Raw genomic sequence first — 115343 nt, forward strand, 5'->3', positions numbered from 1 at the left:
TTCGGTCACGCCGTGCATGGTCTCTTCTCTCAGGTGAAATACCCAAGCGTTGCCGGCACCGCTACCCCGAGAGACTTCGTCGAGTTCCCATCACAGGCGAACGAAGACTGGTCGATCGATCCTGAAGTCCTAGCCAACTACGCTAAGCACTATCAGACCGGCGAGCCTATCCCTGCCGAGCTGCTGAAGAAAGTTTTGGCGGCGAGTAAGTTTGGACAAGGCTTCGATACTACAGAGTATCTGGCGGCGGCTATCCTGGACATGGAGTGGCACTCAATTGGTGTCGATGCCAAGATCGACGACGTGGCTAAGTTTGAGCAGCAGGCACTGGCGAAACACGGCATCGACTTTGCGCCTATCCCACCTCGCTACAAGTCAACCTACTTTAGCCATGCATTCGCCGGCGGCTATTCGGCGGGCTACTACGCCTACCTGTGGACCGAGGTCTTTGCGGCAGACGCCTTCGACTTCATGAGCCACAACGGCGGCCTGTCACTGGAGAACGGTAACAAGTTCCGCGACAACGTGCTCTCTAAGGGTAACAGTGAAGATCTGATGCAAGACTACATCAAGTTCACCGGCAGAAAGCCAACCGTGGATGCCCTGTTAAAACACAGAGGCCTAACGGAATAAGTCTGGATTTCAGGCATTAAAAAGCGGCTCAATGAGCCGCTTTTTTTATCGCTATCTGCTTCAGCGTAATCTTATCCCTAACTCTAATGCTAACTTTAAAGCGCTAACTTTAAAAGCTAGTAGATAGAGGCTTCGCCCGGCGGACGGGTACGCAGGAGTTTGAGGAACCACATATATTGCTCGGGATAGGCGTTAATCACCTGCTCCACCGCGCGGTTTAATGCTAAGGCCTCATTCTCCTTACCCTGCATCTCTTCGGGTGAGATGGGCGGCAGTACCGTCAGCAGATACTGACGCTTTTGCTGATCATAGCCAATCTTCACCGGCATCACCTGAGCATTACCGGCCGAGGCAAGGCGCCCCACCACGGGCAGAGTGGCCTTAACCGTGCCTAGAAATGGCGCGAAGACACTCTTCTCAGGGCCTAGGTCTTCGTCTGGCAGATAGAAGAAGCTGTTATCGTTTTTCAGCTCAGACAGGAGCGCACGTATACCTGCCTCACGCATATAAACATTGCCGCCCTTGGAGCTGCGCATGCGGTTATTGAACCAGTCAAACAGCTTGTTACGATGGGCCTTGGCCATGGTCACCATGGGCAGCTCCAGGTTCAACCTGAGCCCGGCGTACTCTATGCCCCATACATGGGGCATGATGAAGATCACCGGCTGACCTGCATCACGGGCGCGCTGCACATGCTCGAAGCCTTCAAGCTGAACCCGGCGACGCAGATTAGCATCTGAGCGCAGCAGCAGCTCTGACTGCGCCAACAGGATCAACACGAAATTCTCGATATTCTCATCGAGTAGCTTATCGATCTCGGCCTTTGATTTCTCCGGGAAACAGGTCTCCAGGTTTGCCCTGGCCACCCTGAGGGGCTTCTTGGCGATCTTCTTCACCAGACGCGCTAGCAGGCGCGCTATCGGATCCCTCAGCCAGGCGGGCATAAGGCCGAAAAACACCAACAGCCATATGGCAAACCAGGTGGGCCAATGCTTAGGATGTAATAACTCGGCGCGAAAGCGACGATCGAAATACTTAGGTTTTCTAGACAAGAGTACAACCTCTTACTCATCCAGCGCCTGTGACCACACAGGCATAAACAACAGATAACCAGTTCAGAAGAAACAGAAAAAGCCACTCAAGGAGTGGCCTTCTTTATGTATTAAGTCGGATTATTTACCGGCGTTAGCCTCTTCAACACGACTCTTAAGTTTCTGTCCTGGACGGAAAGTCACCACGCGGCGAGCAGAAATCGGGATATCCTCGCCTGTTTTAGGGTTGCGACCCGGTCTTTGATTTTTGTCCCTTAGGTCAAAGTTGCCAAAGCCAGATAACTTGACCTGCTCACCGTTCTCGAGGGCTTGACGAATTTCTTCGAAAAATGCCTCAACCATCTCTTTCGCAACTCGCTTGTTAATGCCAAGCGTTTCAAAAAGATGTTCTGCCATTTCGGCTTTGGTAAGTGCCATACTTTTAATCCCTCAACAGTGCGTTGAACTCGGTCTTGAGTTCAGAAACTACCTTTTCTACCATTTCAGCAATTTCTTTCTCTTCAAGTGTACGAGCGTTGTCTTGTAGTGTAAGTGCAATCGCCAGACTCTTTTTACCTGGTTCAACACCTTTACCTTGGTATACATCGAACAAGTTTAAGCCAACCAACTGATTTTCGCCAACTTTTCTTATCAAATTTACAACATTTCCTGCCGAGACATCTTCATCAACCAGGATGGCAATGTCACGTCGGTTTGCTGGAAACTTAGACACAGTCTGGGCTTGCGGCAAACTTGCGTGCAATAAGGCGTCTAATTCGAGCTCGAATACGATGGTTTTACCATTTAAGCCGAAAGGCTTTTCCAGGCTCGGATGGACGGCACCAATGACACCAATCACACGATCATTTCTTAAGATTTCAGCACATTGCCCCGGATGAAGCGCCGGATGAGATGCTTTTTTAAAAGTAAATTCATCCTCTGAAACTGTCAAGCCGATAATGGCTTCCAGATCGCCCTTAAGGTCGAAAAAGTCTACAGTTTTTGATTCCATCGACCAATGTTCGTCGTTTTGGTTACCGGCAATGACGGCACCTAGCATAGCCTGCTGACGCACACCCGATTCGGCCTCGGCATCTGGCACGAAACGCAACCCGGTTTCAAACAGGCGAACGCGGTTTTGCTGGCGGCTCTGGTTGTAGCCCACGGCAGTCAACAGACCGGTGAACATAGACAAGCGCATGGCCGACATCTCTACCGAGATAGGGTTTGGCAGCACCATGGCATCGCTGCCCGGATGCACCAGCTGCTGCAGCTTAGGATCGACGAAACTGTAGGTCACGGCTTCCTGGAAGCCACGGGCTACCATCATGGCGCGTACGCGCTTAAGGTCGATATCTGACTCTTTGTGTAGAGGCATGCTCAGGGCTGCTACAGGGGCAACATTCGGAATGTTGTTGTAGCCATAGATACGGGCAACCTCTTCGATAAGATCTTCTTCGATCGCCATATCGAAACGGTAAGTCGCAGTAACAACCTGCCAGTTGTCATCCACACGTGACACGCCAAAGCCAAGACGCTCAAGGATCTCGGTGACATCGGCATCTGCAATATGATGGCCGAGCACGCGATCTAGCTTGCTGCGACGCAACAGTATGTTGGCAGGCTGAGGCAGATGCTCGTCGGCCTTAGACTCAACCACAGGGCCGGCTTCGCCGCCACAGATCTCTAGCACCAAACGCGTCGCACGGTCGATCACCTTATGTTGTAGCTCAGGGTCGACGCCACGCTCGAAGCGATGTGACGAGTCTGTGTGCAGGCCAAGACGACGTGATTTACCCATGATCGCCAGCGGCGCGAAGAAGGCGCACTCCAGCAGGATATCTTGTGTCTCACCGGTCACACCCGAGTACTCGCCACCGAACACACCGGCCAAGGCCAGAGGTTGGCTGTTATCGGCGATAACCAGAGTATCGTTTGGTACGGTAATTTCGTTGCCATCGAGCAGAGTCAGCTTCTCCTCACCATCACCCAGACGGATCTGGATCTTGCCGTCGATTTTCGCCAAGTCGAAGGCGTGCATCGGCTGACCGAACTCGATCAACACATAGTTGGTGATGTCGACGATAGGATCGATAGAGCGAATGCCGCTGCGACGCAGTTTTTCCTGCATCCAGAGTGGCGACTGCGCCTTAACGTTAACGTTTTTCACCACACGACCCAGGTAGCGTGGACAGGCGTTAGGGGCCTGATTGTCGATCTCGATAGCATCTTCGATGCTAGGGGTGACCGCTTCCCATGTCGGGGCAACAACCGCTTGACGGTTAAGCACACCCACTTCGCGGGCCAGACCCACCATACCGAGACAGTCGGCGCGGTTAGCGGTCAGATCGACATCGATCACCGCATCATTAAGGTCCAGATACTCACGTACGTCTTGACCGATAGGCGCATCGAGCGGCAGCTCGATAATGCCATCGCTCTCGATGTCGATACCCAGTTCGCCGTAGGAGCAGAGCATGCCAAATGATGGCTGACCGCGTAGCTTGGCCTTCTTGATCTTAAAGTCGCCCGGCAATACCGCGCCAACCATGGCCACGGCCACTTTCAGGCCCAGACGGCAGTTTGGCGCGCCGCAGACGATATCGATCAACTCATCCTGACCGACATTAATCTTAGTTACACGTAGCTTGTCGGCGTCTGGGTGCTGGCCACACTCGACCACCTCACCCACAATCACGCCTGAAAAATCACCGGCTACCGGGTCGACACCGTCGACTTCCAGGCCCGCCATGGTGATCTGATGTGACAAATCGTCACGGCTAATACTTGGATTGACCCACTCACGAAGCCAAGACTCACTGAATTTCATTATTTACTCGCTCCGTTATTTGAATTGCTTAAGAAAACGTAGGTCGTTTTCGAAGAATGAACGCAGGTCATTAACCCCATAACGCAACATAGAGAGACGCTCTACCCCCATACCGAAGGCGAAACCTTGGTACTTCTCAGGGTCGATGCCAACGCTGCGCAGGACATTAGGGTGAACCATGCCGCAACCCAAGACTTCTAACCACTTGCCGTTTTTACCCATCACATCCACTTCGGCTGAAGGCTCTGTAAATGGGAAGTAAGAGGGACGGAAGCGTACTTGTAGATCTTCTTCGAAGAAGTTACGTAGGAAATCATGCAAGATCCCTTTCAACTCCGCGAAGTTAACATTTTCATCGACAAACAGACCTTCAACCTGATGGAACATAGGCGTGTGGGTCTGGTCATAGTCGTTACGGTAAACGCGGCCCGGAGAGATGATACGCAGCGGCGGCTTTTCCGTTTCCATGGTGCGGATCTGCACGCCCGAGGTTTGGGTACGCAGCATCAGCTTAGGATTAAAGTAGAAGGTATCGTGATCGGCACGTGCCGGATGATGCTCAGAAATGTTGAGCGCATCGAAGTTATGGAAATCGTCCTCGATCTCTGGCCCCTGCTTTACGCTGAATCCCAGCTCACCAAAGAAGGTTTCGATACGTTCGATGGTACGGGTCACAGGATGCAGGCCACCATTGTCGATGCGACGGCCTGGTAGGGTCACGTCGATGCTTTCGGCGCTCAGCTTAGCTTCGAGCTCCTGAGCCTTTAAGCCTTCGATACGCTCAGACAGCTTTTGCTGTACCGCTTGCTTCGCCTGGTTGACCGCCTGACCAAAGGCCGGCTTCTCCTCAGGACTCAGCTTACCCATCATCTTCATCATGTCGGTGATCTTACCCTTCTTACCCAGGTAATCGACACGAAGGTCATCGAGGGCTTTCAGATCATCTGTCCCTTCGATTGCCTGTAAGGCCTGTTCTACGATTTCTGTTAACTCTGACATCATCTCTTCCAGTACGCCCGCCCTCACGCTGAGAGCCAAGACTTTCTATATGCTGACTATTTAATCTTTACGAAATTAGAAAAAGAGACAAATTTTACGTGACCATAAGACGTTTGACTAGGGCTTATTTGGTATTTTTCTAACGAAATCCGTGAGAAAAGGCCAAGCTGGCTAAGCATCAAACTCAGATAGGCTAAAAAGCCATCCCAAAATGTAATTTTGATTCGCCGCGATCACAGCAAGCATGTACACTTGAGCCGTACCTTATTTAACAATAACGATAAAATCCCAGTACAAATAAACAACAAACAAACGCCCTGAGGCAAAATTCTCGTTAAGTAATCACTTTGCGATCCGATAACGAGATCATCCCCAGGCGGCAGAGAAAAGCTATGAGAGAAGTAAAGTTTCGATGGATAGATCAGTATCTTATCCATATGACCCTGAAAACCAAATTTACCATTCTGGCCATCATCCCCATCATCACCCTCATGGGGCTTTCCTATATCCTCTATGGGCAGTTCAATAGCCAGATTAAGCAGAGTCACCAGCAGAGTGCATTGGCTGACGCCCAGAAGATGGTGGAGCTTATCGACCTGAGCCTTAAGTACGTGCCTGATGACAAGGCGGCGAGCTTTAAGCAGGAACTGGTCAGTGCCGGCTTTGCCGATACACAATCGTCCCTCAACGCCAAGGCGAGCCGCCTGGTACAGGCCGGTGGTGGCACCTTAATGCAAGGTGATAGTCTGACTGCCCATAGCCGCGCCTCAAGCGCTAACCTGGTTGCCAAGACAGAGGTGACAGATCTCGACCAGGTACTGAGCTCTGCCCAGAGCGTGGTCATTATCAGCCTGGTGGCGCTTATCTTTGTCATCTTGATCAGCAGTTACTATATCTCCACCTTCGTCGGCGGCGCCCTCTACACCAACGTGATGGCACTTAAACGCGCGGCCGATGGCGATCTCACCGGACGACTGAACTTCTTCGAGGTAAAAGATGAGTTCAGCATCTTGGCGGTGAGCATAGACACACTCGTCGAGCGTCAGCATCAGCTGGTGAGCCGCATGACTCAGGCCAGCAGCCAGATCCGCACCGTAGTGCAGGCCTTCAGACAGACGGCCCAAGAGGGACAAACTCTGGCCGCCGAGCAGCGTCAGCATCTGGATTCACTGGCCACGGCAATGGAGGAGATGACCGCCGCGGTGAAAGAGGTGGCCCGCAACGCCGAGCAATCTTCTAACGAGACCCAAGAGGCCAACCAACAGGTTGAGGCGGGCTCGAAAGATATCGCCATCACGGTCGAGGCGATTGGAGATCTTGCCAACGAAATTGGCGACGCCTCGACGGCGGTGAATACCCTGAACGACAACGCCGCCAAGATCGACGAGGTGGTCACCACCATCAACGCCATCTCAGAGCAGACCAACCTATTGGCGCTTAACGCCGCCATCGAAGCAGCCCGCGCCGGTGAACAGGGTCGCGGCTTTGCCGTGGTCGCCGATGAGGTCAGAACCCTAGCGGGACGCACCCAGGCCGCCACGGTCGAGATCAAGTCGATGATCGAGGCCTTGCAGACAGGCTCTCAGGCGCTCACCCAGGTGATGAAACGCACGGTCGAGAAGGCCCAGGACGGCAAGCAGCATGTGCTGGAGACAGGTGAGGATCTCAAGGCCATCGCCCATCACAGCGAGCGGGTATACGAGATGAGCGTGCTGATCGCCACCTCGGCCGAGGAGCAATCGGCGGTCGCCAACGAGATCGCCACCAACCTGATGGAGATCCGCAATCAGTCTCATGACGTGGAACAGTCCGCCAACCAGTCTGTCTCAGGCTGCGACGAACTGCACGCCACCGCCGAGCAGTTGGATCAGCTATTGGTTGGACTGAAAGTCTAGTCACTAATGTTCTAGTCACTAAAAGCTATTCACTTTAACGGCTTAGGGAGGCAACTCGTCACCCTAAGCCGACTTCATAAGAGTTTAATCCTGTCGCATTTTGATTTAATCTTGAGCTATCACTAATGCATGAATGGATCACAAGCCCCTATGGTCGCCAATGAGAAAGACGAGGCCGGCTCATTAAACACCCAGTGGAAAAACAGCCTTACCTTTAAATTCACCATAGTCCAATTTGTGGTCGCGGTCCTGATCATCGCCTCAAGCATCTGGTTGATCTTCTCAACCGAGAAGAAACATCACATGGACACCCAGCTCTCGCTGAGCCAGAACTATGGCCTGGCGGTCATAGAACAGCTGCAACAGGTCACCTCCAAAATCGAGACACTAGCGAACACCATAGGCATAGTGGGCGAAACCTATCGTGGTCAGGATGAAGTGGTCAAAGAACTGATCCCTTCCCTGCTGGATATTGGCGAGCGCCATCAGCTGATCGCTGGCGGCGGGATCTGGCCCGAGCCCGGCATGTTTGGTAAACAGAAGACGCGTAACAGCTTCTTCTGGGCGCGGGACAAGCATGATGAGTTTCAATACTTGGACAACTACAACAGCGCGGAAGGCCCAGGTTATCATCAGGCCTTCTGGTACCTGCCGGCGAAATATTTCCAAGACGGCCATACCCACTGGTCTAAGTCCTATGTCGACCCCTACACCAAGGAGGTGATGATCACCGCCTCTGTCCCCATGCGCGCCAACCACAGCTTTATCGGCGTGGCCACGGTCGACATCGCCCTGCGCGGCCTGGATAAACGCTTTAATTTTTCCGATCAGAATCCCCTGTCGAAGGGATATATACTGGCGCTGGACAGCTACAACAATCTGCTGGCAGATCCTTTCGACGAGTCTGATGAGCAGCAGACCGCCATGCTCGGTCAGCCGCTCTCTAGACTTATTCAGCACTACCCGCAGCTCGCCCCCATCGCCAAACGCATAGAGACGATGGACCAGACCTTTAGTCAGCAGATAATGACCAGCCCGGCCTATCGCCCGGAACAGCTCGAGAAAGTGCTGGTACAGACGCCTAGGGAGGAGCGAGAGCGCTTAACCACACTCATCAATGCCTCAATCAGGGGAAGCCATGGCAAGACGCCCATAGTGACCCTGGAGCTAAGTAGCGATCCCCTATTTAACGAGCCCGTGCTGGTGTCGATCCTCACCATGGCCCAGACCCAGTGGAAGATCATCCTGGTAACGCCGCTGTCGAGCCTCGCATCCCAGGCCAACGCCATCGCGCTGAAGATAGGCGCGTTTCTGTTACTGGCGCAGCTTATCGCCCTGCTCATTCTGTTTATCTTTCAGCACAAGCTCTTTATCCGGCCAATCTTCCAGATCGTCTCGGCGCTGCAAAGCGGTAACCTGGGCAGGTTGGAGCTCGATGCCAACAAGCGCCACGACGAGGTGGGCCAACTGGCCAAGGCCTTTATCGCCCGCAGCAATCAGCTGGAGATCGCCTATGCCAGTCTCGATGCCAGCAACCTAGCGCTGGAGCAGCAACTGGCGATGCAACAACTGGCGCAGCAGGAGCTGGAAAATAAGAAGGAGTTGATCAACTCCCTGCTCAACGCCTCACAAAACCTCATCTGCATCAAGGACACCCATGGCTGTTACTCCTTGGTCAACGATAAGTTTTGCGAGGTAATGGGCATAGAGCGAGCCCGGGTCATCGGCATGCGCGACATCGACCTCTATCCGGCGCATATCGCCGAGATCATCAATCATCATGACCACATCATCTTAGATAGCGATCAGGCCCAGAGCTTCGAGCAGCCCATGCCGACCGTGCATGGTGAGCGCATCTACCTGATCACTAAGTACCCAATCAAAGACAAGGATGGCAACATCATCGCCCTGGGTGCCATGGCGGTAGATATCAGCAGCCTCAAGGCCAAACAGGCAGAGCTGGAGCAAACCATCAAGCTACAAGGGGCAAGAAACACAGAGCTAAAACAGGCCTTAGATGCCAAGCCACAAGCCGTGGTAAAAGAAGGGATAGATCCCAAGGGGCTGGCGCAGCTTAAACAGATAGAGCTGGCCCAGCAGGCTATCTTGCCTCAAGTAGTTCATCAGTTACTCCGCCAGGAGCTGCAAGCGCTAGAGCAGATCTTTATCATGCTGCGTCAGTTAGATGCAGCCGATATCGAAGAGCCTCATCTTGCCAAATTTACCGAGGCCCTGACTTCCCAGATAGACATCATACGTCATGGTCAAACCTTGATCAGTGCAGACATCACAGATGTTCGCGCCACTGTTGCCGACCTCTTCTTACAAGACCTGGTGGCGATGTTAAGGCCTCAGCTCGACGCCAAGGGCGTAGCGGTGGAGATAGACTGTCCCCATCACCTGACACTGCCCATCTCACCTTGGCATTTTCTGGTGCTCTGCCACAGATTGCTCGGCAACAGCCTGCAACATGCCTTTCCCGACGCTCAGGCGCTCAATCGACCGAAACAGCTGAGCATAGGTATTCACTATCAAGAGGGTGTGCTCACGCTGACCCTGAGAGACAACGGCCTAGGAATTGGCCAAGCTCGGCTGGAGAAACTCACTCAAGCACTTGACAGCAATGGCAAGGGACAAGGCTCCCTCATCCATATCAATCAGTGGCTCAAGGCCCACTTCAACGGCAGACTCACCATCACCAGCCAGAGCGCCCAGTTTACCGAGCTGGTATGCGAGTTACATCTCGATAAGGCATAAAAAAATCCCCGGAGGTAGCCACTTCCGGGGACAATTTTTGTCTGCCGTGTCTGACAGGTTACTTCGCGACGTCGACCAGGTAGTGGCCCTGCAACCAGTTACGGCCTATCAAGAGCTTGTTGGTCATCTTTGTACGGTCTCTCAGGTTCACCTTGACCTTATACTCCCTGCCCGGCTCACCCACATTAAGTTCCACCATGTAGCGCACCTCACTGCCCTGGGCATTGCGAATAAGCGAGGTTTCGACGATACGGGCATGGACACGTTTTGTTTCACCTTTCTCGTTTTCCGTGGTGAAAGCGAGCATCTTACCGACATTCTGCTCCATATCTTCGACGCCATTTTCCACCTTGAGATCCACCGCGTGCAGCGAATTTTCTACCGCGCCGGTATCGATACGGGTATCAAACAGCAGGCCAGTTTCCAGAATGCTGATGGGGGCCCTAGCACCTATCACCCGCTTTTCAGACACATCCACCACATACTTGCCTTTTAGCCAGTTACGGCCGATCAGCAGCTTATAATCCATGTGGCCCCTGTCTCTAAGGTTTACCTTGACCTTGCGGGTTTCACCGGCAAAACCGACGTGCATCTCCACCATGTAACGTGTCTCAGTACCCTGAGAATTGCTGACGGTGGAGGTTTTAACTATCTTGGCGCTAAGGCGCTTACGCTCACCTGCGGCGTTTTCTGTGGTAAACCAGATGGTCTTACCCACGTTGTCAGCCATCTTCTTGGCGCTGCCCCCTTGGATCTCAAGGTCGAAGGCATGCAAAGACGTATTACCTGCGCCGGTATCGATGCGGGCCTGATAGACGAGCCCGGCTTCATCGACCGTCATCATGGCCGTCTGGCCAATGACGGCTTTATCGTCGCCATAGGCAGGCGCCAGCAGAAATAGCGCCACTAACGTTAATGCTTTGGTCAACGCTTTAAGGCTCGACATTCTCAAGGTCAACATGCTCAAGGTCAACATTCTAATCATAAAAAATATCCTAAACCCAATGAAACGAAGCCGACTGAGTGTCGGCCTATCTACAATCTTAATCCGGCGAACTCTCACCCAGCCAGCGCAGCGCCTCATCCGCCGCTTGCCGGGCAAATACCTTCACCGGACAGGGCGCCATATAGGCCATCACTTTGGCAGTGTTGGCCACCCACTCACTATCTGTGATGATGGCGACTCTGGAAAAGTCCGTCAAATGAAAGAATCCTAATTTGGCATCATCCCACAAGGTTTCAACAGAAACCCCTTCAAATTCTTCACTAAATTCATACCAGAGCTTAATGGTTGAGTGATCTAGCAACTTGGTTTCTATCGCCGGAACCAAGGTCTGATCATAGTCGGCTCGAGAGAGCACGCCTCTGGCTTTGACCGCCACAGTATCATGATGAAATCCCGACAGTAGTTCTATCATCAACCACTCCTTTTGAACTAATAAACAAAATGATAGACGAAGAGACAAAATAGCGTACAGGTACAGACACAGTGCACCAGGTGCTCGCTGATGTTGGGTCCTAATCGTATGTACCTGTAATGGCGCACAAACTGCACTCCCAACCAGACCAAGATGAAGGGCACAAAGGGCAAGGAGATGACAAACGGAATGAACCCCCAGCCAAACGCCAAGGCGTTAGCACTAAAGATCTGAAATATGACCCAAAACAACACGAGTACCGCATAGATAACAAAATGTTGTTTACTGATAGAGGTTGCAGACATGCACACAAACTTCCCAATTTCGCACTTATGCTAACAGTAGGAATAAAGGCTGACATTCTCAAGAAGTGAGTTGTAAACACCTGTTTCGGATTGCAAAACCTAAGCTTGCATCTTGGCAATTTCTTGATCGAACAGATTTTTGATCAGTCCCGAAAACTCGGTAATAAACAGGGTCTGCTCTTGGGTGGCATTGTGGTTAGCCACCTTGGCTAAGATCTCTTCTAAGTCATAGACGATGGCGTCGACTTCGCGGATCACCATGTTGCGTTCGGCAAAGGTTAAGGAAGGATTTTGGCCACACACCATGATGATCTGCGCCGCCAACTGCTCTTCAAACAACTCCATGACGGTGTCACCCGCTACCCCACCGGCTTCGGAGGCCTCAAACAGGCCTAGATGCTCGGTAAGATATTGTATTAGATGTATGTATCCGTCTTTATCAGTAACCATTTTTTACCCTAAACACACGACTTATATATGAGCATGGTATAGCCCATGCTCAATATCCAGTTTCTACCGCCATTATGATATAAATCGAGTATCCAATCTTGTTGTTAGTGCACGTTTTTCTATCGCATTAAGGTTAACACGAAAGAAACCGGTACCGCCTTGCTGATGGCTGGCAGACCGGCTATTTCTCTGAGCTTCTCAACCCCAGGTGTCAGGCCGAAGTCACCGGCATTGACCACCAGCGGCGCCTCACTGGCCACCATCAACTTATTACCGGCCACCTTGGCCACACTCACCATCACAGGAAGAGTCTGGGTCTTACCATGCAGACTCACCTTAGCATCGACACTCATCGACATTATGGTGCCGACGCTGGCTTTGTCGATCGCCTGTCCGTCGAGACTGGCAGTTAATTCGACGCTCGGATACTGAGCGGTTTCGAACAATATCTCTTTCATGCGCTGATCGCGGATCTCCACATTGGTGACCACACTGTTAAGCGGAATAAACAGGCTAAAGGCCCCGGCGTCGCTAAGCTGGCCCGAGACCTGAGTAAAATGATGCACCTCAGCAATATCACCCTTCTTGATTGAGATAAAGTTAACCCGTGAGCCCTGGTTACTCACCTGCCAATCGGCCGAATAGGCGTTTAAGCTTAAGATCCCAAGTCCTGCTGCCATGATCAGTGTTTTCATTTTACGCTCCATTTATAACCCTAAGTCCGTCGAAACCTCTGCGGTGAAACCCAGCTAGTTGAATGATTAGCAAGGTAATCTTATCTATATTAGCCTAATACAACAGATTATGAACCACTAATATTTGTCCCAATAAAAAAGCCCTAACTCAGTTAGGGCCCTTCTTAGATAATTGACAGTCTGTCAGTTAGGCTTTCTTCTTCGCTTTTGGCTTAGTCTTGGCTTCGCTGACCCACTTACCGCCGACAAACTTGGCCGTCCAACCGGTCGCCTTACCATCGATTTCGGTTGCCACATACTGCTCCTTGGTCTTACGGCTAAAGCGCACTACTGCCTTATTACCGTCATCATCCGTCACAGGGGCATCGGCCAGATATTGATACTTAGGCCATAAGAGCTCACGGTACTTCACCAACTCTTCCACTAAAGGCGCGCGGGTTTCGCGGGATTTAGGGAAGGTGCTCGCAGCCAGGAAGATGCCTGCGGCGCCGTCTCTGAGCACGAAATAGCCATCAGACTTGGTGCATTTCAGCTCTGGCAGGTGGATCGGGTCTTCCTTTGGCGGCGCCACTTCACCATTTTTCAACAGTTTACGCGTATTCTTACACTCGCTGTTGGTACAACCAAAATACTTACCGAAGCGGCCATTCTTCAGCTCCATATCGTTGCCGCAGCGGTCGCATTCGATAATCGGCCCTTCGTACCCCTTGATCTTAAACTGCCCCTGCTCGACCTCGTAGCCACCGCAGATGGGGTTATTACCACACACATGCAGCTTGCGTTTCTCATCGATAAGATAGCTATCCATCGCCGTGCCGCAAACATCACATCTGTGCTTGGCGCGCAGTGCATCGGTTTCGGCATCTTCGCTGTTCTCGCTGACGGCCTCTTCACCCGGCGTCAGGTTCATGGTCGTCTTACAGCGCTCTTTCGGCGGCAAGGCATAACCTGAACAACCCAGGAACACGCCGGTAGTACCGGTGCGAATGCCCATTGGGCGTCCACAGGTCGGGCAAGCGATATCGGTCAGCACCATCTCATTAGGGCGCATGCCGCCCTCTTCCGGCGGTAGCTCGGCCTTTTCAAGCTGAGCGGTCAGCCCTTTGTAGAAGTTATCCAGCACCTTCTTCCATTCGAGCTGGCCCTGGGCCACGTTATCCAGGGTCTGTTCCATGCCGGCGGTGAAGTCGTAACTCATCAGCTCTTCGAAGCTGCCGATGAGGCTCTCGCTAACAATCTCACCCATCTTCTCGGCGTAGAAACGACGATTCTCGACCTTCACATAGCCACGGTCTTGAATGGTCGAGATAATGGTCGCATAGGTCGATGGGCGACCAATGCCACGCTTCTCAAGCTCTTTCACCAGTGATGCTTCGCTATAACGCGCCGGTGGTTTAGTGAAATGCTGCTTAGGTAACAACTCTTCTAATGCGAGCACATCACCTTCGGCAACCATCGGCAGGGTGTTGTCTTCCTCGTTTTTCTTCTTAAGCGCGGTCTGAACCCGAGTCCAACCATCAAACTTAAGGGTACGGCCACTGGCCTTGAGTTCGTAATCCCCTGCGGTGACAGTCAGACGCGTCGCATCATATTTGGCTGGGGTCATCTGACAGGCAACGAATTGGCGCCAGATCAACTCATAGAGACGCTGGGCATCTCTTTCCATATCGCTAAGGCTGCTGGCACTGACGTTCACATCGGACGGACGGATCGCTTCGTGAGCCTCCTGGGCCCCCTCTTTGCTGCCATAACGGATCGGTGCATCGGGCAAGTACTTATCGCCATACTCATTGCCGATCATGTCACGCACACTGTCGAGGGCTTCCTGACTCAAATTGGTCGAGTCGGTACGCATATAGGTGATATGACCCGCTTCATAGAGACGCTGAGCCATCATCATGGTCTTCTTCACCCCAAAGCCAAGACGGGTACTGGCCGCCTGCTGAAGGGTCGAGGTGATAAAGGGCGCCGATGGCTTACTAGAAGTCGCTTTGACTTCACGGCTAGTAACTTGGTACTTACTGTCTTTTAGTGCGTTAACCGCCACCATGGCCTGAGCTTCGTTTACAGGGTTAAAGTTATCCCCCTTAAACTTAGCCACCTGCATCTTGAGCCCTTCGTTAGCGAGGGTCGTCAGCTCGGCATGAATGTCCCAGAACTCTTCTGGTACGAACGCCTTGATCTCGCCTTCACGCTCGACCACCAAACGCGTCGCTACCGATTGCACACGCCCTGCGGAGAGGCCACGGGCCACTTTCTTCCACAACAGGGGGGATACCATGAAACCCACCACGCGGTCGAGGAAACGTCTCGCCTGCTGGGCATTAACCATATTGGTGTTGAGCTGCGACGGATGGCTGAACGCCTCTTGAATCGCGCTCTTGGTGATCTCGTTAAAGACCACGCGCTGGTAGCGCTCAGGATCCCCACCAATCACTTCTTGAAGATGCCATGCAATTGCCTCCCCCTCTCTATCCAAATCGGTTGCGAGGAAGATATGATCTGCATTTTCAGCAAGTGACTGTAATTCTTTGACGACTTTTTCTTTGCCAGGCAAGGTCTGATACTTGGCCTTCCAGCCTCGCTCTGGATCGACGCCCATCCGCGCAACCAGGGCTTTCTTCGCTTTCTCTGCCTTATATTTAGCCTTCTCTTCGGGGGACATCTTGCGCACTTCGGCGGGCGATTTAGTCGACGAACTGGCGTCACTGGAGGATGAGGTAGGGAGATCACGGATGTGACCCACACTCGATTTTACGATGTAATCTTTGCCGAGATATTTGTTAATAGTCTTGGCTTTGGCCGGTGATTCGACAATAACTAGCGATTTACCCATAGAATGATCTGCGCCAAAAAGTCTCAAAATTCTGTAAATTGGCTCCATATATAGAGGGTTGTATCAATAGTTTCAAGCTAATCCCTGTTTTATTTGTTACGGCGAGCCAATTTTTAACCGTTTTTGAAAAAATGTGAAAAATAATATTGCGTAATTAAAAACTAATATTTCATTATTCCCCAACTAGCAAGTAATACTTATGCATTTCTGAGCCAATATCACAGATAAGGCCCCATCCTCCTAGCTTGTTATGCCCCAAAGCTCAAGTATACTGGAGCACAAATTCAACGAATTACGGCGCCACCTCTGCCCAGTGTTGACGCCCTATTAAAGCAATAATAACTTGAAGGATATGCAATGAAGCATTACGAAGCGAATTTTGATGGACTCGTCGGACCGACTCATAATTATGCGGGCCTGTCATACGGTAATGTGGCTTCTTTAAATAACGCCGCCGCAATATCCAGCCCTAAGGCGGCTGCGAAACAAGGCCTCAAGAAAGCCAAGGCCCTCGCCGATTTAGGCTTGGCCCAAGGGATGCTTGCCCCTCAGGAGCGCCCAGATCTTCACACACTGCGTCGAATTGGTTTTTCTGGTACCGATGCTGAAGTACTAGATAAAGCCGCTAAACAAGCCCCTGCGCTCCTCAGAGCCTGCTGCAGTGCTTCTAGCATGTGGACGGCCAATGCCGCAACCGTCTCACCAAGTGCAGATACCCATGACGGCAAAATCCATTTCACCCCGGCAAACCTGGTAGACAAACTCCATCGCAGCATAGAGCCTGTGACCACAGGTAACATACTGGCCGCCACTTTTAATAATTCGCGCTACTTCCATCACCATCAGCATCTGCCCGAACACGTAAGTTTTGGCGACGAAGGTGCTGCTAACCACACTCGTCTTTGCAGCGAATACGGTCATGCCGGTATCGAACTCTTCGTCTACGGCCAGGAAGCGACTAACCCTAACGCGCCAAAACCAAAGAAGTACCCTGCAAGACAGACACTAGAAGCCTCACAGGCTATCGCCCGTCTGCATCAGCTTGATGATGAGAGCAGTGTCTTTATCCAGCAAAACCCTGATGTCATTGACCAAGGCGTTTTCCACAACGATGTGATCGCCGTGGGTAACCAGAATGTGCTCTTCTACCACGAGCAGGCCTTTGTGGATACGCAAAAGAAACTGGCCGAGCTCCAAGGTAAGTTCAACGGTCATGAACTGCATTTTATTGAAGTTCCTACCGCTAAAGTCGGCATTCAGGATGCAGTGAAGAGCTACCTGTTCAACACCCAGATAGTCACCCTACCAAATGGTGAGATGGCGATCATTGCGCCGACAAACTGTCAGGAAAATGAGGCGGTATATGCCTACCTTAACGAACTTGTGACCTTGGGCACACCTGTCAAACAGGTGCACTATTTCGATGTGAAACAGAGCATGCAAAATGGCGGCGGCCCCGCCTGTCTACGACTGCGTGTCGCCATGAACGAAACAGAACTTGCTGCCGTCAACCCAAACACCCTGATGAACGATAAGCTGTTTAACAGACTTAACCTCTGGGTGGATAGACACTATCGTGATGAGCTTGCCATCGACGATCTCGCCGATCCTCAGCTCATCGTCGAATCGCGCACCGCGCTGGACGAACTGACACAGCTAATGAAGCTCGGCAGCGTGTATCAGTTCCAGAAATAGATTTTAACTACAAAGTTAAAGCTGAAAAAGCCATCTGAAAAGATGGCTTTTTGTTTTCAACTAACAATTCTCATAACTGAGTCGCGAAGTAGTTAATCCAATAAAAAAGACGCCATCAGGCGTCTTTTTTATTGGAGGACAATTATTCTAAAGAATACTTACACCGATAGAAACTACTTGTGTAGTTAGACCACCTGGCGTTTCTACTTCAACGATAAACACACCCGTGTTTGGTTCATCTTCACCCTTAAGCGTGACGGTAAACTCACGGCCACCATTATAGTTGGAGCTAGGCCAAACATATTCAGCACTGCTTACTACAGAACCGGCACTCGTCTTAAAGCGAACCTTAGAACCTGCAGGCATCTGCTGGTTATGCAGATCCGAGATAGTAAAGGAAACATTTGCTGCCCCCTTTCCTACTATACTGATACTGCCACCGTAATGATCGCCATCTTTATCGCTAATCAGGATGTCGTCAGGTGCAGTCCCATAAGCCGTACTACCCGACATGACAATTACCAAACTACGGCGCACATAGAGAGATTTCGAATCATTTACACCATCTGCGCAGCCTGCATGGACAGGGTCTGAACACAATACACCGTTGTATTTACCATCTTTAGCCTCGAAGACACCATTGGCATTAAAATCGATTAACTCTTCGAGAGTACCGCCAATTTGCCCACCTGATTGCTGCGGATTGAATAAACCATCTTCGTTGTAATCGTTATAGGCATCGGTCAGATCGAATGACTGACCTGTTACATCTTTACCATTGGTAAACTCTGCCATCTCCGAGGCATCGAAACGACCATTACCGTTGAGATCTGGGAAAGACTCTTCACCGATAGCCGTAGCCGTAACTGTGGCGCGACCACCATACTTCTGACCATAAACGTTACCGTATACCCCAAGCGTCGAATAATAGATCAAAGCCGCACTTGGATTACGAATCATCTCTCCTGCGCCAGAGATAATAGTCTCACCTTCAGGACGTGGTAACTGACTGGTCCAGGTCACCGAACAGGCACCATTGACCGTCTGACAGGCATCTTCGATTGAACCACCTTCGGTAGTAAATGAAACCGTCGTCCCATCGGGAACAGGGTTGTTGAAGGCATCGGCCATACGCGCCGTAACCACTACTTTAGTACCATCTTCGTCCCAACCTTCAGCATTGAGCACAGATGCCGACAGTGAGAAACTGTCTTGATCAGGAATGCCGGTAGAGACAATCAACTGGCTCGACTGGCTCGAAATGGCCGGTACCGCACCATTATCAACGGTCGCGGTAACGCGTAGCGAAGTGGCTACCGTACCCGTAGTAACGACCGTCTGAACGATACCCTCGTTATTAGTAGTTGCCTGCAGAGGCGAGATATCTACGCCGCCTACTTTTGTGTTAAGTGAAAACAAAACGTTTTGATTTGGAACAGGGTTACTGTTCTTATCCAGCACTTTAAATTTAACGACAGAAGACTCTATGCCGCCCGTACCCAAAATTGCGATATTCTGCGGCGTTGCCGATTCAAATACGATACTGCCAACATCTGCTTGCAGGACAGTTAGTGTGCCCGTTGAAGATAGACTAATTCCACCTGCGTTGGCCGTGACGTTAATCTGATCTTCACCCACACAACCTTGCGCACGGTAGGTTGAAGTAGCAACACCATTGCTCGAAGAGACTGGCGAGCTAATCTCGGCCTGAGCAGGATTCTTAGTCGCGCAGGTTGAAGAGAAGTTAACATCTACAGGTTGAGTGAAAGGATTACCTTTATCATCTTGAATAAGCACGGAAATCGTTGCAGTACCACCAGCTGAGAGAGTTGCGGTACTGATCTCAGCTTTTCCTTGGACAAAAGGATCGCCGCTTCCCATCACTACATTGGTTGCACCAACCACAACGATAGTCTTTCCCACCTCATTGGTAGATAGACTCGCGGTTACTTCACCCGCCCCTAAAGAGCTACCAGCATAGATGTCCACCGTAGCCTTACCTTCAGAATCGGTCACCGCGGTCTTGATAGGTAGGTCGCCAATCGTCGTCGCAAAGGTCACGATTGTCGGCTTAGTGATGCCGGTTACCGTAGCGGTGATCTTACCGGGCTCAAGAATACTGATCGATTGAATTGGATTACCGGTACTGTCGGTAAGTGATACAGAAACTTGTGCTCCACCGCCGGCTTCGCCGCCATCACCCACCATGGTGACATTGAGCGATGCACTCTCGCCAGAGCTGGTCGTCGCAATAATAGTCGCGCCAGTATTGATAGCAGCCGTATCCAAGCGCACCTTAGCAATACCATCAGCATCGGTCGCCACTTCCCCCGTACCTGGAGAGAAGGTACCGTAGGTATCATTGTTCAAGCTAAACGATACTAGGGTACTGACTGCGGCTCCGGTTGAATCTTTCACCTTAGCGGTGATCATCGCAGGTTCCGCTACTGAGATCTGCGTATTATCGATAGATAAAGCAATAGAGATAGTTGGCGGCGTCGGTGTACCACCGGATCCACCGTCTGTGACATTTCCCCCGCCGCTACAGGCGACAATAAAAAGCAAAAATAAATATGAGGTAAAAACTTTAAACGCTGACTTCATTGTCAGACTCCCTGTTACTCAGATTATCATTAAAAGCATCTGCTTATTACTTATAGGCTAACATTACACAATTTTCCCATAACTTTTCCATCACTAATCGCAATTAAGAGCGTAAAAGTGACAAAAACTTTAACTATTTAGCCGTTTCATCACCTAGGGTTTCTTGCTAGGCTTTAGGTGCAAATTGAAAAGCATAAAAATAATACAGGAAGCACTATGGCTGGCACGCAAAACAAAAAATTAGGCCTCACCGGAAAAATACTCATAGGTATGGCCGGAGGCATTTTAACCGGGCTACTGCTACGCAGTTTTTTCCCCGGTAGTGAGTTTATCGAAGAGTATATTACTAACGGCTTATTGAACGTGGTCGGCAGTATTTTTATCTCGAGTTTACAGATGTTGGTCGTCCCTCTGGTTTTCATCTCCCTGGTCTGTGGTACCTGCTCGCTGAGTGACCCATCATCCCTTGGCAGGCTCGGCGGAAAAACCATCGCTTTTTATCTGTTTACCACGGCGATTGCCCTTTCTATGGCCATCTTGGTCGCGCTGCTCGTTCATCCAGGTAACGCCTCGCTAGCGGCAGAGAACATGCAGTACAGCGTTAAAGAGGCCCCTAGCCTTTCGGACGTATTGATCAACCTGGTTCCCCGCAACCCGATACAGGCAATGACAGAGGGCAATATGCTGCAGATCATCATCTTTGCAGTGATCTTTGGCTTTGCTATTTCCCATATTGGCGAGCGCGGTAAACGTGTATCGGCACTATTTAATGACTTAAATGAAGTGATCATGCGCGTGGTCACCCTCATCATGCAACTAGCCCCCTACGGTATATTTGCCCTCATGGGTAAACTCGCCTTAACCTTAGGTCTCGAGACATTTGAAAGCGTCGTTAAATATTTCATGGTAGTACTGGCGGTGTTATTAGTCCACGCCTTCGTGAGCTACCCTGTGCTATTAAAACTCTTCTCCGGACTCAGTCCCTTTACCTTTATTCGTAAGATGCGTGATGTGCAGCTGTTCGCCTTTAGTACGGCCAGCTCAAATGCCACGCTGCCGGTGACGCTAGAAACCTCTGAACACCGTCTAGGGGTGGATAACAAGGTTGCCTCTTTCACTCTGCCGCTTGGCGCCACCATTAACATGGACGGCACGGCAATTATGCAGGGTGTCGCCACGGTGTTTATTGCCCAGGTATTTGGTATCGACCTCACCATCACCGACTATGCCATGGTGGTGGTCACTGCAACCCTTGCCTCTATCGGCACTGCAGGCGTACCAGGCGTCGGTCTTATTATGCTGGCAATGGTACTGAATCAGGTGGGTCTGCCTGTCGAGGGTATCGCCCTCATCATGGGGGTCGATAGACTGCTGGATATGGTGCGCACCGCAGTCAACGTGACCGGCGACTCGGTGGCAACTGTGATCATCGCCAAATCGGAAAATGCCTTTAACCAGGCTACTTTCGATGATCCTCAGGCAGGTAAGACAGCGGGAAGCTTCGTCGATCAGGTAAACGCCGAGCTCAAAGAGTAAATATGCTAGATTTCATTAATCTGTAAAAACGAAAAGGCGTCCATCGGACGCCTTTTCTATTGATATACGGTAGAACAGGAATTCGCCTAATCGAGCCTTTCTAAATCAGCACAAGCCTTTTTAAAATAGCACAAGCCAGTTTCAAACTCCCAAAGCCTATCTTTCCCAATAGCCTATCTTTCCCAATAAGCTTCTTCCAGGCTGTCTTCCCGTTCAGGCAGGCCGCGAGACAGGCGTGGACTGTGCTGCGCCAACACCTCGTAGGCTACACGGTTGGCATACTTACAGATCTGCGAGAATGAGGAGTAACACAGGCCATCGCGCTTGTGCTTACTTGAGCCGGGCACATTGGCCTTATGATAGGTGTTAGAGGCAAGGTCGTGCAGCAGCGCCGCCAGCGCACCATCTCCCGCGCCATTGGTGTTACGTATGATCTCAGGACCGCCCATATAAGGCGAGATATGCGCAAATACCTTGATCGGCGTCTGACAGTCACGCTTTAGTTTAGGTCTGGAGAACTCATAGCGATTAAACTCTGGAATTGCGCCAGGTAGCAGCGTATGGCTGGTTTCGCGCTTCTCAGAGTCCTCGGTATAACCTGCGGTATAGAGCCCCAGCGGGCCTGCCGTGGTGAGCACCATATCACACCACTCAAGCGCCGCATTGCTGGCACTCAAGGGATCTTTGAACCCGGTCAGGGCTTCGCCCTCATCTTCGTTCATCGCCAGTATGGTGACATTCTCCTTAATGAATTCGATCCACCACTGTGGATCCTCCTCAATAAGGAATCGTGTCCCCAGGGTAAGTACCACAGGCACATCTGCTGCCTTAGCATACGCGATGGCTTTTAACGCCGCATCTGTGATCTTATCGCCACCGCTCGCGCGCATCAGGTAGGCGGTAAGCACTAGTGCCGACGAGGTCTGCACTATCTCCTGGTCGATATATTCAGGCGTAAGTTTATCCATCGAGCCCTTGCTGATGGCAAAGGTGCGCTCGCCGCACTCTGAGATAAGGGTGAAACAACGACCGATAGGCCCATCGACCGGCTGCAGAAAATTAAGATCCACCTTAGAAGAGGTGTTGCACAGGTAACGATAGGCGTAGCTGCCCACCTCGATGTGGTTGCTCATTACCCCAAACAACACAGAGCGATCGTCGGCAAGAATAGAGTAGTTGTGTACCGTGTTACCTATGGTGCCACCGGCAAATTCATCGCTGATCAGCTCAGAAGCTTTCAGTTCGGTGTAGAGCTGGTGCGCCTTCTCGTCATCGATCAGCGTCGAGTTTCCTTTCGGCAGGGCGTAACGGCTAAGCAGCTCGTCCCCCACTTTGGCCTCGATGTCGACCAGTGTCTGATCAATCCCGCTGATATGGGTGGAAATATGCTGCGGCTGCAGGGTTAACTGCGCCAATAATGGATCGCGATTCTTAACTGGAAAGTAATGTTTCGACTTACGTTGACCGGGAAACTTCATACAGAACTCACTCTAATGCATCCATGCAGAATCAAATAAGAATAAACAGCATACTAGACCCCCTTAGTCTGCTGTCTACCAGGCCGCGTTATGGTTAATGCCACGCGGACGCCATCGCCTCAAAAAAACGGCGGCAGATCGTACCATATAAAATAGCATCGGGCAGTGATTTATGCCGTTTACCCGAGATTCTTTGCTTAAGATTTAAGCCAGCCCGCCGCCTGCTCATCGACCAAGTCCGCGAGCAGCTGCATATGCGCTTCATCCTCGTTCAGACAAGGGATGAAATGGTAGGCCTCCCCGCCCGCCTCGATAAAGCTCTCCTTGCCGCCAATGGAGATCTCTTCAAGCGTCTCCAAACAATCCACGGCAAAGGCCGGACAGAGAATATCCACGCGTTTGACCCCTTGACCCGGCAGGCTCTCAAGCAGCGCATCCGTTGCCGGTGTCAGCCACTCCTCCTTACCAAATTTCGATTGAAAACACAGACGCCACTGTGACTCTGTAAGCCCTAAGGCCTCGGCCAGCAGCTCGGCTGTGCGATGACATTGACGCTGATAAGGGTCACCCTCGGTGACATAACGCAGTGGCACACCATGAAAAGACATCAAGAGGCAATCGCCCTGGCCCTTATCTTGCCAATGACGCCTTACAGACTCGGCCAGCGCCGCGATATAGGCCGGGTGCTCGAAATATTCTTTACTGAAGCGGGTCTCGGGATAGTTGCGTCTGCCCTTATAGTCACTGGCGATGGCATCGAATACCGGTGCCACGGTCGAGCAGGAATACTGGGGATAAAGCGGCAGCACTACCAGGCGCTCAACGCCTTGTGCTATCAGCTTGTCTATTCCCGACGACAGTGAGGGGTTACCGTAACTCATCCCCAACTCCACCGGAATATCACTGCCATGACGCGCTTCTAGAATCGCACTCAGCGCCTCACGCTGACGCTCGCTGATCACCATCAGAGGCGAGCCCTCGGGCCACCAGATAGACTCATAGAGCTTGGCTACGGCCTTGGGACGCGTATTTAAGATGATGCCATTGAGTATGGGTTTCCAGATCCAAGGATTTAGGTCGACCACACGGGGATCGCTGAGAAACTGTTTTAAGAACTGCTTTACATCTTTAGGCGTGGGCGTATCGGGCGTGCCGAGATTAACCAGCAAGACACCAAGCTTAGCGGGAGATAAGTTGTCGACTTTATTCAAGAATTACTCTACTCATATTCTCTGGCAAGGATAGCGCTAGGCTAGCACCCACCCTGGCATAAAAAAAGCCCACCTAGGTGGGCTTTTTCAAATATGAGAAGCAGCTCATATAGCGCTTTACTTTATAGCAGCGGAATTAGCCAATCGCCTTAACGATAGCTTCGCTCACAGCGCCAACACTCTGGGTGCCGTCGAACTTGTTATAGGTCAGCTTGCCTTGCTCGGCAACGTTACCATAGTACTCAACCAGCGGCTTAGTTTGCTCATGGTAGATACCTAGGCGCTTACGCACTGTACTCTCTTCGTCATCGGGGCGGATAGCCAGATCTTCGCCAGTCACATCGTCTTTACCTTCCACCTTAGGCGGGTTGTAAACAATGTGGTATACACGGCCAGAGCCTGGGTGTACACGACGACCGCTCATGCGCTTAACGATCTCTTCGTCTGGCACGTCGATTTCGATCACGTGATCGATATCGATACCGCTAGCCGCCATGGCATCGGCCTGAGGAATGGTGCGTGGGAAACCGTCAAGCAGGAAGCCCTTGGCGCAATCGTCTTGGGCGATACGCTCTTTAACCAGTCCAATAATCAGCTCATCAGAAACCAACTGTCCTGCATCCATCACTTTTTTGGCTTCTAGACCCAGAGGCGTTCCCGCTTTAACGGCTGCACGGAGCATGTCGCCCGTAGAAATTTGTGGCACACCGTATTTTTCCATGATGAATTGGGCTTGAGTACCTTTACCGGCACCTGGGGCACCTAATAGCATAATGCGCATCTGAGAGTCCTCTTATTTCGCATAAATTTGATTATTAGTTTTATCTGGGCGGCGATCTTCGCACAAATGGGCGCCTATTTGAAGGGCCGCATGGCCAGTTTTAATTCGACTTTAGGCTGATACCACAGATACCACCTTATAAAGCGACCGGGTCAGCATATATCACTGGTATGATAACCTGATGCAGAGACTCATTAGGGCCTGTTGTTCTTTCAAGTTTAATTTTTGTTCAATCTAAACGCGTTTTGCACGAGGCGAGAGTCATGAAGCATAGTTACTCTATGTGAATGGCGAACAACCAAGAAATCGTCTGGAACGATTTCTAACAGCATTGCTGACCGCCCACGGTGAAAGGCAGGAAGCCTTTCATAAAGTGCAGTGCGTGTTTAGTTGACCCCATTGGGCAGTGTTTGTAGGCCATTTTTACAGCGTTATCGCCCGTTTGTGTAACTCTGGTTTATAAAAACACTACACGCACAGGCTCCGCCTTGTATAAATCACCTACAAACTGCTGTAAAAACAAACAGCAAAGATCAACAGACCCTAGTAGAGCAAAGTGTATAATTTGCGGCGATATTGATTGGCCACGGCATGTCCCTGACCCAAGGCGGTGAGGATCTCCATGAAAAGCTGCTTGATCTCGCCTTGCTGGGCCTGCAGATCTGTCTTTAATATCAGATAGAGACGCTCGAGGGCTTCTTCATCGCGCTTGGCGCCATGAAGCGCCTTGGCAAGGGAAAGTAGCTTGGCATAATCGCTGGGGTCTTGTTCGACATCATCCAGCAGACTTCTGATCTCCGGCGTATCGGCGGCGTCCAGCGCCAGGGAGAGCTTGGCCTTGAGGCTCTGATAGTAGGCGTCTTGATCGGCAAGGCCGATACCATCGAGTAGCACCTTAGCCTGATTGATGTCTGACACGACCAGCAGCGCATCGGCATACACCAAGGATACCTCGGCCGTCTGGCACTCCTGATAGGCTTGCTTAAGCAGCGGCAGCGCCCCTTCGGCATCGCCCTGTGCCAGTTGCACCTTGGCCTGATTAAGCGCGACTTGCCAGGCCTTAGGCAGATGCTGGTCGAGTAAGGCCTCAATTTGCGCCGCCTCTTGCAGGCCGGCAAAGCCATCGACAGGCTTACCCTCTTTCAGTACCAAAGTGGTTGGCAGACTCTGGATCTGAAAATAGTTGGCTATCTCCATCTCCTGATCGCAGTTGACCTTAGCCAGCAGGAAACGCCCCTGGGCGGCAATCTGGGTCAGCATCTGCATCAGCTGCAGGCTCTCTGGGCTCTGCTGGCTCCAAAACGTCATGACCACCACCTGCTGCATGGAGGCATCGACCACTTGCTGAATGTTTTCTTTGGTTAAATCCAATACTGAATCCATAATATCTCTTTTATCGAGAGCGTCTCTTTTTTGAGAGAGCTTGTCTCTGTTAATGAGTTAGCGATAAGTAGATAGCATAAGAGGCAGTCAAACTGCCTCTTACTAACTCTAGCTTAGATTTACTTAACGCTGGCTAACAACATCTTGTTCATCAGTTTGATGAAGGCTGATGGGTCGGCCAGGCTGCCTTTCTCAGACAGCTGCGCCTGTTGTAGCAAGAGCTCGGCCCACTGACCAAACACCTCTTCATCCTGCTCAGTATCCAAACGTTTCACCAGCGGATGCTCAGGGTTAAGCTCAAACACAGGCTTGCTCTCGGGCACAGCCTGGCCAGCGGCCTGCATCAATTTAATCATCTGCGACGACATCTCACCGGCGCCAGCGACCACACAGGCAGGGGTGTCGGTTAGACGACTGGTCACCTTCACCTCGGCCACCTTGTCGCCCAGCACCTCTTTAACGCGCTTCACTAAACCTTCAGATTCAGTCTCCAGCTTCTCCTGGGCCTCTTTCTCGGCGGCATCTTCCAGCTCGCCCAGTTCGAGGTCACCACGAGTCACCGAGTGCAGCTGCTTGCCGTCAAACTCGGTGAGATGGTTGATCAACCACTCGTCGATACGCTCTGACATCAACAGCACCTCGATCCCCTTCTTACGCAGCAGCTCAAGGTGTGGGCTGTTGGCCGCCGCTTCATGACTGTCGGCAACGATGTAGTAGATCTTGCTCTGACCTTCCTTCATGCGCTCAACATAGTCGCTTAATGATACGGTATGAGCCGCTTCATTGGTGTGAGTCGAGGCAAAGCGTAGCAGCCCGGCGATCTTCTCCTTGTTGGCGAAATCTTCCGCCGGACCTTCTTTCAGTACCTGGCCAAACTCGGCCCAGAAGCTTTGATACTTCTCGGGATCGTTCTTAGCCAGCTTCTCTAGCATGCCAAGCACGCGCTTGGTCACCGCAGTGCGCAGCGCCGTGGTGATCTTGTTGTCCTGCAAAATCTCACGCGAAACGTTCAGCGGCAGATCGTTTGAGTCGATAAGACCCTGCACGAAACGCAGGTAGCTCGGCATAAACTGCTCGGCATCATCCATCACGAATACGCGCTGAACGAAGAGTTTCAGGCCGTGTTTACGGTCGCGATTCCACAGATCCCATGGGGCTTTCGACGGGATGTAAAGCAGACTGGTGTACTCCTGCTTACCCTCGACGCGGTTGTGGCTCCACAGCAGAGGATCGGTAAAATCATGAGAGATATGCTTGTAGAACTCTTGATACTCTTCGTCGGTGACATCACTCTTGTTACGGGTCCACAGGGCGGTCGCCTTGTTCATCGCCTTCCAGTGACCTTCGGTCGCAGGAATGGCTTCACCGCCCTCCTCGGTCGCTTCCTGGGCTGGCGTGCCTTCTTGCCACATCTCTACCGGTACCGAGATATGATCTGAGTATTTGGTGATGATAGAGCGCAGACGATAATCGCTCGCAAACTCTTTCTCTTCTTCGCGAAGATGCAAGATGATCTCTGTACCACGGCTCTCTTTAACGATGTTTTCGACGGTAAATTCACCTTCACCGGCTGATTCCCACTGCACCGCCTCATCTGCCGCGTGACCGGCGGCGCGGGTGCGTACGGTCACCTTATCGGCAACGATGAAGGCCGAATAGAAGCCCACACCAAACTGACCAATCAGCTGTGAGTCTTTAGACTCATCGCCCGATAGATTCTTGAAAAATTCTGCGGTGCCCGACTTGGCGATGGTACCCAGATGCTCTATCACGCCATCGCGGGTCATACCGATACCATTATCTTCAATGGTCACTGTACCTTTCTCGCTATCGGCACTGACGCGTACGCGCAGCTCACCATCGCCTTCGTAAAGCTCATCTTTAGTCAGGGCTTCGTAACGAAGTTTATCGGCCGCATCGGCGGCGTTAGAGACCAATTCACGCAAGAAAATCTCTTTATTGGAGTATAAAGAGTGGATCATCAAATTGAGTAGTTGTTTGACTTCTGTTTGAAAGCCATGGGTTTCTTGATGTGACATGGATGTTTCCTTCTCTATTTCACAAAAACGCTTATGGCTTTAGAGATGGGGCTGGATTTTCGCTTTTCAAGCCAAAAACAGACAAAGGGTTTTAATTGGTCAAAAAAAATCCAGCTCAAGATGAACTGGATTTTATTGTAGGACTTAAAAGAGCCTTATAACGGAATGCGTCCATTAAAGGAGAGCGCCAGCGTGGTGCTGTCGACATACTCGAGCTCGCCGCCCACGGGCACACCATGAGCGATTCGGCTCACATTGACCTCATGCTGCTTGGCCATATCGGCGATAAAGTGCGCCGTCGCGTCCCCTTCTACCGTCGGGTTGGTCGCCAGGATGAGCTCGCTCACCTCGCCACTGGCAAGATGGGTCTCCAGCAGGCTCAGCCCGAGCTCGTCCGGTCCCACACCATCGAGGGGTGACAGGTGGCCTAAGAGCACAAAATAACGGCCCGAGAAGTGACCGCCGGCTTCAATCGCCAGCACGTCTGCAGGCGTCTCGACCACACAGATCAGATCTGAGCTGCCACGGCGACTACTGGCGCAGATGGGGCACAGGCTCTCCTCGGTGAAGGTGCGACAACTGCTGCAGTGCCCCACATCACTCATGGCACGCGACAATGCCTGAGCCAGCTTGTGACCCGCCTTGCGATCGCGCTCGAGCAGCTGAAACGCCATGCGCTGAGCCGACTTGGGGCCAACCCCGGGCAAGCAGCGCAGCGACTGGATCAACTCATCGACCAGGGGACTAAATTTCATCGTTAGAAAGGCATCTTCATGCCAGGTGGCAACTGCATGCCGCCTGTGACTTCAGCCATCTTCTCTTTCTGGCTCTCTTCGACACGACGCGCCGCATCGTTACAAGCCGCCGCGATCAGATCTTCGAGCATCTCTTTGTCATCTTCTAGCAGGCTTGGGTCGATCTCGACCTTACGTACGCTGTGAGAGCCTGTCATAGTGACCTTAACAAGACCCGCACCGGCTTCACCGGTCACTTCCATACGCGCGATCTCTTCTTGCGCCTTGGCCATCTTGTCTTGCATCATCTGGGCCTGTTTCATCAGGTTGCCCATACCGCCTTTTCCAAACATATCGAGTTCTCTTCAATATTAAAAAAACTGGCTAATCTTACTGAATTAGCACCAATAAGCAATCAAAGCTGATCACCAATCTTAAAACTTATGACCTGCGAGCCCTTTCGCATTGCTCGCTCCATTCATTCTATCGAGCCTACTGCACTCGCTCACTGCGTTTGCTCACGACACTTGCTCACGACATTAGTTAGTCGCACTAACGCATGACTCAAGCATGACTCATGTAAGCGATAACTCGCGAAAGTTAAGACTCCTCTGTCGCCACAAAGTTCGACTTATCGATAAGTGCTATCGTCTGGCCCCGCTTACCCAGCAGCTCTGGCAGATAACTTAAGCTGTCTGGCTCCATCTCTGCCTGCATCATCTGTGTCAGCCATCGAATGTTTTCATCTTGTAATAACCCCTGATGCGCCTGCTCGAGCAGCTCGCGATGAAAACGCTGACGTATCTCTAGCGGCGTCTCGCGCTCCGGCTCGACGCCGACACTAAACGCCACCTGGCAACTGCCGCCCAAGGCCTTAGACAAGGCATCTTCGAGCTGCGTGATGGCGCCTGGCGCCGCCAAGTGCTTCTGATTGGGTTTGAGCACCAAAGGCAGCGGCTCACTAAAGGCCTGACATACGGCGTTGACCGCCAGCTGTCTTACCCGGCCGCCGATCTCCAGCGCCGACATCAAGCGGTACCACTTAAGATCCGTATCGTGCCCTGTGATCTCATCAGTCACAAAGGCCACCCGGGTCGTCTGACTGACGGGCTGAGTGACGGCTGACGATGCAGAAGATTCCTGCGCTGCTGGGCGCTGGACGGGATCATTGCCTATAGCACCGCTTTCATTTGGGCTTTGGCCCTCCGAGCTTTGGTCCTCCAAGCTGAGTTCATCCAAGCCTTGTTCAGTCTGAGCAGCTGCAGCGGCGCGGACGTGTGATTCAGTCTCTGTATCGACTTGCTCGACAAGATTAGATGCTTCATCGCTTGGCGCGGTCATCGCCTGCAGACTTGGATCAGGCGACACCCAAGGCGGCCTGTCTTCATCATTTAGGTACGCAGTAGGTTGCTGCGCCAAATTATTGTTCTGCGTCTCAGGCACTTCAGTCTCTTGCTCTATCCTCGCCGTCATGTTCGAGACAGCTTCGACGCTCAAGGCTTTTTCACCGACCCTCTGGGATTCGTCATTCCCGCTCAAGGCTGCTTGCTCTGGCCGTTTGGGCGGCACATAAGGCGCTGCACCAAACTGATTATCTTCGCCCGCCTGCTGTTCACTACTTGGCTGAGCCTGGTTAGCCCCAGGCTTTTTAGCGCCGACTAGGGGCTTTTTTGATGCGCTCTCCTTAGCCGCGTCCTCCTTAGCCGCATCTTCCTCAAGATCGCTAAGCAGGCTCTGACGCGCATTCAATACGGCGTCGAGCAGATCATCTTCTAACAGGTTGGGCGTAGTTTCTTCACTCGCCGATGCTGTACCGGTGGCCAAGCCGCCATGGGGGGCATCTTCATTTACCGGAGCACTGCTAGCCTGGACACTATTGTCAACCTGCGTTGTCGCCGCAGAGGAAGAGATATCGCCAGACGCCGGATTATCCTGTCCCTGCTGATAGGCAAGGTAAGCTTCATAGTCGCTTGGGTCACCAGACTCATCTTCGCCTGAGCTGAAATAGAGATCATCGTAAAAACTGCCACTCTCGTCTGCTGACGAACTGGCTTGCTCGGCTATTGAAGCCGTTTGCTCTACGCTTTCTGCAGGCGTTTGAATCTCGCTAGGCAGAGCCGCTTCATCGCCTTGTGCTGTCGCATCACTCGTCGACGCACCCACTTTAGAATCGGCAGATGCATCGCTTACGGGACTTTTATTTGCCGAGCTTGTTTCTTGCGCGCTCGGCTCAGGGCTAGACACAGGCTCAGTGCTAGGCACAGGACTATACTTAGTACTAAGCTCAGGGCTGTGCCCTTGGCTTTGGGCCTGGCTCAAGATCAGCTGCTGCTCGGCAAACAGATCGAGCGCGCCCTCATCCTCTTCAAGCGCATCCTGCTCACCTGAATCCGCTTCGACTAAGTCCGCTTCAATTGGGCTGTCAGTATCGCTTAACTTTTTCGTCTGCTCAGCAGTGGGCGCTTGCGCATCGTCTTGAGAAAACACTGCCGCACTTGCTTCACTGCTGGCCTCGACCTTAGCCTTTTCTTCAACCTTAGCCTTTTCTTCAACCTCGGCTTCCACTTCGACCTGACTATTTGGTACAGACGCAGCAGGTTCCACCGACTTAACTGTTTCATCTGCCTTAGCAGAGATTGGCGCAACATCTTCACCCTTGCCCTGTTCAGGTAAGGGTGTGTCAGGTAAGAGGATCTCGCTGCCGGCCTCGCCCATCCAGCGCTGCACGGGTGCCTCGGGCACAAAGGCGATGGCGCGCAACAGCGCCATCTCCAGGCCAGACTTAGGATCCGGCGCGTGGGGCAGGTCCTGTCGACCATTTAGCAATAGTTGATAATATAGCTGTACCTGCTCGGGCCTTAACTGCTTGGCGAATGCCTTGATCTGCTCGGCATATTGCGACAACTGAGCGGCGCTGGGCGCAAACTGGGTCAAGGTGATCTGGTGCAGCAGTTCCAGCAGGCTGCGCAAAACCTCATGGGGATCGGCGCCGAAGGATAAAACATCCCCGGTCACCTTCATGAGCTGATCCACGTCGCCATCACACAGGGCTTTGAGCAACACAATCACATGGTGCTCATCTATGGTGCCTAGCATGGTCTGCACCTGAGTGAGCCTTACCTGACCAGCCCCGAAGGCGATGGCCTGATCTGTCAGACTCAAGGCGTCACGCATACTGCCGTTGGCTGCCTTGGCGAGTAGTTTTACCGCGCCATCGTCATAGCCAACCTGCTCCTGCGCTAGGATGTGGCCAAGCTGCACGCAGATCTCATCGAGTGTCAGACTCTTAAGGTTAAATTGCAGACAGCGGGAGAGTACGGTGACCGGCAGGCGCTGAGGATCTGTGGTCGCCAGCAAGAACTTAACATGCTCTGGGGGCTCTTCCAGTGTCTTCAACAGCGCATTGAAGCTGCTGCGCGAGAGCATGTGCACCTCATCGATAAGATACACCTTGAAACGGCCGCGTGTGGGGCGATACTGAACGTTGTCCAACAACTCGCGGGTGTCGTCAACCTTAGTGCGCGACGCCGCATCCACCTCGATAAGATCGACAAAACGGCCCTGGGCGATCTCGACGCAGCTGGCACATTGGCCACAGGGCGTAGCCGTTACCCCATGCTCACAGTTCAGTCCCTTGGCAAATAGCCTGGCCAGACTCGTCTTACCTACCCCTCGGGTACCGGTAAACAGATAGGCATGATGTAGACGGTTTTGCGATAAGGCATTGGTAAGGGCATGCAGCACATGTGACTGACCGACGACTTGCTCAAATGTTGCAGGGCGCCATTTTCTGGCTAACACCTGATATGACATGGAACTCCCCAAGGTTGGTAACTATTACGAAGCACACTTCATTAATCAGCAAACAATAACATGCCAAGGTCCATCTCGCTAGCAAGCTAAGCGCTTAGCGCGCCTTAATTTATCTTTGTTAAGCCAGCTTGCTTCATGTTTAACCTATCACCCGCTTTGCCCGCCCAAATGAGGCCTAATGCTAAGCCATCTTGAGCGCCCCTTTAGCCAGTCTTTAGCGAGCTGACGGCGCAATGCTCGCCTTCTCCCCACGCCCATGGGGCAATCAACAGGACCACATATCTCATCGGCCTGAAATCACTGGGCCAGATAGCAAAATGCCGCGGCATAGCCACGGCACTTATATGATCGACATGAGCGATCAATTAGACGGTATTACTCGCCTTCAAACTCACACAGGGTCATCAGAGAGAGGCCCATCTCGGCTAGACGATGCTCGCCGCCAAGCTCTGGCAGAGAGATCACAAACGCCGCATGCTCAACCTCACCACCGAGCTGACGGATAAGCTTTACTGTCGCTTCGATAGTACCGCCTGTAGCCAGCAGATCGTCGACCACCAATACCTTATCGCCTGGCTTAATGGCATCGGTATGGATCTCCAGCATGTCATGGCCATATTCCAACTCATAACTCTCAGAGATAGTTTCGCGCGGCAGTTTACCTGGCTTACGCACAGGCACGAAACCGACGCCCAACTCTAACGCCAGCGGCGCGCCGAAAAGAAAGCCACGCGCCTCAGTGCCCACCACTTTGGTCACGCCAAGATCTTTATAGCGCTCAACAAACAGGGCAATCGTCGCCTGATAGGCCGCTGGGTCTTCCATTAAACTGGTTACATCGCGAAACATGATCCCTGGTTTCGGATAATCTGGAATTGTCTTAATGCTCTGCTTGATCAAGGCTAACTTGTCTGTATTCATTACTACCATCTTTTTCGTTTGAGCCCTTAAAAAGGACAAACTGGCCATAGGGCCAGTTTTGACTAGAATTTTCGGCTAAAGCTTAAGCTCCTTTGATATTGGTTGCAACAGCGAATGTCACAAAGCTTAACCAAACTCACCGCCTAGGTTCACAACCTAAGTTCACAATCAGTCGTCTAATTCGGGAATTTGCCTGAGATAAAGCAACAAGCCTGTCAGCATGGCCAGCAGCATCAACTTCACCCACAGCAGCGGCACCAAAATGATACTCACGCTAAAACTTAAACAGGTAGCGATATAGGCCTTGCGCTTCAAGCCGCGGCGAATGGCGCGCTCGCTATGCCAGTTCTGCAGCGCATCGGCAAACCAAGGGTGGGTCATCAGCCAGTCATGCAGGCGCGAACTCGAGCGGGCGAAACAAAAAGCCGCCAGCAAGATAAAAGGCACGGTCGGCAACAGCGGAAGGGCGATGCCAAGCAGGCCTAGAAACAGACTGCTAAGGCCTAGGAGTAGATAGAAGCCCCGCTTGATAACCATGAATTCCTCGCATAAAAAAACCACTCAAGAATGAGTGGTTAGTATACCCGACTTAGCCCGCTAAGCTAGTTGCTTAACCGCTTAAGGCTAATGCTTAAGAGATCAGGTTTAGGTGTTTCAACCATGATAGGGTAGCTGGCAGCGTAGGCAACATCATTACCAGCAAGAAACCAAGAAAATAAACAAAATTAAACGGGTCTTTAAACGGCTGACTCATACTTTCCTCACTCATGATTGACAACTTTTATTGATCTAGATCAATTTTCGCCGCCATTATAGTGACAAGCCAGCACGATAGAAAGGCCTAATTGGACAAAATTTATCTCGCGGCGACCACTATGCCCCGCTGAGCCATATCCAGCAGCAACTGCCGACAACCCTCTACTATCTGAGACCTCGGCATCTGCTGATAAAGTGATGCGAGCCAGTCACATAGCGCAGCAAACTCCACACCATCTTGCTGCTCGATATAGGCCAGCACCTGCGCCGTAAGCGGATTAAGCTGCAAGAAACAGACTTCATCGTCAGCATCCCGGTAGATACAGAAAAAGTTAGGCTGCTCGCTAGGCGCCTCGGGGCGATAGTCGGGGCTGATACGCTGCACCTCAAAATGGTATTGGGCCACCCTGGCGGCCAAGCTTAACCCCAGGGGCTGGGTTTCCAGGCTTTGCTCGTCAATACGTTGCGACTGTCTGTCATCGGGCGCCGTGGCCACCACCAGCTCCAACCATTCATAGTGAGCCAACTCTAGCATGAAGGCGGGATCTTGCTCGCTCAGCTGATACTCGTTTTGTAAGAACAGCAAAAACTCTTGGGCGATTTCGATAAAAATCGGCGTCTGACAATCATGGGTCACAAAAAACTGCTGCACCAGCGCCTGCCAGTCATCTTCTTCATACAAGGAGCAGAGCACGGGAAATCCGCTCGCGACAAACCCCTTCACATTATTAAAAAACAGTTCGCGATAGATCCCCATACGCCTTTCATCCGTCCCCTGAGGCAGGGGCGATGAAGGGTCTTTGATGTAATCGATAAACGACTGCTGAACTTGGGTAAAACTCATCTAGGCACTCCGATGGCTGGGCTGTAATGCCTTGGTCTGATAGTCATGTATCTTGTTGATCTCTTCGAGCAACTCTGAAGTAGCCGGAATGTTAAAGTCACGCTCAAGCAAGGTTGGAAACACACCATGGGTCTGATAACAGATCGCTAACAACCGCCACACGGGGTCGATCACCTCGCTGCCATGGGTATCAACCTTAAGATCTTCTGCCTCATCATAATGACCGGCAATATGCAGATAGGCGATACGCTCACTGGGCATGGCCCTTAAGAAGGCTTCGGCGTCATACTGATGATTGATCGAGTTAACATAGATGTTGTTCACATCCAGCAGCAGGCGACAATCTGCCTCTTCAAGCACGGCGCTGACAAACTCGCACTCACTCATCTCGCTCGCGGGCGCGGCGTAAAAGGATACGTTTTCCAGAATAAAGGGACGCTCTAAGATATCCTGCACCTGCTCAATACGCCTTGCCACGTGGCGCACCGCCTCATCAGTAAAGGGGATTGGCATCAAGTCATACAGATGGCCCTTGCCCGAGCAGTAACTTAAGTGCTCCGAATAGATATCTATGCCGTGATGATCGAGAAAGTGCTTCACCTGTTTAACGAAACGGGTATCTAGGGGCTCTGGGCCACCGATAGAGAGCGACAGTCCGTGGCAGAAAAACTTGTGCTTCTCGGTTAACTGCCTAAATTGACGGCCAAACTTACCACCAAGTGTCATCCAGTTCTCGGGCGCCACCTCGAAAAAATCGATGGCACCAGGGACAGACTGGCAAAACTCATCTAGCATCTCGCGGCGCAGGCCGAGACCCACCTTAGCTTGTGTCATCATCACTCCACCTCTAGTGAACAAATTGACGCATTTACCTTATGTAAAAAGAATTAGGCCAGTGAAAACTGGCCTAATCGACATGGGCAATTGCCTTAAGGCCTATTACTTATGGCCGCCACACTTGCCTTCTTTGCCCTTCTTCATATCTTCGCCACACTTGCCCTCTTTGGCCTTCATGTTCTCGCCACACTTACCTTCTTTGGCTTTCATGTTTTCGCCACACTTACCTTCTTTGGCTTTCATGTTTTCGCCGCACTTACCCTCTTTATGGGCCTTCATCTGGGCGCCGCATTTACCTTCGCCACACTTACCTTCTTTGGCGCCTTTCTTCATGCCTTCGCCACATTTACCCTCTTTGGCTTTCATGTTCTCGCCGCACTTACCTTCTTTGGCGCCTTTCTTCATGTTCTCGCCACACTTGCCTTCGCCACACTTACCTTCGCCATCGGCGATCTGGTAACCAGCTTGCATTTCACTGTAACCAAACGGATTAGCTTGAGCCTGCGCCGCAAACGCGCTACCAACAAACACAGTGCCTAACGCTACAGCAACAGCAGTATTCTTTACTAATTTCATAATCTCTTCCTTTGTTGATCTCTTATATGCAATGGTTTGCCAACATCAGTGCGTTGCTGGCTCGGATAATATGACCCGGCCCCCTAGATTTTTATTTCAAAAAACTTATCAGGCATCACATTTATGACCCAAATTATGTGTTAGCGCAAGCATCTAAACAGCAGTAATCGATTGATCTCACGTCTTTATTGACTAAAAATCGATAAGCCAGTCATAGATAACAAAAGATACTCGCATCTGACTCATAAGTTTGGCTGGGCACAGCCGTTATCCCCACACCTTCCCGCACGCACACAGGCTTTGTATCTGCTAGGCGCTTGACGTAGAATAAGCGCCCTTTTACCCGGCCTGGCAATGCAGTACTCAAGCAGTACGTACACCATGGCCGACAGGTTCACCTTTTTAGGCTCTGCGCCTTGAATTAATGAGAAAACGAGAATCATGCGTGTCATCTTAGCCCCGATGGAAGGCGTTGCCGACGCCCCGATGCGAGCCCTGCTAACCAGCGTTGGTGGCTATGACATGGTGATCAGCGAGTTTATTCGCGTCGTCGATCAGCTGCTGCCAGAAAAAGTCTTCTACCGACTCTGCGCCGAGCTTAAGTACCAATGCAAAACCGCCTCGGGTACCCCGGTGCGCCTGCAATTGCTGGGGCAGGAGCCCAACTGGATGGCCGAGAATGCCATTCGCGCCGTCGAGCTCGGTTCTCGCGGCGTCGATCTTAACTATGGCTGCCCTGCCCCTATGGTTAATCGCAGCAAGGGCGGCGCGGCGCTGTTAAAAGAGCCCGAAACCATCTACCGGGTGACCCAGGCCGTGAGGCAGGCGGTGCCCAAGGATAAGCCAGTGTCGGCCAAGATCCGCCTGGGGTGGGATGACAAGAGCCGCTGCACTGAAATTGCCCAGGCTATCGAGGCGGCCGGCGCCACCGAACTCACGGTGCACGCTCGCACCAAAGAGGAAGCCTACCGACCGCCGGCGCACTGGGAATATATCGCGCAGATAAAATCTGTCACTCGCCTGCCCATCATAGCCAACGGCGAGATCTGGGGCAGAGAAGATTACCTGAAATGCCTCGAGGCCAGCGGCTGTGATGACGTCATGCTCGGCCGCGGCGCCCTGACCATCCCCAACCTAGCCCACGTCGTTAAAGGCGAGCAGACGCCTATGCCCTGGCCCGAGGTGCTGGCGCTGCTGCTGCAATATTCAGAGTTTGAGATCGTCAGCGAGAAAGAGAAGTACTATCCGGCGCGCATCAAACAGTGGCTGAGGTTTATCGCCCGCCACTATGAGGAGGGCGAAGCCCTGTTCCGCCAGTTACGCGTACTGAAAGATACCCAGAGCATCTTGTCCCTGCTACGCAGTTGCTAGCAAGATACTTGTGCCTGACGGTCGCATCTGTAGGCTCTATGATGCTTCAGGGCTTCAGGCACTGCTAACCTTCAAGCCTTCCCTATCTCAAGGCGCGACAAATAGCCAGCCTAGCCGCGCCTTAACTGGTCTGATCTTCACATCCCTCAACGCGATTCACCATAAAAGTCACCGACTTTTGATCTTAGTCATAGCCAATACGCCCAAGCGGTTTAGACTGATTATCTAAGAATATCAACTAGGCAATGATTTGTGAGCAGATCCCATATCAGACATGAACTGTCGGTGCTTGAAGCGAATCTCAGGAAAGAGTTAGGTACCCTGCTGGCATTACATCAAATAACGCTCGATACCCAGCAACTCTCGCTGACCTCCCTCATCGACGAGATGACCGCGGCCAAACTGGCCGACGAGCCCCTATTTATCAAGCTGACCCAACTCGATGCGGCGCTGTGCCAGCTGGATCTGGGTCTCTACGGCTTGTGCTCAGACTGCGAGGCCGATATCGAAGCCGAGCGGCTCAACGCCAATCCGCTCGAGCAGCGCTGCACCCAGTGCGCCGCCGATTACGCCCACGAACACAGGCACGAGCTCAGGCTCACCCACTAAGCACACATCCCTAAGCGGGCTGCTTGCTAATCGAGCGGTTCGCTCAGTCGAGCCAATCGAGTTAGTCACGCTAGCCGCGCCAGTCGACAACTAATTTAAAAGACAGTCCACTTAATAACGCCCATAAAAAAGCCTCCTGAATCAGGAGGCTTTTATCGTTAAGTCACAGGGAGGGTGAATAACGATTTAGAACTTCTGGTTAATACGCAGATAGAAGGTACGACCCAATACATCGTATAGGTTGGTGTTCACATCGCGATAACCCGCATAGTCATACCAAGTCGGTGCTTTCTCGTCGAACAGGTTGTTCACACCCACTGTGATAGTACCGTTCCAATCATGGGTGTAACCCACCTGGAAGTTATGCTTGAAGTAGCTTGGTGTGTCGATGATGTAGTCGTAACCAAGGTCGCGCCACATTGCACCTGACTGACTACCGATATACACGGTTGTCCAAGCCGCGCTGAAATCGTTGTAGTACCAAGCCGCGGCGAAGTTACCACGCCAATCAGGATAGTCTTGGGTACCTGAGTAATCGATCTTCTCAGATTCGGCATCGGCCTGCTCTTTAAAGTCGAGGATGTGAGTAACATCTAGCTTAAGGTTGAAGTCACCGAAGCCTGTCTCGAAGTTGTATGAAGAAGCAAAGTCAAAACCAGACGTTTCCAGCGATGCCTTGTTCACATAACCACTTTCAAGGTACTCAATCTTACCATCTGGGCCACGAGTCACGAAGTCAGAGCCACCGTTGATCTTCTCATCACGGATCACGTCTGATGCGCTAACAGCTTCAATCTTGTTGTCATAAGTGATTGAGTAATATGACAGTTCAACACTCCACGCATCGGTCACGTTCCAGACGCCACCCAATGTCAGTGAGTTACCCTCTTCCGCTTCTAGATTCGGGTTACCACCAAACCAAGTCTTGTGCTGGTTACCTGTAGCACAGTAATTGGCGTCAGAATCGTTGTTGGCTTCACACCAAACCGAATCATAGGCCTTCTCGAAGCTCAGAGATTGCGACGAGAACATCTCACCCATGTTTGGTGCGCGGAATGAATCACCGTAGCTAGCACGCAGCAGCAACGAATCGACAGGGCGCCAGCTCAAACCAAACTTAGGTACGACGGCATCGAATGTAGAAGAGTTAGTCACCTGACCTTCTGCACCCGTCAAGGTACCTTCCTGCTCATAACGCTCATAACGTAGCGCCGCTGACAGTTCGAAGTTGGCAGGTAGTGCCATCTGGATTTCGGTATAGGCAGACTGACGTGTACGCTCAGCATCAACATCGTCACCGCCCGAACCACCAGAGATAATGCCAGAAGCCGACTCTGGATCAGAGGTTTGCTTGAAGTTGATCATCTCATACTCTAAACCACCTACGATGGCCACTGAGAAATCACCTTGTTCATACAGCATGGTGCTGGCAAGACCGTCGATCTGCGTGCTGTCGAACTTACCTTGGTATACACCAGTGTGGTTTGCGGCAGAATACAGTGCAGTCATCTGCTGCTCCCACTCTGCATAGCTCATACCTGAGGTATTGAAAACATCATAGTTGCCAGTATCGATCTCGCTCTGAATGATGTTGTCGTTGATCAGGTTGTAGTTAAAGGCGTTAGTGGTCGATGCAGAGTGCTGCGCGTTCAGCTCCCAATCGATACCATTACCCACGTCGGCATAACCCACGAAGCCACCTAGGATATCGAAACTGTTTGTTTCGGTTAGGGTGTCGCGCTCACCAATCTGAACAGAGCGCATGTACAGCGTCATGTCCTTACCCGTTGGGTTATATTGGTTATCCGCACTCATCACAGGATAGTTAGTCGATACTGGTGTACCGGCATAACGTGTGTTGGTTTCGCTCAAAGATGCGGTACCACGACCACGGAAGCGAATGTTATCTGTGATGTCATAGTTAAAGTTGGTCATGAAAGAGTTGCGGGTCATGTCACCAAATAGCTTGGTTACCGCGCCATAGCTGTATAGACAGCGACCATTGTTCTGACCATCTGTGGTATCGGCAACGTTATCGGTATCGGCACACATCTCAGAGTTTGAGTAGAATGCATAGATATCATCACCATCGGCATCTTTCTCACCGGTGTTATAGTAGCCATTCGGCACAGAGCTGAAAGAGCTGTAGTCACCATAGCTAGGATCATCCATGTTCCAGATGTCACGGTCCATCACAGCCTTAGTGTCATAGTACTCATAGGTAAAAGTCACATTACCTTTCTCAGAGTTGAAGCCAGCCGCAATAGAGAAACGATTGGCATCACCGCCTTCTACGCTAGGCTGCTCTGTGCTGAAGTCGACTTGGAATCCATCAAACTCTTTCTTGGTAATGATGTTAATTACACCTGCTACGGCGTCTGAGCCATAAACCGCAGAGGCACCATCACGTAGGATCTCGATACGTTCAACGATTGCTAGTGGGATCTGAGATGTATCTGCCTCGGCACCCGAGCTAGAGCTGGTACCAGGCATACGACGGCCATCAAGCAACACCAAGGTAGCCTGAGAACCTAAACCACGCATGTTGACTGTTGAAGTCGCACTCGCACCCGAACCATAACCCGAAGTACCACGCCAAGAACCAAAGGCGTTGATAGAAGAGTTATTCAAGACGTCGGCAACGGTTTTTTCACCGGTCAACGCGATATCTGCCGCACTTAATACAGTCACAGGAGACGAAGTCTCCATATCAACTTGCTTAATACGCGAACCAGTTACTTCGATGCGTTCAACTTTATCGCTTTGCTCTTCAGCAATTGCGATACCAGAAAATGCAATGCTAGATGTCGCGGCGGCAAATAAGCCTACGCGAACCGCTTTTGCTGTTAAGGTCAAAGAGTTCATATGTTTCCCTCATAATACGAAACCAGACAATCTGAGTTTCGATCATTAATTTATTTTTTATTTTTAAAATAAGAAGAATGTCCTTCGGTGAAGATATTGTGAAAAAAGATAAAATAAGTCAACGCAGTTAACATGAAAATAACCACAATGATAAACATTGATACAACTCGATAATAAAAAACGATACCACTCACCCGGCAAGAGTGACCCATTCACCTGATTTATAAAGGGTTTTTGTGGCAATCAAGATTATCGAAAAATGTAAAAATACAAAAACAATCAGATGATACAAATTAATACGTCTGTGCTAAATATGTTTAATAGTTTAACGAAAGATCAATTAAATATAAAAAACAACCACAAAAGTAACAATGTAAAATAATGTATCTTGACGGTAAGAAAGGGTAAATAACAATTTTAACAACAAAAACGTTAAAACTTATCTATTACGCACCTTAACCTTTACCTTAAAAATAAATTAAAAATTCACAGAATTAGAAAGAATTGACATTCAGGATATTTGACTAAACAAAATGCGAAAATACAGAAGTGATAAAGACCAAATGATGTCTCACTCGGTCTTAAATAGGTTAAAGGGCAATTTTAGCGAAATAAATGGCGCAGTCGCCTTCGTGGGAGGAGTAATAACTGACCATCAAGATATTGTCACAGAGCACGACACCGGCATAACTGGTGTCGCCGCCCGAAGGCAGGGTGAGCAACTCCGCTATTTGCGCGCTTTGTCTGTCGATCGCCACCAGAGCGGTACGCACACGACCATCATAGAGGCGCACCACGCCATAAAGCTGACCTTGATAGAGAAAGGTTACGGGTCCCCCTATGCGGCAATTCGCCGTTTGCCAATGCCACTGGGTATATGGAGGCGCTGACTCGCCCAGCAATGCACGCTCATCGGTCTGCCACAGTGGATCCCGGCGTAGCAGACAGATGGCTTTGTCTGCCTCGTCGAACACTAAACCAGACTCATTGACATAACCGGCCTGACTAAGCTTCTCCACTAAGGGATGAAAATCGGTATTAGCGTCGCTCTTATACAGCGCCGCATAGCCATCATGTTCATGACAATAATAGGCAATCCCATAGAAGTGGCCCTTATGGGGCGTGATGCGCCACAGCCACTCTCTCTCTTTTACCAGCGCCCTTGGCACAGACCAATGTATCCCATCATCAGATTGCCAGCAGTAAGAGCGCATGCCCTCACCCTTGCCCTCATGCATAGCGGCGCCGCCAAACAGGAATAGGCTATCCCCATCGACCACCAGCTTACCGTCCCTGAGGTCGGCAAAATCGGCCTCGATGAGGGCAACACTATGCCAGTCTTGTCCATCATTATCGGTGCATAGGATCCGCAGCGCACCATCAGGTGAGACATGGGCACTGGCTTCCCTGAATACGCAATAGAGCTTGCCGCGAAAGAGAGCAAGATCGGTAAAGGCATTGTGAGCCGACTTATCCCATATTTTGGTGACTGAGCATAATTTCATCTTGCGCTTCCTGTTGCTAATAAGCTTCATCATGGCTGACGATGACAGATGACTCAAGTCTGTGAGGCTTAGGGAAGGTGCGAATAATTCCAGTGCTTGCTCTGCGTGTGCTTAAAGTGGGTAGATACAAGGCACAGTTTGCAGCGAATGGCCCTAGTCCTTCGCAAGAACTGTAACGCAGCAAATACCACTGTAAGCCTCGCCCTGCGGGGCTTTGATAGCAACACCATTTCGGCGTTATTCAACTTCAGCAGGCCTCGGCATGTCCTCAGTTGAATGCCTTGAAATGCCTCTGCTATCAAAGCCAGAGCTATGCAACGACTTGTTCGCACCTTCCTTAGGCAACACTAGAAAAAAGCATAAAAAAAGCCGCACGAGGCGGCTTTTTTTATGCTTTGTTTTAGCTGCGTTGACGCGGCGTTTTACCCGCTGTGGTCTTGTGCTTACGCACTGCGCGGCGGATCTTGGCGCTTTTCACCTTGGCGCGGGCCACACTGTGTTTGTCTGTGCCCAGCAGGGTGCGCGTCTCCTCATCCATACCGGCCAGCTTACGCAGATAGTTTACCTGCTCGATTGGCAGCTCGACCCAACCACCGCGAGGCAGCGACTTAGGCAGATCTATCATGCCGTAGCGAATGCGGATCAGGCGGCTCACCTGCACTTCCTGGGATTCCCACAGGCGGCGAACCTCACGGTTACGGCCTTCTGCTAGCGACACATGCCACCATTTATTCATGCCCTCGCCACCGGCAGGCTTCACCTTGTCAAAATGGGCCGGGCCATCTTCCAAGGTAACGCCACTGCGCAGACGTTGAATACAGGCATCGGTCACCTCACCAAAGGTGCGCACGGCATATTCACGCTCCACCTCATGAGACGGGTGCATCAAGCGGTTGGCCAGCTCACCGTCAGAGGTAAACAGCAACAAGCCTGAGGTGTTGATATCCAGACGACCTACCGCCACCCAGCGAGAATCTCGGGTCTTAGGCAGACGGTCGAATACCGTCGGGCGCCCTTCGGGATCTTTGCGGCTGCAGATCTCCCCTTCAGGCTTGTGATAGGCGATCACGCGGCAAACCAAGTCATCCTCAGACTTGATCGATACAGTACGACCATCGATACGCACCTTGGCATCGGCCTCGATACGATCGCCCAATTTGGCAATTTCACCGTCTATACTAACTCGGCCTGCAGCAATCCATGCCTCCATCTCACGACGGGAGCCATGGCCTGCACGGGCCAAGACTTTCTGCAATTTTTCACTCATTAGTAGACTCTTCATCGGTTTGAGGCGCTGTGTTGTCAGGGGTCGACTCGACCGCCTGGGTTTGTCCAAACAGCGCCGCTAGTGACTCGGCATCGGATAAGGGAGGAAGGTCCGCTATCCTGTCCAAGCCAAAATAGGCTAAAAATTCATTTGTGGTCGCATAGAGCGCGGGCCTGCCCGGCACCTCTTTATGACCGACAATCTTAATCCAGTGTCTATCGGATAGACTCTTGATGATATGGCTTCCCACGGCCACACCACGTACAAACTCAATATCGGCGCGGGTGACCGGCTGACGATAGGCGATCACCGCCAGGGTCTCCAGGGTCGCCCGGGAATATCTCGGCGCCTTCTCCTGCCACAGTGGCTGCAGATAGGGACTCAAGGTTTCGATGGACTGAAAACGATATCCGCCCGCCACCTTGACTAACTCTATGCCGCGCCCCTGATAATCCTGCTGCAACTCCTCTATGGCGGCCTTAACCTTGGCGCGGGAGACGCTAAAGTTTGCCAGCACACTTTCATTTAAGTGCTTGATAGAGACAGTCCTAGCCATCACAAACAGACTGGCTTCAATCAGCTGCTTGAGCTGATCCGGGTTTATTTGCAGTTTCTTACTCGACAATCAATAGGCCCTAACATGTATGGTCGACAGCGGCTGCGCCTGAATTAGGTCGACCAGAAGCTCTTTTACCAGCTCCATCAGCGCAAGAAAGCTCACTACCACGCCGGATCGCCCCTCAGAAACATCAAACAGCTGCTCGAAAGGCACATAGGACTTGCCTTCTAGCATAGCCAATATTTGCGTCATGCGTTCCCGTGTCGACAGATGTTCCCGCTGCACATGGTGATGCTCTGTGGCCTCGACCCGCTTTAACACGGCGGCGAAGGCACCGGCCAACTCCACCAGGGAAACCGACGGCGGCACTAACACCGGCTTGATATCAGGCGCGGGCAACACCTTAGCCTGAAACACATCTCGCTCGAGTCGCGGCAAGGCATCTAGCCTTTGCTGCGCGTCTTTAATCACCTCGTAGGCCTTAAGCTGTCTAATCAGCTGGGCACGGGGATCAGCCTCATCTTCCTCTGCAAGCTCGGGTCTTGGCAGCAAGAGACGCGACTTGATCTCGGCCAGGGTTGCGGCCATCACCAGATAGTCGGCGGCCAGTTCCACCCTCGCCCCCTGCAACAGCTCGATATACTCAAGATATTGATCCGTCACCGGCGCAATGGCCATCTCGACCACATCCAGTTTCTGCTTACGGATCAGATAGAGCAGCAGATCCAGCGGGCCTTCGAAAGACTCGAGAAACACCTCTAACGCCTCGGGCGGAATAAAGAGATCCGCCGGCAGCTCCTTAACGGGCTCGCCCCTGACCACGGCCAAAGGTAAACTTTGCTGAGTCCCCAGCATCCGCTCTCCAAGTCAGCAGACAGGCAATTTCCTGCCACAGGCTAAAGGTTAGATAATAACGATAAATTACCGCCATTTAGGGCGAATAACCACCCGTTTCTGGCGAGGCTAATCGACACCAAACGCGCGATTATACCTGCAAATTTGACCAATAGACAGGGCTTTAGCCAAACTGGCTAATATCCCCTGCACCTTCACGTAAGATCTCAATATCGCCCTCGGAGAGATCGATAACCGTAGTCGGCTTCTCACCCAGATAACCGCCATGAATAATCACGTCTACCTGATGCTCGAGGATGTCACGGATATGCTCGGGATCTGACTCGGTAAACTCTTCACCCGGCAGGATAAGACTGGTAGACATCAGCGGTGCATCGAGCGCCTCCAGCAGCGCCAGGGCAATCACATTGTCTGGCACGCGAATACCGATAGTCTTCTTCTTCGGGTTCTGTAGGCGCTTAGGCACCTCTTTGGTGGCCTTGAAGATGAAGGTAAAAGGACCAGGGGTGTTGTGCTTGAGCACGCGGTAAGCCTGGTTATCCACCCTGGCATAGGTCGCCAGCTCAGACTGATCACGCACCATCAAGGAGAAGTTGTGATCGTTCTCGATCTGACGAATACGCACTATGCGGGTCATCGCATCTTTCTCACCCAGCAGACAACCTAGGGCATAGCCAGAGTCTGTGGGATAGACCACCACGCCGCCCTGCTTAATCACATTGACCGCCTGATTAATCAGACGAACCTGAGGATTTTCCTCATGTACATAAAAAAATTGACTCATGGGTTTCCCATCCAATTATCCATTTGCCACACCCAATCGACACCTTGGGGTTGGAACATATTTCTACCTAACTCGAGCCAGCTACCGGGAAAATGAAAATCGCTTCCCAGCGATGCATGCAGTTCATTGAGCCGACTCAAGGCTATTAAATTGTTACGATCGTCCAAGGTCTGCTGACCCAGCACCACTTCCATGGCATCGCCACCGGCGGCCTTAAATTCACGCACTAGACGCTTTAGCCATTTGGCCGACAACTTGTAGCCGCTGGGGTGTGCCAGCACGGCGACGCCGCCCGCCTCATGAATGATGGCGATAGCGGTTTCCATGTCAGACCAATTGTTCGGCACATAGCCAGTCTTGCCCCGGGCCAGGTATTTCTTAAACACGGCAGCGGCATTGGTGGCATAGCCGTTGTCCGCCAGCCAGCGCGCATAGTGGCCACGACTCAGCGCCGCACCTTCGGCTAACGCCTTAGCCCCTTCATAGGCGCCGCTGATGCCCGCCTTCTCCAGGCGCACGCCTATCTCCATCGCCCGCGCCTCACGCAAGGCCCGCTGCTGGGTCAAGAAGGCATCCAGCCCCTGATGTTCAGGATCAATATTTAAGGCAACGATATGAATATCGAAGTTATTCCAACGGGTAGAGATCTCGCAGCCGTTAATCAGAGTTAGAGGCTCTGCTTGACTATCGTTGAAGCTGTGGGCTTCCTTGAGACCGGCTAAGGTATCGTGATCGGTAATGGCCAGCATCTGCACCCCATTGTCCAGGGCGCGGGCCACTAATTCTGACGGGGTTAACTGGCCGTCGGATGCCGTGGTGTGGCTGTGAAGATCGATTAAACGCGTTTCATCTGTCATCCCTTTATTCTACTCGACTTTGTTATTAGAAACATCTAATTGGATGAAAATGGACGAAATTGCATAAGATTCGTTAAATCTCCTCGGTAATCACCGCAGATTGTGATCTTAAGGTGTAAGGGCCTGTAGAACTTTCAAGTTTGATTTTTGTTCAATCTAAACGCGTTTTGCGCGAGGCGGCAGCAATGAAGCATAGTTACTCTATGTGAATTGCGAGCAACAAAGTGCAGGGCGCGTTTAGATGAACCCATAGGGCAGCGTTTGCAGGCAATTTCTACTGCGTTATCGCCTGTTTGTATAGAACAACTACAAGACACAGGCTCTGCCTTGTATTAATCACCTTCAAACTGCTGCAAAAACAAACAGCAAAGTCCGACAGGCCCTTAATAACAGCCAAATAGAAAAATATTCAATTGACAAGGCAGCGGAGGGGATGTTTTTATATAGTCATCAACAAGATTTTACCTTTACATGAGATAGACACTGAAATGACGACGCAGCTATTCAACAACATCAACTGGTGGTGGCACTTCCCAACATAGCGGGTGGTGTGAATTTCTGTGCTCATGTAAAAGAGACAAGATTTAAACAAAAAGCCCGCACTCGATGCGGGCTTTTTGCATTTAATCGCCTAATTTTATTAATAGATTTATAAACGACTAACCCAAACGCATAAACAAGTTAGTCTACTATCGGCAAGTAGGAGCGCAAATATGGGGCAAGAGTTTCTGGCCAGCGTCAACACGATAAAGGAGCGGATCACCTATCATGATGATCCTCTCCAGCTGTATCAGCACCTGACGCAGGATGCGGCACATACCATGTTGCTGGAGTCGGCTGAGATCGACAGTAAGGACCACCTTAAAAGCATCATCATGACCCACGCCGCCCTGGCCATACGTTGTGAAGGTTACCGACTCAGCTTCACCGCGCTGAGCGACAATGGTCAGGCGCTGCTGGTCCCCATCGCCCGCTTCTTCGGCGAAGATGAAAGCCAGGTCGATGGCAAGACGTTGACCTTAGTCCTGCAAAAAGACACCTCGCTCCTGGATGAAGATGCCAGATTAAAATCTACCTCACCGCTCGATGGCCTGCGCAGCCTGATAAAGCATATCGACATGGGCGATGATGCCCAATTTGAAAGCCTGTTCCTCGGCGGCGTATTGGCGTTCGATCTTATCGACACGGTAGAGCCGCTCCCCAAGGTGAGCCAAAGCGCCAATACCTGCCCAGATTACCTCTTCTACCTGGCCGAAACCCTGATCCTGGTCGATCATCAAGCGCGCAGCGCCGATATCATCAGCCATGATTTTACCCAACAGGCAGATGTTAAGGCGGCATTGGCCGAGCGAGTCGCCCAGCTGCACCAGGCCTGTAGCAGCCTTCCCGATATCGCCCCGCTCTGCCCTGTGGATGCCGAGACCCAGGTTAATGTCTCTGATGATGAGTTTAAGACCATAGTGACAGATCTTAAGTCTCACATCGTCGCCGGCGATATCTTTCAGGTGGTGCCATCACGCAGCTTCAGCCTGCCTTGCCCGAATGCCCTGGGCGCATACCGCGCCCTGAGACTAACCAATCCCAGCCCCTACATGTTCTACTTCAGAGGCGATAACTTTACCCTGTTTGGCGCCTCGCCAGAGAGCGCCCTCAAATATGAAGCCAGCACCAACCAGGTGGAGATCTACCCCATCGCCGGAACCCGCAAGCGCGGCAAGACGGCGAGCGGCGAGATAGATTTCGATCTCGACAGCCGCATCGAACTGGAACTGCGCCTGGATAAGAAAGAGCTGTCCGAGCACCTGATGTTGGTGGACTTGGCCCGAAACGATGTGGCCCGCATCAGCCAGAGCGGCACCCGCAAGGTGGCCGAGCTGCTGAAAGTGGATCGCTACTCCCATGTAATGCACCTGGTCAGTAGGGTCACTGGCCAGCTTAGAAGCGATCTCGATGCCCTCCACGCCTATCAGGCCTGCATGAACATGGGCACACTTACCGGCGCCCCTAAGGTAAGCGCAGCCCAGCTTATTCGCGGCGCCGAAAAGACCCGCCGCGGCAGCTACGGCGGCGCCGTGGGCTATCTCAACGGCCTTGGCGACATGGACACCTGCATAGTGATCCGCTCCGCCTTTGTTAAAGAGGGCACGGCCCATATTCAAGCCGGTGCAGGCGTGGTGTATGACTCAGATCCCCAGGCAGAAGCCGACGAGACCCGCCAGAAGGCCCAAGCGGTCATATCAGCCATCAAGATGGGAGGCGGACAATGAAGCTCTACCTACTGGATAATTTCGACTCTTTTACCTACAACCTGGTGGATCAGTTCCGCAGCTTGGGCTTCGAGGTGGTGATCTACCGCAACGACTTAGATGCCCAGTTTATCGCCGACAAGCTACTGCAAGAGCAAGGCAAGGCGGCGCTGGTATTATCCCCCGGCCCGGGAGCGCCCCATGAGGCGGGCTGCCTGATGGCGCTTATCGGTCTGTTGGCTGGCAAGGTGCCCATGCTGGGGATCTGTTTAGGCCACCAGGCGATGATCGAACACTTCGGCGGCAAGGTGGAGCGCGCCAAACAGGTGGTTCATGGCAAGGCCAGCCCTACGATACACAGCTGCCAGGGGATCTTCGCCGGTCTGCCCTCGCCGCTACCTGTAGCCCGATACCACAGCTTAGTAGCGACACAGGTGCCCGACTGCCTGGAGGTGATCGCCACCACAGAGGAGATGCCCATGGCCATCTCCCACAAGAGCGTCAAGGCGGTGGGCTTTCAGTTCCATCCCGAGTCTATCTTGACCACGCTCGGCAGCCAGCTGCTGACCCAGACATTGACCTACCTGACCCAAGATGCCCAATTAAGCAGCGGCCAAGGAGTATAGTTATGAGTGAACTACAGCCGATTTTCGACAGGCTTTATCAGGGGCAAACCATCAGCCGCGAGGAGACCAAGGCGCTGTTTAGCGAGATAGTCGAGGGCAAGATGGATCCCGTCGCCATGGCCGGCATGTTGGTCGCGATGAAGATGCGCGGCGAGACCATAGATGAGATCTCCGGCGCCGCCGACGCCCTGCTGCAGGCCGCCAAGGCGTTTCCCGCCCCCAGTGAGGCCACACGTGCCCAGGGCATAGTAGATATCGTGGGTACGGGCGGTGACGGTCACAACACCATCAACATCTCGACCACCTCTGCCTTCGTGGCCGCGGCGGCGGGCGCTAAGGTGGCCAAACACGGCAATCGCAGCGTATCGAGCAAGTCGGGCTCCTCGGATCTGCTGGCGCAGTTTGGTATCGATCTCACCATGACGCCCGAAACAGCTAGGGACTGTCTCGACAATCTGGGGCTCTGCTTCCTGTTCGCGCCCCACTATCACGGCGGCGTGCGCCACGCGGTGCCTGTGCGTCAGGCACTGAAGACCCGCACCCTGTTTAACGTCTTAGGTCCATTGATCAATCCGGCCAGACCCGACTACATGCTGCTGGGCGTCTATGACCCTATGCTGGTGCGCCCTATCTGCGACGTGCTCAAGGCGCTGGACGTCAAACGCGCCATGGTGGTCCACGGCAGCGGCCTGGATGAGGTAGCGGTACACGGCGAAACCTTAGTCTGTGAGTTGAAACAGGGCGAAATTGTCGAATATTACCTCTCACCCGAGGCCCTGGGGCTCAGCCGCGCCGAGATATGCGATCTCGCCGGCGCTGGCCCTGCAGAAAACGCCGAAATCACCCGCGCCATATTGCAAGGCCATGGCGAGTTGGCGCACACTGAGGCGGTAGCCGCCAATGCAGGCTGCGCCCTCTATGTATCCGGCTGTTGTGACAGTCCACAGCAAGGTACGGCGCTGGCGCTACAGACCCTCGCCAGCGGCAAGGCATACACCCTACTCGAGCAGCTTGCTAGCGCGAGCCAAAGTGACAACCTAGGAACAAACTGATGCAAGCGAGTGTAAACAGTCAAACTGGCGAATCCAAGACAAGCAGCAACGTGCTGACCCGTATCGTCGACACTAAACCGGCTCATATCGCCGCCCTGAAACAGCGCTTCCCCGAGGCCTCGCTAACGCCCAAGGTGTCGGATCGCAGCCTGTATCAGGCACTCAAGGCGCCCAATGCCGGCTTCATCTTCGAGTGCAAGAAGGCCAGCCCCTCTAAGGGGCTCATCAGGCAAGCGTTCGATGTCGAGGCTATCGCCGATGTCTACAAGCATTATGCCGCAGCCATCTCGGTACTGACCGACGAGCAGTTCTTTCAGGGTGACATGGATTACCTGCCCAAGGTACGCGCCCGGGTGAGCCAGCCCATTCTATGTAAAGATTTCTTCGTCGATCCCTATCAGGTCAAACTAGCGGCCCACCAGGGCGCAGATGCCATACTACTGATGCTGTCGGTACTGGATGATGACCATTATCGCCAGTTGGCAAATCTGGCAGCCCAGTACCAGCTGGATGTGCTGACCGAGGTCAGCAATGAAGAGGAGCTCAAGCGCGCCATCGCCCTTGACGCCGCCATCATAGGGATCAACAACCGCAACCTGAGAGATCTCACCACAGATCTGGCGACCACTGAGGCTTTAGCCCCGCATATCCCAGCAGACCGCGTGGTAGTGAGCGAATCAGGCATCTACACTCAGCAGCAGGTAAGACGCCTGAGCCCCCTAGTGGATGGCTTCCTTGTAGGCAGCTCGCTGATGGCCGAGGCCGATCTGGATCTCGCCTGCCGCGCCCTGACCCTTGGCCACAACAAGGTCTGCGGCCTGACCCGCAGTGAAGATGTGCGCGCCGTCATTGACGCCGGCGCCCTCTACGGCGGACTAATCTTTGCCAAGAAATCGCCTCGCTACGTGAGCCCAGAACAGGCACTAGACTTAGTCGAGCAGCAGCGAAACAGCGGTAAGGGGCTGAATTTTGTCGGCGTCTTCGTCAACGAAGAGGTCTCCATCATCGCCGAGCTGGCCAAACGTTTAAACCTGTTTGCCGTGCAACTTCACGGCAGCGAGAGCGAATACGATATCGATCAGCTCAGACTTAAGCTAAATGAACTTGATTGCCAGACCCAGATCTGGAAGGCGGTAGCCGTCAGCGTCGACAGCGACGATTGCCAGGCCCCCTCCACGCCAGCCAATGCCGATCGCCTGCTCTACGACAGCAAGACAAAGGCGACTGACGGTGTGCAGTTTGGCGGCACGGGCCATGCCTTTAACTGGCAGCAGCAACTGCCGCACAAGGCTAATGCCATGTTGGCCGGTGGGCTTAACGCAGGCAATGCCTTCGACGCCGCCAGGCAGGGCTTCTTCGGCCTGGACTTTAACTCGGGCCTCGAATCGGCGCCGGGCATCAAGGATGCAGAGCTTATCAAGCAAGCCTTTACCGCCCTTAGAGAATATTAACGTTTTGCGGCGCACCTTAACGGCGCCGCCCCATACAGAGAGAGCTTTATGATGACTAAGCTGGACCCTTATTTCGGCGAATATGGCGGTATGTTTGTACCGCAGATTTTGATGCCCGCCCTCAAGCAGCTCGAAGCCGCCTTCGTCGATGCGCAGAACGATCCGAGCTTTCAAGCCGAATTTACCGATCTGCTGAAAAACTACGCCGGCAGACCGACCGCCTTGACGCTGACCCGTAACCTCAGCCCCAATCCTCTGGTGAAGATCTACCTCAAGCGTGAAGATCTGCTCCATGGCGGCGCCCACAAGACCAACCAGGTATTGGGTCAGGCCCTGCTGGCCAAGCGTATGGGCAAGAAAGAGATCATCGCCGAAACCGGCGCCGGACAGCACGGCGTGGCCACTGCACTTGCCTGCGCGCTATTGGGGCTCAAGTGTAAGGTCTACATGGGCGCCAAAGATGTCGAGCGTCAATCGCCCAACGTGTTCCGCATGCGCTTGATGGGCGCCGAGGTGATTCCGGTCACCTCAGGTTCTGCCACCTTGAAAGATGCCTGTAACGAGGCGATGCGCGACTGGTCCGCCAGTTACGACAAGGCTCACTACCTGCTAGGCACCGCCGCCGGCCCCCATCCCTTCCCCACCATAGTGCGTGAGTTTCAGCGCATGATTGGCGAAGAGACCAAAGCGCAAATACTCGACCGTGAAGGACGCCTGCCCGATGCGGTGATCGCCTGTGTCGGCGGCGGTTCAAACGCCATCGGCATGTTTGCCGACTTTATCGACGAGCCTTCGGTTAAGCTTATCGGTGTTGAGCCAGCAGGACTCGGCATAGACACGCCTAAACATGGCGCGCCGCTCAAGCACGGCAAGACGGGGATCTTCTTCGGTATGAAGGCGCCGCTGATGCAAGATAAAGAGGGCCAAATTGAGGAGTCTTACTCCATCTCCGCAGGCTTGGACTTCCCGTCTGTGGGCCCGCAGCACGCCCACCTGGCGGCGACCGGTCGCGCCACCTATGAGTCGGCCACAGATGACGAGGCCTTAGCCGCCTTCCAGCTGCTGGCCCGCAGCGAGGGGATCATCCCGGCGCTTGAATCGGCCCATGCCTTGGCCTATGCCATCAAGCTGGCCGAGGCCGCCACCGAGGAGACCCTATTGGTGGTCAACCTCTCAGGCCGCGGCGACAAGGATATCTTCACCGTCGCCGACATCTTAGAGAAACAACAAGCAAACAACGAGGAGAGCGGCAATGAGTAACCGTTATCAGGCAGCATTTGCCGCACTTAACGCAAGCGGGCGCGGCGCCTTCGTGCCTTTCGTCACCATAGGCGACCCCAACAGAGAATTGTCGCTGAAGATCATCGAAACCTTAGTGGAAAACGGCGCCGACGCCTTGGAGCTGGGCTTTCCCTTCTCCGATCCCCTCGCCGACGGCCCGGTGATCCAAGGCGCTAACCTGCGCGCCTTAGCCGCGGGCACCACGCCGGGTGGCTGTTTCGAGATCATCACTGCGGTGCGCGCCAAGTACCCAGAGCTGCCCATCGGCCTGCTGCTATACGCCAACCTGGTCTATGCCAACGGCGTCGAAGCCTTTTACGCCAAGGCCAAGGCTGCCGGCGTGGATTCTGTGCTTATCGCCGACGTGCCGGTGGAAGAGGCTGCCCCCTTTATCGCCGCCGCCAAGGCACACGAAGTAGCGCCAATCTTTATCGCGCCGCCCAATGGCGATGCCGAGACGCTGCGCCAGGTGGCCGAGCAGGGCCAGGGCTACACCTACCTGCTATCACGCGCCGGCGTCACGGGCACAGAGTCTAAGGCAGGCATGCCGCTGGATGAGATCCTAGCCCAGCTCAAAGCCTTCGACGCGCCGCCGCCCCTATTGGGCTTTGGCATCGCAGAGCCAGCTCAAGTCAAGGCCGCCATCGACTCGGGCGCGGCGGGCGCCATCTCGGGTTCTGCCGTGGTGAAGATCATCGAGGCCCATCGAGACGACGAGCAGGCCCTGCTCAGCGCCCTGGGTCAGTTTACCCGCGAGATGAAGGCGGCGACCTAAGCCTTAACGCCTAACCCCCTTCTCATCCAATCTAAAATCCCCGCACCAGCGGGGATTTTTTTATCCGCTACTCCCCATTACTGATCCACTGACCACCCAGCGCCGTATCACCTCAATCAAACCCAAAGGGAGCTGGCGCTTGAAACGCTCGCTAATGTCAGCCCTGACAGGAGTGACAGGCAGCTACTGGCTATACTTATAGCTATTAAGCTAGCGGCTTTCTTAACAACAGCCTTCTTAACAACAGCCTTCACCTTCAATCTAGATAAGGACACGCCATGCAGAGCTTTAATAACTTGTTTAAGGGAGTGATCTTCGACCTCGACGGCACCTTAGTGAGCAGCTCCCTCGACTTTAAGGCCCTCAAGCTAGCGGTCGGCTGCCCATTAGACCAGGATATTCTCGCCTTCGTGCAGCAGCTGCCAACAGAGCGTGCCAAGAAGGCCCATAGCATCATCACCCAGGCCGAGCACTTAGATGCCCTGAGCGCCAGGGCGATGAGTGGCGCCTTAGCCCTGCTGGATTTTTTGTTGCTGCAACAGATCCCAACGGCCATAGTCACCCGCAACAGCCGCCAGGCGGCCGAATTAAAGATAGAGCGCTGCGCCCTGCCGATCGATCTCATTCTCAGTCGCGACGATGGCCCGGCAAAGCCAGATCCCAGCTGTCTGCTGGCGCTAGCAAAGTTGTGGCAGCTGCCGCCGTCGCAGATAGCCTATGTGGGCGACCATCACTATGATATCCAGGCGGCCAAACGAGCGGGCATGCCATCTGTACTGCTCAGCGAGCAGAGAGCCTATGGCGAGCAGCATGGCGCCAGCTACATCTTCAGTGAACTCATGGCGCTGCACAGGGCCTTGCCCTCCATCTCCCTTTGCGCCTGAGCTTGCAATCAATAAGCAGCGCACATGAAGATGCTACTTGGCTTGACCTTACTAGGACCTTACCTTCTCACAGTCCAAGGAGTCGATACTAAGATGGAAACATTAGCCTTACTGACTCACCCAGGTCACTGGCAAATCGTCAACGATGGGGTAATGGGAGGCCGCTCCCAGAGTGAGCTGAGTGAGTTCCTCAACGCCAATCAGCAATATCGACTGCGCTTTAGCGGCAATGTCTCCCTCGAGAACAACGGCGGCTTCGCCTCTGTGTCGCGCACGCTGAGCCAGGAGGAGCAGCAGATTTTGCAACAGGCTCATCCAGGCGGCATTCGCCTCACCACCTTAGGCGATGGCAAGCACTACCAGCTCAGGCTCAAAGTGCTTAAACAGGGCGAGCTGGTCAGCTACAAGGCAAACTTCGATACCCAGGCGGGCAGACTCGAGCAGTGGACCTTTGCCCCAGGGGAGTTTATCGAGACCTTTCGCGGCGCGGATTATCCAACGCGCCCCTACCCAGACCTGACGCAACTGGTCGCCGTTGGTCTCTTGATTGGTAATGGTCAGGCGGGAGATTTTGAGCTGCAACTCGCCGAGCTGGCCATTCAATACACACAGGGCTCTCAGTAAGCAGGGCAATCTGAGTAATCCGAGCAATCTGAATCATCCCGGCAATCTCAGTGATCCCGGAAAGCCCAATTAACTCCGGCCGTAATAGAGCCTGGGTTAAGTGAGCTAGGGGTTAAATGAGCTAAGGGCTAAAAAAACTAAGGCGTTAATAAGCTAGCGCTTGACCAAAAAAGCGCTAGCCCTCGTGGGAGAGAAACTCGATGATCTCATCCATGTCGAGATCAAAATCATCGGCGCGCACATTCTTGACTATGATGTCATCACGCATCGCCGCCAGATCGATATTGGCGGAGATCTCGAAGTGATTGGGATTCAGGCTATAGAAGGGCTTCACCTTGGGGCGGATAGGGTCTTGATGGTTATGACTCTCAACGATCGCCAGACGATTAGATTCCAGCTGCACCAGAGAGCCCACTGGATAGACCCCCATGCACTTGATGAAATGATCCACTAACTCGGCGTCCAGCTCGTTATTCTCCCCCAGGGCGCGCAGTATGCTAAAGGCCTTCACCTGAGGATAGCCTGCCTTATAACAGCGATTGGCGGTCAGGGCGTCGAAGATGTCACAGATGGCGATCATCCGGCCATAACGGGAGATCGCCTCGGCGCTGACGCCAAAGGGATAGCCCTTGCCGTTGAGCTTCTCATGGTGAAGCCTGGCGACCTCCAGGCTCAGCGGGCTGATGTTGGGCGTATTCTCTATGATGCGGATGGAGTGATTGGCATGGGTCTTCATCACCTCAAACTCCTCGGTCGTCAACCGACCCGGCTTGTCGAGAATGCTTGGGGGGATCATGATCTTACCCACATCGTGCAGGAAGGCGCCGATCGCCAGCTCACTCACTATCACTTTATCTATCTTGAGATAGCAGGCAAAAATCGTCATCAGCACAGAGACGGCCACCGAATGTTCCAGCAAGTACTGATCTTTATGGCGTATGTTGATCACACAGGCCAGCGCATCGGGATTATCGAATATCGCCTCGATAGACTGATCCGTGACCCGCCTTACCGGTTCCAGCGTCAGGGGCACGCCAGCTTGGGCATCGTCAAACAGACGTCTCTGTATCGCCTTCGACTCGTTAAACAGCTGCTTGGCCTGACTCAGTCGCTGTTTAAACAGTCCAGGCGTTTTCGTTGGCTGGGCGGCTTGTTTAACCTTGGCAGGCTCACTAGGCTGTGGGCGTCGCTTGCTGCTGTCGACTAACAGCTTCTCAATGCCTTTGCGCTTAAAGCCATCGATCACCTGCTGTTTAGTGATCCATCCCTGCTCCGCCAGTTGAAACTTGTTCTTGGGCTGAGTGATCTCAACCACATACATGCCAACGGCCAGTTCAGAAACATCCAGTTCCACTTTCATATGCTGTACGCCTGCCCCCAGGAGGAAATTCGCTGCTTGCTCTGAGACGCCAAGGTTTTCAAAAACCTACTTGGCATCATCTGCAAAAATGTAACACAAGCTTAAACAAAAAACTGCGCCTCAATAGCATCAAGATTTGAGACAAATCAAAAATCTCACCAATAATCATTAACATACAAACAACAAATGTGCATTAAGCCTAGCCTGACTGCGCAAAAGAGCAACAGCCAGGTCACTTAATTATCAAACACCAGGTGTGCGCTAGCCCAGATTAAGGGAATTTCATCCCAATTGCGCCGCTTTCACCGCGCCCCAACGTTTGCCCCACTCAAGAGGCATGTTACACTGCCAGCCATCTATATCCCTTGTTTGGTGAACTAGCCTACATGAAACAACTGCTCGACTTTTTACCTCTGGTGATCTTTTTCGCCGTCTATAAATTTTTCGACATCTATATCGCCAGCGGCGCCCTGATCGTGGCCACCGCACTGCAGTTGGTAGTCACCTATCTGCTCTATAAGAAGATAGAGAAGATGCACCTGATCACCTTCGCCATGGTGAGCTTCTTCGGCACCCTCACCTTGGTCTTTCACGACGATGCCTTTATCAAATGGAAGGTCACTGTAGTCTATGCCCTGTTCGCCTTGGCGCTGGCCCTGAGCCAATATCTGAAGAAGCCGATCCTCAAGGGTATGCTGGGTAAGGAGCTTATCGTCGCCGACAAGATCTGGTCGCGGGTCACCTGGTATTGGGTCGCCTTCTTCCTCGCCTGTGGCCTAGTTAACATCTATGTCGCCTTTAACCTGTCTCAGGAAACCTGGGTCAATTTCAAGGTGTTTGGCCTCACGGCCCTGACACTGATCAACACAGTGATCACTGTGGTATACCTCTACAAACACATGCCTGAAGAACATAAAAAGGAACTCAAATAATGTGGTACATGATCTCATCTCAAGATGTTGAAAACAGCTTAGAAAAACGCCTTCAAGCCCGTCCTGACCACCTGGCACGCCTGCAGGAGCTCTCTGACGAGGGTCGCCTGATGATTGCAGGTCCACACCCAGCTATCGACAGCGACAACCCAGGTGAAGCCGGCTTCACCGGCTCTCTGGTGGTTGCCGAGTTCGACTCACTGGAAGCGGCGCAGGCCTGGGCAGACCAAGACCCATACGTGGCCGCCGGCGTCTACCAAAGCGTCATCGTAAAACCCTTTAAGCGCGTACTCCCTTAACCTCAATAGTAGGAAGCAAGCACTTGAAAATTGTTTCATTTAACATCAATGGTCTCAGAGCCAGACTGCACCAGCTACAGGCGCTGATCGACAGCCATAGCCCGGATATCATCGGCCTGCAGGAGACCAAGGTTCACGACGAGGCCTTCCCCCTAGCCGAGGTCGAGGCCATGGGCTATCAGGTGCACTACCATGGTGGCAAGGCCCACTATGGCGTGGCCATGCTCTCCAAACTGCCACCGGTCAAGGTACAGAAAGGTTTCCCAACAGATGATGACGAGGCCCAGCGCCGAATGATCATGGGCACCTTTACTCAGGCCAACGGTCGTCAACTGACGGTGCTCAACGGTTACTTCCCCCAGGGCGAGAACATCAGCCATGAAACCAAGTACCCGGCCAAGCGCAAGTTCTACCAGGACCTGATGCACTATCTGCAGCAGCACCATAGTCCAGATGAAGATATCGCCATCATAGGCGACATCAACATCTCGCCAATCGATTTGGATATCGGCATAGGTGAAGTCAACGCCAAGCGTTGGTTGAAGACGGGTAAATGCAGCTTCCAGCCCGAAGAGCGTCAGTGGCTACAGACGCTGCTGGACTGGGGATTAGTCGACACCTTCCGTCAGCTGCATCCGACACGCAGTGAGCGCTACTCCTGGTTCGACTATCGCAGCAAGGGGTTCGATGATAACCGCGGCCTGCGCATCGACGTGATCCTGGCAACGCCTTCACTGGCTGAACGTCTGACCGAATCTGACGTAGATTATGATCTGCGCGGTATCGACAAGCCGTCGGATCATGCCCCTATCTGGAGCTGCTTCAAAGACTAATACCAATCACGGTAAATAAGTGATCAGAAATAGCACAGGAAAAACGGTCGAGAACAAGGCAGTATTTTTCGATAAGTAGTTATTCTACAATCAAAAATAGTAACGCCGTTATCGGAGGTTTTAACCAGCTAGCATGATCAATTATTTACTACGATTGGTATCATTAGTTGATGGTTCGAAAAAGGCGCCGAGGGCGCCTTTTTTATTGAGTCACTTTTATAGACTATTGATTCATCTAGCTACTGCAAGCGGTATTGCGACAAAATCCCATCCAGCTCAGTGGAAGACTGCTGCAGCTCGCTGGCCAAGACCACAGAACGCTCGGCGGTCTCCTTGATGGTCTGCGACTGGTCACGGATCTCGTTGAGCTGGGAGGCAATATCCCGCGCCGACACGCTCTGCTCCTCCGCCGAGGCGGCGATCTGCGAGCTCATGTCGAACACCTGATCGATGGAATCGGCCATGGTATCCACATCGCTGCCCACAGACTCTATGGCAGCGCGACCAAGCTCGGCCTGCTCGACGATCTCATGGGTAATATCCGCCAGCTGACCCGAGCCCGACTGCAAGCCCTCGATCATCGACTGTATCTCCACCGTCGCCTGCTGGGTACGTCCCGCCAGGGTGCGTACCTCGTCGGCCACCACGGCGAAGCCACGGCCCTGCTCACCGGCGCGCGCCGCCTCGATGGCCGCATTGAGCGCCAGCAGGTTGGTCTGCTCGGAGATGCCGTTAATGGTGGTTACCACGGCGCCAATCTCTGTGGCGTTTCCCGACAGCTGATCCACCGCGCTGGAGGCCGCATCTATCTGGCCAGTCAACAGGCCGATACGGCGCACCGCCTCGGCGATACGCTGCTTGCTGTCGGCCGCGGCCGTCGCATTATGCTTGGTATGATCTGAGGTGTTGGCCGCGTTATGGGACACCTCTTCGATGGCGGCGGTCATCTGATCCATCGCCACGGCGACGGTATCGAGAAACTGATGCTGGAACTGCGCCAGCTCATCGTTCTGTTTCGCCTGCAGATTAAACTCATCGGAGGCATTAGCGAGCGTCCTGGCATTGTTGCCTATGGCCTTGACCATCTCGCTCATGTTGTCCGCGTTTCGGTCGATCTCCCGGGCGATAAGGCTAAAGTCATCCTTACCGAAGAAATTGAGTCTGAAGGAGAGATCGCCATCGGCTAAGCGCTTGATAGCGATATACATGTCCCACAGGCCGCCGCCCAGGGAGGTGGAGATCCAGTAACTTAGCTGATACAGCGGATAGAGAGCGATAAGGGCGACCCACAGCATCCACCAGGCATCGCTCTTGCCTTCGGCCTCCCAGGCGGTCACCTCCTGGCTCAGCTGCAGATATTGGCCCGCAACCGGCGCGCTGACGGTCACGCTGTCACCGCGGCGCGACTGCTCATCGCGAGATGCCAGCCTCAGGCCATTATCTTGGGCAAAACGCGCCAGCGCCTCACCACTTAAGCCCATCTGGCTCGCCACCTTGGCATAGGCATCGACGCTCGCCTGTACCCGGGCTGCCGAACCGGCATGAAGTTGATTGTTGGCGGCATTTAAGTTCAACAAGGCGATGGTCAGGGTAATGGCCGTCACCATAGAGCAGACCACCCAAAATTTACCGTTAAGACTGAGTTTGATCAGCAAGGCATCTATCTTTCTAAACTGGATAGCTTTCATGGAAACCCACTTGTTTATCAGGCTAAATTGACAATTTCTTTCGACCTACAGAATCAAGTTAAGCACAATTTTTATTGTTGAGCCTTGATTAGACGTAACTTTATGGCAGGTATAGTCTTGGCGGTAAAAGCCACCATCTGCCCCGTCAGGAGTGTCATGGCATAACCCAGCAGCGCACCTATCAAGAGTGGCGGCAGTATGCTTGCCATATCGCCACCCAAGGCGAAGGTGATGCAGCAGCCGATGAAGGCGCCGGGAATAAAGGCGAGTCGTTGATAGCTGGCTTGCAGACACATCAGGCTGGTGACGATACCCGTCAGCAGATAACCCACGAGCGGCGTATCGAAATAGCTACCACCAGAGATCACCACCCAGGCCCAGAACACGCCAGAGAGATTAGTGAACCAAGTCATTAACACCCCTTGAAAACCCGCCTTTGGCTGAGCGAAGAAAGTGCTACACGCGAGAAAGCCAACCCAAGTGACTAAGTGAAATGCATCGGCGACCCCTGCCCAAACGGCAGCAAGTAGCCCTGCAGATAATGCGACCTGCATACGATTTTCCATGTATGACCCCTCATTACATTGGAATATTATTTTTGGTTAAATTACTCCAAATTGAATGACAAAAACAGGATCTAGGCCAAATAAACCGGATTAAATGTTATTGAATTGAAAAATCGGCACCATTTGTAGTAAAAGAACAAAATTTAACGCAACAAAGGCATAAGCGTGGTGATAAAAAAGCCAGTCGATATAACGACTGGCTCTAATGGTCTACAGCGTATCTATGGATAGCGGCTAGATCTTGAAATGATCGCTCAGGGGCAGATCGCGAATGCGCGTGCCACTGGCCGCAAAGATGGCGTTGACGATACTGGGTGCGATGGGCGGCACACCCGGCTCGCCCACCCCGGCGGGCGGCGCCATAGATGGCACCAAGATGGTCTCTATCTCGGGGCATTGACTCAGGCGCAGCAGCGGATAGTCATGAAAGTTAGACTGCTCTACCCGTCCATCCTTAAAGCTAATGCGCCCCATCAGGGCGATGCTCAGGCCAAACATCACGGCGCCTTCGAGCTGAGAGGCCACCCGGTCGGGATTGACCAGGGTGCCGGCATCGATGGCGATAACCGTCTTAAGCACCTTAAGCTGCTTATCCTGAGTCACCTCAACTAGACTCGCGGCCGCCACATAGGCGGTAAAGCTGCGGTGCACCGCAAAGCCCCACCCCAGGCCTGCTTCAGGCTTAGCCATCTGCTTCACCTTCTGCTCCACCGCTGAGATCACCCCCTTATAACGGGCGGTGTCCACTGGGTGACGCTCTAACGTCTCGCCATAGTTGCCATAATTGAACTGCTGGTCGCTAAAGGTCTCCTGCCTGTCCTTACCCAGCAACTCGCGCCACATGGTAAAGGTATCCAGGCCGCGTTTGCTCGCCAGCTCATCGACAAACACCCCTATGCCGAAGCCATGCTGAATGTTGCACACAGAGCGCATCCAGCCGATACGGGTATGGGCGCTGGCCTTCACCGACTCGCAGCGCAGGCTGTCAATGGCCAGGGGCACATCCACAAAGCCCAGATCCAGCTCGGAGGCGCTGGGTTCATCCACACCCTCGGCGAAGGTAGAACTGATACTGGGGAAGCCAGTGCGCTGCAATATGGCCTCGACCGCCTTGTCACCGACTCTGGCCTTGAAATATTGGGCGCTGATGGCATGCAGGTAACCGTTTTGCAGCTCATCTTCCCGGCTCCAGCACACCTTGACCGGCCGCCCAGTTTTTTGGGACAGCAGCGCCGCCTCGACACAGAAATCAGGCTTAGACTTGCGACCAAAGCCGCCCCCCAGCAGGGTCACATGCACTGTCACCTGCTCGGCCTGCAGCCCCAAGGCTGCGGCAACTGTGCCCTGGGCACTCTGTGGCGTCTGGGTCGATGCCCAGATTTCGGCGCCCTTGTCGGTCACGCTGGCGGCCGCCGCCGGTGGCTCCATCATGGCGTGGGCCAGATAGGGCACGCTGTAGACCGCCTCTATGGTCTTGTCCACCGGCCAGCTCTGGCTCTGCTCGCCAAGTTGCCTGACGGGCTTGCCGCTCTTCTGCACCGCGCGCTTCAGCTGCGCCAGATAGGCGTTGGAATCATGACCAGCGTTTGGTGAGTCGCTCCAGCTAATCTTAAGCGCCTTACGCCCCTGGGCCGCACTCCAGGAGTTAGTGGCCAGCACGGCGACGCCGCCCAGCGGCTGAAAGCTTGGTGCGCCTTGATGTCCCGGCAGGGTAATTACATCCACCACACCGGCGACGGCGCGGGCCGCCTTATCATCGAGCTTGTCCACCTTGCTGCCGAGCACCGGCGGGCGCACTATGCTGGCATAGAGCATGTTTTCCAGTTGAATGTCGTAACCATACTCGGCGCTGCCGTCTAAAATCGCCTCCATATCCACTATGGTGTGGCCCTTGCCGATATGGGTAAAGGCCTTCGCTAACTTGAGTTTAAGGCCGGTCACCTCGGGCAGCGGCAACTTGGCGGCTGCCATGGCCAGCTCACCGAAGCTGAGGCTGCGGCCAGAGGCCGAGTGAGTGACCTTGTTATCGGCTGTGGTCAATTCGGCCACCGGCACTTTGAGCCGTCCGGCGGCGGCCTGCTCCAGCATGGTACGCGCCATGGCGCCCATCTCGCGCATCTTGTCGAACCCCTTGCGTATGCTGCGGGAGCCATCAGTGTTCTGACTGCCGTAGCGTTTGTCCGCCAGCCCCTGCACCACTACGACCTTGTCCCAGTCCGCGCCCAGCTCGTCCGCCAGCACCTGAGGGATGCCGGTGCGGATCCCCTGCCCCATCTCGGAGCGGTGACAGGTGAGATAGACCCTGTCATCTTCGCCGATGGCGATAAACAGGTTGAGGCGCGCCTCGCCGTTTTGGGCCAGCGCCATCGGGCTCCAGGCAAGGCCACTGGCTCCCAGGGCCAGACCGCCACCGGCGGCGCCGAACAGCTTTAATACGTCCCGGCGACTGAAATTTTGTACCGCGCTGAACTGACTCATGCCTCGACCTCCCTTGCACTCAGATCCCTGTCGCTCAGATCAAGCTGAGCCGCTGTGCCACTCGCCTGTTTGATCGCCGCCTTGATGCGGGTATAGGTGCCGCAGCGACACAGGTTGCCCACCATGGCCTCCTCTATCTGGGCATCGTTTGGCTGAGGATATTGACTCAGCAGCGCCGCCGCCGACATCAACTGCCCCGCCTGACAGTAGCCGCACTGAGGCACGTTATTGTCGCGCCAGGCCTGCTTGAGGCCATCGGCCGCCAGCCCCTCTATGGTGGTCACCTGCTTGCCCTGCACCTGCTTTAGGCTGGTCAGACAGGCCCTGGCGGGCTCGCCATCGACATGTATGGTACAGGCGCCACAGAGACCGGCGCCGCAGCCATACTTGGTGCCCGTCAGCCCCAGGAGATCTCTGATGGCCCAGAGCACGGGCATATTGGGATCGGCATCTAAGGTGTAATCTTTTCCGTTTATCTTGAGTCCGAGTTTCGATTGGGACATCAGTTTCTCCTTGTTGACCAATAGGCTATGGTTAACGGCCTTGCTTTAATTTGAATAGTTTTAATTTGAACAGCTTGCTTTGATTTAGTTTTAATCTGAACAGCTTGTTTTGATTTCGCTTTTATTTGATTTGGCTTTGCTTGGTTTAGCTTTAATCGACTTAGCCAGTATCTAGTTAATTCGTGTCGGTTGTGTCATTGGGCGCCCGCCTTGCTCCTCGCCAGGTACGCCATTAGCTGAGATCGGGTATCGATATCGACGCTGGCAGCCTCCATCGCCATGGCGATGAGACTGCCCTCCTGGTAGCGCCGGGTCAAGAGGGCCTTGGCGCCGCGATCACCGCTCAGGTTAGACAGCGCCTCATAATCGTCAAAATGAAACAGCGCCGGCGCCCCCAGAGTTAACTCATAATAGGCACAAACCCGGGTGTTTGCCCGGGCGCGGGCGCGAAACAGCCCGAGGTAATCATCAGCCCCCAGCAGCAGCTGATCCCCAAGGGCAATCAGTAGCGTCTCGGCCAGCAGCGCCCTGGCCTCTTTGGCCGCGGCGGCGATGGAGTGACCAAGCCCCCCTTGCCAATCAGAGTTATGCACTAGCTTGGCCGATGGCGGCAAGCAGGCTGCCACCACCTCATGGTGGGCACCGGTGATCACACAAAGACTCGCGCCCAATCTGGCTGCCACCTCACTTAGCGCATGAAATTGGTGACCTATCAGGGTCGTCGGGGATGGACTGGCAACGGAATGAGCCACTATGTTTTTAAATTCAGTGGGATTAGGTACTGACGAAGCGCTTGCTAGGTCATTAGCGATTAAGTCATCACTCGCCAAATCATCATTTGTTAGGGACTGCGCCAGCTTCACGCCGCCGAAACGTCGGCTCTCCCCCGCCGCCAGCAGGGCGATCATCACTTTACCTTGGATACAGGTATCAGGCTTCACGCCATCACCTCTTTGAGGGCGACCCGCTTGGCGCCGTGCAGCACGCCGTGGCATTCGGACAATATGGAGAGGGCTATCGAGGATGGCAGCTCCCCCCCTAACGCCAGGCCGGCCGGCGCAGAGAAATAGGCGCCAAAGCTTGCTACCTCTAGCCCGGCAAGGGCCAGCACCCTGTCACGCCTATGGCCAGGGCCCAGCAGTGCCAGGTAGCTAAGCTGCTGGGCGTGTTGATGAATTGCCGCAAGGGCCTGGGCGTCCAGCTCCAGGTTATGTTGCATCACGATGGCGCCATCGAGGCGGGTCCAGAAATTCTGTGGCAGCTCGTTGACCGGCAGCTTGATGATGTTGGCGCCGACAAAGTCATACTCCCTGGCATAACTGGTGCGACGGTCGACCACATCCACTCGCCAACCCAGCTGCTGGGCAATTTGACACACGGGCTGGGCATCCAGGCCGCCGCCGAAGATGGCGATACGATGCCGTTCGCGCAGGGGAATGATGAGACTGGCTAGCTCACCCTGCAGGACGCCGGGACGGGGAAAGTCGCTCAGTTGCCAGCCCGACTTGGCATCATCCAGGGCCTGCTGGCTGGTCCACACCTGGGCGTCAACTGAATCTGAGGAGCCAGCGGCACTAGTCGAATCGAGCGACAGCGAAGCATCGACAAGATCTAACTGATAATGGCATTGCCCCTGGCTGGCGAGCGCTGCCTTAAGCGCCTTAAAGTGTAGATAGTGATTGGCAGCGCACAGGGGCACCAACATGAGATGAACGAGTCCGCCACAGCCCAGCTGATAGCTGGCATCGGCCTCGTCGGTGGCGTCGTAACAGACGCTGGCGGCCTGCCCGGTCTGGATCACCTTCTGGGCCCGGCGGCGCAGGTCGGCCTCCAGGCAGCCGCCGCTCACCAGGCCGACACTCTTACCCATACCGTGGATCAGCATCATGGCGCCCACCTTGCGATAGGCCGAGCCCTCCACATGGGTCACCAGGGCCAGCACCCAATCATCTTGGGGCGCCGCCGACCAGGCGTTGAGCAGATCTTCGATGTGATGTGACATATCCCTGTGTCTCTTAGGCAAAATTAAGGGCTAATGCCTTAACCTAGCAGACACAGAAATAAAAAACAGACTCAAAGCGTTGCAAAAGATTTCACAACAAAAAAACGGCGATTCGAATGAACCGCCGTCTTAAAACAAGCATTTAGAATCCTGATTATCAAGATTAGTTAGTGAGATCAGTTCAGCAGTTGATCCGCCACGAAGGGGTTTTGCTGACGCTCGGCGCCGAAGGTCGAGATAGGGCCATGACCGGGAATAAAGCTCACCTCACGGCCCAAAGGCCAGAGCACCTGGGTGATAGAGTTTATCAGATCCGTATGACTCGACTGAGGAAAATCGGTGCGACCGATAGAGCCCTTAAACAGCACATCACCCACCCAAGCCAGCTTGTCGGCCTCACTGTAAAACACGATATGGCCCGGCGTATGCCCGGGGCAATGCAGCACTTCCAGGGTCTGCTCGCCAACGGTGACGCGATCGCCCGAAACAAGATACTGGGCCGGCTCGAAGGCGGCCACGGGCAGAAACCCAAAGTGCTTGCTCTGTTGCGGCAGGGTCTCCAGCCAGAAGGCATCGTCCTTATGGGGGCCTATGATGGGCACACCCGCCGCGTCGGCCAGCGCCTTAGCGCCGCCCACATGGTCAATATGCCCATGGGTGAGCAAGATTTTCTCCAGGGTCAAGCCATGATGGGCCAACTGCTGCTGGATCCGCTCTATGTCGCCACCCGGGTCGACTACGGCAGCTTGTTTGGTTTTTTCACACCAGATGATGCTGCAATTTTGCTGAAATGGCGTCACAGGCACAATTTGATACTTCATCTTATTCTTTCCACTTTCATCCACCCCGGCATAGGTTAAATCATCAGGTTGGGATTCTCTAACGGCACTGACAAAAAGATTGATCTAGGATAACCTATCCGCGTCATTTAGTACCCTGTTGCCTGACATTAGCGCACATTTATTCATCAAAAAGCATTACCAACAAGAATCAATTAAAGGCTCATCATGTCCGATCTACAACGCCTCGCCGGCATCCATTGCCGCAAACACTTTTTTTCCCTGCCATTGGATCATCAAGCCCCTGATGGCGAGTGCATCACAGTCTTCGCCCGGGAGTTAGTGGCGCCTGAACACATTGAGCACAATCTGCCTTATCTGGTCTACTTCCAGGGTGGTCCGGGCTTTGGCGCCATCAGACCCGCGGCCAACGGCGGCTGGATAAAGCGCGCCCTGCAGGAATATCGCGTCTTGCTGCTGGATCAGCGCGGCACCGGCCTCTCGAGCCCGATCAACTATGTTTCACTGGCGCATCTGGACTCACAAGCCCAGGCCGACTACCTCAGCCACTTTCGCGCCGACAGCATTATTCAGGATGCAGAGCTTATCAGGGCACAGCTGATTGGCGATGAGAAATGGAGCATACTCGGTCAGAGCTTCGGCGGCTTCTGCGTGCTGAAATACCTAAACGATGCGCCCCATGGCCTGCATGAAGCCTATATCACGGGCGGCATCCCTTCGCTAACCCGCAGCGCCGATGAGGTCTATCAGGCCACCTACAAGCGGGTGCTGGCCAAGAACCAGGACTTCTTTACCCGTTTCCCAGACGCGCAAGATCTGGTTAAACGCCTGGCCAGCTACCTACAAGAGAATGAGGTGCGGATCGCCACCGGCGAGCGACTCACTGTGGAGATGCTGCAACTACTTGGGATCAACATAGGCATGGAGCAAGGCGGCGAGCCCGTCTATTACCTGCTGGAGCAGGCATTGATAGAGACGGCCCAGGGCACTCAGGTCAACCCGCTGTTTTTGGCCCACTTCTGCCAACTGCTGGACTTTAATACCAACCCCATCTTCGCGCTGCTGCACGAGAGTATCTATTGTCAGCAAGAGGCGTCAAGCTGGGCAGCCCACAGGGTGAGACAGAGTTATAACGAGTTTAACTACCAGGCGGACAAGCCCTTCCTGTTTACCGGTGAGATGGTCTACCCCTGGTTCTTCGACCAGTTCACTAACCTCAAGCCGCTGAAACACGCGGCGCACCTGCTGGCAGACAAGGCCGACTGGCCCATGCTGTACGATCCCGCCAAGCTGGCCGACAACCAGGTGCCGGTAGCGGCGGCCATCTACAGCGAAGATATGTTTGTGGAGATGAATTACAGCCTGGAGACAGCGGCTCAGGTGGGTAACCTGAGGTACTGGCTCACCTCAGAATATGAGCATAATGGCATCCGTATGGATGGTGAGCATATTTTGGATAGGTTGATTGGGATTAATCGTGGGGAGAGACTTAGGTAAATCTGCTCGGGGGCGTATCGCTCGCCCCTTTTCCCTGCTCTTTTCGGCCGCTCGCTCATAGTAACGGTTCACTTTAATCGTTGAATGAAATTGTCATTAATTAAGGTGATTTGAAGGTCGAACCTTCAATGCTGTTAATTGCCTGCGGCAGGCTTATGTGCAGATACATTTGCTACACGCCGTAAATCCGTCCATGGAGGCTCGACGATGGCTTCCCTGCCATCGACGTCCGCAAATGCATCTGCACCGAGTATCCAACGTCTCTTCGATTTAGCTTCATTTGCTGCGGGTAGTATTTGGTGCAGAAAGGTGATCAAAAGCTAACTTGATTTTGCCCCATTGCGAGTTATTGGGGCAGCTGACAATTAACTCTACAAACTATAAGTTGACCAAATTTTAGTAATGCTACAGGGTTTCTAGAGTACTCCGACTTTACAGTGTGTCTAACGGACTCGTTGTCCCCGCGAAATGTTGGCCAAGTACATGTGTATAGATTTGTGTTGTACTCACGTCATTGTGGCCAAGTAATTCTTGAACACTTCTTATATCACGACCGGCTTGAAGTAGATGAGTTGCGAAACTATGCCTAAACGTGTGACAGGTGACACGTTTATTTATTTGAATACTACGCACGGCATTCCCGAGCGCTTTACGAATAACACTCTGATGCAGATGATGCCTGCAAACTATTCCAGTATACGGGTGGATGCAGGTCGTTTTAGAAGGGAAAATAAACATCCATCCGCGCTGCCTAAAAGCGTTAGGGTATTTACGTTCTAATGCATTTGGCAATGAAGGGCCTATCCCTCGCTGATTGTCATACTGTTGGATCTTAGTAGCTTTCTCAATATATGCTGTAAGCTTTTCGGCGCATTTATGGCTGAGGATGATTTGCCTATCTTTTCGCCCTTTTCCGTCTCTAATGGTCAGTGTAGCCCGCTCCATATCAATGTCTTGGACACGTAACCGGAGACATTCTGAAACTCTCAGTCCACTACCATAGAGCAGCTCAATGATTAGCCTGTCGCGGCCATAGAGTTGATTTAATATCGATGATATTTCCAATGGGGATAACACTGTCGGTAAATGTCGCTGTTTAGTGGCATAGCAAAAACCTAAATCCCCAAGCTCATGGTGCAAATGCTTCTGATACAAATAGGCCAATGCATTAAGTGCAATTTTTTGAGTGTTGATTGCCACATTCCGTTGGTTGGCAAGGAAGGTTAAAAATTGTGTAACTTCTTCCGTTCCCATTGTTTCGGGGTGACGCTTGTGGTGAAAGTTAATGAATGCCTTGATCCAATACAGATAAGTTTTTTCTGTTCTAATACTGTAACCACGCATGCGCATTGTTTCTTGAACACCGATTAGAAATGGGCTTTTTAGACTCATGATAACCTCACCCTGAAGCACTGTTTATTTATACAGTATTATTTGGTATTTCCGAATATCAAGGAAAATAGTGAAATAATTTTGCGCGTTTATACACGTACTAATTCATATAATTCATTTTTATCAATCAGTTATGTGTTAACGACTTGAGGTAATAGGTTTGGAAAACGCGCATGCGCGTTTTTCCAGATGGTATATTTAGCAAAATGCTGATAAGTTCATTGTATACAGATAGTTAACTGTGCGCGTTTTCACTGGTCCAACGAGGTAAACGCGCATGCGCACTAATAAAATGTTAAGCCTCAATGGAGAAATAATGAAATACGAAGAATTACAAGCTATAGCTAATGCAATTATAGATTCGAACGATAAACTCATATATCTCAATTTTTTTATCTTTTTGATTGCAGTTGTCTGTGTATATTGTGTAGCTCTATTCAAAAAATCGGGTGAATTAACAGCTATTAAACTTGCTTTTGAAGACATAAAAGAACAGAACCGAGTGATTACATCTGAGACCGAAAGCATTAAACGTCAGTTGGAAAAGGGCACCATTGAGTATCAAATTAAACTGTCTAAGTATCATGAGAAAAAGATCGACGCGATTGAGAAAATTTACTCTAAATTGGCAGACTTGTTGAGTTGCTCGAGAAAAATCCTCTTGGCGACTGATGAAAACAAATTTAATGAATTCAACGATGCTGTGGAGGAGTTTCGTAATAGTTTTGAGGCTGAAAAGCTTTGGCTGGATGCATCGGTCAGTAAAGAAATTGAAGAGTTTGCGATAGAAATCGATAAACAAGTTCGCCAATACCAAGGAGCTATGAATGTCTCAAAGTTGCCTGGTTTACAGGGGAAACACGTTGATCAGGTATATGACAAGCAGCAAAACTTTTATGAGTTTACAGTAACCAAATCAAAGGTTTTAAAAGAGCAATTGGAAGAGTTGCTGAGAGGTTATTTGTCTCCTGAATAAGAGGCTTAACAAACTGTTTAAGAGTGATTCGCAATGCGTGGCATTTTCACTATGCGTTGTTTTTGGTGTTTAAGGTGGTTTGCTGCAGCTTCTGTATTGCGTTGCTCACACCTTAACAGGGCGTTAACTTCCTCGGTGAGTCATGAGTAAACTTTTAATCTTCGTTATATTTTTAAGTTGGAATGTCTTTGCGGAAGAACAAAGATTTAAGCATTACGTAGCTGGTTTTGATACCGAGCTTGAAGTTAGAACTTTTCTCTCGAAAATTAGAGAATCCGTTCTAACTGGTAACTACGAAAAGATTGCAAGTTTGATGTCCTTTCCCACTAGACTCTACGTAGGTGATGAACTGAAAGTTGTTTCTAAAGAAGAGTTCATAAGGTTTGGTAATCAAATTATAAACGAAAGAATTTTTCGTGCAGTGTACTGTTCAAGCTATGAAAATTTAAAGTCAAACTATCAAGGGATAATGATTGGTTCGGGTGAAATTTGGATAACTAAGATTAAAGATAAAGAAGAAGACCCATGGGAAACAGTAATCTGGAAGATAAACAATAAACCGTTTATTGGAGAATATGCTCGCAGAGACGGAGAGTGCTTCTACTCAGCGGAAGTTAACAAACTGTTTAATAGTGGACAAAATTAAGTTGGCTTGGTTTCGCTCCGCTTCACATTATAGCCAACATAATTTTGCCCATTAACAGGGCGTTATACACCATGAGTATCGACATGAAGCCGGAAGACTTTTTTAGAATTGCAATGTTGAAGATTGAGCATTGCAGAACCAACGTAGATAACACCGAATTACTACGGGTTGATGAAGTTACGCTGTTTAATCAGCTTTCTGCTGAAGAATTTGAACAAGCAGCGCTGAAATACATCAATAAGAACACGGTCGCTGATACTGAAGCTCTTGGAACTGCGATTTTTGCGCTGGGTAAGTCACATGACCGACAGTTTCATCCCGTTTATTTGAAGGTCATTCGAGCGCTCATCAATAGCGACCTTAATGCGTGCTACCAAGCTGCTATTGCCATAGAAAATTTTGGTGAGCAAGTTTTGTTTGGTGGGGACTTATTCACTTCGCCTGAATTAGTTAAATCAAGGTTAGCGGAGCACTTAGTCAAAAATGGTGTATAACAAGTCAAGGCAGCATCGCCCTGCGGGCTGGACGCGCTAACGCGCGCCGCTGCTTGAGGCGTTAGGTGTTATTGATGAGGATAGTACTAGCCGTAGTATTAATTTTTGTTTGTACCTTCCCAGTACAAGGTGAAAATCTATCCTGGGATCTTATTGTTGATAATGAAGTATTGGCCTGCATTGACTCGGCGTGCTCCGAAACGGGATTACTTAGAGTATTTTTTGAAGATATCGAAGGGAGACAATACCTTTCGATCGCAAATGAATCTCTTGGAGGGGTATACGTGTTTATTAAGACTGCTTCTGGTTTCTCCTTTGTGCAGTACGAAAACACCGAAGATGCTGTTTCAGCGCTTGCAGAATATTTGTCATATCAGGGTGCGGACATTGAATTTGAAGAGTACTAAACCCTGTGGGGTAGTCATCCCACCTAACAATCACAGGCAGTCGACGCGAAAAAACGCGCGCAACTGCTGTAAGCGTTAAGTTTCAAGGAGTATCAACATGATTTTGTTTACAGACAAATACAACCGAAGTATAGAAATTGACACTGAAAACTATGACCCCGATATTGTTGCAAAACACAATAACAATGAAATTGGTAGGGTTCAGTTTGACTGCGATGATGGTGGAATGAAGTTGTATCATATGAATGTGGAGGTGGGTTATAGAAGAGCTGGAATTGCAACAGAAATGATACGCCAAGGTGCTGAAATATATGGTGATGACTTTGCAAAACCTAGCTTTCGTGCATATGGTGGCGAGTGTCATGAATACTATACTCAGGATGGTGCAGCCTTGATAAGGCATTGTCTCGAGGAGAAGATTTTAGTTGATACTGAGTATCACGATGAATTTTAGCGTTCTTTAGAGTAAAAACTTAACAAACTGTTTAAGAGTGATTCGCAACGCGTGGCATTTTTACTATGCGTTGATTTAAGTGTTTAAGGTGTTCTGCGGGAGCTTCGGTATTGCGTTGCTCACACCTTAACAGGGCGTTATGCACCAGAGGAAGAACCCATGGGCCTTAAAAAGCTACTAATATCGAAAATATTGTTTGTGGCTTTATTGCTATTGCCAATATATTCGTTTGCTCAAGGATGTTTTCAATCGTCAATTCTCAGTCCATCACCATTTATGGGGAATGATGGAGAAATATTTAAACTTGATGACGGTTCAATGTGGGAGGTTAAATACGAGTATGAGTATTTATATGAATACTATCCTAGCGTTGTAATCTGTCCAGGCAAGGGTAAATTGATTATTGGTGATAAATCACTAAATGTTGAAATGATTTCTTCTGCAGGCCAGAAAGAGAATGGAAGCCCCTCCAGTGCAAGTACAATTGAAAGTCAGATAGATGGTGATTTCGAAGGGTTTGAGGGTGAAACAATTATAAAGTTAATGAATGGTCAAATTTGGCAACAATCTGAGTATTGGTATCACTATCATTATTCTTTTATGCCTAAAGTACTTATATATAAACAAGGCGGTAGCTATAAAATAAAAGTTGATGGCATAGATAAATCTGTAGGTGTCATTCGTTTACATTGATGCATAACAATGGGCTCCAAGGGACGTTCCTCTCCGCTTCACGCCCCTGAGCCAGAACGTTATATTTTAAAAGGATTATCATGAAAATATTAATATTGTTGTTTATGTCGTTAGTAATTACAGGTTGCAAAAAAAGTTATGAAGAGAGGTTTTTAGATGGGTATGCTGAGCTTGAAATACATCAACTTGAATCGAAAGACGCTCCTAAAAATAACATTGATTATCAAGGTAATTACAAAAATGTAAAAGACACTGAAGAAGCCCTTTCTACATTAAAAGCAAAAATAGGTACGGCAGATGGTATCGCGAATGTTTACGAAACTCCTGACAGTAGTGAAAAGCAATGCGTAGTAGTATTAAGAAAAGAAGCTACTGCAACAACTAAGACTCACGAGCTAGGGCATTGTTTTCATCTCATCCTGTATAATGTTTTAGGAGAAAAAGCAGCTTCAGTTTTGAAAGATAGTATTGGGGAAACTAATGGTAATACACCTTATGTTATTGAGCCGTTCACAGAGGTAGTGGCAGCAACAAGAGCCTACAAATTAGATGGTAATTTTAAATATTTGGAATCAAGAATAATTGCAATTAAATCAAAGCCTAAGAGCGATGAAACTAAACCATATTATGCAGCTATTCCACTGCTGGAAACATTGAAGGATTTTTTAGTTTCGAATGAAAATATTCCACAACCAATAGAACAACAAGTTTTATATGTTACGGAGAATTTTTATACAAATCCTGATTATAATAAAATGTTTTACAAGCTACCTAAAGAATAAAATATAACAAACTGTTTAAGAGTGATTCGCAACGCGTGGCATTTTTACTATGCGTTGCGTTTAGTGTTTAAGGTGTTCTGCGGTAGCTTCGGTATTGCGTTGCTCACACCTTAACAGGGCGTTATCCCATAGAAATTTTTATCCGAAACTGACAGGTTAGAGTTAAGGCTTTAACTCGAAAATGTCCAAGAATATTTTAAAGCTGGGCTGTCCTGTAACGTCAAATCGAAGAGACGATAGATACTGGTGTAAACACATTTGTGACCTTCCTATGTATGGCCAAAAATGTTCCCGACATTTTTGGCATTCCCTCCTTCCGTGGAGGTCAGATGCCGAGGTAGAGCTCACATGGAAGTGCTCGAACAACATCCTTGTCTAACGGCCAGTTCGGCATCCATGCCTCTCGTTCGTATGCACGAAGCTAGGCTTCACTCACCGTGTCACAAATGTGTTTGCACATAAGCCTGCCGCAGGCAATTCCGAACCATGAGGGTCAAGGCTAGCATCAGCGAAGTAAAAACCTTTACGGCTAAATGTTTCAAGCCAAAAAGAAAAAGCCTTCATTCGAAGGCTTTTTCTATTTAAAAACAACTTACGGCAGATTTATGCCCGGAATTCACTGGAGCCAGGAGTAGGTATCTAGGGCGAGGATTTGTAACTCGATGCTTTGGTGGAGTCGCAATGGCGGCTTGCCCGACTCATTAACCCCTTCACCCTGCCCTGCGCCTAGGGCGACGTAGAAGGGCATCAGGTGTTCTATGCTGGGGTGGTTGAACCTGGCGTGTGGGGCTTGGCGCTCGACATCCAGCAGTGATGGTAGATCCCCTTGGGAAAGCTTATCGGCGATCCAATTGACGAAGCTTTGCATCTTCTCTACCTTCTGCGGGTCGCCGGGGCGGCGAAACAGCTCGCCCAGGTTGTGGCTGATGCCACCCGAACCCAGTACCAGCACGCCGTCGGCGCGCAGGGATTTTACCGCCTGTCCCAGGCGATAGTGATAGTTTGCGCCCTGACGGCTGTCGATAGAGACCAGCACCAGAGGGATATCCGCCTCGGGATAGAGACGGCTGAGCGGCGTCCAGAGGCCGTGATCCCAGCCAAGCTGCTCATCTAACTTGGCGTCAAACCCGGCGGTTTGCAGAAGATCCGCGACCTCGCCAGCCAGCTTAGGCGCGCCAGGGGCCGGATAGTTGACTCGGTAGAGGGCGTCGGGAAAGCCGTAGAAGTCGTGCACTGTGCGCGGGGCCTCGCCAGATGCGATACGCACCTTGCCGGCTAAATCCGTGTGGGCCGAGAACACCAATATCGCCTTGGGTCTTGGCAGCACCTGGCCCAGCTCGGCGAGAAACGCAGCGTTGTCGCTGTCATCCAGGGCCAACATGGGCGAGCCGTGGGAGACAAACAGGCTCGGCATTACACCTGCACTGGTTGCAGTCTTTAGCTGCTCACTCACCTCAGGGGAGATCTGTCTTAAGCTCTTACTTGCACTCATATTGGTAATCATGTTTGTACTTACGCTTGAACTAACTCTCGAAATCATAAGCTAACCTGAGGGCCGACAGGCACTATGCCTGTCGGATTCAGCGCCTTGATCGAATAGTAGCCCTGCTTGATATGCTCGATGTTGACCGTGGCTGCGATGCCATCGAGGGCATAGATGCGCTGCAAATAGGCCTGTAGCTGTGGCTTCTGGGCGATCAGCTCACGGTTACACTTAAACAGGCCATAGTAGGCGACATCGAAGCGCACCAGGGTCACGAAGGCACAAATATCCGACTCGGTCAGCTGCTCGCCGAGCAAGTAGGGGCGACCATCGCTCAGGGTCTGCTCCAGCTCATCGAGCAGGCCAAAGACGCCTTGGTAGGCCTCTTCGTAGGCAAACTGACTGGTGGCAAAGCCCGCCTTGTAGACGCCATTGTTTAACTGGTGATAGAGACGCTCATTCAGGCTATCGATAGCTTGGCTTTGCTCTTTTGGATAGAGATCAAGCGCCGAGTCGGTAAGGTGATCGAAGGCGGTGTTTAACATGCGTATGATGTCTGCCGACTCGTTGTTCACTATCGCCTGGCGCTGCTTATCCCAGAGCACGGGCACGGTCGCCCTGCCGGTAAAGTGAGGATCCACCTGGGTATAGAGCTGATGTAGATACTTGTGGCCATTGAGGCTGTCGCTGTCTCCAGCTACCTTGCTACCCTGCGCGCCGCCAAACTGCCAGCCCTGCGCCGAAAGCACGGGGTTGACCACGCTGACACTGATATGCTCGCTAAGGCCCTTGAGCGCCCGCACCATCAGGGTACGTGAGGCCCAGGGGCAGATATAGGCGACATAGAGATGATAGCGGCCAGACTCCGCCTTAAAGCCGCCCTCACCCGTAGGACCAGCCTCGCCTGTCGGCGTTATCCAGTTGCGAAAGCTAGAGATCTGACGCACGAAACGCCCCTCATCATCCTTCGCCTGCACCGGCTGCCAATCTCCATTCCAACGACCATCGACTAACATCTGCTTCTCCTTCTAAACCCGTAACAGGATGCGGGGCATAGTCTCCTACACCCGCCCCTACCGTAAAATTGGCTAACCTTAGAGACGACCGGCCAGTAACTTGTCGACCGAGTAGCGTCCACCGCCCTGCACCGCCAGAGAGAGTGAGGCCGCCAGCAATATCAAGGCAAACTCGTAGCCGTTGTTAGAGACAAACAGGCCGTTGCCCACATGCAGCGTCATGGCGACCGCCATGGTGAAGGCGGTTAGCGCAGCGGCGGGACGAGTCAACAGACCCAGCACCAGTGCCAGACCACCGAAGAACTCGGCGCTACCGGCCAGCAGGGCCATCAGGTAACCGGGTTCGAAACCGACGCTGGCCATCCACTGCCCTGTGCCTTCCAGGCCATAGCCGCCGAACCAGCCGAACAGCTTCTGGGCGCCGTGGGCGGCGAAGATGAGTCCTAGGGGTAGACGCAGTACCAAGGGGGCCAGTCCTGCATCGCTGTTAAGTAGTTTGATTAACGTTTGCTTGTTCATAGTGATCTCCTCAAAGATGTTTGGTTTGCAGCCTTTGGCCTTTGACTTTGATTAGGTATAAGTCATTAGCCATTCGCTGCCGATGAGGTAAATGTAGCTCTCAACGTTAAATTGATAAACATCACTATCATTTAATGATTGGCAACAAAATGGCGATAATAGACCTAGACGGCAGATGGGGCTTACGTCTTTAGGCTTTAGTCTTGGGGCTTACGTCTTGGGGCATTAGTCTTACAGCTTAGGCCTTAGCTCTTAAGGCTTAGCGCTCGGGCGCGGAAAGCTTGAGGACGAGAAAGCAGACTAATGCGAGCAATCTAACTAACGCGAGAAAGCTGGCCAGAGCGAGAAAGCTGGCTAAAGCTATAAAGCTAGCCAAAGCCAACTAGTCGTCTATCGCATCCCAGTAGGGGGTCTTGCCATAGTGTTGACTCAGGGCGTCGACGAAACAGCGTACCTTGCTGGCGAGAAACTTACGGTGCACATAGACGGCGTACAGGCCGAAGGGCTCTGGCGTGTAGTCGATGAGGATCGCTTTGAGCTTACCACTACGCAGGGCCTTGCTCACCAGAAAGGTGGGCTGCACCACTATGCCACGACCGGCGATGGCGGCCTCCACCAGCATGTCGCCGTTGTTACAGGCCAGATCGCTTGGGATCTTCAGCGCCGAGAAATGCTCGCCGAAACGACCGAAGGCCGCGCCCAGATCCGAGTAGCTAAAGTGCAGGTAGTTGTGATGGATAAGATCCGCCGGAGTCATGGGCTCGCCGCGCTCGGCCAGGTACTCGGGGGAGGCGCAGACAACAAGCTTTATCGGGGTGAGCTTCTTGGCGATAAGCGAAGAACTCGAGAGCTGACCGATGCGCAGCGCCACATCGACGCCATCCTCCAGCAGATCCACCTTCTTGTCCGTCAGGGTAATATCTAGCCTGACATCCGGGTGTTGCTGCTGAAACTGCACCAGGGCACTGGGCAGATGGTGAATGCCGAAAGACATGGGGGCGCTGACCTTAAGCAGACCCGAGGCGGTCTCGCTGAGGTTGGTCAGGGCGTTATCCATCTCTTCGATATCGATAAGCACCTGCAGGCAGCGCTCGAAGTAGGCCCTGCCCGCCTCGGTCACGTTGACCCGCCGTGTGGTGCGATTGAGCAGGCGCACCTTGAGATGCTCCTCGAGTTGAGACACATACTTGCTGACCAGCTGCGAGGAGAGCCCAAGCCTGTCTGCCGCCTTGGTGAAGGAGCCCTCCTGCACCACGGCCGTAAAGGCTTTCATGGTATCGATTCTATCCAAGATAAGCTCCCCTATTCGTTCTTAATTAGTCGCCAAATTAGTCATCAGATATTGATAATCAAAGACAAAGTAGCCTATTTACTAGAATAACTGAAGGTAATAGCTGGAAAATTGCGGGGAAGAGACAAAGAAAAAAGCAGAGAAAAAAGCCACAGCAGCGGGAGCGTGCGCTGTGGCCCTTATCCCCAGACTCGGCACTGGGCGCCCTAGCCGAACTTGGCTAACGTTTCATCTTAGGGTACTTAAACTCATGACACTGGTTACAGTACACCTTGCTCTCCTTGTGCTCCTGATGACAGTAGGTACAAGGAAGATCGCTGCCATAGTGCAGGCTGTCGTGGGGGTTTGGCTCTACGCTGTGGCCTGCCCCCTCGGGGCGCTTGGTCAGCTCGGCCATCTCGGCCGCCGTGCCGTGGCAAGACTCGCAGGCACTCATCTTAGGTATGCTCTTGCGTTTCGCCTCGCCATGACAGGCGCTGCACTCCACCTTGCCCTGCTCGTTGGTCATGATCTCTTTATGATAATCTTTTAACTTCATGGCCTGTGCACCCGGCGCGCTCAGTAGCGCCGCCAAACAGAGGGCCGATAATACTCTTAACATCTTTAATCCTTATTGTGGGGCGCCAAGCGCCCCAGCTAATAACTTGCTTAGGCTAAAGCCCAACCCATCAGTACTTGACGATGAAGTCGTGTGACGCCTGAATGTCTGGCGTGAACGGACGGTCAAGCTCGACGAATGGCACCTGTTGACGATACGCCTGGTACATGGCCTGGGTCGCCTTACCTAGCTTAAGGTCGGCATTGGCCGCCTTGCGCAGGTCGATCGCCTGGGTAGAGTGCAACAACTCCAGGCCATACATGGTGTTGATATTGTCGACTATTTGGATCAGGTTATCGCTCGCCAGCTTAAGGTTGGTGAAGGTGTCTTCGATGTTACCGGCGATCTGGATGCCGTCGAATGACACTGGCATCGCCAACATCTTGTTACGCACCTGCATGTCCACGAAGGTCTTCTGAATGGCGCCGAAGGCGTGACCATTGTTACCCGGCGCGCTCAGGAAGCGTGGCAGATGGGTAAAGTGATCGTCCGACAGGTGAATGGTGCGCATGGCGCTGTTGTGAGACACATGGGTCAGGGCCACGCTCAGCTGCTGCACCGCCAGAGCCACAGGGAGCGGCTCGAAGTTGGTGGTTGGGAACACACCGCCCTTGCCTTCGACCAGATACTTGGCCACCTGAGAGTTTTCGGCGTACTGCTTGCTCGCGCCCAGGATCACCCCAGGATTATCGTCTGAGTGGTTGATCTGAATGTCGATCACCTGGCCCAGATCAGACAGCGCCTTCTGGGCACTCGCCAAGGTATAGGCGGTGGTGCGGTAACTCAGCGGGTCTTGCAGCGGACGCTCGCTGTTGAGATCCCACAGGTAGCTGCCAGAGAGTGAGCCCAAGATATCCTCTGTGGTCGCCTTCAGATAAGGGAAAGGACGAATGTCATTGGTCTGTGGCAAGAATGGCGCCACGTTACCGTTTAGCCCTTCCAGGCTCAGGCCAAACACGGTTGGCGAGACCTGCAGCAGATGCTCGGCGTCCTGATAACCTTGCATGGCGTAGGCCACGGCCACAGAGTTGTTCGACAGGATAGAGAGCGCATCTTTACCGATAGGCTTAAGCGGCTTGACGCCTGCCTTACTCATCGCATCGACACTGCTCATGCGCTTGCCTTGATAGAACACATCCCACTCGCCGATCATCGCCAGGCCCACGTGGGATGCCAGCAGAATGTCCGCCTCGCCTACTGTGCCCAGCGATGGAATCACAGGCGTGATCCCCTGGTTCAGGTAGGCCTTGTAGATCTCGGCCACATAGGGCTGCACGCCGGTGTGACCAGACAAGATGGTGTTCAGGCGAACCGCCAGAGCGACACGGGTGAGTCTTACCGGCATCGGCTCGCCAACGCCTGCACTGTGTGCTCTTAGGGTGCTGTAGTTAAAGGATTTAGAGGCCGCCATCACCTCGGCGCTTAGCTCGCCGTTGGCATCGAACAGCTTGTGGTCCTTGTTCAGGCCAACGCCTACTGTGAGACCATACACAGGCTTACCCAGACGCGCCGCTTCCATCAGCAGATCGTGAGCCTTCACCAAAGAGGAGGCCGCCTGAGGCGCGATATCAACCTTGGCACCATCGGCGATCGCCCAGGCCTGGGCCTGAGTCAGATGCTGACCGTCGAGCACTACGGTATCACTCGCCATGGCGGCGCCTGAGGTCATCGCCAGGGCACTGGTGGCCAGGGCGGTAGTTGCCAACAGAGTATTTACTTTTTTCATCATCAATTCCTTAATATTTTTCTCGGCTGCACACCTGTGCTAAGCCTGTTTTAATTCGATTGCCGCGCTCGCCGCGCAGATACGACCGGCGTTTCTGCCCGTCACCACACCTTCTGCCACGGCGCAAGCGCCAAGACGGCTCGCCCCATGGATGCCACCCGTCGCCTCACCGGCGGCATACAGGCCGTCGATCGGCTCGTTGCTCACCAGGTGCAGCACCTGAGACTGGGTATTCACCTTCACGCCGCCCATGCAGTAGTGCACCTTGGGCCACATACGCACGCCATACCAAGGGCCCTCTTCCAGCGCCATGGCCTTCTGCATAGGACGACCAAACTCCTTGTCTTCGCCGGCTTTTACCGCGTCGTTCCAGCGCGCCACCTGGGCTTTCAATGCCTTGGCGGGGATCTGATACAGGGCCGCTAACTCTTCCAGGGTGTCCGCCTTCTGGATCACCTTGTACTTGAGGCCCCACTCCAAGGTTTGAGCCTGGGCCGCGCCCTTGGCATTGGTAAAGCCCACGGGATAGACGGGATTACCCTGCTCGTCACGGCGGGTCATGATGGCGTCGGCGCGGGCCTTACGGTCGGCCAGTTCGTTGAAGAAACGCTCGCCGGTGCGCACATCCACCACTATGCCGCTTGGATAGGTGGCGATGGTGTTGAACTGAGAGGCGGTGCCGAAGCCCTTCTCGTCCGGTGATGCCCAGGGGCCGAGCTGGATCTGATCCAGATGGATCGGGTTGGCGCCGATCAACATCATCTGCTTGAGGGCCTCAGAGGTCGCGCCGGGATGGTTGGTCGAGTCGAGATCGCCATTTAATTCAGGCTGCTGCATCTGGCGATACTCGAGATCCCGGGAGAAACCGCCGGTGGCCATGATCACCCCCTTGCGTGCGCCGATAAGATGTATTTTACCCGTGCGCTCCTGCGGGAAATAATAGCCATCGCGAACTTGGACACCGATCACGCGACCGGCCGGATCTTTCACGAAAGATTCGAGCTTGGTCTGATTTCGCATCTCGATACCATGCTGCTTCGCCGCCTTGATCAGGGGGCGAATGATGCCGGCGCCTGAGCTCTGCACCGTCTGTAACACGCGCGGCAGCGAGTGGCCACCGAAGTGCTGCACAAAAGGCTTCCACTCGACGCCATAGGCCTCCAGCCACTGGCAAGACTCGGCGGTGCCGTTACACACCAGCTTGAGCATCCCGACATCGTTCATGCCGCGACCCGCCTTGAGCATGTCGGCCACCATGGTATCGACCGAATCCTTGATCCCTTCCTTAGCCTGCAACTTAGAACCAGCCACCGCCATGGCGCCGCCATTGATGGTGGAGTTGCCGCCAAACACGGGCATCTTGTCGATCACCATGACGCTGGCACCGGCCTCTTTGGCCTGCAGCGCCGCCGACATACCGGCGAAACCGCTGCCGATCACCAAGACATCGACTATCTCATCGAACCTGGGCGGTTTATCGCCACTACACTCGGCCGCCTGGGCGCTCACGGCGCCCAGTCCCGCCACACTGACGGCCATCGCGGCGCCGCCTTTTAACAGCTGGCGACGACCCGGGCTTATCAGATCTTTCTGTTTCATTTTTAATTTTCCTTTCGACCATTTGAGCAAAGTAGAATCGGGGGAATTCGCCTCGATTTCATGCAGATAAGATTGCACCCGGCATGCCAACTACCTAAAAAGAGGGGGATAAGGAACAATTTATGAAGGGGGGCACAGAATCACGAAATATGATGATCTACAATCACGAAACTTCGTGATCACCGTGACATTTCAATGCAAAAACAATTCTATTTCGAAGCCACCCAGCGACTGTGCAGCAGCCTGGAGCTGGAGCAGTCCCTGCGGGCCTACTTCGAATATGTCAGGCAACACCTGCCCATCGACGGCATCTACCTCAATATCTACCGCCCCGAATATGGCGACATCCAGTTTCTGGCCCATGTGGATGAGGCGCAGACCACGGCGCTGAATAAACAGGTGAAGATCTCCGCCGAGATGCAGGCCCTGCTGAGCCAGCCCGACCGTCCGGTGATCCGCATCATCAACGATCTCGAGCACGATCAGGTGACAGGCTTTGTCGCGCCTCAGGTGATCCCCAATATCCAGTCGGTGATTCTGCTGCGCATGCTCAGCGGCAACACCCATCTGGGGGTGGTGGGTTTCTATGCCAAGCAGAAGGCACAGTTTTGTCATCGCCACGCCGAGCTTATCGAGCCCCACAAGGATACCCTGTCGCTGATCACCGCCTTTAATCTCAAGGGGCGCAATCTGCTCAGGGCCAATCAGGCGCTCACCCAACAAAACCGCCTACTCAAACAGGCCTTCAACCCCTGCGGGGTGATTGGCGCCGACTCTGGCCTTAAGCGGGTAATGACCCAAGTAGAGGCGATCGCCAAGCTGCATACCAGCGTGTTGATCCTGGGGGAAACCGGCTGTGGTAAGGAGGTGATCGCCAACGCCGTTCACTGCAAGTCACAGCGGGCCGACAAGCCCTTCATCAAGGTCAACTGCGGCGCCATCCCAGAAAGCCTCATCGACTCTGAGCTGTTTGGCTATGAGAAAGGCGCCTTCACCGGCGCCGAGCAGCGTAAGGCAGGTTTCTTCGAACAGGCCAACGGCGGCACCATCTTCTTAGACGAAATTGGCGAGCTGCCCCTGTCGGTACAGGTGCGCCTGCTGCGGGTGTTGCAGAACGGCACCATCACCCGGGTGGGCGGTTTCGATGCCATCAACCTGGATATTCGAGTGATCGCCGCCACCCACAGAAACCTGCAGGCCATGGTGAAGAAGCAGACCTTTCGTGAGGATCTCTGGTACCGCCTGGCGGTCTTTCCTATCGAGATCCCCTCGCTGCGTCAGCGCCGCTCGGACATTCCCCTGCTGGTGCAGCACTTTATCGAGGTGCTGGCGGCCAAGTTTAATCTGGACAAGCTCCCCAGGGTCAGCAGTGAACAACTCGACAGCCTGAATCACTACCATTGGCCGGGCAACGTGCGCGAGCTGATCAACGTGCTGGAGCGGGCCATGATCGAAACCCCTGAGGGGCCGCTCAACTTCAACCTGACCCAGGTGGACAAGGTGGAACCTGCGGCCAGCGGCAAACATGAGACCATCATCATAGATCCAAGTCATGCCAGCGATAAACTGGTGCCCCTGGATGTGATGGTGAGTAAGTATATCGCCCATGCGATGCGGATCACCGGCGGTAAACTCTATGGGCCGGGCGGCGCCGCCGAGATGCTGGACATCAACCCCAATACCCTTCGCAGCAAGATGAAGAAGCTGGGGCTGTGCTAATTGCTTTGGCATTAGGAGCTTAGCGTTAGAAACTGGCGCTAGGCTTTTAAATATCAGAGACCAAAAAAAAGCACTCCGAGGAGTGCTTTGAACTTTGCAGGGAACAATCAAACTAGAAGAAGTAGCGGATACCGACGGCGTAGCTGTTGTCTTGTGCCGCTTCGAAACCCTTGTCATCCATGTCGCTGAAGTCGAACTTAGCTTCGGCAAACATCACGGTATCGCGGCTGTAGCGATAGTGCAGGCCTAGCACGGCAAACTGACGTGTCCAGTTACCCTTGATGGCCGTGGTCTCGTCGGTATCCAGATCCTGATAAGAGATCAGGAAGCTAGGCACGAAACCATTGTCATAGTGGTAGGCCACCAGGAACTCGGCGCCAGTAGAGTCATAAAGCTGACCGGCCACCAATTCGTTTTGCTTGCTCTGATGGGCGTTGAAACCGACATAGAGCCCCTTGGCGTCGCGGCCCGGCGCATACTGGTAGAAGGAGCCATACTGGGCGCCGATACCTATGATCTCGTTGGTATCATCGACGCTAACTCCGGCCAACTCACCCTCGAAATCGCCGCGGTTAAAGCCGGCAAGTACCTTGAACTTATCGGTCACATGATAGGTCAGGTTGGCGCCATAGCTGGTGTCGAAGCTCAGGTGAGAGCCATCGTCCACCGCCTGACCATTCTTATCAAACAGAGCGACGTCACCATTTTGCTTGGCGGCGTATTGCAGCGCGATATCCAGATCGCCGAAGCTGTTACGATAGATGAAGGCTGAATCGGCGCGACCCGCGCCCGTTAGGCCACCGTCACCGAAGGTATAGGCGCCGACCGAGTAGCCGGTATAGACGTTGAGCACGTCGGTGGTGTAGGCCACGTCATAGTAGGCGCCCCACTGCTTACCAAAGCTCAGGCTACCCCACTTGGCGTGTGACAGGCCGACATAACCCAGACGGTTAAACAGGAAGTCTGAGGTCTTCTGCGCGCCCAGCTGGCCGCCCACATATTTGAGCGAGTCGTCGCTGGTGACCATGTTGATGCCCCACTCGGTGTGAGCGAAGCTGCGCCAGCCGTTCTTCTCCTGGCGGTCGAATCGGAAGCCGACACGCGAAAAATTATCAACCACGGCGGTGTCGTCACCATCGTTAACCGCGGCGAAACCTAGCCAGCCCATCATATTCAGTGCATTGGTTTGATCCTTGTACAACTCGATAGCCTGCGCCGAGCTGGCCATCAATACAGATGGGATCAACAGAGCCAATAACTTCTTATTCATCACATTTTCCCTTTATCAGTGTTTACGCTGTTTTTTTGTTAGCTTGGGTATTCCCAATGACCTCTCTCTACCAGCAGCTAACGTGCCAGCACTGGATAAAAGGGCTGTATCGACAGGAAGTTAGAATAAGATCAAACGTTCACGAAATATCGTGAAACGTCATCACTAAATATCGTGTTAACAGTTAAATATCGTTGTAAATAGCTATGGAAAGAGGTGTCATCAAAGGGCTGAGCCAGGTAACAGCGCCGTTGTCAGCCCATAAAAACTGGGCTAAACCTATAACAGATGCATACTCAGATGCAGGAGGACGAGATGGATTACCACTTAACCCAGCTAAGCGGCGATATTTTGGTGGGCATAGTCAACGAGCAGCTCAGGCTGAACTGTCATGACAGGCAGGACCTCTTCTACCAGCTGGACATTCCCAGTGCCCAGCTGGAGCAGAAGCTGGCCGCCTCTGGGTTCGAATATGACCCCATCAGCAACCAATACAAGGCCTGCAAATAGCGATTATCCTGCCAGCGAGTTAAGAAGCTGTTTAGCTATATCCCTGGGGATTACGACACTGCCAGCGCCAGCTGTCCTGCATCATCTGCGTAAGATCTCTCGCCGCCCGCCAGTCGAGCTCCCGGGCCGCCTTATCTGGACAGGCATAGCTGGCGGCGATATCCCCTGGGCGGCGCGGCGCCATGTGTAGCGCAATATTTTTACCGCTCGCCTGCTCGAAGGCCCTAACCATCTCAAGCACAGAATAGCCCTGCCCCGAACCCAGATTAAAGGTATGACAGCCCGCCACCCCATGTAGCCGCGTCAGGGCCGCCAGGTGCCCCTGCACCAGATCCACCACATGGATATAGTCGCGCACGCCTGTGCCATCGGTTGTGGCATAGTCGCTACCAAATACCGACAGATAGGGGCGGCGCCCCATGGCGACCTGGGTGATATAGGGCAATAGATTATTGGGCTCCCCCTTGGGATCTTCGCCAATCAGCCCGGACTCGTGGGCGCCGACAGGATTAAAGTAGCGCAGCAGGATCACGCTGACATCTTGCTTTGCGTTAGCCCACTCAGCGCACATCTGCTCTACCACCAGCTTGGTCTGGCCGTAGGGGTTAGTGCTGGAACGGGGCGTAGCTTCCGTGATGGGCAGAGGTGGGTTGGCCCCATAGACGGTGGCCGAGGAGGAGAAGACCAGAGTCTTCACGCCGTGGCGCGTCATGGCGCTAAGCAGGCGCATGGAGCCGACCACATTGTTGTCGTAGTATGCCAGTGGCAGCCGGGTCGACTCCCCCACCGCCTTGAGCCCGGCAAAGTGCATCACGGCATCGATATGATAACGGGAAAACAGGGCATCAAGCGTCCGCTCATCGCGAATATCCCCCTCGACGAAGGTGAGTTTGGCCGCAGTGATCTGCTCGACCCGCACCAGGGACTCGAATTTGGCCCGCGACAGGTTATCCAGCACCACCAACTGATGCCCGGCGCTCAGCAGCTCGACGCAGGCATGGGAGCCGATATAACCGGCGCCCCCTGTGACTAAGATGCCCATCTTCTCCCTTTTCATCTCTCGCACCTCCTTACCACCAGGTGACATAGAGGAAGTTGAGGATCACCACTACTCCCAAGGCGCTGAGGTTGAAGGCTCTGCCCGTCTTGAAGCTGACGCCGCCTAGCCCCACACTCGCCCCCTCTTCGAGAGAGCGCCCCATGACGGAGACCAGCACGCTAAGGACCAGACAGAGCAGGAACACCAGGCCGATGCGATCCATGAAGGGCAGCTCGGGCCAGTAGAACCTCAGGCCGAAGGAGAAGATGGCCGAGCCCAGCGCCGCCGCCAGCGCGCCTTGAGAGGTCGCCCTGCGCCAGAACATGCCCGTTAGGAAGATCACCACGATCCCTGGGGTGAATACCCCGGTAAACTCCTGAATATATTGAAAGGCCTGCTCGAACTCACCCAGCAGCGGTTGGGCCATCACCAGGGCTATTACTAGGCTTATCAGGCTAGACAGCCTACCCACCAACACATAGTGCCCCTCGGATTTGGCCGGGCGCACCATGGCGTAGATATCCATGGTGAAAATGGTCGAGATGCTGTTGGTCATGGAGGCCAGGGAGGAGACGATGGCCGCCACCAGCGCGGCAAACACCAGCCCCTTCACCCCGGCGGGCATCAGGGCCATCAAGGAGGGATAGGCCTGATCCGGCGACTCCAGCCCGGGATAGAGGAGCACGGCGGCGATCCCCGGCAGCACCACGATGAGCGGCATCAAGAGCTTGAGGTAGGCGGCGAAGGCGATCCCTTTCTGCGCCTCGGCCACGCTCTTGGCCGCCAGGGCGCGCTGTATGATGTACTGATTAAAGCCCCAGTAGCTGATATTCATGATCCACAACCCGCCCACCAGCACAGAGATCCCCGGCAGGCTCATGTAGTGGGGGTTACTTTGACTCAGGATCATCTCGAAATGCTCCGGTAAGGCGCTGGAAAGCCTGTCGAATCCTGCCCAGACGCCCTGCCCGTCGGCCACCCTGTCCAGCGCCAGATAGCTGAGCAGCAGGCCGCCGAAGATCAGCAGCACCACCTGAATAATATCCGTGTAGGCCACCGCCTTGAGGCCGCCATAGAGGGAGTAGGCCAGGGAAAACAGCGCCAGCAACACCATGCCATAGAGCCAGTCGATCCCCGCCACCGTCTCGATCGCCAGGCCGCCGAGCCAGAGTACGGCGGTGAGGTTGACGAAGATGTAGACAGACAACCAGAACAGCGCCAGCGTGGTCTTGACCCGCTTGTCAAAGCGCTGCTCCAGGTACTGGGGCATGGTGTAGATCTCGTTCTTGATGAAGATGGGCAGCATATACTTGCCCACCAAGATCAGGGTGATCGCCGCCATCCACTCGTAAGAGGCGATGGCCAGGCCGATAGCATAACCAGAGCCCGACATGCCGATGATCTGCTCGGCGGAGATGTTAGAGGCGATTAAAGATGCGCCGATCGCCCACCAGGGCAAGGCCTTGCCCGCCAGAAAGTAGTCCTTTGTGTCTCGCTCATGACGTTTGTCCTGGCGGGAGATCCACAGCGCCAGCCCCAGCAGCCCAAGTGCGTAGACCAGCAAAATGCCAATATCCAGTGTCTCTAACATAGTCGTCTTCTCTTATTCTTATGACTTTTTCTATGGCGAGCCCCTGGCCCGCCCCCAAACAGGCTTAAGCGCTTAGGCCTTTAGGCGCTTAGACGCTTAGGCGAAGGCCCCCGCCCCGCTTTGGCACAGATAGATATCCGCCGTCAGCCCTGTCCTTGCCTGATACTCGACGGCGATTGTCTCGCGCACCTCGGCTATCTTGTGCTCCGGCAGCAGGGCGACCACGCAGCCACCGAAGCCGCCGCCAGTCATGCGCGCGCCGCCATCCATGCCCAGCACCTCGCTAACCAGCGCCACCAGACAATCCACCTCTGGGGTGCTCACGGCAAAATCATCCCGCAGCGAGCGATGAGAGGCGGCCATCAGACGGCCGATGCGGGCGCTGTCACCTGCGCTTAGCGCCTCAGCCATCTCAAGCACCCGGGCGTTTTCACTCACCACATGGCGGGCACGCCGAAACAGGGTCGGTTCGAGCGAGGCTTCTGCCTGACACAGCTGCTCATAGCTCACCTGCCGCAGCGAGCTCACGCCGAAATGCTGCGCCACCTGTTGGCACTGCTCGCGCCTCAGGTTATATTCGCTGCCCACCAGCGCCCGCTTCACGTTAGAGTTGATGATCATCAGGCTTAGGCTGCGCGGTAGGGCTACCTGATTGATAGCGAGATCGCTGCAATCGAGCAGCATGGCGCGCTCCGCCTCTCCCATGGCCGAGATCAGCTGATCCATGATGCCGCAGTTACAGCCGACAAAATCGTTCTCCGCCTGCTGGCCCAGCTGCGCCGCCTTGATGCCGTCGACCTTGAGATCGAATAGCCCGGCGAAGGCCTTGATAATCGCCATCTCAAGGGACGCCGATGAGCTAAGCCCCGCTCCTTTAGGCAGATTGCCGCTAATCATCAGGCTAGCGCCCCTGAGAGGTGGCTGACCCGTCTCGGCCAGATAGGCGCTGAGCATCTTCACCGTGCCGCGCACATAGTTGCTCCAGGGCGAGACGCTATCCAGGGGCATCAGCGCCATTGCCTGGTCATCGAGCGAAAAGCTAACCTGCTCGTTGTCCATGTCTCTCGCCACCACTTGGATCTGGCTATCATCGCGCTGTGATGCAGCCACCGAGGTGCCCTTATCGAGGGCCACAGGTAAAACCCAGCCCAGGTTATAGTCGGTATGATCGCCAATCAAATTGACCCGCCCCGGGGCATAGGCCACCAACGCAGGTTCTTGGCCGAAGGCCTGGGTGAAGGCCTGAGTGAAGGCCTGGGTGAAGGCATGGGTAAGGGCTTGAGTTAACTCGCCATTTTTCATCTTTCTGTCCTTTTATATTTAGCCTGGCTTTATCTGTGTTTTTATTGGCTCTGCTAGCCGTGGCAATTCTGGTAGTGGCTATTCTTGTAATGGCTACTCTTGTAGTGGATTGGGGATTGTTCCCTCAGACGTGCGGCGGCCTGCTCTGGGGTGATGTCCCGCTGGATCTCGGCCAGCAGCTCGTACCCCACCATGAATTTTTTCACGCTGGCGCTACGCAGCAGCGGCGGATAAAAATGAGCGTGCAGGCACCACTCGGGGTGGTCCTGGCCATCAAACGGCGCACCGTGCCAACCCATGGAATAGGGAAAGGCGCACTGGAACAGGTTGTCGTAACGCACGGTAAGCGCCCCTATGATCTCCCCCAGGCTTTCACGGGTTTCGGCGGTCAGCTCGGTCATGCGACGGATGTCGAACCTTGGCAGAATCAGAGTCTCGAAAGGCCAGCTGGCCCAGTAAGGCACAAGCGCCACCCAATCATCATTGCTCACCACAATGCGCACTTCTTGCTGTAGCTCGCGCTCGACATAGTCACCCAGGAGATTGCCGTGATGCTGCTGGTAATAGTCTCCTAGGCGCTGCTGTTTAGTCGCCACCAAGGTGGGAAGGTGGTTATGGGCCCAGATCTGCCCATGGGGATGGGGATTAGAGCAACCCATGGCGGCGCCCTTGTTTTCAAATACCTGCACCCAGAGATACTTCTTCCCCAATAGCTCGCTCTGACTCTGCCAGGCGGCGATCACCGCCTGCATCGCCTCGGGGCTGAGCTGCGCCAGCGTCAGGCTGTGATCCGGTGAGAAGCAGAGCACGCGACTCTCCCCCTCTACCGTCTCGAAGCGAAACAGCGGGTCCTCCCCCTGGGCCTTGGGGCCGTCACTATTGAGGGCCGCGAAGTCGTTTTGAAACACGAAGGTGGTGTCGTACTTAGGGTTTTGCTCGCCATTGATGCGTTTATTGCCAGGGCAGAGGAAGCACTCGCTGTCGTAGCTGGGCGCGGTGGTCATGTCCAGCGCCTCGGTCTGTCCCTGCCAGGGCCGCTTGCTTCTATGTGGTGACAGCAACACCCACTCGCCGGTGAGAGGATTGAAACGGCGATGGGGGTGTTCATCGGTTGAAAACTGCGGCTTAGCCTGGGTCTTTTGAAACATAATAGCGATCTACATCCTTGGTTCTTAAGTGATCGCTATGCTCGGCCAGTTGCCCCTTACAGTCATTCCTGAAAAGGGGCTTTTATTTCCCATTTCCTTGCTTGGCCGCGAATTTAAGCTTTCTCAAACTCGCCGGCGCTGAAGACCATTAGTCTTTAGCTAGCACCTACCAAGCCTAAAATATTTCCAATCACATCTTTTCTGGCTTAAGCGTCTGGGCATGCAGCTGCTGAGTATGAGGCGGCAGTTGCTCAGGACTGTTACTACGCGCCTCCATGCGGCGAAAAGCCAACACACCGGCGAAGATGATGATCACCCCAAGCAGCTGCAGCGGATTGACCGCCTTGACCACTAGGTCGAACAGCACGCCGCTCAGCAGCTGACCCGAGATCACCAGCAGGCTGCAGAGAGTCGCGCCCAGTCTTAAGATGACCAGGGTGTTGAGCACCACAAATACCGCGCCCACGACGCCGCCAAGCCAGGCATAGAGGGGGGCATCGAGCAGGCCCTCGATGGGCGGAGTCGGCATAGACACCAGCAGCAGACTTAAGAAGACAAAGCCCACGCCATGGTTCCAGAGCGAGGCATAGTAGGCATCGCTAGCCTGACCCAGACGACCGTTGAGGATGCGGCAAAGGCCGATACAGATGCCGTTAAGCAGCGCAAGTAAAACAAGCGTTAGCATCACGCGCCCTCCTGAGCCAGCAAGACAATCAGTGCGCCCAGGGCCATCACGGCCAGAGATGCGCCCTGCCCCCAATTTAGGCGGCGCCTCGCCATGCCAAACAAGCCCAGGCTATCGCACACTAGGCCGAAGAGGATCTGCCCCGCCATGATGAAGGCGATGCTGGCGCTTAGCCCCAATGCGCTGTTGACCGTCATGGCTCCCAGCACCACGGTGAAGGCGCCGGGCAGCCCGCCCAGATAGGCCCACCAGGGCGCTGCCTCGTTGCGCCTTGTAAGGGCACCTTGTCTGAGGCGCACCGCGCCCAGCAATAGGAGGGCGACTAGGGTGCCGACCCCATGGGCGCCCCAGGAGGCCAGCAGCGGCGAGCCATACTTGGCCAACTCGCTGTTTAGGGCGATCATCACCGCCAGGGCCACTCCGCCCAGCAGCCCAAGCATCAGGTTCAGTGGCGTGCTTGCCTGTGGCTTAAGGTCAATGTGAGCCTGGCTTGTCGGTTCTTGTGGCAATAGTTGTGGCGTTAGTTGTGCCGCTTCTTGTGGCATAAGCTGTGGCATAAGTTGCGGGATTAGCTGTTTCGTCATCGTCTCGTTCCACGCTAAATAGCGTCTTATTAGTCATCTTAATCTCGATGGCGCCACTTTAATCTGTTTCTATGAAATAGATAATCCGTTATATTCGAAACTCTTTGTTGCCATAATGGAAACTATATTTGGACATCTACGCCAACATTCCCCTGTTTGTCTCAGTCGTCGAGCTGGGCAGTTTCTCCGAGGCCGCGCGGCGTTTAGGCATCAACAAGTCGGCGGTGAGTAAGCGCATCAGCGCCTTAGAGCAGGCCTTAGGGGTCAAGCTTATCCAGCGCACCACCCGCAGACTGCACCTCACAGATGCCGGCAGACAGTACTATGAGTATGTGCACCAGGCCGCCGCTCTGATGCAGCAGGCCCAGGATGCCCTGGCCAGCCAACAGGGGGCAGTACAGGGCAACCTAAAGGTGAGCCTGCCCAACGTCTTCGGTCAGCGCCATATCGCACCGCTGCTGAGCGAATTTAGCCGCCAATACCCGGCCATCAACTTAGAGGTGAGCCTGGACGATCGCGTGGTGGATCTGCTTAAAGATGGCCTGGATATGGTGGTGCGAATAGGCGATCTGCCAGATTCCAGCCTGGTAGCGGTAAAACTCGCCCCCTGCCACAGCCTGCTGTGCGCCTCCCCCGACTATCTTACGCGCCAGGGCGATCCCAGAAGCCTTGCTGAGCTCAGGGGACACAACTGCCTCTTCTACTCGTACTTTCGCGGTGGACTGGAGTGGAGCTTTGAGCGGCGCGGTGAGGTGAGCCGAATCAAGCCCCGGGGAAACATCAAAGTTAACAACAGCGAGGTGATCCGCCGCCTGCTGCTCGATGGCATGGGGATCGCCCTGATGCCCAGGTATCTGGTGGAAGAGGAGTTGGCTGCGGGCACTCTGGTGCCAGTGCTCAGCGATTACCAGGCGCCGACACATGGCATTTACGCCCTCACTCCGGAGCGGCAACATATACCCGCCCGCCTCAGGGTGTTTATCGATTTTCTCAAGCAGGCGTTGGCAGAACGCGGGGCGAACTGGTAAGAACTTATCGGCCTGACCTCGCTTAAGCCAGATATTCGGCCAAAGATAAAGCCTGAGAGTACCCCTGAAAATAGCCCTGAGATTAGCCCTGAGTTAACGCCCGGATAAAGGCCCTGTGATCCGGCAGTTTCTGCGCCAGAAAAGCCTTGGCGTGGGCTATCTTATCCAGCTGCGCCCTGGCCTGCTGGCGCGCCGCGTCATCGAGGGCCTTTGGCTGGGTACTGAAGCCCATGCCATAGAGCAGATAGAGGTAGTTATCTACGCCAAACACCTCGAACTGAGAGAAGAAGTCGTCGGGATGGGGCGTGAAGTGTTGCCACAGGGTGAGTCGCCGCGCCAGCTCCTCGGACGTCGGCTGGGCGCCCAGATGAGTACGATAATCGCGCCAGAAGGCGGAATCACTGCGGTCCGACAGCTGATAATGCAGCGCCACGAAGTCAATAACCGCCTGCCAGGCGTGACCAACGATTCGATTAAACCTGGCCTCAAGCACTGGCAAAGTCTCACTGTCTGTGGGGAATTTTCGTGCAAGTAGTGACGCGGCAAAATCAGTCAGCAGGATAGAGGTCGCCTCCAGGGGCTCGAGAAAACCCTGGGCCAACCCAAGCGCGACGCAGTTGCCCTGCCAGAACTTTTGCAGATGCCCTACCCGCATGGTGAGGCTGCGAAACTCGCCGGCACTTAGCAGCTGGTCACCCAGATACCGCTGGAGCTTTCGGCGCGCCTCATCGTCGCTCAGGTAGCGGTCGCAATAGACCAGACCCACGCCTCGCCGCTTGGGCAGGGCGATATCCCAGATCCAACCGGCCTGATGGGCGCTCGCCTGGGTATAGGGCGGCAGCGGCGCATCGGGCGCGCTGGCCACCTGAGTCACTAACGCCTTATTCATCCAGAGCTTATCTGTAAGGGAGGTAAACTCGACGCCGAGGGCTTTCTCCATCAAGAGGCCACTAAAGCCTGAGCAGTCTAGGTAAAAGTCGAAACAACGGCGACCGCCCTCCCTGAGATGCAGGGCCACTATCTTCTTATCATTTTTACTATCATTGCCCACTTCAGCCCTGTCCGTCTCTACTTCGAGCAGATGATCCTGAATATGCTCGACGCCGAAACGCTCCATGGCGTTCTCTCTGAGCAGCTCGGAAAACTTGGCGGCGTCGAAGTGATAGGCATAGGCGTGGGCCCCCTGATAGGGTGCGGAGGCTAATGTCTTGGGCGCCTTTTGCGCCTCGCAGCTAAAACTCTGGGGCGACAGGGCCTCATCGAACCCCATGGGGTTCTCACCCTTTGCGAGCCCACAGAGCCAGAAGTCGCTGAGATCCACACCAAAGGGGCTGGGTGGATCAAACAGGTGATGAAAGGCGCTCATCTCGCTGCCAGGCGTGCGGTGACGCCAGTTGATGAACTTAATCGATTGTTTAAAGCTGGCATCGCAGCGCCTGAACAGCGCCGTCTCCTCAATGCCGAACGCCTGCAGGGACTTACGGATCATAGGCACAGTGCCTTCCCCCACCCCTATGGTGGGGACATCGGGCGACTCGATAAGGGTAATGCTCACCTTGGGGCTACGTCCCTTGAGCGCCAGGCCCAGATGGTTGGCGGCCAGCCAACCGCTGGCGCCGCCACCGACGATGGCAATGGATAAGATGCTCACAGCTAGGGCCTCCGATATGGGCTAAGGCGATTCAGACCTGACTCGCAACAAGTTGAAGACGCGCCCTTCCGCCCCCTTAAAGGCCAGAAAGGCGCTTGTTAGCGATAACAGCTTAGAGCGAGAGCGACACAGGTCCCTGGCCGTCCCAGCTGAACTTCTGCTCCTTGCCATCCGGCTGCTTAACGCTGATCTGGTAGGCATCATCGCCCTTAGCCTGGGTGCGATTGACGCAGAGATCTACCTTGCTGTTGAAGGCGCGGATCCCCCTTAAACACATGTTATTCCAACCGGTCGGCAGATAGGGGGCGACCTTGAGGCGATTAAAGCCTATGGGTTCCATGCCGAAGATCCCCTCGGTCACGACCCGGGCGTAAAGGGCGCTCTCGGCCGAGAGGTGGCGCTGATTACCCTCGGGCCAAGCCTCGACCGCATAAGGCACATGCTCACCCAGCAGGCGTTTGCGCGAATAATACTTAAAGTAGCGCATGGCGGTGTCTGTCTCCTGGGCGCTGAAGATCCCCCTGAAGGCGTACAGGGTTGCCCTGTCCCAGAAGGTTTTGTTGCCCGCCTCGCTGTAGATCCCCTCTGGGCTCCACAGGTAGTCCGACAGCAGGGCATCCAGGGTCGCCTGCTTACGGTCGAAGATGCCGAAGGTTAGCGGCAAGGCGATCCAGGCCCTCAGCTTGTCGTTGCCCTGATAATACTGATAGGTATCGAAACCCTGCACGTTCGCGCCAAAATAACCCTCGATGGCGGCCTTTAGCGCCTCGGCTCGCTGACGATAGTCGCTGGCCAATTCAGTGCGGCCCAGCTCCTGATTCAGGTAGGCCGAGGAGATCAGCGCGCCATAGGTCAACATGTTGGTGCTGAGGTTCACCTCTCCTGCGGGGAAACGTCCCTCCAGCTCATCGCTGTCGGAGGCGATGACACCTTCTTTCGTCTGCTTCTTGTAGCTAAAGTCGATACACCAGTCGATGAGAGGCAGTAGCTCGCGGGCCTGCTGCTTGTCACCATAGGCCAGGGCGAAACGACTGGCACCATAGGCGATCATGGCACAATCGCCCCTATCACCGGCGCCGTTCCAGTAATCGTCACCCTCGGCGATGATAGAGGATGGGATCGCCCGGCCCTCATCGTTCATGTAACGGGCAAAGTGGGCGAAGCTGTTGATGGCCGACTCGTTGCCGCGCTTATCCCCCAGGAAGGGGAAGAAAGGGTTGATATATTCAGCCTGATCGTTGGCCCAGATCGCCGCGTAGTAGCGACCGCCGCCGGGGCCATGCATCAGGCCGCCCTTGGTCCTGAAGATAGACTCGGCGCTGCGCAGCTTGGCAAACTCGAACATCTTGTTGAGCACAGGATCTGGCGTCTCCAGACGAAGGTTTTGATTCAGCTCGGCGACATAATCCTTACGTGCGCTTATCTCCTGAGCTGGCGTTAGCTCTTGTGCTGGAGAGAGCTCCTGTGCTGGCGTTAGCTCTTGTGCCGGCGTTAGCACGTTCGCTTGAGTTAGCGCCTGACCAGGCCCCGCCTCACCGACTTGCCAGTCGGCTCTGTGGGCCTCGAAGGTCACGAAGAGCTCCAGGTCGCTGCCGGGCGCCAGACTATACTGCCCCGCCTTATCGCTGCTAGCCTGGATAAGATAGCGGCCATAGACCCCCTTATCCGCATCCGTCTCGACCTTATAATTTAAAGGCTTAAACTCCAGCGTGACGGCCTGCTCGCCCTGGTTAGTAAACCGCAGACGCTCGATCATCTTAGGCCCAGCGGTGCTGGGTGACAGGGTGCGACTGAGGCGGACCTTGCTGCCCTGCCCATCAGATAGCTGGCTGGTTAGATTCAGGGTGCCGTCGATGGTCACACGCTCAAGCGACTCTTTCACAAGCGGCTTACCACCAAGCATGATCTCGGGCGAGATGCTGAGGGGAAAATCATGGATCAGGCTGGCATGGGTGTCGTTAGGGATGGTGCGCAGCATGGGCCAGACCAGCTTACGCTTCAGGGTCAGCTGTCCCTGCTCGTCGCTGCCGTAATAGATGATGGCCGAGATCTGCTCGCCGCTCATCTCGATATGATCCTCATGCTTGTCCTGTACCTGCCAGGTGATCCCCTCATCGCCTAACTGCCAACGATCATTTAGGGTATTGGCCAAGTCGTTTAACTGCACCTGATCGTTTAACTGCAATTGGGCCTCAGGGGCTTCTGGGGCGACTTGCTGCACGCCTGAACGGGGTGCTTGGTGAGAACAGGCCGATAGGATGGAGATTGCGCATGCCGATAATAAAATGCTTTTTTTCATACTCTTCTCGGTATTAATAACGTTTTTATCTTGTGTCATTCGAATATTTGGCTGCTTATAAAGTCAAAATATAAAATAAGCCGACAAGGCTTAACCCAATAATCAAAGACACTCGGTTATTACTATTCAGTATTATTTTTTATAAGTGGCTCATGCCGATAAATATCCAAGAAAATAGAGATTCTTGTTAAATAGCCCTCTCTATTTACCCGCCAAGCCTTTATTCGCTGCGCCTTTATTGATTAGCCAGTCTGGACGGGCTAAGCACGAGCGCTTTACAGATTGAAGCACGCGAGGCCAGCAACAGGCTTACTAAAAAACAATGACACTTTCTCGAAAAATAACCCTCATCCCACCCGTCGACGAAACTCCAGCGGCGACATGTTGAACTCACGCTGAAAGATGTCATAGAAACGGCTCACCGAGCCAAATCCCGCCTCCAGCGCTATGTTCAGCACAGGATTCTCAGTATCGATAAGCAGCGCCTGGGCATGCTGCAGCCGTAGCTGGTTAATATATTGTTTTATTGAGACTTTCATTACTCGGTTGAAGAGCTTCATCGCATAGTTTTTGTGCAGGCCGGTGGACATGGCCACGTTCTCTATGGTGATCTTCTGATCATAATGGTCGGCGATATAACGCAGCATGGTCTGGATATGGTTAAGCCCACCAAACACCGGCTTGTCGACCCCATGGCCGCTACGATGGGCCAGATTAAAGGTGCTGTAATGCTCTATCGCCATGCGGCGGATACGGTTGCGGATCTCGTTGATCACCTGACTGGCGAGCAGAGGCTCCTGGCTGGCGATATCCGCCTCCCAGATCTGCGTCAGCTGGCGATCGCACACATAGAGGCTGTCCGACACCATCACCTCACCGTGGAGCAGCTGGCTGACAAACTCCCCCGGCAGCATCCAGGTGAGAAAGGCCTGCAGCGGAATGTAGATATTGACTATCTCACCGTCGCCATGACAGGCGGTCATCTGATGGGGGATCGAAGCCCAGAAGATGATCATCCGCCCCTCGGGCACGGAGATCTCCTGACCGTTAATCAAATAATCCGCTGAACAATCAAAGAGGTAGTTAATCTCTATGTGTCCATGCCAATGGCTGTGCGCCATCACCTCTGGCCGCTTGCGATGAAAACCAAACTTATTGTCCTGCGCCTGCGCCGTTAACGGACTGGCTTCACTAAACGAAATTTTCTCGACCCATTCGAACATAAGGATAACCCCGGTTAACCCACCTTAAGCGAAGCTAACCCAAATACATTTGATTAACAAACATAAGTTATTTTTCGGGAAGTTATACCTGATTTTTAGGAAGGTTCAGAGTGAAACTTACTCAAGTAGCGAGCATGAAAATACCTGATGTTAAATATTCGTTAGGATATTTTCTGGAAATCATAGGCACTATTTCGGGAAGTTTCCCTTCCAGTCTCGGGGATATAAATATCAGGGTGAACTGATTTCAAAAATTAGTTTATTGAGCCTGATAAGAATTAATTCAGCCCAAACAATAAAGCTCAAAAAGCCTGAAAACACGAAGGGAACACTATGAAAAGAAATTATCTTGCCTTTGCGATTAGCCTTGCATTGGCCTCTTCACTTCCCGCCTACGGGGCCGACGACGAAGAGAAGCAACAAAATGATGAGACCGAGATGGAAGTCATCGAGGTGCGGGGGATCTTAAGCAGTCTGAAAGAGGCGCAGTCGATCAAGAAGGAAGCCGACAACGTGGTCGACGCTTTGGTCGCCGAAGATATAGGTAAATTCCCCGACAGCAACGTCGCCGAGGCGATGCAGCGTATCCCAGGGGTGAGCGTTAACCGCCTGCGCGGCGAGGGGCAGAGCGTGACCGTGCGCGGTCTGAGTGGTGACTACAACGTCACTACGCTCAACGGCAGAAAGATCGCCTCGGAAACCGTGGGGCGCGACTTTAACTATGATCTGATCGCCGCCGAGCTGATTGGCGGCATTCAGGTCAACAAGACCCAGCAGGCCTCCCTGCCCGAGGGCGGCATAGGCGCCATCATCAACATAGACACCCTCAAGCCCCTCAACGTGGGCAGCAAGGTAGCAGGCTCTATCGAGGGATACTATAACGAGCGCGCCGGCGAGACAGATCCCCAGGCCTCGCTGCTGATCAGCGAGACCTTTAACGACGACGAGCTGGGGATCTTGATCTCCGCCAACCACACCTCCTCCTTCACCCGCTTCGATAGCCACAGCGCACAGTGGGGCTGGAATGAATGGAGCGAGGCGGAGCTGATGCCAAACGGCGATCCTAACGTGTCGGGCCGCTTCCCCAGCTGGCCTAACATCATGGTGAGCACGGATCAGCGCGAGCGCAGCGGCGGCACCCTGGCGCTGCAGTGGCGCCCGACCCCGAATCTGGATATCAACTTCGACGCCCTCTACACTAAGTATGAGATTGAATCCACGGGGAACATGATCTCCCTGGCCCTGTTTGAGGGCACCAACCTGGACAACATCCAGGATGTGCAATTTGGCGCCGACGGTCACACCAACAGCATCACTATCGGTGAACCGGGCAACATGGACTCGCCGGCCATCGCCGAGCTGCTGGAATCGCAAAATCCCCGCGACAGCGATGCCATGCAGGTGGGGCTGAACCTCAACTACATCTGGGACAACTTTAACTTTAACGTCGACCTGGCCTACTCTGAGGCGGAAGATGCCTCGGCGGCGGTCAGCTGGGTGGTGGTGCGCACCGCCATCGACACCCTCACGGTCAACTGGGACAACGGCGAGCAAGTGCCCGACATCTCCTTCGGCGATACCGTGCTGGATGAGAACATCGACTATGGCGCCTGGTATGCCCGCATCGACGGCGACAAGGTGAAGGACAAGACGGGTAACTTCAACTTCAACGGCACCTATGAGCCGGACGATGGCATCATCAGCAAGGTGCTGTTCGGCACCGGCTATAACATGCAAGACAAGGGCAAGACCTACTGGAGCCAGGAAAACCCCAGCGCCTATACCTTCCGTAACGGCGTCACAGAGAGTGAGTGGATCAACGCCCCCGATAGCGAGAAGGTGGATATCGCCGGCAACACCCTCTGGGGGCCGCTACCGGCAACAGCCCTCAATCCAGGCAACTTCGACGACTTCATGGGTAGCTCAAACGCCATGCTGCCCAACACTTGGGCGGGGATCAACATTCCCGGGCTGTTCGACTACTACCGATCCTTGGACAGCGAGGCATTCGACCAATATCTGGTGCCCAGACCTAACCTCACAGGTGGCAACACCTATGGCGTGAAAGAGGAGACCATACACGCCTACGCCGAGCTGATCCTCGAAGATGAGATTGCCGGCATGCCCTATATGCTCGACTTCGGTCTGCGCTACATAGACACAACCGTCACCTCCTGGGGCTACTCTCAGGATCCCGCCAACATCGCCTTCGATGAAAACGGCCTGTTTACCGACGCAGTGGATACCGTCGGCCTGGTGGAGTTTGAAGGCAACTACAACAAGCTGCTGCCGAGCTTCAACGGTAAGCTGGGGCTGACCGATGATTTGGTCTGGCGTCTGTCGCTGTCACAGGCGATATCACGTCCGCCGCTGACCAACCTGTCGCCGGTTACCTCTATCTGGCAGAACGAGGAGAAGACGCCGCCGGAGAACTTCATCTATGAGAATGATCCAGGCCTGGAGCCCTACTATGCCGATCAGCTCGATACCACGCTGGAGTGGTACTACAGCGACAGCGGCACCCTTAACCTGGCCTTCTACTACAAGGAGCTGCATGGCTTCGTGATCTACGAGCCGACACGGGAAACCATCAATGGCGCCAGCTTCGAGGTCACCCGCCCCTACAACGACGATGAAAACCAGTCGCGTATCCGGGGTTATGAGCTGAACTGGCTACAGACCTTCGACGATTTCCTGCCTGATGCCCTCGCGGGCTTCGGTGTGCAGGCCAACTATACCTATAACAACAGCGAGTCGGGTGAATACACGGACGATGGCGAGCAGTTACCGTTCAAGGGATTGTCTGATCATCAGTACAATGTGGTCGCCTTCTACGAGAACCATGGGCTTAAGGTCAATGTGGCCTATAACTATCGCTCCGAGTACAGCCTGGGCAAGCAGTGGTATTGGTCAAATGCCCTCAACGACTGGACCTCTGAGACCCTACAGGTCGACGAATGGGGCCAGCTGGATATGCAGGTGGGCTATGACGTCACAGACAATATCACCCTCACCTTCGAGGCCAACAACCTGCTTGACCCCGATTATGTGCAGTACCTGAACGGGGACAAGAACCACGTAGACTATATCTCCAGCTGGGGCCGTAGTTATCGTGCGGGGGTTCGCTTCAAGTTTTAATCTCCCTTGTTAAATGATTCGCTCAAAGACAATTTAAGCAATCGTTTTGTTCGCCCATTACCACTAGGTGATGGGCTTTTTTCATCCCCATTTCCCGCCACAAAACTTAGCTTATCCAACTGATATTCCTGAATAATTAATAGTGTTTCTCGAAAACTACTTTAGGGCTGATTAGCCCTTGAATGGCCCTGCCTGGATAGCTTAATTTTTAGTCGCTCATGGATATCAATCCATCACCAACACAATCACTACTTCTTCATCGACAGGGAGATTCTTCACATGGAAAGACATTTAAGCAATAAGCCAAACAGGCAATTAAGCAGACAGCTAAACAGACAGCCAAACAGGCAGTTAAGCAAGCACGGAGCATCCCCCTTACTAAGCTTACTCTTCTTAGGTGTCATAGGGCTTAGCCTGCCGGGCTGCGGCTCAGGTGGCGATGACGACCAGACTAGCGAGCCAGCGGTTACACCACCGGTAGCCACACCGACACCAGAGGGGAGCCTCACAGTATCCGCCAGCGAAAGCGGCGGCGCCATCTACCTAGATGGGCACTTCACTGGCAAGCTGACCCCGGCCGAGCTTACACTCGAGCCCGGCGAATACACCATAGGCGTGGGGCTCAACCAGAGTGAGCAGTATCTTAGACGCACGGTTCAGGTAGAGGCCGACCAGACCATTAGCCTGGCGCTGGATGAGAGCGATCGCCAGGCGCCCAAGGCCTGGAAGGCGCTGTTTATCGGTGTGGCCAAGGTGCAGGCTCAGGGTACTGGCTGTGTCAGCCAATACCAAACCGAGCAGCTCGACGCCGGCTTTGACTTCTTTCGCTGGAGCTTTAAGGAGCGCGTCGAGCCCTACAGCTACCACACCATGGATTGGCAGATTGAGCGCCTGGATATCACGGATGAGGTGGTAACTCTCAGCAATGACAAGCTCATCGGCCCGGCGGAGATCGAGCCCTATCTGACGAGCGTCGACAAGGGCGACTATGACCTTATCGTCAGCTTCTTTCGCGGCGGCGCCGGCAGCGATGACTGCTATATCGACGACTTCAAAGGCATCGCCTGGTATGACTATCGCGTGCTTGACGCCGATGCCTCCTACTACACCATACGCTTCTATGATGATGTTAGCGGGCGGATCGAGGCGGCCAAGGCAAATGACAGAGACCCTGGCATGTACATCCACGAGTGGCTGCACACCACGGCGGAGTGGTTCTTTCCCGATCAGGGCTATGCCCAGCCCAGCAGCGACGGCCAGGTGGTCCACGCCGCCGAGATATACGGCTACAGCTGGCCCTGGATGAGCTGGTATCGTGACCTTATTCGCGGCCAGGTGAAACAACAAGCAAGCTATGTGGGCATAGGCCCGGACGCCCTGCTCGGCTGTAGCGTCAGCGAAGACGCCTTAGGCCTGTGCCCGAGCGCCTCGAGTCAAGCAGCATCAGACGCCTCGAGTCAAGCGGCGCCTGAGGCCTTGATTCAAACATCCTTGCTCTATGACAAGAGCGCCGGACAACTGGTGCCCTGGCAGACAGTGATCCGACCCTATCGAGATGGCCGGGTCACATTTGGTCAGATCCCGTCCGGTGAGCAGCTCTGTCTCAATCGTCACTCCGTCAGCTACCTGCTCGGCGATGCCGCCCTAGCGCTCACCTTAGACGAAAGCCTTTGCGGCGAGCCCTCCAGCGCCAGGCTCAGCTTTACGCCTTGGCTTGCAGAGGAGCAGTCGTCGCGTGCAATCACGCTGCCCATTGACCAAGCCAGCAGGCTTTTAACCAGCAAAAAAACCTTTATTGAAGGTGAGCACCTCGACTTAGATAAGATCTTAATTGAGCTAAGGGAGCTGATGGCGCACTCGCTCTAGAATTATCTATCTAACACGCTTCAGGCGGGGCGAAACAGAGGTTATTTTTCGGGAAACATTAGCCCCGTTTTCATGCGCCCAGGCGTCAATCGACATGCTTCAATGACTTACCTTCGGGAATTTCCCCGTATGAATCAGGAGTAATGAAACATGTTGCAGCGTTTTTTGACGGCGCCCCAGGCGTATAAGCAGCTGATGTTGGCCGGAGTGCTAACACTTCCCTGCGCACTGGCCATGGGCGAGACCTATCAACTCAGCTCCCCGGATGGCAGCATCTTGGTCGATGTCATCGCCGAGGAGCAACTTAGCTACCGCGTCAGCGTCGATGGCCAGACCATCTTGGCCCCATCACACATCGCCATGACCTTTGCCGATGGCACGGCGCTCGGAAAGTCGCCTCAAGTGGTTGAGGTCAAGCGCAGCGCCATCTCAGAGCAGCTCACCCCGGTTATCAAGGTGCGTACCGCCAAGATAGACAACCATTACAACCAGTTGAGCCTGAGCTTCAAAGATAACTACAGGGTGGAGTTTCGCGCCTTCGATGAGGGGGTCGCCTATCGTTTCAGCGCCCAGCAATCTGGTAAGAGCGCCCTCACCTCTGAACAGGCCGAGTTTAACTTCGCCAAAGGCGCCTTTGCCTACTTCCCCTTCGAGAAGAAGTTTGCCAGCGCCACCCAGCCCAGATTCACCCCCATCGCCGCCAAGGGGATAGACAAGGATGAGCTGGGTAGCCTGCCGGCCCTATTTGTGGTCAATGGCGTCAATGTGTTGCTGACAGAGACAGATCTGCAGAGCTATCCCGGCCTCTGGCTAAGGGGCAAGGGCGATGGCAATGTCTATGGCGTGCACCCATTCGAGCTAGATAAAGATGAGCAGTACACAAAGGACTTTGGCGTGGTCAGCAAGTCTCGCAGCTATCCCTGGCGCATCCTGGCCATCGCCCGCAGTGACGGTGAACTGCTCGACAATCAGATGAGCTACACCCTGGCCGAGCCGTCACGCATCCAGGACACCTCCTGGATCAAGCCAGGCAAGATCGCCTGGGACTGGTATAACGAGAACAACCTCAAGGGGGTCGACTTCAAGGCGGGGATCAATACAGAGACCTACCAATACTACGCCGACTTCGCAGCCGACTTTGGTATCGAAAACATCCTTATCGACGATGGCTGGTCATCACAGGAAGATGTGCTTACCGTGCTGCCAGGCATAGACATGCAGGCGATCATCGCCCATGCCAAGGAAAAGGGCGTCGGGGTGCAGCTGTGGGTGCCCTACTCGGCGCTGGACAAGAATCTGGAAGAGGCGTTTAAGCTCTACGCCAAATGGGGGATCAACGGCGTCAAGATAGACTTCATGGACAGCGACAGCATCAAGCGGGTGGATTTCTACTGGCGAGCCGCCGCCATGGCCGCCAAGTACAAGCTGATGGTCAACTTCCACGGCGCCTACAAGCCCGCGGGGATCCACAGAACCTACCCCAACGTGATGACCCGCGAGGGGGTCAGAGGACTGGAAAACAACAAATGGTCTGAGGTGACCTCGACCCACAACCTGCATCTGCCCTTCATCCGCATGATAGCTGGCCCGCTGGATTACACCCCGGGCGCCATGGCCAATGCCCAGCAGAAGAACTTCAACAAGGTTTGGTCTCGCCCCATGAGCCTGACCACCCGGGCGCAGCAGATCGCCATGTATGTGATCTACGAGAGCCCGCTGCAGATGCTCGCCGACACCCCAACCAGCTACCGCTCCGAGCCTGAGATCCCGCGCTTCATCGCCGCCATTCCTACGGTGTGGGATGACTTCAAGGTGCTGCATGCCAGCATAGGCGAGTATTTCACCATAGCGCGCCGCGCAGGTGATGACTGGTATATCGGCGCCATGACCAATACCCAGGCGAGAAGCCAGCAGATCAACCTGGACTTTCTGGGAGATGGTGAGTATGAGATGCAGCTGCTGCAAGATGGCATCAACGCGGGTAACTTCGCCGAAGACTATAAGCTGATTAAGAAAACCGTTATCAAGGGCGACAGCCTAGATCTCAACATGGCGGCCAACGGCGGCTATGCCATACAGCTGATAAAGCGTTAAACGCCCCACCCCAAGGGTCTGAGTCGCCTAAGCTTCCATGCGTTCAGGCCCTTGCCTTTTCTCTTGCCTATGCTCTTGCTTAGATTCTTGCTTAGCCTCTTAATTAGGCGCTTGTTTTAGCCTTTGTTTTAACCGCGGCTCTAGTTCCAGTCTTTTTCGCCCCGCTAGCCTTGCCTTTGGCGCCTGTCGCACCGCCGCGTCGATTGCCGTAGCCACGCTTCTTAAACGAACGCTTAGGCGCCTCGACCCCTTGCAAGGCCTTGGGCAGCTGGGCACCGGCCTGCATGATAAGCCCATTGAGCGACTCGACTAGCGGCGCCATGAAGCTTAGGTACTTGGCCTCTTTACGGCTGATGGCGTCCAGGTGACTCTCCCACAGTGCCGTCATATCCGGGGTAGTAGCAGATTCCGGCAGGCTGTTGATGAGGCCGCGACCGACAGGGGTCGAGACGATAGACTTCCCCTGGCGCTCAAGAAAGCCACGCTTGAACAGCAACTCGATGATCCCGGCGCGGGTCGCCTCTGTGCCCAGGCCGTCGGTTTCTTTAAGGATCTTACGGATCTCTGGGTTGGTCACGTAGCGGCTGATCCCCGTCATGGCGCTGAGCAGGGTGGCATCGGTAAAGGCCTTGGGGGGCTGGGTCTGCTTCTCGATAAGCTCTCCCAGGCCAGAGTGCAGCTCTTGCCCCTTTTGTAGCGGCGGCAGCAGGGCCAAAGCCTCGTCGCCATCGCCGTCGGCCTTGTCATCGCTGCGCTTAGGGAAAAGTTGTTTCCAGCCGGGGGCGATCTCCTGCTTAGCCTTGGTATGAAAATGGCCGCCGGCGATCTCCACCTCAACCTGAGTCTCATGGTAACGATAGACGGGGTAAAACTGCGCCAGATACTGACGGGCCAGTTGCAGGTAGATCTGTTTCTCGGCCTGACTCAGGGCGCTCATGGTGGCTACCTTCTCGGTGGGCACTATGGCGTGGTGGGCATCCACCTTGGCATCGTTCCAGGCCTTGGAGACTATCTTAAGATCCGGCGCGGCGCACTGGGCGGTGAGTTCGCCAGCCCCCTTGAGCACGGCGCCGATCACGACGGGGGCCAGGGCCAGCTGCTCCTTGGGCAGATAACGGCTATCGGAGCGCGGATAGGTGATCAGCTTATGTTTCTCATACAGTGACTGACAGGTATCGAGCACCGTCTTGGCGCTCATGCCGAATCGCTTCGCCGCATCTATCTGCAGCGACGACAGGTTATAGGGTAAGGGTTGCCCCTGCTGCTTATCTTTGGCCTGCAGATCCATCACCTTAGCGGGCTGCTCTGTGATCCGCCCCACCACGTTTTCCGCCAGACGGCGCGACAGCACCCGCCCCTCCTCATCCATGTAGGGCTGACAGGCCTCACTGGGCTGCCACTTAGCCTTAAAATGCGCCTGCTCTTGGGTATAGAGATTGGCCAGCACCTCATAGAAAGGCTTGCTGACGAAATTCTCAATAGCCTCATCGCGGCTCACCACCAGGCCTAAGAGTGGCGTCTGCACCCGACCGACAGAGAGCACCCCCTGATAGCCCACCTTGCGACCCTGCAGCGTATAGGCGCGGGTCATGTTCATGCCATAAAGCCAGTCGGCGCGGGAGCGCGCCAGCGCCGAGGTCGACAGGGGGATAAACTCTCGGTTGCTACGCAGCTGCCCCAAGGCACGTTTAACGGCCTGGGGATTGAGGTCGCTCACCAGCAGGCGCCGGGTCTGTTCTAGTTTGTCGCCCTTGACCCCCAGATAGGCGATCACCTCATCCACCAGCAGCTGACCTTCACGGTCAGGGTCCCCGGCGTTCACCAACTGACTGGCCTGCTTGACCAATTTTCTCAGTACGCTGAGCTGTCCCCGTGTCTTGCTCTTAGGGGTCATCTTCCACTGCTGCGGCACTATGGGCAGATGGTCGAACGACCAGGACTTGAAGGCGGGATCATAGCTGTCGGGCTCGGCCTGCTCCAGCAGGTGCCCTATGCACCAGGAGACGGTGTCGCCATTGGCCGCCGTGATATAACCCTCACCCTTCTTGTGGGGTTTAGGTAACACATCGGCGATTGCCCGCCCGAGACTGGGCTTCTCTGCTATGTATAGGATCATACTGACATCAATTACTGTATAAATTAACAGTAACTTTAAACCACTCGCGGCCTTGGCGCAAATAGGAAAGGCGATCGCATGCTTACGTGTAAATTTAGTTGAGAATAATTCTCACTAATGGCTAATCTAAGGGCTAGTCTAAGGGCAATTCACGGAGGCAAATATGCACACACAACTCAAGACCCCTTACCGACCCGAACGCCTACTGATTTACGCCACGCTGATGACGACGGCGCTGCTGTTACTCTCGCTGTCATCCTCCCTCTTTCCCTGGCGCCTGGATCCCTTGGTGCAATTTAGCCTGCTGCTGTTGCTAAGCTGCGCCAGCACCCTGTTTGCCCTCGCACGCCATGGCGCACACCATAGGCAGGCCCTTGGGCTACTCTTCGGCCTCTGGCTAATGGTGTGGGTAAGCCAGGGGTTGCTAATGCCGGTGTGATCGCTAACCTGCGCTTGCCTCTATAAGCTAAAACTTAGCTCTGCCGCGGCCGCTGCCCCAGCCACAGCCACAGCCACGGCCGTGCATTCGATGCCGTTGCCATCTGGCCACAAAAAAGGCGCCTCCCAGGAGACGCCTATATTACAGATATGAAAACCTCTGCTTTAGGTCTTTAACTTGCCCAGCTGCAGGTGTTGCTGCTCCACCAGGCTCGCCAGGCTGGCACTGCTCTGCTGAGCCTCGTCGGCGAGTCTCGCCAGCTCTGAGGCGGAATCAGAGATGCCTGTGATGTTACGGCTGACCTCTTCGGTCACTGCACTCTGCTCCTCTGCGGCGGTGGCGATATGGGTCACCTGACTGGAGACCTCCTGAATTTGATTCACTATGGTATTGAGTGAACTCAGAGCCGATTCTGTCTGGGCCACGGCGCGCTGGGCACCATCCACCCCTTGGTCGATGATCTGCGAGGCGCTGTTGACTTCTCGCTGTAGCGCCTCGATCAACTTGCCTATCTCATCGGTCGAACTCTGGGTCTTGGAGGCCAGCGCGCGCACCTCATCGGCGACCACGGCGAAGCCCCGGCCTTGTTCACCGGCGCGGGCAGCCTCGATGGCGGCGTTAAGCGCCAGCAGGTTGGTCTGCTCGGCGATGGCGCTGATCACCTCGAGGATCTTGCTGATGTTGGTGCTGCTTTCCGCCACCTTACCCACGGCCTCCTTAGCCAGCAGGGATTCCTGAGACATATGAGTCACATAGCCCATGGCTTGGCTCAGGCTGTCTTCACCTGCCTTGACGTTGAGGGTCATCGCCTCGGTTTCCGACGCCGTCTGCTCAGACGCCTTGGCCACCTCGAGCGCGGTGGCGCTCATCTCATTAACCGCGGTCACCACACTCTCGATATCGCTGTACTGACGATTGACGCTGTTGTGAGTCTGCTGAGCTATCTCCGCCGCCACCTGACTCTCGGCCTGCGAGCGTGATGCCAGCTCCTTAAGCTCGCCGATCAGCAGCCTCAACTTATTGATAAAGCCATTGATGCCACCGCCCAGGGCGATGAGTTCGGCGTGGGATTCCACCGTGACCTGCTGAGTCAGATCCCCTTCGGCGCTGGCTAAATTTTCCACCCGGCTCTGAATCACCTTAAGCGGCGCGACAATAGAGCGGATCACCAGGCTAATGGTAACCACGGCGATCAGCGAGACGATGACGCCTACGATCAGCAGCAAGCTGCCCAGAGAGCTGGCCATGGCAGACATCGCCTTATCCATGGCATTTGCCGCCTGATAGGCATCGACCTTGGCCACCTCAATCACCAGCGACCACTGCGCTTTGGCGAGCGGGATTTCGATGGGATAGGCGACTATGATGTTATCGCCCTGCTCGAGATAACCGCCTTGGCGATGCAGCCCGGTCAACTGACTGGCGAGCGACGGGGCGATAGACTCGCCCAGTGGCCGCGCCTTCTTATCATAGTGGCTGGCCGCCACCACTAAACCCTTCTGGCTCAGCAGGGTCACCTTGGCCTTACCTTGATACAGGCTGGCGGAGAGCTCGTCGATCAGCTTCTGAAACACCGGCAGATTAACATCCACGCCAATTACGCCGCGAAAGCTGCCGCCCACCACCACAGGCACGGTTAAGGAGGTCATCAGCGCCGTGTTGCCCGGGCTTATCTCATACAGGTAGGGCTCCATCAGACAGGGCTGCTTAGTGTCCTTGGCGCACAGGTACCATTCGGCCTCGCGCACGCCAAACTCCTTGAGGGTGGCATCGTACTTCTCGCTGGCGTCATCCACCTGCTGATGCTCGACGCTGCCATCGTCGCTGCGGGTGTAATAGATCTCCAGGGTACCCACCTCGGGCACGCTATGACTGATCTTCTGGGTATAGTCGCCATCGCGGCCATCGTAGCCGTTGGGCTCGAACTGGGCATACATGGAGGAGAGCTGACTGTTCTTTCGCAGCACGCCGGCCACCGACTCCTCTACCCCTTCCCGAGATAGCGGCTGGCTAGCGGCGCTCTGCTCTATCATGCCGGCAAACGAAAAGGGGATCCGATAGGCCTCGTTGATAAAACCCGCCACCCGCTCGCCGTACTCGCCGGCCCGGGCACTGAGGCGCTGGCGAGTTTCATCATGCAGCGCGCCTTGCACCTGGCCTGCCAATTGCGCGTTTTTATCGCTGAGCGACCACCAGAGGCTGAAGGAGAGGATTGCGACTATAATCAAAAACAGCGCTGAGGTGATCCAAAGCAACTTAGTACTGATGGACAAGTGTTTCATTTATCACTCCTAGGGATGACGGCAGGCTCGAGGCTTAATACTTTCACTCATTAAACATAGCACTAAAGCATTAAAACACCATGCTATCAGGTATTTAATTACCCTTGCAGAAAAAGTAATGTAGCAAAATGCCCCATAAAAAACCGAGCACTTCTATAAAAATACCGACCACTCCCATAAAAAAACCGACCACTAGGGGTCGGTTTTTAGCTAACGCATGCGCTATCCCTTAGGGATGACAGACGTTATGTAGCTCTAAGTTAGTGCCGATATCCTTGATGCGATTGGCCTTGGCATCGTCGTTACGCAGCTGGGTCAGGTGATCCAGGTAGGCCTGATCCACATCGTTGGTAATATAGTTGCCGTCGAATACCGAGGTCTCGAAACGTTTGATATCCGGGTTCTGCTGACGTACGGCTTCAATAAGATCTTGCAGGTCCTGGAAGATGATGCCATCGGCACCAATCAGCTTGTTGATCTCTTCCGCATCGCGACCATGGGCGATCAGCTCGCTTGAGGTTGGCATGTCGATACCATAGACGTTAGGGAAACGGATCTCAGGAGCAGCCGAGGCGAAGTAAACCTTCTTGGCACCGGCTTCACGGGCCATCTCGATGATCTGCTCTGAGGTAGTACCGCGCACGATAGAGTCATCCACCAGCAGCACATTCTTGCCCTTAAACTCGGCGTTGATGGCATTAAGCTTGCGGCGAACCGATTTCTTACGCTCCTGCTGACCCGGCATGATGAAGGTACGGCCGATGTAACGGTTCTTCACGAAGCCCTGACGGTATGGCAAGTCCAGGTTACGGGCGATCTCTAGGGCGATATCGCATGAGGTTTCAGGGATCGGGATCACCACGTCGATATCGTGATCTTCCCACTCTTTCTTAATCTTCTCACCCAGCATGGTACCCATGTTGACGCGGCTGCCGTAGACAGACACCTTGTCGATGGTCGAGTCTGGGCGGGCGAAGTAAACGTATTCGAAGATACAAGGTGAATAGCTTGGCGACTGGGCGCACTGACGGGTATAGAGCTGACCATCTAACGAGATATAGATGGCCTCGCCTGGAGCGACATCACGTACCGTCTCGAAACCTACGGCATCAAGGGCCACGCTCTCAGAGGCCACCATATATTCGGTGCCCTGCTCTGTCTCGTTCTTACCCAGTACCAGTGGACGAATACCGTAAGGGTCACGAAACGCCACCAGACCCTGGCCGATGATCATCGCCGCCACGGCGTAGGCGCCGCGTGTCAGCTCATGTACCTTAGTGACCGCCTCAAACACCTCGTCAGCAGTGAGGTACTGGCTCTTGGTGTGTTGTAGCTCGTCGGCCAACAGGTTAAGCAGGACTTCAGAATCTGAGGTGGTGTTAACGTGACGACGTTGCTTTACCAGGCGCTCGTGCAGCTCGACCGTGTTGGTCAGGTTGCCGTTGTGCGCCAGAGAGATCCCGAAAGGAGAGTTAACATAGAAAGGTTGCGCCTCAGACGCGCTCGAGCTACCCGCAGTTGGGTAACGCACGTGACCTATGCCGGCGGTGCCTTGCAGACGCTGCATATGCTTAGGTTCAAATACGTCTTTTACCAGACCATTGGCCTTACGCAATCTAAACGCATTGCCATCAACGGTGACAATGCCCGCGGCGTCTTGGCCACGATGCTGTAGCACTGTGAGTGCATCATAGATTGTCTGATTAACCGATGTTCGGCCAACTATTCCGACGATACCACACATGGGTAGGTTTCCTCATTTTAAGATGTTCTGATAATTATTATCTGCGGCCATGACCTGAGGTTAAGGCACGCCTATGCTTACGCATTCTTATATTTTAGGTACAAAGCTTGAGGTGTTTTCCACGTAATCAAAGAACCACTGGATAACCACTCCGAATTCGGGAACCAGTTGCGAGCTGGCCCACCAGTCTGTCTTGGGCGCCCCGGTAAAGGCATCCAGGAAAAAGAGTATCGCGCTAACGATGAGTGCACCGCGCAGGGCGCCAAAACAGAGGCCCAGCACCCTGTCTGTGCCAGACAGGCCCGTCTTGACCACAAGTTGGCCGATAAGGTAATTGACTAAGGCACCGAGAATAAGGGTCGAGATAAATAGGATGGCGATGGCGATGCCGTTACGCACCATTTCATCTTGCATCTGGGTCAGGTAGACGGCGAGATCTTCATAAAATTGACTCGCCACGAAGAAGGCGGCAAACCAGACCACGAGTGACATGGCTTCCTTAACGAAACCACGAAGCAGACTAATTAAAGTCGAGATTGCGATGACCGCAATAATGGCATAATCGATCCAAACCATTGAATAAGGTGATCCAGCATTAGCATTAAGACGGCGGGATTTTACCAGAGACTGAAGACATTCTCACCCCCTAGCCTGATTTAAAAGTGATTTAGTTTATCCGCAATTACGGACACTGAGTTCTGGCTTGAGGCTATTTTCACCCTGTAGCGCAGACAAAAACGCCCAGGACAAAGCCTGGGCGTTTGGAAGTGATAACGGTAGAGCAAAGCTGTGAATTAGAGCAGCGGATTATAGTCGACCACCGCGGACTTGAGGCCGGTAAACTTATCCAGCTTGGTCTGCAGCTTTTGTAGCTTGCTCTTGGAGATATCCGGCCCGACGAACACCTTAGTCAGCTGACCATCCACCGGCTTTTGCGGCACGGTATAGGCGCGGTAGCCCTCGCCTCGCAGACGTTTAACCAGGGCGTTCACATTTTCGGCATTCTTAAAGCTACCCAGTTGCAGAGTATAGGCCGAGCTTGCAACCTCAACCTTAGATTCAGCCGCCTTAGCTTGCGTGACTTTCGCTGGGCTTTTCTTAGGCTCGCTGTTTTTAGCTACGTCAGTATTAGAGGCGTCCGTTTTCGCCGCGCTTGTCGTGGCCTGCTTACCATCATTGGCCCCCTGCTGCTCGGCAGAGGATTCGCCGGCACTATCAGCTTGACTGCTCACCTGCTGGTCGAACTGAGCCTGCTGCTCACTCAGGTCAATGGCCGTAATGCTTTCCTGCTCATCGAGGCGGGACTCGGCCTGGGGCCGCAGTGGGATCTCGGCAAACTGCTCTTCCTGATGCTGCTTCTTACCATCTAAGATATCGGGCAAAAAGATCACCCCCAGGGCCACCAAGACTATGATGCCCACCAGACGGTTTTGAAACTGGCTCGATACCTTCTCTTGTTTGACTTCTACTTCATCCACCTGCATTTAACTTAGGTCCAATTGCTTAAACTCTGCCACAGTGTAAAAGGAGCCAAACACAATTACCACATCGGATTGGCCAATCTCTGGCTTTAACGCTTGGTATGCCTGCTCAACCGAGGCAAAGCTATAGGCAGCTTTGTCGCCACTCAGATAGCTGAGCAAGTCCTGCGCCTTGGCACTGCGCTCACAGTTAAGGTCCGTCAGATACCAGGCGTGGATCTGATCCTCGAGCAGGCCGAGCACGGAGCGGCAATCCTTATCTTTTAACATGCCACACAGGGCGAAGATACGCTTACCCTTGTAAGCCTCGAGTCGCTGGGCCAGATAGGCCGCCGCATGGGGGTTATGGGCCACATCTAAGATGATCTTAGGCTGCTCGCTGACCACCTCCAGACGACCGGTCAACTTAGCCCCGCTTAGCCCGGCATCGAT

Annotated in this window: 95 protein-coding genes (2 of these 95 running past the window's edge); 33 read left to right on the plus strand and 62 right to left on the minus strand. The window is 53.5% G+C overall.

Annotation, left to right across the window (positions count from 1 at the left end; genetic code table 11):
* Positions 1-633, plus strand: partial view of a M3 family metallopeptidase gene (locus tag K0I63_RS11465; protein WP_220081121.1) — the final stretch only. 1530 nt of this gene lie to the left of the window's left edge; only the last 633 of its 2163 coding nucleotides appear in the window; the start codon falls outside the window, past its left edge; its stop codon occupies positions 631-633.
* Between the two features lie 116 nt (positions 634-749).
* Here the strand turns inward: K0I63_RS11465 and lpxM are convergent, their stop codons facing one another.
* The 4 genes from lpxM to pheS all read right to left on the minus strand — a co-directional run bounded on the left by lpxM (position 750) and on the right by pheS (position 5493).
* Positions 750-1685 carry a lauroyl-Kdo(2)-lipid IV(A) myristoyltransferase gene (lpxM, locus tag K0I63_RS11470; protein ID WP_220081122.1) on the minus strand — a complete coding sequence of 312 codons (936 nt, stop codon included), beginning with the start codon at positions 1683-1685 and terminating at the stop codon, positions 750-752.
* Positions 1686-1805: 120 nt separating this feature from the next.
* On the minus strand, positions 1806-2102 hold the full coding sequence (gene ihfA / locus K0I63_RS11475) for an integration host factor subunit alpha (protein ID WP_011866012.1): 297 nt from the start codon (positions 2100-2102) through the stop codon (positions 1806-1808).
* Between the two features lie 4 nt (positions 2103-2106).
* Positions 2107-4494, minus strand: a complete 2388-nt coding sequence (gene pheT / locus K0I63_RS11480) for a phenylalanine--tRNA ligase subunit beta (RefSeq protein WP_220081123.1) — start codon at positions 4492-4494, stop codon at positions 2107-2109.
* Between the two features lie 15 nt (positions 4495-4509).
* Positions 4510-5493, minus strand: coding sequence for a phenylalanine--tRNA ligase subunit alpha (pheS, locus tag K0I63_RS11485; RefSeq protein ID WP_041407220.1), 984 nt, complete (start codon positions 5491-5493; stop codon positions 4510-4512).
* Positions 5494-5885: 392 nt separating this feature from the next.
* Between pheS and K0I63_RS11490 the strand changes: the two genes are divergently transcribed.
* Both K0I63_RS11490 and K0I63_RS11495 read left to right on the plus strand, forming a co-directional pair.
* Positions 5886-7388 carry a methyl-accepting chemotaxis protein gene (locus K0I63_RS11490; protein ID WP_220081124.1) on the plus strand — a complete coding sequence of 501 codons (1503 nt, stop codon included), beginning with the start codon at positions 5886-5888 and terminating at the stop codon, positions 7386-7388.
* 129 nt (positions 7389-7517) lie between these two features.
* A complete protein-coding gene (locus K0I63_RS11495) occupies positions 7518-10145 on the plus strand; it encodes a PAS domain-containing protein (protein WP_220081125.1) in 2628 nt (875 codons plus the stop codon).
* A 58-nt stretch (positions 10146-10203) separates the two neighbouring features.
* Here the strand turns inward: K0I63_RS11495 and K0I63_RS11500 are convergent, their stop codons facing one another.
* The 5 genes from K0I63_RS11500 to topA all read right to left on the minus strand — a co-directional run bounded on the left by K0I63_RS11500 (position 10204) and on the right by topA (position 15849).
* On the minus strand, positions 10204-11130 hold the full coding sequence (locus K0I63_RS11500) for a putative ATP-dependent zinc protease (protein WP_220081126.1): 927 nt from the start codon (positions 11128-11130) through the stop codon (positions 10204-10206).
* A gap of 58 nt (positions 11131-11188) precedes the next feature.
* Positions 11189-11563: a SpoIIAA family protein gene (locus K0I63_RS11505; RefSeq protein ID WP_220081127.1), complete on the minus strand. Its 375-nt coding sequence runs from the start codon at positions 11561-11563 to the stop codon at positions 11189-11191.
* A 404-nt stretch (positions 11564-11967) separates the two neighbouring features.
* On the minus strand, positions 11968-12318 hold the full coding sequence (locus K0I63_RS11510) for a DUF3802 family protein (RefSeq protein WP_011866020.1): 351 nt from the start codon (positions 12316-12318) through the stop codon (positions 11968-11970).
* A gap of 119 nt (positions 12319-12437) precedes the next feature.
* A complete protein-coding gene (locus K0I63_RS11515; protein WP_258406854.1) occupies positions 12438-13013 on the minus strand; it encodes a YceI family protein in 576 nt (191 codons plus the stop codon).
* Between the two features lie 187 nt (positions 13014-13200).
* Positions 13201-15849 carry a type I DNA topoisomerase gene (topA, locus tag K0I63_RS11520; protein ID WP_220081129.1) on the minus strand — a complete coding sequence of 883 codons (2649 nt, stop codon included), beginning with the start codon at positions 15847-15849 and terminating at the stop codon, positions 13201-13203.
* 357 nt (positions 15850-16206) lie between these two features.
* On the opposite strand from topA, the gene astB reads away from it, so the two are divergent.
* Complete coding sequence (gene astB, locus K0I63_RS11525) at positions 16207-17544, plus strand: N-succinylarginine dihydrolase (protein ID WP_220081130.1); 1338 nt, start codon at positions 16207-16209, stop codon at positions 17542-17544.
* Positions 17545-17691: 147 nt separating this feature from the next.
* Here astB and K0I63_RS11530 read toward each other — a convergent pair whose 3' ends face one another.
* Complete coding sequence (locus K0I63_RS11530; protein ID WP_220081131.1) at positions 17692-20148, minus strand: Ig-like domain-containing protein; 2457 nt, start codon at positions 20146-20148, stop codon at positions 17692-17694.
* A 216-nt stretch (positions 20149-20364) separates the two neighbouring features.
* Here K0I63_RS11530 and K0I63_RS11535 point away from each other — a divergent pair, with 216 nt between their 5' ends.
* Positions 20365-21684, plus strand: a complete 1320-nt coding sequence (locus K0I63_RS11535; protein WP_011866025.1) for a dicarboxylate/amino acid:cation symporter — start codon at positions 20365-20367, stop codon at positions 21682-21684.
* Positions 21685-21857: 173 nt separating this feature from the next.
* On the opposite strand, the gene K0I63_RS11540 is transcribed toward K0I63_RS11535, so the two are convergent.
* From K0I63_RS11540 to K0I63_RS11600, 13 genes are all read right to left on the minus strand, one after another.
* Positions 21858-23162: an inosine/guanosine kinase gene (locus K0I63_RS11540; RefSeq protein WP_220081132.1), complete on the minus strand. Its 1305-nt coding sequence runs from the start codon at positions 23160-23162 to the stop codon at positions 21858-21860.
* A gap of 197 nt (positions 23163-23359) precedes the next feature.
* Positions 23360-24373, minus strand: a complete 1014-nt coding sequence (hemH, locus tag K0I63_RS11545; protein ID WP_220081133.1) for a ferrochelatase — start codon at positions 24371-24373, stop codon at positions 23360-23362.
* 136 nt (positions 24374-24509) lie between these two features.
* Positions 24510-25154, minus strand: a complete 645-nt coding sequence (gene adk, locus K0I63_RS11550; protein ID WP_220081134.1) for an adenylate kinase — start codon at positions 25152-25154, stop codon at positions 24510-24512.
* Positions 25155-25697: 543 nt separating this feature from the next.
* Positions 25698-26537 (minus strand): co-chaperone YbbN, encoded by an 840-nt coding sequence (locus tag K0I63_RS11555; RefSeq protein ID WP_220081135.1) that lies wholly within the window; start codon positions 26535-26537, stop codon positions 25698-25700.
* 119 nt (positions 26538-26656) lie between these two features.
* On the minus strand, positions 26657-28576 hold the full coding sequence (gene htpG, locus K0I63_RS11560; protein ID WP_220081136.1) for a molecular chaperone HtpG: 1920 nt from the start codon (positions 28574-28576) through the stop codon (positions 26657-26659).
* A 155-nt stretch (positions 28577-28731) separates the two neighbouring features.
* Complete coding sequence (recR, locus tag K0I63_RS11565; RefSeq protein ID WP_220081137.1) at positions 28732-29331, minus strand: recombination mediator RecR; 600 nt, start codon at positions 29329-29331, stop codon at positions 28732-28734.
* A 2-nt stretch (positions 29332-29333) separates the two neighbouring features.
* Entirely contained in the window at positions 29334-29663 is a 330-nt protein-coding gene (locus K0I63_RS11570) for a YbaB/EbfC family nucleoid-associated protein (protein WP_144202934.1), read from the minus strand.
* Positions 29664-29910: 247 nt separating this feature from the next.
* Positions 29911-33123 (minus strand): DNA polymerase III subunit gamma/tau, encoded by a 3213-nt coding sequence (gene dnaX, locus K0I63_RS11575; RefSeq protein ID WP_220081138.1) that lies wholly within the window; start codon positions 33121-33123, stop codon positions 29911-29913.
* 375 nt (positions 33124-33498) lie between these two features.
* Positions 33499-34053, minus strand: coding sequence for an adenine phosphoribosyltransferase (apt, locus tag K0I63_RS11580; protein ID WP_083764354.1), 555 nt, complete (start codon positions 34051-34053; stop codon positions 33499-33501).
* Between the two features lie 159 nt (positions 34054-34212).
* Entirely contained in the window at positions 34213-34581 is a 369-nt protein-coding gene (locus K0I63_RS11585; protein WP_011866035.1) for a YbaN family protein, read from the minus strand.
* 319 nt (positions 34582-34900) lie between these two features.
* Positions 34901-35644 (minus strand): HvfC family RiPP maturation protein, encoded by a 744-nt coding sequence (locus K0I63_RS11590; RefSeq protein ID WP_220081139.1) that lies wholly within the window; start codon positions 35642-35644, stop codon positions 34901-34903.
* Positions 35645-36481 (minus strand): HvfB family MNIO-type RiPP peptide maturase, encoded by an 837-nt coding sequence (locus tag K0I63_RS11595; RefSeq protein ID WP_220081140.1) that lies wholly within the window; start codon positions 36479-36481, stop codon positions 35645-35647.
* Between the two features lie 102 nt (positions 36482-36583).
* Entirely contained in the window at positions 36584-37057 is a 474-nt protein-coding gene (locus K0I63_RS11600; protein WP_220081141.1) for an HvfA family oxazolone/thioamide-modified RiPP metallophore, read from the minus strand.
* A 441-nt stretch (positions 37058-37498) separates the two neighbouring features.
* Here K0I63_RS11600 and dusC point away from each other — a divergent pair, with 441 nt between their 5' ends.
* Both dusC and K0I63_RS11610 read left to right on the plus strand, forming a co-directional pair.
* Complete coding sequence (gene dusC, locus K0I63_RS11605) at positions 37499-38428, plus strand: tRNA dihydrouridine(16) synthase DusC (protein WP_220081142.1); 930 nt, start codon at positions 37499-37501, stop codon at positions 38426-38428.
* Between the two features lie 252 nt (positions 38429-38680).
* Positions 38681-39037, plus strand: coding sequence for a TraR/DksA family transcriptional regulator (locus K0I63_RS11610; RefSeq protein WP_011866041.1), 357 nt, complete (start codon positions 38681-38683; stop codon positions 39035-39037).
* A gap of 186 nt (positions 39038-39223) precedes the next feature.
* Here the strand turns inward: K0I63_RS11610 and K0I63_RS11615 are convergent, their stop codons facing one another.
* The 7 genes from K0I63_RS11615 to rnm all read right to left on the minus strand — a co-directional run bounded on the left by K0I63_RS11615 (position 39224) and on the right by rnm (position 47729).
* The gene (locus K0I63_RS11615) at positions 39224-41902 is read right to left on the minus strand and encodes a TonB-dependent receptor (protein ID WP_220081143.1); all 2679 of its coding nucleotides are present in this window, start codon (positions 41900-41902) and stop codon (positions 39224-39226) included.
* 590 nt (positions 41903-42492) lie between these two features.
* Complete coding sequence (locus K0I63_RS11620) at positions 42493-43407, minus strand: sialidase family protein (protein WP_220081144.1); 915 nt, start codon at positions 43405-43407, stop codon at positions 42493-42495.
* Between the two features lie 400 nt (positions 43408-43807).
* Positions 43808-44674: a 23S rRNA pseudouridine(2605) synthase RluB gene (rluB, locus tag K0I63_RS11625; protein ID WP_220042662.1), complete on the minus strand. Its 867-nt coding sequence runs from the start codon at positions 44672-44674 to the stop codon at positions 43808-43810.
* Positions 44667-45284 (minus strand): SMC-Scp complex subunit ScpB, encoded by a 618-nt coding sequence (gene scpB, locus K0I63_RS11630; protein ID WP_220083429.1) that lies wholly within the window; start codon positions 45282-45284, stop codon positions 44667-44669. The genes rluB and scpB overlap by 8 nt, the downstream gene beginning before the upstream one ends.
* A gap of 15 nt (positions 45285-45299) precedes the next feature.
* Positions 45300-46088, minus strand: coding sequence for a segregation and condensation protein A (locus K0I63_RS11635; protein WP_220081145.1), 789 nt, complete (start codon positions 46086-46088; stop codon positions 45300-45302).
* A gap of 163 nt (positions 46089-46251) precedes the next feature.
* On the minus strand, positions 46252-46872 hold the full coding sequence (locus K0I63_RS11640; RefSeq protein ID WP_220081146.1) for an L-threonylcarbamoyladenylate synthase: 621 nt from the start codon (positions 46870-46872) through the stop codon (positions 46252-46254).
* Positions 46869-47729 carry an RNase RNM gene (gene rnm / locus K0I63_RS11645; protein WP_220060548.1) on the minus strand — a complete coding sequence of 287 codons (861 nt, stop codon included), beginning with the start codon at positions 47727-47729 and terminating at the stop codon, positions 46869-46871. Before rnm ends, K0I63_RS11640 begins: the two co-directional genes overlap by 4 nt.
* 713 nt (positions 47730-48442) lie before the next feature.
* Here rnm and K0I63_RS11650 point away from each other — a divergent pair.
* The 8 genes from K0I63_RS11650 to K0I63_RS11685 all read left to right on the plus strand — a co-directional run bounded on the left by K0I63_RS11650 (position 48443) and on the right by K0I63_RS11685 (position 56668).
* Positions 48443-49996, plus strand: coding sequence for an anthranilate synthase component 1 (locus K0I63_RS11650; RefSeq protein WP_220081147.1), 1554 nt, complete (start codon positions 48443-48445; stop codon positions 49994-49996).
* Positions 49993-50601, plus strand: coding sequence for an aminodeoxychorismate/anthranilate synthase component II (locus K0I63_RS11655; RefSeq protein ID WP_220081148.1), 609 nt, complete (start codon positions 49993-49995; stop codon positions 50599-50601). The genes K0I63_RS11650 and K0I63_RS11655 overlap by 4 nt, the downstream gene beginning before the upstream one ends.
* A complete protein-coding gene (trpD, locus tag K0I63_RS11660; protein WP_220083430.1) occupies positions 50598-51653 on the plus strand; it encodes an anthranilate phosphoribosyltransferase in 1056 nt (351 codons plus the stop codon). The genes K0I63_RS11655 and trpD overlap by 4 nt, the downstream gene beginning before the upstream one ends.
* Complete coding sequence (gene trpCF, locus K0I63_RS11665; protein WP_220081149.1) at positions 51653-53104, plus strand: bifunctional indole-3-glycerol-phosphate synthase TrpC/phosphoribosylanthranilate isomerase TrpF; 1452 nt, start codon at positions 51653-51655, stop codon at positions 53102-53104. Before trpD ends, trpCF begins: the two co-directional genes overlap by 1 nt.
* Positions 53105-53155: 51 nt before the next feature.
* Positions 53156-54364, plus strand: coding sequence for a tryptophan synthase subunit beta (trpB, locus tag K0I63_RS11670; RefSeq protein WP_144203214.1), 1209 nt, complete (start codon positions 53156-53158; stop codon positions 54362-54364).
* Positions 54357-55160, plus strand: coding sequence for a tryptophan synthase subunit alpha (gene trpA / locus K0I63_RS11675; RefSeq protein WP_220081150.1), 804 nt, complete (start codon positions 54357-54359; stop codon positions 55158-55160). The genes trpB and trpA overlap by 8 nt, the downstream gene beginning before the upstream one ends.
* A gap of 278 nt (positions 55161-55438) precedes the next feature.
* Complete coding sequence (locus tag K0I63_RS11680) at positions 55439-56044, plus strand: HAD family hydrolase (protein WP_220081151.1); 606 nt, start codon at positions 55439-55441, stop codon at positions 56042-56044.
* A 93-nt stretch (positions 56045-56137) separates the two neighbouring features.
* Complete coding sequence (locus K0I63_RS11685; RefSeq protein ID WP_220081152.1) at positions 56138-56668, plus strand: CIA30 family protein; 531 nt, start codon at positions 56138-56140, stop codon at positions 56666-56668.
* Positions 56669-56843: 175 nt separating this feature from the next.
* On the opposite strand, the gene K0I63_RS11690 is transcribed toward K0I63_RS11685, so the two are convergent.
* Positions 56844-58028 carry a cyclic di-GMP phosphodiesterase gene (locus tag K0I63_RS11690; protein ID WP_220081153.1) on the minus strand — a complete coding sequence of 395 codons (1185 nt, stop codon included), beginning with the start codon at positions 58026-58028 and terminating at the stop codon, positions 56844-56846.
* A 386-nt stretch (positions 58029-58414) separates the two neighbouring features.
* Between K0I63_RS11690 and K0I63_RS11695 the strand changes: the two genes are divergently transcribed.
* The 3 genes from K0I63_RS11695 to xthA are packed head-to-tail and all read left to right on the plus strand — an operon-like array spanning position 58415 to position 60092.
* Positions 58415-58960 (plus strand): septation protein A, encoded by a 546-nt coding sequence (locus K0I63_RS11695; protein WP_220081154.1) that lies wholly within the window; start codon positions 58415-58417, stop codon positions 58958-58960.
* Positions 58960-59259, plus strand: a complete 300-nt coding sequence (locus K0I63_RS11700) for a YciI family protein (protein WP_011866059.1) — start codon at positions 58960-58962, stop codon at positions 59257-59259. The genes K0I63_RS11695 and K0I63_RS11700 overlap by 1 nt, the downstream gene beginning before the upstream one ends.
* A 23-nt stretch (positions 59260-59282) precedes the next feature.
* The gene (gene xthA / locus K0I63_RS11705; RefSeq protein ID WP_220081155.1) at positions 59283-60092 is read left to right on the plus strand and encodes an exodeoxyribonuclease III; all 810 of its coding nucleotides are present in this window, start codon (positions 59283-59285) and stop codon (positions 60090-60092) included.
* 239 nt (positions 60093-60331) lie between these two features.
* Here the strand turns inward: xthA and K0I63_RS11710 are convergent, their stop codons facing one another.
* The 7 genes from K0I63_RS11710 to K0I63_RS11740 all read right to left on the minus strand — a co-directional run bounded on the left by K0I63_RS11710 (position 60332) and on the right by K0I63_RS11740 (position 68150).
* Positions 60332-61780 carry a methyl-accepting chemotaxis protein gene (locus K0I63_RS11710; protein WP_220081156.1) on the minus strand — a complete coding sequence of 483 codons (1449 nt, stop codon included), beginning with the start codon at positions 61778-61780 and terminating at the stop codon, positions 60332-60334.
* Positions 61781-61851: 71 nt separating this feature from the next.
* Positions 61852-62346: a DUF1097 domain-containing protein gene (locus tag K0I63_RS11715; protein WP_220081157.1), complete on the minus strand. Its 495-nt coding sequence runs from the start codon at positions 62344-62346 to the stop codon at positions 61852-61854.
* Between the two features lie 234 nt (positions 62347-62580).
* Complete coding sequence (locus K0I63_RS11720; RefSeq protein ID WP_220081158.1) at positions 62581-64824, minus strand: xanthine dehydrogenase family protein molybdopterin-binding subunit; 2244 nt, start codon at positions 64822-64824, stop codon at positions 62581-62583.
* On the minus strand, positions 64821-65327 hold the full coding sequence (locus K0I63_RS11725; RefSeq protein ID WP_220081159.1) for a (2Fe-2S)-binding protein: 507 nt from the start codon (positions 65325-65327) through the stop codon (positions 64821-64823). Before K0I63_RS11725 ends, K0I63_RS11720 begins: the two co-directional genes overlap by 4 nt.
* A 194-nt stretch (positions 65328-65521) precedes the next feature.
* On the minus strand, positions 65522-66268 hold the full coding sequence (locus K0I63_RS11730) for an NTP transferase domain-containing protein (RefSeq protein WP_220081160.1): 747 nt from the start codon (positions 66266-66268) through the stop codon (positions 65522-65524).
* Positions 66265-67329, minus strand: a complete 1065-nt coding sequence (locus K0I63_RS11735; RefSeq protein ID WP_220081161.1) for an XdhC family protein — start codon at positions 67327-67329, stop codon at positions 66265-66267. Before K0I63_RS11735 ends, K0I63_RS11730 begins: the two co-directional genes overlap by 4 nt.
* Before the next feature lie 176 nt (positions 67330-67505).
* Positions 67506-68150: an MBL fold metallo-hydrolase gene (locus tag K0I63_RS11740; RefSeq protein ID WP_220071669.1), complete on the minus strand. Its 645-nt coding sequence runs from the start codon at positions 68148-68150 to the stop codon at positions 67506-67508.
* Between the two features lie 186 nt (positions 68151-68336).
* Between K0I63_RS11740 and K0I63_RS11745 the strand changes: the two genes are divergently transcribed.
* Positions 68337-69626 (plus strand): alpha/beta fold hydrolase, encoded by a 1290-nt coding sequence (locus K0I63_RS11745; protein WP_220081162.1) that lies wholly within the window; start codon positions 68337-68339, stop codon positions 69624-69626.
* 432 nt (positions 69627-70058) lie between these two features.
* Here K0I63_RS11745 and K0I63_RS11750 read toward each other — a convergent pair whose 3' ends face one another.
* On the minus strand, positions 70059-71018 hold the full coding sequence (locus K0I63_RS11750; protein WP_220081163.1) for an integron integrase: 960 nt from the start codon (positions 71016-71018) through the stop codon (positions 70059-70061).
* A 316-nt stretch (positions 71019-71334) separates the two neighbouring features.
* On the opposite strand from K0I63_RS11750, the gene K0I63_RS11755 reads away from it, so the two are divergent.
* The 7 genes from K0I63_RS11755 to K0I63_RS11790 all read left to right on the plus strand — a co-directional run bounded on the left by K0I63_RS11755 (position 71335) and on the right by K0I63_RS11790 (position 75470).
* Positions 71335-71994: a hypothetical protein gene (locus K0I63_RS11755; protein WP_220081164.1), complete on the plus strand. Its 660-nt coding sequence runs from the start codon at positions 71335-71337 to the stop codon at positions 71992-71994.
* 142 nt (positions 71995-72136) lie between these two features.
* On the plus strand, positions 72137-72640 hold the full coding sequence (locus K0I63_RS11765; protein ID WP_220081166.1) for a hypothetical protein: 504 nt from the start codon (positions 72137-72139) through the stop codon (positions 72638-72640).
* A 71-nt stretch (positions 72641-72711) separates the two neighbouring features.
* A complete protein-coding gene (locus K0I63_RS11770; protein WP_220081167.1) occupies positions 72712-73134 on the plus strand; it encodes a hypothetical protein in 423 nt (140 codons plus the stop codon).
* A gap of 74 nt (positions 73135-73208) precedes the next feature.
* Positions 73209-73541 (plus strand): hypothetical protein, encoded by a 333-nt coding sequence (locus tag K0I63_RS11775; protein WP_220081168.1) that lies wholly within the window; start codon positions 73209-73211, stop codon positions 73539-73541.
* A gap of 97 nt (positions 73542-73638) precedes the next feature.
* Positions 73639-73995, plus strand: coding sequence for a hypothetical protein (locus K0I63_RS11780; protein ID WP_220081169.1), 357 nt, complete (start codon positions 73639-73641; stop codon positions 73993-73995).
* 159 nt (positions 73996-74154) lie between these two features.
* Positions 74155-74688: a hypothetical protein gene (locus tag K0I63_RS11785; RefSeq protein WP_220081170.1), complete on the plus strand. Its 534-nt coding sequence runs from the start codon at positions 74155-74157 to the stop codon at positions 74686-74688.
* An 80-nt stretch (positions 74689-74768) separates the two neighbouring features.
* A complete protein-coding gene (locus K0I63_RS11790; RefSeq protein WP_220081171.1) occupies positions 74769-75470 on the plus strand; it encodes a hypothetical protein in 702 nt (233 codons plus the stop codon).
* Between the two features lie 616 nt (positions 75471-76086).
* On the opposite strand, the gene K0I63_RS11800 is transcribed toward K0I63_RS11790, so the two are convergent.
* The 7 genes from K0I63_RS11800 to K0I63_RS11830 all read right to left on the minus strand — a co-directional run bounded on the left by K0I63_RS11800 (position 76087) and on the right by K0I63_RS11830 (position 83702).
* Positions 76087-76962, minus strand: a complete 876-nt coding sequence (locus K0I63_RS11800; protein ID WP_258406855.1) for a DODA-type extradiol aromatic ring-opening family dioxygenase — start codon at positions 76960-76962, stop codon at positions 76087-76089.
* Positions 76963-77006: 44 nt separating this feature from the next.
* Complete coding sequence (locus tag K0I63_RS11805; protein WP_220081172.1) at positions 77007-77969, minus strand: glutathione S-transferase family protein; 963 nt, start codon at positions 77967-77969, stop codon at positions 77007-77009.
* Between the two features lie 78 nt (positions 77970-78047).
* Positions 78048-78488, minus strand: coding sequence for a DoxX family protein (locus K0I63_RS11810; protein ID WP_220081173.1), 441 nt, complete (start codon positions 78486-78488; stop codon positions 78048-78050).
* A gap of 382 nt (positions 78489-78870) precedes the next feature.
* Positions 78871-79779, minus strand: coding sequence for a LysR family transcriptional regulator (locus tag K0I63_RS11815; RefSeq protein WP_220081174.1), 909 nt, complete (start codon positions 79777-79779; stop codon positions 78871-78873).
* A gap of 220 nt (positions 79780-79999) precedes the next feature.
* Positions 80000-80380, minus strand: a complete 381-nt coding sequence (locus K0I63_RS11820) for a cytochrome c3 family protein (RefSeq protein ID WP_011866076.1) — start codon at positions 80378-80380, stop codon at positions 80000-80002.
* A 67-nt stretch (positions 80381-80447) separates the two neighbouring features.
* Complete coding sequence (locus tag K0I63_RS11825; RefSeq protein ID WP_220081175.1) at positions 80448-82106, minus strand: HAL/PAL/TAL family ammonia-lyase; 1659 nt, start codon at positions 82104-82106, stop codon at positions 80448-80450.
* Positions 82107-82142: 36 nt separating this feature from the next.
* A complete protein-coding gene (locus K0I63_RS11830; RefSeq protein WP_220081176.1) occupies positions 82143-83702 on the minus strand; it encodes a flavocytochrome c in 1560 nt (519 codons plus the stop codon).
* A 195-nt stretch (positions 83703-83897) separates the two neighbouring features.
* On the opposite strand from K0I63_RS11830, the gene K0I63_RS11835 reads away from it, so the two are divergent.
* Positions 83898-85421, plus strand: a complete 1524-nt coding sequence (locus K0I63_RS11835) for a sigma-54 interaction domain-containing protein (RefSeq protein WP_220081177.1) — start codon at positions 83898-83900, stop codon at positions 85419-85421.
* Between the two features lie 112 nt (positions 85422-85533).
* Here the strand turns inward: K0I63_RS11835 and K0I63_RS11840 are convergent, their stop codons facing one another.
* Positions 85534-86691 carry a porin gene (locus K0I63_RS11840; RefSeq protein ID WP_144202830.1) on the minus strand — a complete coding sequence of 386 codons (1158 nt, stop codon included), beginning with the start codon at positions 86689-86691 and terminating at the stop codon, positions 85534-85536.
* A 315-nt stretch (positions 86692-87006) separates the two neighbouring features.
* Here K0I63_RS11840 and K0I63_RS11845 point away from each other — a divergent pair, with 315 nt between their 5' ends.
* The gene (locus tag K0I63_RS11845; RefSeq protein WP_041407236.1) at positions 87007-87201 is read left to right on the plus strand and encodes a DUF4250 domain-containing protein; all 195 of its coding nucleotides are present in this window, start codon (positions 87007-87009) and stop codon (positions 87199-87201) included.
* A 31-nt stretch (positions 87202-87232) separates the two neighbouring features.
* On the opposite strand, the gene galE is transcribed toward K0I63_RS11845, so the two are convergent.
* From galE to K0I63_RS11875, 6 genes are all read right to left on the minus strand, one after another.
* Entirely contained in the window at positions 87233-88243 is a 1011-nt protein-coding gene (gene galE / locus K0I63_RS11850) for a UDP-glucose 4-epimerase GalE (RefSeq protein ID WP_220083432.1), read from the minus strand.
* Between the two features lie 28 nt (positions 88244-88271).
* Complete coding sequence (locus K0I63_RS11855; RefSeq protein ID WP_220081178.1) at positions 88272-89831, minus strand: sodium/sugar symporter; 1560 nt, start codon at positions 89829-89831, stop codon at positions 88272-88274.
* A gap of 96 nt (positions 89832-89927) precedes the next feature.
* The gene (gene galK / locus K0I63_RS11860) at positions 89928-91133 is read right to left on the minus strand and encodes a galactokinase (RefSeq protein WP_220081179.1); all 1206 of its coding nucleotides are present in this window, start codon (positions 91131-91133) and stop codon (positions 89928-89930) included.
* 53 nt (positions 91134-91186) lie between these two features.
* Positions 91187-92281 carry a UDP-glucose--hexose-1-phosphate uridylyltransferase gene (locus K0I63_RS11865; RefSeq protein ID WP_220081180.1) on the minus strand — a complete coding sequence of 365 codons (1095 nt, stop codon included), beginning with the start codon at positions 92279-92281 and terminating at the stop codon, positions 91187-91189.
* Between the two features lie 190 nt (positions 92282-92471).
* Entirely contained in the window at positions 92472-92966 is a 495-nt protein-coding gene (locus tag K0I63_RS11870) for a DMT family transporter (protein WP_258406856.1), read from the minus strand.
* The gene (locus tag K0I63_RS11875) at positions 92966-93550 is read right to left on the minus strand and encodes a DMT family transporter (protein ID WP_258406857.1); all 585 of its coding nucleotides are present in this window, start codon (positions 93548-93550) and stop codon (positions 92966-92968) included. Before K0I63_RS11875 ends, K0I63_RS11870 begins: the two co-directional genes overlap by 1 nt.
* A gap of 128 nt (positions 93551-93678) precedes the next feature.
* Between K0I63_RS11875 and K0I63_RS11880 the strand changes: the two genes are divergently transcribed.
* On the plus strand, positions 93679-94578 hold the full coding sequence (locus tag K0I63_RS11880) for a LysR family transcriptional regulator (RefSeq protein WP_220081181.1): 900 nt from the start codon (positions 93679-93681) through the stop codon (positions 94576-94578).
* Between the two features lie 82 nt (positions 94579-94660).
* On the opposite strand, the gene K0I63_RS11885 is transcribed toward K0I63_RS11880, so the two are convergent.
* The 3 genes from K0I63_RS11885 to K0I63_RS11895 all read right to left on the minus strand — a co-directional run bounded on the left by K0I63_RS11885 (position 94661) and on the right by K0I63_RS11895 (position 99751).
* Positions 94661-96229, minus strand: coding sequence for a tryptophan halogenase family protein (locus K0I63_RS11885; protein ID WP_220081182.1), 1569 nt, complete (start codon positions 96227-96229; stop codon positions 94661-94663).
* Between the two features lie 112 nt (positions 96230-96341).
* Positions 96342-98450 carry a glucosidase family protein gene (locus tag K0I63_RS11890; protein ID WP_258406858.1) on the minus strand — a complete coding sequence of 703 codons (2109 nt, stop codon included), beginning with the start codon at positions 98448-98450 and terminating at the stop codon, positions 96342-96344.
* Between the two features lie 425 nt (positions 98451-98875).
* Positions 98876-99751 carry a helix-turn-helix domain-containing protein gene (locus tag K0I63_RS11895; RefSeq protein WP_011866092.1) on the minus strand — a complete coding sequence of 292 codons (876 nt, stop codon included), beginning with the start codon at positions 99749-99751 and terminating at the stop codon, positions 98876-98878.
* 333 nt (positions 99752-100084) lie between these two features.
* On the opposite strand from K0I63_RS11895, the gene K0I63_RS11900 reads away from it, so the two are divergent.
* From K0I63_RS11900 to K0I63_RS11910, 3 genes are all read left to right on the plus strand, one after another.
* On the plus strand, positions 100085-102889 hold the full coding sequence (locus K0I63_RS11900; RefSeq protein WP_220081184.1) for a TonB-dependent receptor: 2805 nt from the start codon (positions 100085-100087) through the stop codon (positions 102887-102889).
* A 279-nt stretch (positions 102890-103168) separates the two neighbouring features.
* Positions 103169-104755, plus strand: a complete 1587-nt coding sequence (locus K0I63_RS11905) for a PEGA domain-containing protein (RefSeq protein WP_220081185.1) — start codon at positions 103169-103171, stop codon at positions 104753-104755.
* Positions 104756-104905: 150 nt separating this feature from the next.
* Entirely contained in the window at positions 104906-106849 is a 1944-nt protein-coding gene (locus K0I63_RS11910) for a glycoside hydrolase family 97 protein (RefSeq protein ID WP_220081186.1), read from the plus strand.
* 103 nt (positions 106850-106952) lie between these two features.
* Here K0I63_RS11910 and K0I63_RS11915 read toward each other — a convergent pair whose 3' ends face one another.
* Positions 106953-108965, minus strand: a complete 2013-nt coding sequence (locus K0I63_RS11915; protein ID WP_220081187.1) for a DNA topoisomerase III — start codon at positions 108963-108965, stop codon at positions 106953-106955.
* Positions 108966-109128: 163 nt separating this feature from the next.
* On the opposite strand from K0I63_RS11915, the gene K0I63_RS11920 reads away from it, so the two are divergent.
* A complete protein-coding gene (locus K0I63_RS11920; protein ID WP_220081188.1) occupies positions 109129-109404 on the plus strand; it encodes a hypothetical protein in 276 nt (91 codons plus the stop codon).
* Between the two features lie 164 nt (positions 109405-109568).
* Here K0I63_RS11920 and K0I63_RS11925 read toward each other — a convergent pair whose 3' ends face one another.
* The 5 genes from K0I63_RS11925 to folC all read right to left on the minus strand — a co-directional run.
* Positions 109569-111686 (minus strand): methyl-accepting chemotaxis protein, encoded by a 2118-nt coding sequence (locus K0I63_RS11925; protein WP_220081189.1) that lies wholly within the window; start codon positions 111684-111686, stop codon positions 109569-109571.
* 229 nt (positions 111687-111915) lie between these two features.
* On the minus strand, positions 111916-113430 hold the full coding sequence (gene purF, locus K0I63_RS11930; RefSeq protein ID WP_011866099.1) for an amidophosphoribosyltransferase: 1515 nt from the start codon (positions 113428-113430) through the stop codon (positions 111916-111918).
* Positions 113431-113517: 87 nt separating this feature from the next.
* Entirely contained in the window at positions 113518-114006 is a 489-nt protein-coding gene (locus K0I63_RS11935) for a CvpA family protein (RefSeq protein WP_011866100.1), read from the minus strand.
* A 218-nt stretch (positions 114007-114224) separates the two neighbouring features.
* A complete protein-coding gene (gene dedD, locus K0I63_RS11940; RefSeq protein ID WP_220081190.1) occupies positions 114225-114914 on the minus strand; it encodes a cell division protein DedD in 690 nt (229 codons plus the stop codon).
* Positions 114915-115343, minus strand: the 3' end of a protein-coding gene (gene folC / locus K0I63_RS11945; RefSeq protein WP_220081191.1) for a bifunctional tetrahydrofolate synthase/dihydrofolate synthase. Its footprint extends 864 nt past the window's final position; the window shows 429 of its 1293 coding nt (coding positions 865-1293); its start codon lies beyond the right edge, outside the window; it ends in the stop codon at positions 114915-114917.

The sequence above is a fragment of the Shewanella rhizosphaerae genome (assembly GCF_019457655.1).
Classification (GTDB): Bacteria; Pseudomonadota; Gammaproteobacteria; order Enterobacterales; family Shewanellaceae; genus Shewanella; species Shewanella loihica.

What these genes read in the sequence shown, in the direction of transcription:
- K0I63_RS11745 (WP_220081162.1), top strand. Translation starts at nt 68,337, where the DNA reads ATGTCCGATCTACAACGCCTCGCCGGCATCCATTGCCGCAAACACTTT.
- K0I63_RS11700 (WP_011866059.1), top strand. Translation starts at nt 58,960, where the DNA reads ATGTGGTACATGATCTCATCTCAAGATGTTGAAAACAGCTTAGAAAAA.
- adk (WP_220081134.1), bottom strand. Translation starts at nt 25,154, where the DNA reads ATGCGCATTATGCTATTAGGTGCCCCAGGTGCCGGTAAAGGTACTCAA.
- K0I63_RS11835 (WP_220081177.1), top strand. Translation starts at nt 83,898, where the DNA reads ATGCAAAAACAATTCTATTTCGAAGCCACCCAGCGACTGTGCAGCAGC.
- K0I63_RS11935 (WP_011866100.1), bottom strand. Translation starts at nt 114,006, where the DNA reads ATGGTTTGGATCGATTATGCCATTATTGCGGTCATCGCAATCTCGACT.
- K0I63_RS11800 (WP_258406855.1), bottom strand. Translation starts at nt 76,962, where the DNA reads ATGAGTGCAAGTAAGAGCTTAAGACAGATCTCCCCTGAGGTGAGTGAG.
- recR (WP_220081137.1), bottom strand. Translation starts at nt 29,331, where the DNA reads ATGAAATTTAGTCCCCTGGTCGATGAGTTGATCCAGTCGCTGCGCTGC.
- K0I63_RS11840 (WP_144202830.1), bottom strand. Translation starts at nt 86,691, where the DNA reads ATGAATAAGAAGTTATTGGCTCTGTTGATCCCATCTGTATTGATGGCC.
- K0I63_RS11865 (WP_220081180.1), bottom strand. Translation starts at nt 92,281, where the DNA reads ATGTTTCAAAAGACCCAGGCTAAGCCGCAGTTTTCAACCGATGAACAC.
- astB (WP_220081130.1), top strand. Translation starts at nt 16,207, where the DNA reads ATGAAGCATTACGAAGCGAATTTTGATGGACTCGTCGGACCGACTCAT.
- K0I63_RS11500 (WP_220081126.1), bottom strand. Translation starts at nt 11,130, where the DNA reads ATGATTAGAATGTTGACCTTGAGCATGTTGACCTTGAGAATGTCGAGC.
- K0I63_RS11830 (WP_220081176.1), bottom strand. Translation starts at nt 83,702, where the DNA reads ATGAAACAGAAAGATCTGATAAGCCCGGGTCGTCGCCAGCTGTTAAAA.
- K0I63_RS11595 (WP_220081140.1), bottom strand. Translation starts at nt 36,481, where the DNA reads ATGATGACACAAGCTAAGGTGGGTCTCGGCCTGCGCCGCGAGATGCTA.
- K0I63_RS11650 (WP_220081147.1), top strand. Translation starts at nt 48,443, where the DNA reads ATGGGGCAAGAGTTTCTGGCCAGCGTCAACACGATAAAGGAGCGGATC.
- K0I63_RS11620 (WP_220081144.1), bottom strand. Translation starts at nt 43,407, where the DNA reads ATGAAATTATGCTCAGTCACCAAAATATGGGATAAGTCGGCTCACAAT.
- trpCF (WP_220081149.1), top strand. Translation starts at nt 51,653, where the DNA reads ATGCAAGCGAGTGTAAACAGTCAAACTGGCGAATCCAAGACAAGCAGC.
- K0I63_RS11845 (WP_041407236.1), top strand. Translation starts at nt 87,007, where the DNA reads ATGGATTACCACTTAACCCAGCTAAGCGGCGATATTTTGGTGGGCATA.
- dusC (WP_220081142.1), top strand. Translation starts at nt 37,499, where the DNA reads ATGCGTGTCATCTTAGCCCCGATGGAAGGCGTTGCCGACGCCCCGATG.
- K0I63_RS11855 (WP_220081178.1), bottom strand. Translation starts at nt 89,831, where the DNA reads ATGTTAGAGACACTGGATATTGGCATTTTGCTGGTCTACGCACTTGGG.
- trpB (WP_144203214.1), top strand. Translation starts at nt 53,156, where the DNA reads ATGACTAAGCTGGACCCTTATTTCGGCGAATATGGCGGTATGTTTGTA.
- rluB (WP_220042662.1), bottom strand. Translation starts at nt 44,674, where the DNA reads ATGAGTGAAAAATTGCAGAAAGTCTTGGCCCGTGCAGGCCATGGCTCC.
- K0I63_RS11910 (WP_220081186.1), top strand. Translation starts at nt 104,906, where the DNA reads ATGTTGCAGCGTTTTTTGACGGCGCCCCAGGCGTATAAGCAGCTGATG.
- K0I63_RS11540 (WP_220081132.1), bottom strand. Translation starts at nt 23,162, where the DNA reads ATGAAGTTTCCCGGTCAACGTAAGTCGAAACATTACTTTCCAGTTAAG.
- K0I63_RS11875 (WP_258406857.1), bottom strand. Translation starts at nt 93,550, where the DNA reads ATGACGAAACAGCTAATCCCGCAACTTATGCCACAGCTTATGCCACAA.
- K0I63_RS11635 (WP_220081145.1), bottom strand. Translation starts at nt 46,088, where the DNA reads ATGCTGGGGACTCAGCAAAGTTTACCTTTGGCCGTGGTCAGGGGCGAG.
- galE (WP_220083432.1), bottom strand. Translation starts at nt 88,243, where the DNA reads ATGGGCATCTTAGTCACAGGGGGCGCCGGTTATATCGGCTCCCATGCC.
- K0I63_RS11680 (WP_220081151.1), top strand. Translation starts at nt 55,439, where the DNA reads ATGCAGAGCTTTAATAACTTGTTTAAGGGAGTGATCTTCGACCTCGAC.
- ihfA (WP_011866012.1), bottom strand. Translation starts at nt 2,102, where the DNA reads ATGGCACTTACCAAAGCCGAAATGGCAGAACATCTTTTTGAAACGCTT.
- K0I63_RS11600 (WP_220081141.1), bottom strand. Translation starts at nt 37,057, where the DNA reads ATGAAATTAGTAAAGAATACTGCTGTTGCTGTAGCGTTAGGCACTGTG.
- dedD (WP_220081190.1), bottom strand. Translation starts at nt 114,914, where the DNA reads ATGCAGGTGGATGAAGTAGAAGTCAAACAAGAGAAGGTATCGAGCCAG.
- K0I63_RS11590 (WP_220081139.1), bottom strand. Translation starts at nt 35,644, where the DNA reads ATGAGTTTTACCCAAGTTCAGCAGTCGTTTATCGATTACATCAAAGAC.
- K0I63_RS11775 (WP_220081168.1), top strand. Translation starts at nt 73,209, where the DNA reads ATGAGGATAGTACTAGCCGTAGTATTAATTTTTGTTTGTACCTTCCCA.
- K0I63_RS11825 (WP_220081175.1), bottom strand. Translation starts at nt 82,106, where the DNA reads ATGATGAAAAAAGTAAATACTCTGTTGGCAACTACCGCCCTGGCCACC.
- K0I63_RS11780 (WP_220081169.1), top strand. Translation starts at nt 73,639, where the DNA reads ATGATTTTGTTTACAGACAAATACAACCGAAGTATAGAAATTGACACT.
- K0I63_RS11735 (WP_220081161.1), bottom strand. Translation starts at nt 67,329, where the DNA reads ATGTCACATCACATCGAAGATCTGCTCAACGCCTGGTCGGCGGCGCCC.
- K0I63_RS11805 (WP_220081172.1), bottom strand. Translation starts at nt 77,969, where the DNA reads ATGTTAGTCGATGGTCGTTGGAATGGAGATTGGCAGCCGGTGCAGGCG.
- K0I63_RS11685 (WP_220081152.1), top strand. Translation starts at nt 56,138, where the DNA reads ATGGAAACATTAGCCTTACTGACTCACCCAGGTCACTGGCAAATCGTC.
- K0I63_RS11870 (WP_258406856.1), bottom strand. Translation starts at nt 92,966, where the DNA reads ATGCTAACGCTTGTTTTACTTGCGCTGCTTAACGGCATCTGTATCGGC.
- K0I63_RS11755 (WP_220081164.1), top strand. Translation starts at nt 71,335, where the DNA reads ATGAAATACGAAGAATTACAAGCTATAGCTAATGCAATTATAGATTCG.
- K0I63_RS11740 (WP_220071669.1), bottom strand. Translation starts at nt 68,150, where the DNA reads ATGAAGTATCAAATTGTGCCTGTGACGCCATTTCAGCAAAATTGCAGC.
- K0I63_RS11495 (WP_220081125.1), top strand. Translation starts at nt 7,518, where the DNA reads ATGAATGGATCACAAGCCCCTATGGTCGCCAATGAGAAAGACGAGGCC.
- K0I63_RS11905 (WP_220081185.1), top strand. Translation starts at nt 103,169, where the DNA reads ATGGAAAGACATTTAAGCAATAAGCCAAACAGGCAATTAAGCAGACAG.
- K0I63_RS11555 (WP_220081135.1), bottom strand. Translation starts at nt 26,537, where the DNA reads ATGGATTCAGTATTGGATTTAACCAAAGAAAACATTCAGCAAGTGGTC.
- K0I63_RS11915 (WP_220081187.1), bottom strand. Translation starts at nt 108,965, where the DNA reads ATGATCCTATACATAGCAGAGAAGCCCAGTCTCGGGCGGGCAATCGCC.
- K0I63_RS11510 (WP_011866020.1), bottom strand. Translation starts at nt 12,318, where the DNA reads ATGGTTACTGATAAAGACGGATACATACATCTAATACAATATCTTACC.
- pheT (WP_220081123.1), bottom strand. Translation starts at nt 4,494, where the DNA reads ATGAAATTCAGTGAGTCTTGGCTTCGTGAGTGGGTCAATCCAAGTATT.
- K0I63_RS11535 (WP_011866025.1), top strand. Translation starts at nt 20,365, where the DNA reads ATGGCTGGCACGCAAAACAAAAAATTAGGCCTCACCGGAAAAATACTC.
- htpG (WP_220081136.1), bottom strand. Translation starts at nt 28,576, where the DNA reads ATGTCACATCAAGAAACCCATGGCTTTCAAACAGAAGTCAAACAACTA.
- K0I63_RS11785 (WP_220081170.1), top strand. Translation starts at nt 74,155, where the DNA reads ATGGGCCTTAAAAAGCTACTAATATCGAAAATATTGTTTGTGGCTTTA.
- K0I63_RS11505 (WP_220081127.1), bottom strand. Translation starts at nt 11,563, where the DNA reads ATGATAGAACTACTGTCGGGATTTCATCATGATACTGTGGCGGTCAAA.
- K0I63_RS11725 (WP_220081159.1), bottom strand. Translation starts at nt 65,327, where the DNA reads ATGTCCCAATCGAAACTCGGACTCAAGATAAACGGAAAAGATTACACC.
- K0I63_RS11530 (WP_220081131.1), bottom strand. Translation starts at nt 20,148, where the DNA reads ATGAAGTCAGCGTTTAAAGTTTTTACCTCATATTTATTTTTGCTTTTT.
- K0I63_RS11925 (WP_220081189.1), bottom strand. Translation starts at nt 111,686, where the DNA reads ATGAAACACTTGTCCATCAGTACTAAGTTGCTTTGGATCACCTCAGCG.
- trpA (WP_220081150.1), top strand. Translation starts at nt 54,357, where the DNA reads ATGAGTAACCGTTATCAGGCAGCATTTGCCGCACTTAACGCAAGCGGG.
- K0I63_RS11640 (WP_220081146.1), bottom strand. Translation starts at nt 46,872, where the DNA reads ATGAGTCAATTTTTTTATGTACATGAGGAAAATCCTCAGGTTCGTCTG.
- K0I63_RS11765 (WP_220081166.1), top strand. Translation starts at nt 72,137, where the DNA reads ATGAGTAAACTTTTAATCTTCGTTATATTTTTAAGTTGGAATGTCTTT.
- apt (WP_083764354.1), bottom strand. Translation starts at nt 34,053, where the DNA reads ATGGTAGTAATGAATACAGACAAGTTAGCCTTGATCAAGCAGAGCATT.
- K0I63_RS11515 (WP_258406854.1), bottom strand. Translation starts at nt 13,013, where the DNA reads ATGAAAACACTGATCATGGCAGCAGGACTTGGGATCTTAAGCTTAAAC.
- pheS (WP_041407220.1), bottom strand. Translation starts at nt 5,493, where the DNA reads ATGTCAGAGTTAACAGAAATCGTAGAACAGGCCTTACAGGCAATCGAA.
- purF (WP_011866099.1), bottom strand. Translation starts at nt 113,430, where the DNA reads ATGTGTGGTATCGTCGGAATAGTTGGCCGAACATCGGTTAATCAGACA.
- K0I63_RS11900 (WP_220081184.1), top strand. Translation starts at nt 100,085, where the DNA reads ATGAAAAGAAATTATCTTGCCTTTGCGATTAGCCTTGCATTGGCCTCT.
- K0I63_RS11585 (WP_011866035.1), bottom strand. Translation starts at nt 34,581, where the DNA reads ATGGTTATCAAGCGGGGCTTCTATCTACTCCTAGGCCTTAGCAGTCTG.
- K0I63_RS11790 (WP_220081171.1), top strand. Translation starts at nt 74,769, where the DNA reads ATGAAAATATTAATATTGTTGTTTATGTCGTTAGTAATTACAGGTTGC.
- K0I63_RS11770 (WP_220081167.1), top strand. Translation starts at nt 72,712, where the DNA reads ATGAGTATCGACATGAAGCCGGAAGACTTTTTTAGAATTGCAATGTTG.
- K0I63_RS11570 (WP_144202934.1), bottom strand. Translation starts at nt 29,663, where the DNA reads ATGTTTGGAAAAGGCGGTATGGGCAACCTGATGAAACAGGCCCAGATG.
- K0I63_RS11655 (WP_220081148.1), top strand. Translation starts at nt 49,993, where the DNA reads ATGAAGCTCTACCTACTGGATAATTTCGACTCTTTTACCTACAACCTG.
- K0I63_RS11690 (WP_220081153.1), bottom strand. Translation starts at nt 58,028, where the DNA reads ATGAAAGTGGAACTGGATGTTTCTGAACTGGCCGTTGGCATGTATGTG.
- K0I63_RS11820 (WP_011866076.1), bottom strand. Translation starts at nt 80,380, where the DNA reads ATGTTAAGAGTATTATCGGCCCTCTGTTTGGCGGCGCTACTGAGCGCG.
- K0I63_RS11695 (WP_220081154.1), top strand. Translation starts at nt 58,415, where the DNA reads ATGAAACAACTGCTCGACTTTTTACCTCTGGTGATCTTTTTCGCCGTC.
- K0I63_RS11895 (WP_011866092.1), bottom strand. Translation starts at nt 99,751, where the DNA reads ATGTTCGAATGGGTCGAGAAAATTTCGTTTAGTGAAGCCAGTCCGTTA.
- K0I63_RS11615 (WP_220081143.1), bottom strand. Translation starts at nt 41,902, where the DNA reads ATGAACTCTTTGACCTTAACAGCAAAAGCGGTTCGCGTAGGCTTATTT.
- K0I63_RS11920 (WP_220081188.1), top strand. Translation starts at nt 109,129, where the DNA reads ATGCACACACAACTCAAGACCCCTTACCGACCCGAACGCCTACTGATT.
- galK (WP_220081179.1), bottom strand. Translation starts at nt 91,133, where the DNA reads ATGAAAAATGGCGAGTTAACTCAAGCCCTTACCCATGCCTTCACCCAG.
- K0I63_RS11490 (WP_220081124.1), top strand. Translation starts at nt 5,886, where the DNA reads ATGAGAGAAGTAAAGTTTCGATGGATAGATCAGTATCTTATCCATATG.
- topA (WP_220081129.1), bottom strand. Translation starts at nt 15,849, where the DNA reads ATGGGTAAATCGCTAGTTATTGTCGAATCACCGGCCAAAGCCAAGACT.
- K0I63_RS11710 (WP_220081156.1), bottom strand. Translation starts at nt 61,780, where the DNA reads ATGAAAGCTATCCAGTTTAGAAAGATAGATGCCTTGCTGATCAAACTC.
- dnaX (WP_220081138.1), bottom strand. Translation starts at nt 33,123, where the DNA reads ATGTCATATCAGGTGTTAGCCAGAAAATGGCGCCCTGCAACATTTGAG.
- K0I63_RS11810 (WP_220081173.1), bottom strand. Translation starts at nt 78,488, where the DNA reads ATGAACAAGCAAACGTTAATCAAACTACTTAACAGCGATGCAGGACTG.
- K0I63_RS11720 (WP_220081158.1), bottom strand. Translation starts at nt 64,824, where the DNA reads ATGAGTCAGTTCAGCGCGGTACAAAATTTCAGTCGCCGGGACGTATTA.
- K0I63_RS11715 (WP_220081157.1), bottom strand. Translation starts at nt 62,346, where the DNA reads ATGGAAAATCGTATGCAGGTCGCATTATCTGCAGGGCTACTTGCTGCC.
- rnm (WP_220060548.1), bottom strand. Translation starts at nt 47,729, where the DNA reads ATGACAGATGAAACGCGTTTAATCGATCTTCACAGCCACACCACGGCA.
- K0I63_RS11750 (WP_220081163.1), bottom strand. Translation starts at nt 71,018, where the DNA reads ATGAGTCTAAAAAGCCCATTTCTAATCGGTGTTCAAGAAACAATGCGC.